Source organism: Texcoconibacillus texcoconensis (assembly GCF_014202575.1).
Lineage (GTDB): Bacteria > Bacillota > Bacilli > Bacillales > Salisediminibacteriaceae > Texcoconibacillus > Texcoconibacillus texcoconensis.
This window is the reverse complement of the sequence record NZ_JACHHB010000012.1, coordinates 1-94,307: the sequence shown is the minus strand read 5'-3', so window position 1 is coordinate 94,307 and position 94,307 is coordinate 1. Positions and strand designations below refer to the sequence as shown.

Sequence of the window (94,307 nt, the reverse complement as noted above, 5' to 3'; positions counted from 1 at the left end):
CGAAGAAAAGCCAGCGGCAGAACAAAGATCAGAACAAATCCAAAGTCCAGCAGAGGACGTGCGAACCGAAGAAAAGACACCATATACCGAAGAAAAGCCAGCGGCAGAACAAAGATCAGAACAAATCCAAAGTCCAGCAGAAGACGTTCGAGCGGAAGAAAAGACACCATATACCGAAGAAAAGCCAGCGGCAGAACAAAGATCAGAACAAATCCAAAGTCCAGCAGAGGACGTGCGAACCGAAGAAAAGACACCATATACCGAAGAAAAACCAGCGGCAGAACAAAGATCAGAACAAATCCAAAGTCCAGCTGAGGACGTCCGAGCTGAAGAAAAGCAAACGGGTAATGACGAAGAACCAGAAGATGAGGTCATTGAAGAAGATAAAGGTCGCGTACCTGAAGAGGCGGAAGCCAAACAAGGTGCCCCAGTTGTGAATTTGGCAAGTAAGGCAAGTGAAGAAACGGAGACGACTTCACCACAACAAATTCAACAACATTTAACATCAAATGATCGTCCGCAACAACAGGTAGAAGAAGCGACAGAAGAAGCGGCAGCGGTTTCAGAATACGAAGAAAATACAGTTGAAGAATCCGTTGATAAGCCTGTGACTAAGCCAGCACCTTCAGAGCCAGCACCTGATGGCGAAAATGAAACGGCTTCATATTTATCAAAAATCTTCTCATCCATTCATGAAGAAACGTACACGAAGTTGCGTATGTGTATTGTTCAAGAGGGAGAGTCGCTCGATACAATCGCTGAGCGTTACGATGTCTCTGTCAATGAAATCATGCGTGTGAACAGAATTAAGGAAGAACGGTTAGAAGCAGGGCAAATCTTGTATGTTCCACGTAGAAAATCGACGAGTTGATCAAGAAGGGGGTCATGATATGATTCGATTGGAAACGCTCAAAGAAGCGTACGGACTTACGGAAGCTCGTTGGGCGTCGGAAGGCCACCTTCTTACAACAGACCGAGGCGACAAACGGCTAGAGACGTGGACGGATACAGAGCTGTTACGTTGGCATACGAAATGGCGTCACGACGTTAATAAACGTTGCAGCAGTTTGTTAAACCGTATGATTCATACACAGCAAGGGGAAGAGGCGATGATTGTTCCTGGTGGCTGGCTTACAGTCCATGATGAAATTACGTCGCTTTTTTCTTACCAAGGGAAAGAAGAGCAAGCAGGCGAATTGTTTGCAGCGATGTTGAAAACAGGGGAAGATCGGGATGACACCCTCGTAGAGTCGTCACGTTTTTCATTTTCCGAACGGGATGTTGACCAGCTTCCTTCCTCTTCATTAGATCGATTTGGTCGTGACGTGTTTCAGAAGTTGGCAAAAGAAGCAAAGAATCGCTTAGATAAAGCAAATCAACTGCTAGAGAAGGTAGAGTACAAAGAACCAGTTATCGACCCTATTCAAAGCTTATCTCAAGGGCGAGAGGTGTTTCAGCATTTGTATTGGGTTGGGACGACGGAACGGCCGGAGCCGGCTTTCCGTTCGTTTCGCCGCCTCTTTTCTGAGTGGATTCAAAAGTATGGCGAAGAGTCACTGTTTCGTTTATTAGATGCGATTGATCGAATGTATCCAATAAGTGAAGAAGTACAACAACGTTTATTAGCGGAAACGTTGAAGCCGTATGAATTTGAAGAATGTGTTCGTCAGCTTGAGAAATCGTCGGAACAAGAGGAAGCATCGATTTATTTTGAGTCGTTGAATAAAGAATGGGATGAAGCGCGTTCATTACTTGAACATTTGCAATCGTGGATGGCAAAACGACGGGAGCTGATAGCGACATGAAAGATCAGCAACTTTCTGACCCAACAGGGGCTGTCCTGTTTCAGTATGATTTGTACCCTGAAGCTGTTGAAAAGTTTGGTAAGGTACGAAAGATTACGACAAAAAGAGGCGTATTTGCGTTAAAACAAACAGAGATGAATAGTGAAACACAGTCATGGTTCTTACATGTGATGCAACGACTACAGCGTGTTCACTTTCCTAGCTTTGTTCCTTTAATCCCGACAAAGTATGGCGATCCTTTCATCGTTTACCAGGAAAATGTCTACTATTTAATGCCGTGGGTTGATGCTGTTGAAAGAAAGCAATTGGCCTTTTCTCCAGAAGAAGGAATTATTGAAACGATGGCAAAACTCCACGGTGTTACGGAAAAACAACAACGTTTTGATGAAGCGGCACTTACACGTTCGTATGATTCACTTGTTGCTCGTTGGAAGAGACGGCGTGAACAGATGGAACGTTTTGCTGATCAGTTAGAGACGCAAACGTATTTGTCACCATTTGCACTCACGTTCTTAACGCATGTAGAGCGGATGATGCGTATGGCTGAGGAAGCGGAAACACACCTGCAGTCTTGGCTGGAAGGGTGTAAGGAAAAACAGCGTTATCGGAGTGTCCTTTGTCACGGGCGTATGAACCGTCAGCACGTTTTGTTTACCGACCAACATATGCCTTATGTTTTAAATTTTGAACGTGCGGTATTAGATACACCTGTACGTGATTTAGCGATTGCGTTTCGAAATGGGTTTCAAGCGGAGCCTTGGGATGATGCGGAAGGCATGCATTGGCTGACGTTGTATGAACGGCAATTTGTCTTATATGATGAAGAACGACACTTATTGCAAAGTTACTTGGCTTTTCCGGAGCCGATCTTTCGGGTGGCAGATGCGTATCGTGAACGGAAAGGCAATGGTTCGGAACTCGATTACGTGTATCATTTAGAAAGACGGATTTTGACGCTGAGTAAAATTGCACGTTTAATGAAACGAATTAGCGGCGAAAGTGAACCATCTTCTTCGAAATCATCATCAAATTCATCATAAATGTAAAAAAAGGAGGTTGCCTATTGGGTTTTGAGGCAACCTCCTTTTTTAAATCCAATCATATAAGTGTGCGATATATAATGTCGAGAAAACAGCTAAAAGAATGACATCAAATGTGGATGGGAATAAAAGTGTGCGAATGAGTTGAAAAAGGATAAGTGGGAGTAAAATTTGAAAAAATCCGTCTATAAAGCGCCTAGTCCAAAATTGAAAACGATATGATTTAAACGGTCCGTTACGCATAGCGTCTCTCCTTTCACTACACTATACGGGCAGTTGCTGATAATTTATGCATGGTAAAGTAATTTGTGTATAAATGATCTTGAAAGTGACGAGGATAGAAGGAAAGCAGGTTTGTTTTTCGTTAGGTGGCGTGTGGTTTTGCGTAAAAATTGAAGGTGTATGCGTAAATTTGGTGTGGCTTTGCGTAAAAATGATGGACGTTTGCGTAAATTTCAAGGTTGTTTGCGTAAAAATAAAGGGTCTTTGCGTAAAATCATCGATAACACCCTCATGTGCACCTAGAAAAGCCTATATTTCCAACTCCCTATTGATTCCGTCGTCGAGAAAAGGTAAAATAACCCTATATACGTCGATATTCGTAAATGATGATGACAGGGAAGAGTACATGCTGAACCCAACAGAGAGAAAAACCACGCCCAAAGGCGTTGCTGGAAGGTTTTTTTGGATGTAAGGATGGAAGGTCGCCCTCGAATCGCTTTCGTGAACGTTTGAAACAACTAGCGGAAGCCGGTGGAAACCGTTACCTTGATTGAGTGTACAGGATACGTGTAAACAAAAGCGTACCTGTAAACAAAGGTGGTACCGCGATCATCACGTCTGTTCGTCCTTTGCAGGATCAGGCGTTTTTTTTATGTCTAAAAAGAGAATACCAAAGTTTGGGAGGATGAATATGGAAAAGGAAAATCAAGAAGTGTCAATGCCGACAAAGTATAACCCGCAAGATACGGAGGCGAAATGGTATCCGTATTGGGTGAATGGCAAGTTTTTTGAAGCAACAGGTGACGAAAACAAAAAGCCTTACACGATCGTGATTCCGCCGCCGAACGTCACAGGACGTCTTCACTTAGGTCACGCGTGGGATACAACGCTTCAAGACATCATTGCTCGTGTGAAAAGAATGCAAGGTTATGACATGCTTTGGCTTCCAGGTATGGACCATGCGGGTATTGCCACACAAGCGAAAGTTGAAGGTAAGCTTCGTGAAGAAGGGCAAAACCGTCACGATTTAGGTCGTGAAAAGTTTTTAGAGAAGTCTTGGGAGTGGAAAGAAGAGTACGCTGATTTTATTCGTCAACAATGGTCAAAGCTTGGTTTATCGCTCGACTATTCCCGTGAACGTTTCACGCTAGATGACGGTTTGTCAGACGCGGTGCGTGAAGTGTTCGTTCGTTTATATGAAGAAGGGCTTATTTACCGCGGACAGTATATCATCAACTGGGACCCATCTACGAAAACGGCGCTTTCTGATATCGAAGTTGTTTACAAAGAAGTCACAGGCGCGTTTTATCATATGAAGTATCCGCTTGTAGATGGTTCGGGTCATATTGAAGTGGCAACGACTCGTCCAGAGACGATGCTCGGTGATACTGGCGTTGCCGTTCACCCTGATGATGAGCGTTATCAACATTTAATCGGTAAGAAGGTAAAACTTCCAATTGTCGGTCGTGAAATTGAAATTGTCGGCGACGATTACGTTGATATGGAATTTGGTTCTGGTGCGGTGAAAATTACACCAGCTCACGACCCAAATGACTTTGAAATCGGTAACCGTCACGGTTTTGAGCGCGTGCTTGTCATGGATGAATCCGGGACAATGAATGAGAATGCCGGAAAGTATCAAGGCATGGATCGTTTTGAATGCCGCAAGCAAATCGTCAAAGACTTACAAGAAGACGGGACGCTTTTTGAAATCGAAGAACACGTCCATCAAGTCGGTCACTCTGAGCGTAGCGATGCTGTTGTTGAACCTTATCTTTCAACACAATGGTTCGTAAAAATGGGGCCATTAGCGGATGAGGCGATTCGTCTGCAAAAGTCTGACGAAAAAGTAAACTTCGTGCCTGACCGTTTTGAAAAAACGTACTTACATTGGATCGAAAACATCCGTGACTGGTGTATTTCTCGTCAGCTATGGTGGGGGCACCGTATTCCAGCTTGGTATCACAAGGAAACGGGCGAATTGTACGTTGGTCGAGAAGAACCAGAAGACATTGAAAACTGGGAACAAGATGAAGACGTACTTGATACATGGTTTAGTTCAGCACTGTGGCCGTTTTCTACTATGGGGTGGCCAGATGAAGACGCGGCTGATTTCCAGCGTTACTACTCTACAGATGTGCTTGTAACAGGCTATGACATCATTTATTTCTGGGTTGCGCGTATGATTTTCCAAGGTATGCACTTTACAAATGAACGTCCGTTTAAAGATGTGCTTATTCACGGACTTGTGCGCGATGCGGAAGGTCGGAAGATGAGTAAGTCACTTGGAAATGGTGTCGACCCAATGGATGTCATCGACCAGTACGGCGCAGATGCGCTTCGCTTCTTCCTTGCAACAGGAAGTTCCCCAGGAAATGATTTAAGGTTCCATTGGGAGAAAGTTGAAGCGATGTGGAATTTTGGAAACAAGATTTGGAACGCATCTCGTTTTGCGCTGATGAATCTAGGGGATCTCACATATGATCAAATCGATATTAGCGGTGAGAAAACGATTGCTGACAAGTGGATCTTAACTCGCTTTGATGAAACCGTTGAACGAGTGACAGATTTCATTGAACGCTATGAATTCGGTGAAGTTGGCCGTCATTTGTATAACTTCATCTGGGATGACTTCTGTGACTGGTATATTGAAATGGCGAAATTGCCACTGAATGGTGACGATGAAGAAGCGAAACATACGACACGTTCGGTCATGGCTTACGTGCTCGATCGTACGATGCGATTATTGCACCCATTCATGCCGTTTATTACCGAGGAAATATGGCAACATTTGCCACATTCTGGCGAATCGATCAGCGTTGCTCAGTGGCCTGAAGTACAGCACCGTATGCGTTCAGAAGAAGCGGTTGCGGATATGGAGCTCTTGCAAGAAATCATCCGTTCAGTGCGTCATACTCGTGCGGAACTCGATGTGGCGATGAGTAAGCAAATTACGTTACAAGTAAATGCTAATGATGAAAATGTACTCGCTCGCCTCGAGCGTGGTCGTGCGTATTTAGAGCGCTTCTGTAATCCGGGTGAGTTGACGTTAGCGACAGGACTTCAAGCGCCTGAAAAATCACAAGTGTCGGTTCTTTCTGGTGTCGAGCTTTACTTACCATTAGAAGGATTGCTTGATTTAGATGCGGAAATCGAACGTCTTGAAGGCGAATTGAAACGTCTAGATGGTGAAGTGACGCGCGTGCAGAAAAAGTTAGCGAACGAAGGGTTTGTTAGCAAAGCACCGGCTCACGTCGTTGATGAGGAACGTGCGAAAGAAAAAGACTATATCGAGCAGCGTGAAAAAGTACAAGCACGCATCGATGAGTTAAAAGGGTAATAACAGCACAGAAGGGTCGACTCTACGTGCATGAGGCAATCAGAAATGCGGATCGCTTTCTGTTGCTCGTGCCAAAGGGTCGTCCCTTTTCTTTTTTTCGTTAGTTTATTTGAAAGGGGAGTAGATTGATTTGTTAACTGCAACAATAGCACAAGACATTGTTGAGCGAACGATGAGGATTTTGCCGTACAACATTAATGTGATGGACAATCGTGGAGAGATTATTGGCTCTGGAAATACTGAACGTTTACATACAAAGCATGAAGTGAGTCTTGAGGTGATTGAGAGAAAAGAAACGGTAGAGATTGGAGAAGAAGGTGAACGGTCTTGGCGAGGTGTGAGGCAGGGGATTAATTTGCCGATTGATTTTCAAGGTGAGGTTGTTGGGGTGGTTGGGATTACGGGGCCGCTTGAAGAGGTGTGTGGTTATGGGCAGCTTGTGAAGATGACGGCGGAGATGGTGTTGGAGCAAACGTTTTTGCAGGAGCAGCTTCAGTATGATCGGCGTATTCAGCGTGAGTTTGTGAATCAGTGGATTGAAGGTGAAGAGTTGCGTGGTCGGATGTTTAAGGAGAAGGCGAGGTTACTGGATGTGTCGTTAGTATCTTCACGTGGGGTGATGGTGTTACATCTCGTTGGTGAGTGTATAACGGATAAGCGGCGGAAGATTCAGGATATTGAAAATGCTTTGGCGTATTTGTTGTCTGATCAAGATGTGATGACGACGACGTACGATGGATATATTGTGATTGTAAAAGAGGCTGATTCGATGGACCAGTTGGTGAATGTGGCGAAGCAATGGGTCAATGCTTTGCCGATGAAGGGGGTTATTGTTGGATTAGGGGATGTATCAGCGCATGTGGAGGGTGTGTCGTTGTCTTTTCAGCAAGCGAGAGCAACGCTTAATATGGTGACAAAATTAAATAAGCAAGGTGTGGTTTTCCGTTATGATGATTTTCAGTTAGAGTCTCTTCTTTCTGATATGTGGCAACATATTGATGAACGTGAGCGGTTATTTCCATTCATGAATGAGTTATTTCGAGTTAATGGCCAACGAGATTTGCTCGATACTTTGGAAGCATATATCGCATGTGATGGTCGTGTGCAAGAGACGGCTGAACGTTTATATATTCATCGAAATACCCTGCACTATCGGCTTGAGAAAATAAAAGAGGTGACAGGGAAGGACCCGCGGCAATTGACAGATCTATTTGCTCTTTATTTTGCGATCTTGGTAGAGAAATTAAAAGAGAAGTAAAGGTGACGCAATTGCACAATAAAAATAATATTTCATGAAATAAATATGTTCAGTCGCACAATGAAAACGTTTATAAAAGCGCTTACAATGAAATTACAACATAAAACAGAACATGAAAGTGAGGTTATCATCATGGAAGTAAGCGCTTTAGGAGCTATTATCGCACTCGTCATCGCAATTGGACTTATATTACGAAAGGTACCTCCTGTATACGCGCTCGTTCTTGGCGCGATTGTTGGAGGGTTGCTCGGCGGGGCGGGGCTAACGACGACCGTTGAGTTAATGATAGGAGGGGCAGAAGGGATCATTCCTGCGGTATTACGGATTTTAGCAGCTGGTGTGCTTGCAGGGGTGTTAATTGAGTCAGGAGCGGCTGCATCATTGGCTGAAGGCGTCGTTCGTCGTCTCGGTGAGAAGAAGGTGCTGTTTGCGCTTGCTTTAGCAACGATGGTTTTGACGGCTGTTGGTGTGTTTGTCGATATCGCGGTGATCACGGTTGCGCCGATTGCGTTAGCGATTGCACAAAAAGCGAATTTGTCTCGAACGGCCATTCTTTTGGCAATGATCGGTGGTGGTAAAGCGGGTAATGTCATGTCGCCGAACCCGAATACGATTTCCATCGCGGAAGCCTTTGATGTGCCACTGACATCTGTGATGGCGGCTGGTGTTGTACCAGGGTTGTTTGGGTTAGCGGCAACGTACATCATCGCAAAACGATTAACGAAAAAAGGGACGATGGTTGGGGTTGAAGATGTTCAAGAATCGTCAGACGAAGCGCGACCATCGATTTTCACAGCGCTTGTTGCGCCGCTGATAGCGATTTTACTGCTCGTATTGCGTCCTGCTTTCGGAATTGAGGTCGATCCAATGATTGCCTTACCTGCTGGTGGTATTATTGGTGCGATCGCAATGGGGAAAGTGACAAAAATCAATACGTATATTGTATCAGGTTTAAATAAAATGTCAGCGGTTGCCGTGTTGTTACTTGGAACTGGAACGGTAGCGGGAATTATTTCGAATTCGGACTTAAGTGAAATGATGATCAGTGGCATTGAATTTCTCGGGTTACCAAGTTATGCCCTTGCACCTGCTTCTGGGATTTTCATGTCGGCAGCGACGGCTTCAACAACCGCAGGTGCGGTTGTCGCAAGTGGTGTATTTAGCTCGACATTACTAGAATTAGGTGTTGCTGGCTTGGCTGGGGCGGCGATGATGCACGCAGGAGCCACAGTACTCGACCACATGCCACACGGAAGTTTCTTCCACGCGACAGCGGGCAGTGTGTTGATGAGTATTCAAGAACGCCTAAAACTGATTCCTTATGAATCACTTGTCGGATTGGTGATCGCGGTGATTTCAACGCTCATGTTCGGTGTCTTTCAGTTCTTTGTTTAACGACATTTAGGAGGGAATTCTATGAAAATCGTATTGGCACCAGATTCATTTAAAGAAAGTTTGACAGCGCTTGAAGCGGCGGAAGCGATGAAAGCAGGGTTTCAACAAGTTTTCCCAGATGGGGATTACGCCTTGTGTCCGATGGCTGATGGTGGTGAAGGGACGGTGCAGTCGCTTGTTGATGCGACAGGTGGTACGTTTATCTATCGTCGGGTTACTGGCCCTTTAATGGAGCCTGTTGATGCTTACTTCGGCTTATCGGGCGATGGGAAAACCGCAGTCATTGAAATGGCGCAAGCTTCGGGGTTAGATTTAGTTCCTGCTGATAAGCGAAACCCTATGCTTACGACGACAAAAGGGACAGGTGAATTAATCGCCGCTGCGTTAGATGAAGGGGTAGAACGGATCGTTGTTGGTATCGGTGGGAGTGCGACCAATGACGGTGGGACAGGTATGGTGCAAGCATTAGGCGTTCGCTTATTAGATGAGCGTGGTGAAGAGATAGCTGGTAGGGGTGCTCACCTCCAGCGCTTGAAAACGATCGATACGAGTGGATTGGACTCGCGTTTGGCAAACGTGCGCATTGATGTTGCTTGTGATGTTAACAATCCACTGACAGGTTCAAATGGGGCGGCGTATATATATGGGCCGCAAAAGGGTGCAACAGAGGAGCAAGTGCGTGAATTAGATGTTGCCCTTGGCCATTATGCAAACGTGATGAAAGAACAGTTGCAAAAAGATGTCGCCGATATTAATGGTGCCGGTGCCGCGGGCGGTCTCGGTGCTGGATTGCTAGCGTTTTTGGATGCGAACCTTATGCGCGGTGGCGACCTTGTCATTGATACCGTAAATCTCGCTGAGAGGGTTGAAGGAGCTGACCTTGTCATCACAGGAGAAGGTGGCATCAATGAACAAACGGTGTTTGGAAAAACACCGATTTGTGTGGCGCGCGTTGCAAAACAGTTTGATATTCCGGTGATTGCGATTGCAGGGAGCTTGAGCAAAGGTTATGAGTCGGTGTATGACGCAGGCATTGATGCGGTATTTAGCTCTGTGTCCGGTATTATGTCGCTAGAAGAGGCGAAACAACAAGCGCACGAGCAAGTTCAACAAACGGCTGAAAATGTTGCGCGAATCATCAAGTTAACCAAAGCCGAATCGTAAATCAATCATGCTCACATTGTTGATAGCGTTTTTTCAACATGGTCGATAAATACTTCTGCGATATTGATATCACTGTTTTGATATAAACTTCTCGCTCCTGCTGCATCTTCGATTTCGTTAAATAACAATCCGCCGTGCTCGTCGAATATATAATCGATGCTCACGTAATCGGCGTTTAGCGATTTAGCGAGATTTTCGGTCATGTTTGTTTCAAATCTCGTTAACTTGTAAAGTTCACTTGTGCCACCGAGTGAAATGTTCGATTTGAAATCATGTTCGTTTTGACGTAAGACAGCGGCGACGACGTGTCCTCCGACGACGAAGACGCGTACATCTTTACCAGGCTGTGGACCGAGCGGTTGGCTGATTACGAGATCAGGCAGCTGCTCGTAAACACTGTGCCACATTTTAATATTTTCGACTAACCAAACCGATGTTCCACCGCGACCGTACACGTCTTTGATGACGAAAGGATACGGTCGTGGTGGAGCATTTTTGTTTAAGTCTTGTTTTTGCCACACTTCAAAATCTAGCATCGGGATGTCTAGTTTGGCGGCGAATTCAGCGGCGCGAGCCTTGTGATTTGCGATATAAGAAACGGACGCCGGATTGAAAACGCGAATGTCTTTTCTTTCCATAACGGAAGCGAGTCGGTCATCTAATGAGCGGTTCAAGACGTAGGTTGGCAGTGGTGCGTTTGCGTTGATGTGTGATTTGTCGTCTTGGTACTGGATGTTTTCGTGATCGATAAGGTGTAGGGTTCCGCCTCGGTTTGAGGCGGCTTGTTGTAGTTGGTTGATGAAAAATTGGTTTCGTTTTGCTTCTTGTTTTGGGTAGATGAGCCAGCCTGTTTGGTTTTTGAGGGTCATGATGGGTCCTCCAGTTGTTGTATGATGTGTTCGAGCATTGGGTTGGCGACGTCGGTGCCTGTACATTCGTAGATGCTGCGGATGTGTGGGTTGCTGTTAATTTCGCAAAGGATGGGTCCGTTTGGTCCGAATAGTAAGTCGACGCCAGCGAAATCGGCGTTTACGGCTTCTGCTGCTTTGATTGCGAGTGTGTGTTCTTGTTCGTTTGGTTCATAGGGCTCGGTGGCGCCTCCTGCGGTGACGTTTGCGCGAAAGTCTGCTTTTGATGTTCGTGCCATGGCCGCGACGACTTTGCCACCGATGACGTTTAGGCGGATGTCTCGTCCGTAGCTTGTTTCGATGCTTTCTTGGAAAAGGATGTCTTTTCCGGCTGTTTGTTTGACGACTTCTAGAAGAGTCTGGTGGTCGGTGATTCGGTATACTTGTTGGCCGAAAGATCCATAGGCTTCTTTCATGATCAGTGGGTATCCGAGTTGTTCGGCGATATGTTCGTAAGCGGATGTTTCGATGATTGGGATACCGCTAAAAACATTTGGTGCTAGGATTGTTTTCGGTACGGGGAGTCCTGCTTTTGCTAATGCTTCGTGCATCTTTCCTTTATGGTCGCAAAGGTCGATCGCCTCCGCTTGATTAAATACAGGAATGTTTGCTTGCTGTAGCGTTCGTGCTAGTGCAACGTCTTTATCGGCCATATGTACAAAGTCTGGTATCGGATAGGCTGTTGTCATTTCCCATGAGCGTGTCCCATTGTGATCAATCGTCGTGAGGATGTGATGATTTGCGACTAAATGAATGTCGATGTTATATGACTTTGCAGCCTGTTGGATCCATCGTCCGTAATCGAGAAATTTTTCTGTTTTTAAGTTTCCGTTATAAATGACCCATCCTGTTAAACGTGCCATGTTGTTCTCCTTCCTGATTGTGCCCGGTCATACGTGTTGCTTGTTGTTGACGGGGACATTTGCTACTATCAATCTTAAATAGGTTTGTTTTCCTTAAGTACCGTTATTTTAACACGATTTTTTAGTGATAGAGAGGAGAATGAAACAAATGACCGTTCAAACAGTTGAAGCATTCTTAAGAGAAAAACAAACAATAGGTATGGATTTTGAAGGGGATCGTTTGACGAAAATTTTAGCGAAATTAGATCACCCAGAGAGAAAAGTACGAGTGATTCACGTTACAGGTACAAACGGAAAAGGGTCAACTGTAGCGATGTTTACATCGATTTTACAAGAGGCGGGTTTTAAAGTCGGGGCGTTTACGAGTCCGGCGCTCGAGTCAGAACGAGAGCAAATTTCCATTAATGGTGAATGGATCACAGAGGAAGATTTTTTTACTTGTGTGAAAAAGGTGCAATCGGCGGTTGAAGAGGTTGAGGCGAATGATCAGACGACTGTTACGTCCTTTGAATGGCTGACACTTATTGCGCTTTACTATTTTTCGGTATATTCGCCTGTCGATATTGCGATCATCGAAACGGGTTTAGGCGGAGAAAAAGACGCGACAAATGTTGTGTATCCTCTTCTTTCGGTGATTACAAATGTAGCATTTGACCATACACATATTCTCGGTGATTCTGTCGCGCAAATTGCTAAGGAAAAAGCAGGAATCATTAAAAATGGGGTTCCGGTTTTTACGGCGGCTACTGGTGAGGCGTTGCCTGTGATTGAACGTGAGGCAAAAGCAAAGCATGCGCCTGTTTATCAAGCTTTAACTTCAGCAAATGTGCAGATGATTAGCCATGATTTATCTGGATTACGTATGTCGTATCATTCTACTTACAGTAAACGAGACGAGCTTTTCATTCCGCTCAAAGGCGAGTATCAACTGGAAAATGTTGCTACTGTTCTTATGAGTCTTGATTATTTGAAGATGTTTCTTGCTTTTCTTATTGATGATGAAGACGTAGAAAGGGGCTTGCGTTCAGTCACGATACCAGGAAGGTTTGAGCAAGTCAGCGAGCAACCGAATATTATTTTAGATACGGCTCATAATGTATCTGCAATTTCTCATACGCTTAAAACGGTAAGGTCGGTGTACCCTGAACAAGAGATTCATATTTTATTTGCATCGATGGCAGATAAAAATAATAAAGGAATGTTAAAAAAAGCTGAGCATGCGTCTGCTTCGTTAACAGTGACGTCGTTTGCATCGGAGAGGGCAGCGCCTGTGTCTGATTTACTGAATCAAATTGAGCACGCGGCGAAGGTTGGTTCGATCGCTGAAAGTCAAGAAGCAGTCGTCGAATGGACAAAAAAAGTCCCGGAAAATGCTGTCGGGGTGGTTACAGGTTCACACGCATTTATTGCATCCGTGCGAAGGTTTTTGACACATTCTTAAATGGGTATAGACGAAGTAGGAACGAGTAACGGTGGCTCGTTCCTTTTCACTTGTTTAAAATCAATTCAAAATGCGTAGTCTATGTGGTAAAATTATACTACTAAAGTTCGTAGTGCTTTTGTCGGTGACTGCGTGTGTTAATGATCGTTTGGGGGATGGGCCAAATGGGAAAAAGGTGGCAACAGGTAGTTTGGATTATTTGGATGGTTGTTTTCATCAGTTTTCATTTTCTATTTATCGAGTTTGCATACGAACAAGTCGTTGCGGAAATATGGCCAATTGTTGCGTTTTTATTTCTGATTATTCTTGCTTCTTTATTTCCGATTCAAGTTCGAAAAGCAAATATCGTACCGTTACAAGGGATTTCACTGGCAGTCTTTTTACAATATGGGTTGTTTATAGAAATCTTCATTACACAAATCGGGTTGTTTACTGCCCTTTTCTCTCTGCGTTTATCTAGAAAAGAAGCATACAGGTTCCCGTTAAACTCTCTCATGTTTATTGTTGTCTCGTTGTTGTCTGCAAATGTCTTTTACCTTTTAGGGGGTACCGTAGGGCAAACGTCCCCGGATGTGTTGGCAGAGAATACGATTCCTATTTTGGGTTATGTTTCCATATCTTTTTTCACAAATCACGTGTTGATTTATATCGTAAGAAACGTTTTTATGAAAATAAAAGATCCATTTTGGGACCGTAGCATGCAGTTGGAAACACTCTCCTTTGTTTTGATCATACCGGTTGTGGTTTCATTGAGTCTTTTATTTTATGAAATTGGAACACTGGCTGTATTCCTCATCGGTATCCCTCACGTAAGTTTGTCGCTGATTTTAAGGATGTATAACCAAAGTGAACAAACGAATCAATTCTTGAAAAAAGCAAGTGAATTTGGTTACAAAGTAAATAAAGGGATGACGAAGACAAAGATCGTTGATATGTTTTTAGATCATGTAACGTCTTTATTCGATGTTGAGCAGGCGTATATTTATGAGCGTGACCAAAAAAATGAACGCCTCCGCTTGTTACGTACTTATGGTGATGATTCCGACCGTGACGAGGTGACAACGCGAGCAGTCGACCCTGTCATTAACAATGTGTTTAAAACGCGTAAGTCGAAGCTATTTACAAATATACCTCGCGATAAACGCGGTTTTTACGATCCCTTTTTTTATGAAGGGGTTCGCTCGGTAATAGCGGTGCCAGCGGTTCGAGATCAACATGTCGTGAGTGTCATTCTTTTACAAACAAGTGGGAAACGTAAATATGAAACAAAAGATTTGATGGTGTTAGAGTTAATGGCGAATTACTTGGCAGTAGCAACGGAAAATGCTCGTATTTATCAAGAGAAGAAGAGTCAAAGTGAGCGTTGTGCGCTGACGAATTTATATAATTATCGTTATTTAGAAAATGTGTTAAGAGGAAAAGATGATGAGGACAGAAGCCAAGACCAAGAGCCTTTTTCGATCTTGCTTATTGATTTAGATCATTTTAAGCGTATTAACGATACTTACGGTCACTACAGTGGAAATGAAATTCTTTGCCAAGTTGCTGAGGTTTTACAAGATATTGTCGGGGAAAAGGGGGTCGTTACTCGTTATGGTGGTGAGGAGTTTGTGATTCTATTAGAAGGTGCGACTTTATCGGATGGTTATATGCTTGCTGAAAAACTTCGCGTGCAATTAGAAAACCATTCATTTACCATCTCAGATGATTTAAGTAAAAGTAGTGGCGCAAGAACCGTTTCATTGACAGTGAGTGTTGGCGTTGCCTCAAACGAAACATCGGATACTTCAGCGATGGAAGTGTTGCGCCAGGCGGACCGCGCAATGTACACAGGTGCGAAACAAAAAGGAAGGAACCGTGTGGCTGTCTATGAAAAGTCTGCTCTTTAACTTGAAGTGAATGTCGTCATTCACCAAATACGTGAAATTTTTGATGCTGTCCATAATCTTCCGTCATCAACATTGTCGTTCTTGATGTGAAGGGGGCAGTCTTTATTTTCTTTTCTAATGTCCGTCATTGATATAAAATAGAAAGATGATATGAATTGTCACGATGTGATAAAAAAAGGGGGGAATCGACATAGAGGTCGTAATTTTTGCTATCGGAAGCGCATTGATTTTATTCATATTTTTGTTATTACCTCGTTGGTTTGACCGGAAGACGATGCTACAAACCGGCGTTGTTACGATCCTCATTACGACGTTATCGATGCTCTTATTTATCGAGTATAGCGTGTTGCTTGGTATCGTGGCTTTCTTTCTTTTAGCTTCTCTTTTTGCCTATGGTGTAGCGCGTAAACAAATTGCTCATGAACAAGAACATCAACATGAGGACCGGTCTTTTTCATTACAAAGTACCTCTAAGATGGCGAACGAGATTTCACATTCTGAACATAAAAAAGAACCTGAGGTTGAAAGTGAAAGGGATTTAGCCCCCCATCCATTACAAGAAGAGGGCGTTCAAGAACAATTACAACAGTCGGCGATCGATGAGCTCGTCGAGCGTACGTATGAGGAAGTGGAAGTAGACCACCCTACAGCCGATGATCAATCTTTCCCAAATGAAGAAGATAGCGATGATGAGGAAGACGACGAAAAAGAATGGAATATGAACCCACAAGAAAGAGGTCGTTCCTTGTTATTGTATGATGAACAAGACCTTGATGAGAGTAATCAAGACGAAGGGGATAGTGAGGAAACTTTATATCCGCGTATGAGAAGTACAACAGAAGAAGAGGATGTTTCTGTGTTCTCGGAAAGTGAAGACAAGTCCTTATTGTTTGAGGAAGATGGTCTTGATCGGGACGAAGACGACCTCATTAATGAATACTTGCAAACAGAAGGTGAACAAAAAACGAGCCAAGAATCAGAAGAAACTCATAACGATACGAGTGAAAACGAATCACACTTTCAAGTCAATCGTCGTCGCCAGCTATTTCAACAGTTAGAAAAAGGGGAGGGCCAATCATGACAGAAACAAAAAAATATTTTTTCCTCGCTTTTTCACTGATCACTGCTGCTGGTATGGCTCTGTTTTTATTTTTTACATCGACGACAGCAGCTTATGAAAGGTGGGTTGTAGGGGAACCAACGTTTTCGCAAGGAGAGCAGATAGCAGGTATTGATATTGGGGGCATGACTGTAGAAGAAGCAGCAGAAATGCTCGAAGAGTGGGCAGAGATTTCACACCCTTCTCCACTCGTAGAAGTTGCTTTCTTTGATGAAGATCAACACCTTTCTCATTCTGCTGTGACTATTGATGTCCCGCAAACGGTTGAAGAAGTGATGGAGGGTACTCGCGAAACTTGGTCCGTTGATATTGACCGCCAGGAAGTTGAGGCTGTATTGAACACGATCGATTATGAGGCCTTAAGTAAAGTGAATCTTACTGATGTCGTCATTGATGAGGTCAAAGAACGTCTTACGTTCGATGTCAATGACACAGTTGTGGTCGACCTTAATGAGTTATTACCCGATGAGCTAAAGCGGGAGACAACTGTCGTTGCCAGTGTGGAACGGAGAATTACAGATGCATCGACAGTCGGACCATGGTTAGAATCTCTCGATGGTACGAAAGTGGAAGGCCATTCAATCTTTTCCTTACTGAATGCTTTAGAAGAAGCTGGCATCCATGCTTGGGAAGGTGACGCGTTAAATACGGTTGGTTCGATCGTTTATGAACTACTTTTGCAAACAAACATGCAAGTCGTTGACCGTGAGACCAATGAAACGTTGCCAGAAACTTTACCGCTCGGATTTGATGTATATTTAAACCCAAGTCGCCAAGGCCTCATTATTGATAACATAAATGTGAACGACTATGAATTAACATTTACTCAACAAGGTGAAAGGATCAACGCTGAACTTATTGGTCCAGATTTTCCGCACGAATTTCGCGTGCGAATCAGTGAGGAGCAAATGATTGATCCAAGGACGATTGTGCGAAGAAATGACTCTCTTCACCGAACGTCTCAGATTGTTCGTCATGGTGAACAGGGGGCGTTTGCCGTTGTTGAACGACGACGCATTAATGAGCAAAAAGAACGGATTGAAACTGAGACGATTTCTGAGGACTTTTACTCGCCAGTTCATCATATTGAAGAACGCTCACAAGGGGCATTTGATGATGACGTAGACGAAGAGGAAGCACTTGAAGAAGAAACTGGTTCTTCTGATGAGGAGAAAGAGGAAAAGTCAGATGAAAATGATGAGGCCGATGATGAAGCTGATGAAGATGATGAGGAAGAGCCATTGCCAATAAAAGGGTATGATTAGGAGGAGATGATGGCACAAACACGTAAACGTCTCGGTGACTTGCTCGTTGAAGCGGGAATGATCACTGAAGAGCAAGTTAAAGAAGCGCTCAACAATAAAAAGCCAGATCAAAAGCTCGGCGATGTGTTATTGGAATTAGGGTTTATAACCGAGCAACAGCTTATTGAAGTGCTTGAATTTCAATTGGGTATTCCGCACGTATCGCTCAATCGCTACCCGATTGATTCATCGGTCGTAAAACTCATTTCCAAAGATTTTGCCCGTCGTAACGGATTGATCCCTTTAAAACGCGAAGGAGATAAGTTGATGGTTGCGATGGCGGATCCCATGGACTATATCGCAGTTGACGACTTGAAAATGGCTACGGGCTTTCAGATTGAAACGGCGATTGCCTCAAAACAAGACATCTTTAAAGCGATTTATAAATATTACGACATCCAAGAATCCTATGACCAAATGCAAGTTGAGGAAGGTGATGGGGCTGATTCGTTTTTGAATCCGAATGCGCTTGTCGATGATGACGATGAAGCGCCTGCAATCCGGCTTGTTAACCAAATCTTACTACAAGGGTTAAAGCAACAAGCCAGTGATATTCATATCGATCCACATGAGAAAAAAGTGCTGATTCGTTACCGTGTAGACGGTATGTTGCAAACAGAGCGTGCGATACCGAAAAGTATGCAAAACTCGTTAATTGCGCGAGTGAAAATCATGGCGAACTTGAATATTACTGAAACGCGCTTGCCGCAAGATGGGCGTGTGAAAGTATCGATGGATGGTGGTCCTGTAGATTTGCGTATTGCCACGTTGCCAACAGTGTTTGGTGAAAAAATCGTGATTCGAATTCTTGATTTAAATCAAGCGATCACCAATTTATCGCAACTAGGTTTTAATTCGATTCATTTTGAACGCTTTCGCAAACTTTTAAAACAACCGTCAGGAATGATTTTACTTACAGGTCCAACGGGATCAGGGAAAACATCAACGTTATATGCGGCGTTAAATCATTTGAATACGGATGATGTCAATATTGTCACGGTTGAAGATCCTGTGGAGTACCAAATTGAAGGGATTAACCAAGTTCAAGTGAACAGTGATGTCGGCTTAACGTTTGCGACTGGCTTGCGCTCGATTTTACGGCAAGACCCAAATATTGTCATGGTCGGTGAAGTCCGCGACAGGGAAACAGCAGAAATTGCAGTGCGTGCCTCGTTAACAGGGCACCTCGTGTTCAGTACGTTACATACGAACAACGCGATTGCGACGATTCCACGTTTAATTGATATGGGTGTTGAACCGTTTCTCGTTATGTCTTCATTGAGCGGCATTGTTGCCCAGCGTCTTGTGCGACGAATTTGCCAAGATTGTATAACGTCTTATGAGGTTACAGAAGAAGAACGTGCGGTCTTTGAGCGGCGAGGGATTGACGTTGAGACGCTTTATTACGGACAAGGCTGTCCATCTTGTCAGCATACTGGTTATGCAGGTAGAATGGCGGTCCATGAAATGTTCCTCGTTGACGATGAGGTGCGTCGACTCGTGTTAAATCATGAGCCTATGTCTAAAGTGCGCGAACATGCATTAAAAAACGATATGATCTTTCTTATTGAAGATGGGCTTCTTAAAGCGAAACAAGCAGAGACGACATTACAAGAAGTACTCCGTATCGCGATGGACGACTAAGTGGAGGTGTGTGTTGATGAAAGACCAGTTAAACGAGTGGTTAACGAAAGCTTTTGAAACAGGGGTATCCGACGTTCATTTTACGGTCGGTCAGCCACCGATTTTTCGAATAAATGGTGAACTTGAGAAGCAAGGTGAACGCCTTTTAAAACCAGAAGAAACAGAAGCGATGGCAAAAGCTGTGTTGTCAGAGCCTCTTTGGAATCAATTTTTAAAGCAAGGGGATATTGATTTTTCTTATGGAATTCGTGGAGTATCTCGTTTTCGGATGAATGCTTATTTTCAGCGAGGGTGTGTGAGTCTTGCAGTGCGGGTGATTCCAACCGAAGTTCCTACCCTCGAGGACTTAAAGTTGCCGAATGTGTTGAAAAAAGTGGCGGAAAAGCCTTCTGGGCTCGTGCTCGTCACTGGACCAACCGGCTCAGGAAAGTCAACGACGATGGCGGCGATGGTCGATCATATTAATAAGACGATGAAACGGCACGTGATTACGCTAGAAGATCCAATCGAGTATTTACATCGTCATCATCATTCAATTATCGATCAACGGGAAATCGGTTTTGACGCGAAAAACTTTTCAAGTGGATTACGGGCGTCGTTACGACAAGACCCTGATGTGATTCTCGTAGGGGAAATGCGTGACCTAGAGACGATTTCAACGGCGCTAACGGCGGCTGAGACAGGACACTTAGTGCTTGGTACGTTACATACGACAAGTGCGGCGAAAACGATCAATCGAATTATTGATATTTTCCCTTCGGATCAGCAAGGACAAACGCGTATTCAATTGGCATCTGTACTGTCTGCTGTTATCGCGCAACAGTTATTTCCTTTAAAAGGTGGCGAAGGGCGAACCGCCGCAACAGAAATATTACTGAATTATCCTGCTGTTGCGAACTTAATTCGCAATGAAAAAGTCCATCAGATTGAAAATGTGATGCAGACGAGCCGCTCTGAAGGGATGCATACGATGAAGATGGATATCCAACGTCTCATCAGCGAAAATAAAGTGAGCGAATCGAAAGCAACTTCAATGTTAAGTGAGTGATCACACGATGCCGACCTTTTATTATGAAGGACGTAACCGTTACGGGAAACGGGTAAAGGGAAAACAAAAAGCACAATCGGAACAAGACGCCCGTGACTTGTTGAAGGAAAATAAAGTGATTGTAATGCAATTAAAGGAGCTAGATTCTTGGCTCTATAAAGAAGTGAATGTGGCGAGAAGTGTGAAGGCGAAAGATTTTATTGTTTATTTGCGCCAGTTCTCTACGCTTCTAAAAGCAGGTGTCACGATCGTTGATGCCAATGATATTCTTGCAGAACAGACAGAGAGTAAAGCGTTGAAACGTGTACTGCGCGATGTTTCGGAAGAGCTGCGAGCGGGAAATAGATTATCAGAGGCTGCTGAAAAACATCCACGTGTTTTTCCTACTATGTTTACGAATATGATGCGCGCAGGTGAAGCGGGCGGGAACTTGGACGAGATTCTTGAGCGACTCGCTGACGATTATGAAAAGCAATTTGAAACGAGACAAAAGATGATTTCTGCAGTCTCTTATCCAGCTGTTGTTGCCGCTGTTGCTTTGGTGATTGTGAGTTTCTTACTCACATTTGTCGTCCCGTCATTTACGTCGATGTTTGCGGATTTTGATTCAGAATTACCTTGGATTACGACGTTTGTTTTGACACTTGGTGAGGGAATGCAGCGCTTTTGGTGGTTGATGCTTCTTGTCGTTGTTGGCGTTGGTGTCGGTTTATTTTATGCTCGTCGGTCTGAACGTGGACGTTGGTATTTCGATTATTGGCTATTGAAGATTCCCATCGTTGGTCCTTTGGTGCAAAGAGCGATTCTTGCCCGTATGGCCCGGACGTTCAGCGCGTTACTCGCCAGTTCGGTTCCAATTTTGCAAGCGACGATGATCGTTGAGCGGATTGTTCAAAATGAGATTATCGCCTCAGTGATTCGGGAGATCCGTGCGTCGCTTGAAAAGGGAGATTCGATGACGGTACCGATGGAAAAGCACTGGATTTTTCCTTCATTAGTTACGCAAATGGTTCGTGTAGGAGAAAAGTCAGGGGTTCTAGATGAGATGCTCGCTAAAGTCGCTGATTTTTATGAGGCGGAAGTTGACCATGCAACTGATCGGATGAAAACGATGTTAGAACCTCTACTCATTGTTGTATTGTCTGTTGTCGTTGGGGTGATCGTCGCTTCAATTGCGATCCCGATGTTTGAAATCTTTGATTCTGTTGGGTAATGAGGGATAGATTGACAGTAGTTATTTAGGCGGATTTATCATATAATCGTAATAGAAACTCGGGCGCGATGAAATGTTGTCTTGATTTGGGCACTTTGACAACGTGGAGTGAGTAGTGCAACCGACCAAAAAATACTGTGATTTCATAGATGAAAAGAGGAGGAGAGATGATGAAACGGTTGTTACGAAACCAGAGAGGTTTGACACTCGTTGAACTACTCGCAGTCGTCGTTATCTTAGGTATTCTTGCCGCGATCGCGGTACCAAGTATCGGTGGTATTCTTAATAACGCAGAGAAAGATGCACACGTGGCTAACGCTGAGCAAATGGCTAGTTCTGCACAATTGTATATGACATCGAATCCAGGGTTTGAGGATGGTGAAGTGAAGATTTATGTAGAAGGACCAGAGGGAGGTCAATCTGATGAACCTTCACTCGTCGAAAATGGCTACTTGGAACCAGTGGCAGATCCTTCAAGTGATGATAATATTGATGGGAATAATTCCTATGTTATCGTTACTGAAGACGATGACAGCACAGGTTACAATTATTACGTGAAGATTGAGGATTATATTAGTGAAGCTAGTGCATCGGAAGAAGATCTAGGTCACGACGAATTCGATGATGCAATCCACATCGAAGACATCCGCGAACACGGCCGCGAAATCGTTGATCTAGATGGTGGCTCTGAATAATAAACACCTCCCCCTCCGAAAACTCGGAGGGGATTTTTTGTATGAGTAAAATGTTTGAGTAAGAAATAAGTGGACAAAAAGGTGAAAATTGTAAAACTTAATAATAACTGAAGTATTTCTTACTTAATTATTATCGATGCCACCAAGAGGAAGCTGAAGCGTTGCCCGCGGAAGGCGTCCGCCTGTAACGGATTCTCATGATAACCTTCTTGTTCAAAAGGAACATAACAACTAAAAATTATGTGTTCCTCTAAAGAAAAACCTCCTACAAACGACTGATACAATCATTTTTTTCAACTTCGTTTCTCCTAAACCAAAAACGGTGCTAAAATAGAACAAAAGGTTTGTTACAATCGACTCGTAAAGGACGAAGGTTATGCTTACATTTGCCGTAATTTACGCATTCATTATTGGGCTTGTATTAGGCTCGTTTTATAACGTCGTCGGTTTGCGTTGGGTGGCCGGTGAATCGGTCGTCTCACCACGATCGCATTGTCCGAATTGTAAACGTACGCTACAGGCGATCGACTTAATCCCTCTGCTCTCTTATCTCGTCCTAAAAGGGCGTTGTCGCGGGTGTCAAACGAAGATCTCCCTCCTCTATCCGACGATGGAACTGATGACAGGTAGTTTATTTGCGACGATGGTTTACATATTTGGCTTTTCTACAGAAACAATCGTCGCTTTATTATTTGTTTCGCTTTTACATATTATTGTCGTCACAGATTTAACGGCGATGCTTATTCTTAACCGGGTACTCTTATTGTTTTTTATCCCGATTGCGCTGTTACGTTTCTCCATTGCCCCGCTTGAACCATGGTGGGACGCACCGCTTGCTGGTGCTGTCGGATTTCTCGTATTGCTAGCAATTGCTTACGTCTCAAAGGGAGGCATGGGTGGGGGCGATATTAAATTATTTTTCGTTCTCGGCTTCGTGCTTGGAACGGTACAAACCCTTTTAACGCTTTTTTTCGCCTCGGTCATCGGTGCAGTTGTCGGGTTAAGTTTCAGGGCTTTCGGTTGGATAAAACGAAGACAACACATCCCGTTTGCGCCCTTTATTGCGATGGCTGCACTTATCGCTTACATCATAGGTGAAAACATCTGGGCTTGGTATGTCCAATGGCTATAATCATTTGTTCGTGAAGGAGGCCCGTGTATGCCCATACTAAACAGAAATCAACGAACCGTTTTATCGTTTCACGATGACGTGATTCGTTACGCTCATAGTCGGCGCCCGGATCCGAAGGCGCTCATACGACATGGCGAAGCCCCACTTCCAGAAGGGGTAATTGAATCGGGTGTCATTCAAGATGAAAAACAATTTACTGATATATTAAAGCAATGCGTAAAAGACTGGAAATTGCGTCGACAAGAGGCCTATTTTCATATCCCTGATTCCACTGTCGTGTTACGAAAACATAAGATTCCATTAGATGTTCCTTTAGAAGAAGCCTACGGCCACCTTTATAGTGAACTAGGGGAGACCTTACATTTGCCGTTCCAACAACCTGTTTTTGATATTTATCCACTCGGTGAAAAAGAAGGGGAGCGTGAATTACTCGTTTTCGCTGCACCAGAACATGTGATTGAGACGTATCAACGAGCATTGACAAAGGCGGGATTAAAACCTGTCGTTGCCGATGTGTCGGCACTTAGCGTTTTTCGTCTAGTCGAGTGGCTTGACCTTGTCACGAAAGAGGATCATGACCTTGTGATCCAATTTCGTGGCGATGCAGTTAACCTCAGTGTTTTTCACCAAGGCATTCCATACTTAATGCGCTATATCTCATTTGCAGAAAGTTTGCGTGTCGTACAAGATGGAGAAAGTGAGGATCACGAAGGCGATCAATTGCACCTTGTGTCGACGATAAGAACGGAGATCGATAAAGTGTTAAATTTTTATCGCTACAGTCTCCACCAAGGACAAAAAGGCGTAACGCGAATCGTAATAACGGGTGATTCCGCAATTGAACGAGAACTTCACCGCGAGTTTAGCGCCGAAGGTTATAAAGTGTTACCAAGTATGGATGAAAAAACAGATGAACCATATGCGATACTACGAACGCATAATGAAGTGGCAGGTTTGATTTTAAAAAATGAGGTGTAACGATGGCTGTTGAAATTAATTTGCTACCAGAAGAACAACGAAATAAATCAACCCTAAAACGTTTCCTCATTTTACTGATAGCTTTTCTTATAGCGTTTGCCCTGTCTGTTTGGTTATATGGTCAACACCTTGAGCAAGAGGCGAGAGAATGGCGGCAACAAGCGGATCACTTGTGGACAAGCTATGATGAGCGAGCGCAAGACATAGAGAAGTGGCGCTCATCAGATATTCATCAGTGGTCACAATATGTTGATGAAGTTGAAGAAGGTTTGTTTCCTTTCTCAGAAGTATTTTCAGATATCGACGCTTACCTCCCAGATGAAGCGGTCGTAACAGAAATTCATTATGGATATCCAGAAGAGCTATTTTTGTCTATCGATTTTGAAACGATCGATGCTATCGCAGTATATCAAGAAGAGTGGCAAGATACGTCTTACATTGATGAGGTTTGGCTTGAGAGAATTGATAGTGAATTTTCCGACGACCTTTCGTTATATGGAGATGAAGATATATTACCGAAGTATCGAGCAAATTTAACGCTGATGTTCTCAGAAGGCGTGACGTCAGACGAGGAGGAAGATGAGAATGATTAACACGAAAAGAGAGCGAATGCTCGTAACTTTGACTGTTGTTGTGTTGTGCTTGGCGATCATCATTCTTAGCTTTCTTTATTTATCTCCACGTTGGTCAGAACGAGCGGACGCAATCGCTGATTATGAGCAAGCTGAGGGACAATTGCAACAAATTGAAGGGGTTTATCAAGAAGTTGAACAAGAACGTGAGCGTCAAGACGGAAGGTATAGTGACGACTTGCGAAAACTTCCTCCCGCACCAATGACTGAAGTGTGGGTGATGGATTTATTACGAGCTGAGTCATTAGCTAATGTGTATATGACAGAAGCGAATTTTTCTCAACAAGAGCGTGAGGAAGGTGACGAGTCAGCGATCCAACGCCAGCAAGTGAATATGCAAGTTCAAGCGACAAGCGACGCATCATTACAACGCTTCTTTGATGAATTAGATCGCCTCCCTCGTCTTGTGAATATTGAAGAAGTCTATTACCAAGGAACAGATACCGATACACAAATTGATGGTGTGGCACCGAAAAATTTTAACGTAACGGTCACTTCTTACTATATTCCGAATGAAATGTTACACGAACAAATAAGGGATTCCTCTATGACGATCGAAGGTTCTACAGACATCGATGCTTTTTTTCAAGGAGAACCAATGTCATAATGTTTTAACCAACCTCACGAATGTAATCAGTTATTACGAAGTTTAACGTTCGTTTTTGAAACTGATTGAAACGAAAGGCGGTGACGCCCAAAGGATAATCGCAGTCTGAAGATCCAATTCAGCGACGGATCGTGGAGCTGAATTTAGCTGAAGACAAGCCCTTGGGAAAGCGTCCGCCTGCAGTGAAAATCACAATCCATGTTCGGAAATGATCTTTACATCATCGATTATGAAAATCAAAAAATGTCTAAAAGCACAAAACTTCTCGTTCTATTATTTTTTTCTCGTTAATAGTCTATAGTAAAACGGAAACTAGAAAGGGGCTGACGAACGTGGCTTACGACCCGCGTATATCAGTTCGTTTAAACGGGGAGCAACATCAATTTAAAGAGAGGAAAGAGGCGAATTCTTCAGTCAAAGGTCACGAAACAATGCAGGTTGAGTTAGCTGAACAGCAAACTGACTCAGAAGGGACAAGCATTTATTCGTTCTCATCAAATGACGACGCACAAGAAGAAAAGAAAAACGTGATTGATTTTGAAGAAAGACGGGACAAGCATGAGCGTGATAATGAGCCGTATTGGGATGATGGCAAGAGCGAAAAAAGTCCGAAGCTGCCACCCTTTGCTCGCAAAAAACGCCGTGGCAAACCTTGGACTTTTGAATTACAGCCACACCAATGGCGTACATTAGGCATTGTATTTGGTGCAGTCTTTTTCGGGTTAGTGTTAGGTTCGATTATTTTATCGTTATTTACATCAAATGAACTGTCCTCAGAGGCTTCTGGGGGCGTTAATATGACTGATTCGCAAGGTGGAACAGTGGCCTCGGCAGTTGATGGAGGGCATGAAGATGGTTATTTGGTGCCTGCGCGTTCATTTACCGTTGTCCAAGGGGGCGCTTTCTCAGATATTGAAACGGGAAAAACATACGCTGAATCAATTCAAGAACGTGGTGGTGCCTCTACACTTGTTCTAAGTGAAGACACAACATTTATGTATATTGGCGTAGCCAAAGAAAGAGATGAAGTTGGTACGTTCATGGACTACTACGCAGGACAAGGGCAAGAAACGTATGTGAAAGAGCATGAGACACCGAAAATTGCAGTTGAAGATGAAGAATTAGCTGAGTGGTTATATGAAGGCGGCGAAAGGTTGGTGGGGTTAGCAAAGCATGGAGGACATGCTGATGAGCCCATTGACGTTGACCATCAAGCGTTAGAGGAATGGTATGATCAAGCCATTCAGTTAGAAGGGTCCGGAGGTGAATGGAAGGACCAATATATCACACAATTGGTTTCGGCAGTTATTACTGGTTATAAAACAAGTGAAAGTGATGAAATGGTGAATTGGTCATTCCAACAAGCTGTTCTCGATGGCCTTGCATCATATGATCAACTTGTCCATTCGTTGTGAACAAAATAAGTCATGAAGATCCTCTCCAAAGTAAAAGGTACATCAAAAGTGTAATGGATGTACCTTTTCGTATAACGGAGGGGATTATTTATTATGAATATATGCTCTTTTCGTTTACATAGTTTGCTAGATTCCTTACAATAATGGGGATGGTTGAATGGAAAATACCTATACGGATAGGATAAGCATATAGAAAGGACGGAGTCATAATGGCTGATCAAATGCGAGTAGAACGGGATTTAATGGGAGAAAAGAAGATCCCAAAACAGGCATATTACGGAATTCAAACGATGCGGGCAGTGGAAAATTTCCCGATTACGGGCTATCCGCCCCATGTGGAATTAATTCGTGGTCTTGGATACGTTAAAAAAGCAGCAGCAATGGCGAACCGAGATGTTGGTGCGTTATCACCTAACATTGCGGATGCGATTATTGAAGCTGCACAAGAAGTGATTGATGGCCATTTGAACGGCGAGTTTATCGTCGATAGTATTCAGGGAGGGGCAGGGACCTCTTTGAATATGAATGCCAATGAAGTCATTGCCAACCGTGCAATCGAAATCATCGGTGGAGAAAAGGGAGATTACATACACGTCAGCCCAACGACCCATGTAAATATGGCGCAGTCCACGAACGATGCGCTACCTACAGCGATTCACATCGCTTGTTTGAAACTATCAAGTGGTTTGATTGATGCGCTAAGTGGTGCCATCGAAGCGATAAAGGAGAAGGAAGCGGAATTTGATGACGTCATTAAAATGGGGCGTACGCATTTGCAAGATGCAGTACCGATTCGTCTCGGACAAGAGTTTGGTGCCTATCGACGTGTCCTCGAGCGCGATTTAAAAAGATTCAAACAGTCGGTCAACCAACTATATGAGATCAACATGGGCGCAACCGCTGTCGGAACAGGATTGAATGCAATGCCTGAATACATAGATAATGTCGTTGGGTATTTGCAAGAGTTAACGGGACATCCGTTTTATTCAGCAGAACATCTCGTCGATGCGACCCAAAATACAGACGTTTATACGCAATTGTCTAGTTCAATGAAGATTCTCTCGATTAATTTGTCAAAGCAAGCCAATGACCTTCGCCTCATGAGTTCAGGGCCGCGCACAGGATTAAATGAAATCAACTTGCCGCCTCGTCAAGCAGGATCATCGATTATGCCAGGAAAAGTAAACCCTGTCATGTGCGAAGTGGTTAACCAAATCGCATTCCAAGTCCAGGGCAACGATCAGACGATCAGTCTTGCTTCGGAAGCAGGTCAATTAGAGTTAAATGTGATGCAACCAGTACTTGTATTTAACTTATTGCAATCATTTACAATCTTACAAAATGGTTTGAATGTGTATCGTGAATATGCCATTGAGGGAATGACTGCTAATGTAGAACGTTGCCGTGAATTGGTTGAACACAGTGTCGGAATTATTACAGCGATCAACCCTCATGTTGGCTATGAAACAGCTTCTCGTATTGCAAAAGAAGCGATTTCTAGCGGTAGGTCCGTTCGAGAAATTTGCGTAGAAAAAGGAATATTAACAGAAGAAGAATTAAATCAAATTTTAGATCCGCAAGATATGACAAACCCAGGGGTATCGGGACGTGATTTATTGTATAGAGATCGAAAATAATTGAAAAATGATTGTGACATATTGTTCGGTTTGGTATGCTTAAAGTATCCTCCTGAACAATATGCACAATCAGTGAAAGGAGGATCTCCTTGAAACCACTTATTTTAGCCTCAGCATCACCTCGAAGAAAAGACTTGCTTGAACAAGCAGGGATTTCGTTTTCCATCGTCGTAAGTGACGCCAATGAACAAATTGACGAACAGTTTACGCCAGAGGAAGCAGTTCTATCGCTTGCTGAACAAAAGGCGACGACTGTTTTCGAACAACATCCTCAATCGATCGTTCTCGGTTCAGATACTGTCGTTAGTCTGGACGGTGAAATTCTTGGTAAACCCGCTAGTGAACAAGAAGCTTTTCGTATGCTTCGTGCATTATCAGGTCGCACGCATCAAGTATTCACAGGGGTCTGTATTGTATCTGAAGAGGGTATGGAATCTTTTTATGAAGAAGTGGATGTTTCATTTTATCCTTTGACGGATGAAGAAATCACCGCCTATATCAATACGCAAGAAGCATTTGATAAAGCAGGTGGTTATGGGATTCAAGGGGTCGGTTCCTTGTTCGTTGAGCGTATCTCAGGCGATTACTTTTCTGTTGTTGGCTTGCCAGTTTCCAAAGTTGTACGTACGTTAGCGTCTTATCAAGTATCATCACACCTGTTTCGATGATCGTCGTCTCTCCTCTATGTACATTCACCGTGACTAGCGATGGTTCTAGATATAGGTGAATATTCATATGGAGGTCATGAGATGGTTAAACCAATGATGATTCGTGATGTACCAAAGTCAGAACGCCCACGAGAAAGAATGTTACAAGAAGGGGCTCAGTCTCTTTCAAATCAAGAGTTATTCGCTTTACTTTTAGGTTCAGGAACGAAAGAAGAATCAGTCGTTCAGCTTGCAGGGCGAGTTCTTTCTCACTTTAAAAACTTGCGCTTTTTAAAAGATGCGTCAATCCATGAATTGAAACAAATTCGTGGTGTTGGTGATGCAAAAGCTGTACAAATGAAGGCAGCGATGGAAATTGGACGTCGGATGAATAGTGTTCCAGCTGAAGAACGCTATGCGATTCGTTCGCCTGAAGATGTGTCCAAACTCGTCATGGATGATATGCGCCACTTAATGCAAGAACATTTTGTAGCGATTTATCTAAATACAAAGAATGAAGTTTTATATAAGGATACGATTTTTATCGGGAGTCTCAATGCATCGATTGTTCATCCTCGTGAAGTGTATAAACAGGCTTTGCGTTACTCAGCAGCAGCTGTGATTTGTTTACACAATCACCCGAGCGGAAATCCAGACCCGAGTCGTGAAGATATTGATGTGACCCGTCGTCTCACCGAATGTGGACAAATGATCGGTATTGAATTATTGGACCACGTTATTATTGGTGACAAATGCTTTACGTCCTTGAAAGAAAAAGGATACATTTAAAAAATGGAAAGATTCGACTTTTACCTACACAGAATTTCCATGTTAAAGTAAAGTGAGGGGTTTAGGAGAAATTGAGGATTTTTTTCTTCGATTTTGAAAGTGCTACTCAACACGTACATTTTTGAGTATAATAAATGGTATCAGTTTGCATCGAAGGGAGATTACATAGATGTTTGGTGGTTTTTCAAAAGATTTAGGTATTGATTTAGGGACAGCAAATACACTCGTTTACGTAAAAGGGAAAGGTGTTATTATACGCGAACCTTCTGTCGTTGCGACGCGAGCGGACACGAATTCAATCGAAGCTGTCGGTAATGATGCGAAAAATATGATTGGTCGTACACCTGGAAACATTATTGCTGTTAGACCAATGAAAGACGGTGTCATTGCTGAATTTGATACAACAGCAACAATGATGAAGTACTTTATTAAACAAGCATTAAAAAACCGTTCTGTTATGACACGTAAGCCAAATGTGATGGTATGTGTACCGTCTGGCATTACAGCCGTTGAAAAACGTGCGGTAGAAGATGCGACAAAGCAAGCAGGCGCGCGAGAAGCTTATACGATCGAAGAGCCATTTGCAGCTGCGATCGGTGCAGACTTACCTGTTTGGGAACCGACAGGAAGTATGATTGTCGACATCGGTGGAGGAACAACGGAAGTTGCGATTATTTCACTCGGAGGTATTGTCACAAGCCAGTCCATTCGCGTCGCAGGTGATGAAATGGATGACGCTATTGTTCAGTACATTAAGAAAAAATATAACCTGATGATTGGTGAACGTACGGCCGAAGCGATCAAGTTTGAAATTGGATCTGCTAGCTCTCCTGAAGGAGTAGAAGACATGGAAATTCGTGGACGTGACCTCGTCACAGGCTTACCGAAAACGATAACCATTACATCAGGGGAAATTTCAGCTTCACTAGAAGACACAGTGTCTCAAATTGTTGAAGCGGTGAAAGACACATTAGAACAATCTCCTCCTGAATTGGCAGCCGATATCATGGATCGAGGCATCGTTCTCACAGGTGGGGGAGCAATGCTCAGAAACCTTGATCATGTCCTTAGTGAAGAAACAAATATGCCTGTGCTTGTCAGTGAAAACCCACTAGACTGTGTAGCCATTGGTACAGGAAGAGCTTTGGAAAACTTGCATTTATTCCGATCAAAAGCAGGGATCACTGCACGTTCAAACCGAAAAGGATAAGTAGGTGTCTAAGATGCCACCATTTTTTTCTAATAAACGATTAATTGTGCTACTCGTATGTATCGTTATTCTTGTCGGACTTATCGGTTATTCGATGAGTGAACGACGGTCGATGACGTGGCCAGAACAATTTATCGTCGATTCCGTCGGCTGGGTCCAATCTGTGTTTAGTCAGCCCGCTCATATGGTAGCGGGCTTCTTTGACACAATTGAGGATATTCGCAATGTATACGAGGAAAATCAAGCACTAAAAGCCCAATTGGATGATTATGCAACGGTTTCTGTTGAAGTTGATGAATTACGTAGGCAAAATGATCAATTAAAGGAATCATTAGATATTACAGAAAGTCTTTACGATGCTTCATACCGTTCAGCAGCTGTAATTAATCGCTCTCCGGATCGCTGGAATGAATTTATCGGTATTAATAAAGGTGCGCAAAATGGTATTGAAGAAGACATGTCTGTGATAACATCAGAAGGTCTCGTAGGAAAAGTGGCAAGAGTTTCGCAGTTTACCTCGACGGTTCAACTGTTGACAGACCAAGATCGAGCAAATCGAATCTCAGCTATGGCCAGTGAAGATGATAGTGTTTATGGTTTTATTGAAGGCATAGATGAAGACACTGGGTATCTCCACTTCACAAAAATTGAAACAGACATGGAAGTGGAAGAGGGAATGACCGTTGTGACTTCAGGATTAGGTGGTGTGTTTCCACGAGGATTGGAAATTGGTGAGGTTATTGGTGTTAAAGATGATGAATTTGGATTAACGCAATCGGCGTACGTGGAGCCAGCAGCGAATTTCCATCACCTTGATTATGTGATGGTTGTTGAGCGTGAGTCACAATCGCTTGAACCAGATATCGATCCAGATTTGGGGGACGATGACGAATGAACCGCTATCTGATCATTATTGTTCTTTTTCTTATGTTCATTATTGAGGGAACATGGTTTCAGTACTTTTTAGCTGACCGATTTATGATCGAGTTCCAGTGGGTTCCTCGCTTTGTCCTCGTCTTGATTATTTATATTGGATTGTTTCATGGTCGTTTAACAGGTGTCATTTATGCGCTTGCTTTCGGTATTCTCTATGATGTTGTATATGGTCCTTTTCTCGGTGTATACACGTTTTCATTCGGTTTGATTTCATACATATTATGCTGGCCACTATACATTGTACGCCGAAATGTTTCCTTGAACATCGTGGCTGCGACCATTGCTGTTCTATTTATCGAATATTTCGTTTATTTGATTAATGATGTTCTTGGGCTTGCGATGCTCAGCCATGAAGCCTTTATATATGAGCGCTTGTTACCAACGATAGGAATAAATTTTGTTTTTGCTGTAATGATTAGCTACCCTTGGCGGAAATTATTGGAAGAAATACGAAAACGAATGAATCCACAAGAAAGTTAAAGACTTTAAAAGGGTTTTTCATATCGATGTGGAATATGTCAATCATGTAGAGGTGAGTAAACCATGACAGAGAAAGAGACGAGACCACCTCGTGTAACGATTAAAGGGACCCGGGATGGACTGACGTTCATTTTAGATGATCAATGCTCGTACAATGAACTGCTAACGGAGCTCCATGAGAAACTATCAGAAGAACAGTATCGGCTCGATCATGGTCCGCTTGTTCATGTGAAACTGTTTTTAGGAAAACGTTACCTAGATGATCAACAAATTGCTGATTTGAAAGAGCAAATCAGTGAACGTAAAAATATTGTGATTGATGATATTCGCTCTGACGTCATTACTGTCGAGGAGGCTGAAAACCGCCGAAAGGACAGTCGTGTGACACGTTTAGCGAAGATTGTTCGTTCTGGACAAGTTATTGAAATTCGTGGAGATCTCTTACTGTTAGGTGACGTGAATCCAGGTGGTACAGTCCGAGCAACTGGGAACATATTTATTTTAGGTGCATTACGAGGGATTGCTCAAGCTGGGATATCAGGAGATGACCGTTCGATTATTTGTGCAGCGACGATGCAACCTTCACAGTTGCGTATTGCTGATATTCTTAGACGGGCTCCAGAAAAGGGAGAGAAAGTAGAAGAAGAACGTTTTGAAGATCTTGAATGTGCTTATGTGAACGGTCAGTTTGAGATGGTCTTAGATCAATTACAACGGGTTGCAAAGTTGCGACCTGAATTGAATGATGAATGGAATGTACGTACTGTTGATATGTAATACAATCACGAATGGTCAACATTTGCCACGAAGGTAGAGTTTGAACATTCGTCGGTCAAAGAGGGGAACGAGCGGATACGATCGAAGAAAAGTGATCGAAACAAACGCGTCGATCTCGAGGAGAAAGGGGAATGCACTGTGGGAGAGGCGATTGTCATTACATCAGGAAAAGGTGGAGTCGGAAAGACGACGACAACGGTAAACATCGGAACAGCTCTGGCGTTGACAGGAAAAAGTGTAGCGCTTGTTGATACAGATATAGGTCTTAGAAACCTTGATGTCGTCATGGGACTTGAAAACCGAATTATTTACGATCTCGTCGATGTCGTCGAGCAACAGTGTAAATTGAGTCAAGCGTTAATTCGCGACAAGCGTTTTGATTGTTTAGTATTGTTGCCGGCAGCTCAGACGAAAGACAAAGCTGCGATAGACCCAAGTGATATGGAAGAAATCGTCGAGGAATTAAAACGGGATTATGATTATGTATTAATTGATTGTCCAGCAGGGATTGAGCAAGGTTTTAAAAATGCAGTAGCAGGAGCTGATCAATCGATCGTCGTATCCACCCCAGAGGTGTCTGCTGTAAGAGATGCGGACCGAATTGTCGGGTTGTTAGAGCAAGAGGATATGGATCCACCTCGTTTGGTTGTCAACCGAATTCGTAATCATATGATGCAAAATGGAGATATGCTCGATGTCGATGAAGTAGTCTCAACACTCGCAATCGAATTATTAGGGGCAGTTGTTGATGATGATTCAGTCATTAAGGCTGCAAATGATGGTCAACCAATTGCCATGGACCCTGATAGCAAAGCTTCGATTGCTTACCGTAACATTGCTCGTCGCATTAATGGGGAGTCGGTTCCGTTAATGAATTTTGACGATGATAAAGGCGTATTAAAAAAAGTGAAAAAGTTTTTTGGCATTCGTGCGTAACGAATGTGATGGAACTTATTGAACCAGCGGTGATTGAAAAGTCATTGCTGGTTTTTTTGTTGGAGTTGGAGTTGGAGTTGGTGGAATAGTATTTTAGTCCCTATTTGATCATAAATAGTGGATTTTCGCTCGTAAAGGCATGGATTTCGTTCGTAAACTCACGATTTTCGTTCGTAAATACTTGTTTTCGTTCATAACTCCCTAGGTTTCACTCATAAACCCCAAAGCCCATCCGATTCTTCTTTTAGTCATATGTTCCCGGGACAAGTCATAGGTTGAAGTAAGGAAATGGATAAGCCTATGAAGAGGGAAGGGGAACATTATGTCCAAGAAAGTTGATAAAATTAGACGCCAACTTGATGCGAAAAGAAAAAAACGGAGTACATCATTACATCAAAGGCAACGCTCAGCTCCACAAATTTATCAGCAGCATGATGAAGCGAGAGAACATGATGATGTTGTCATCCCCCCATCGGCACCCAAAGGAAAGAACAATACAGAGTCGAAACAACCGTTGATACGTAAAGATATCTTGTTATTGCAAATGATGGGAAGCATTTGTTTGTTTCTTATCGTCGGTATTCTTTTTCAAAATCCTTCACCAACTTTTGATTCGGCACGTGACTTTATTTACCGTTCGATGACAACAGAGTTCGAATTTGACACGATTGCTCATTGGTATGAAGACCAGTTTGGAAGACCGCTAGCACTAGTACCGCCAACGACGAACGTTGCCTTAGACCAAACCGATGAACCAAATGTTGATTATGCGTATGCAGTACCCGCGAGTGGGACAGTTTCAGAGAGCTTTGATCAAAATGGACGTGGCATTTTTGTAGAGACTTCTAAAGGTTCTCAAGTTGAAGCTGTAAAAAGTGGTGTCGTGCAGTTTGTCGGGCAAGATGAAGAGGAAGAGGGGATCGGAAAAACGGTTGTTGTCCAGCACTATGATGGCGGAGAGTCATGGTACGGGTCACTTGGGGATATTGATGTAAATGTTCATGATCATGTTGAAACAGGCGATATTGTAGGTACAACATCTAAAACAAACGGAGACAGAGAAGTTTATTATTTTGCATTAAAAGAAGATGAAACATTTATTGACCCATTGGACGTGATTTCATTTGATTAATCTTCTCCGCTTGGTTCATATACACCCTTGCTTTTGGCTCGTGCTTGGTGCCGGTGCATTAACAGGTTATTTCAAGGAAGTTATCATGATGTTTTTGATTGTTTTTGTACATGAACTCGGTCACACTGTAGCAGCTATGCACTTTCGGTGGCGGATACAAAAAATTGAGTTGCTGCCATTTGGGGGTGTTGCCCATGTCGATGAACATGGTAATCGGCCTATACGAGAAGATTTCATCGTCACAATCGCAGGTCCTCTCCAGCACATATGGTTGATGGGTCTATCTTTCCTTTTATTGCCGTTTGATTGGTGGACGACAGGTGACCATGCAATTTTTATGTTTCATAACCTTACTGTCCTTTTATTTAATTTGCTTCCTATCTGGCCATTAGATGGAGGGAAAATTCTCTTTATCTTATATTCATATTACGCCCCCTTTCGAATGGCTTATGAACAATCGTTGATTCTTTCGTTTATTCTACTTGTGACAATGGGCGCTATTGCTTTAGTGCAATTACCATTTCATTTGAATTTGTGGGTTGTGCTTGCGTTTTTATTATTCCACCATTATATAGCATGGAAACAACGTTCATTTACATATATGAGATTTTTACTTGAGCGTTATGACATAGCTAGAAATGATGAGATGGTACCTCGAAAAGAGCGGAAAACTTCTGCGGATACCACAGTTATAGAAGCGATCAACATGTTACATCGCTGTGCACGATATGATTTCAAAATACCGTCAGCAGGACACACTGTACGTGAAGAAGACGCTTTAAATGCATATTTTGACCAAAAACAGAGGTTTGTTTCCTTACGGGATTTAGCGGCTACCCCACCTATATTTGATTTGAAATAAGGATGCTATATTATATTGATTTCTCTTAGGCGCTTGCCATCAATTAGGCAAGCGTTTTTGCTGTTTTCTAAAATATGAATGAATTTCATAATAGATGATGTAAAGATCATCCCCGAACATTGATTGTGATTTTTACTGCAGGCGGACGCTGTCCCAAGGCGTTGGTGATTTGAGCTTTAGGTTGATGTGGCTCTCGGCTTGCGGGTCGCGGACATACGTTCCGTTAATCCTCATTTTTGGATGCAGTAAAGGGCGAAATTTTGCAAATAACGGAATCAATGTCCCCGGCCGAAAACGAACAGTGACCGTGACTACATTGATCCGACCTGGCGTCGCCACTTTTCGCTTCTCCGAGTTCATCAAAGACAACAACGAAAAGAGCGTTTTTAAATATTGACCACCCCCTTAAAACTTTTCGCGTCCTGTGAACATTGTGTTTGCTTGCCTAATCCATGTATAATGATTGCGAATTGATCATGAAGGGGTCAAAAAACGTGAAACGAATTATTATGAATGCAAATACAGATGAAAAACGTGTAGCGCTAATTGAAGAGGGACAAGTCGTAGAGTGGATGATAGATTCACCAGACACGAGCCCGCTTGTCGGTAATATTTATAAAGGGCGTGTCGTAAATATTTTGCCAGGGATGCAAGCAGCATTTGTTGATATTGGCTTACAAAAAAATGCCTATCTCCCACTAAATGAATTACTAGCATGGCAATGGATTAGTCAAGAAGACCCTGACCAGAAACGTAGAGCTAAGATTCAATCGTTTTTAACAGAAGGACAAGAAGTTTTTGTTCAAGTAACGAAAGAACCAACGGGGTCTAAAGGTGCAAAGCTGACCGAAGTCATTGAACTTCCCGGCAAGTATCTCGTCTACCTGCCAAAAGCTAATTATGTAGCGGTATCTCGCCGCATAGAAGATGAAAAGCGAGGTGAATTACGCAAGTTTGCAAATAATGAGAGGCAACTTGACGAAGGTGTCATTATAAGAACGGAAGCAGCGAAAATATCACCCACTTATTTACAAAATGATTGGTCATTTTTAAGAAGGCGTTGGGAAAGAATTGTTGAATATTCAAAACAATTACGTACTCCCACAAAAATTCATCATGGTTCTTCAATGATAGACCGACTGATCCGTCAGTCTTTTATCGATTCGGAAACTGAAGTGATAACGGATGATAGGGTAGTTTATCATACATTAAATGATTATCTTTCTTATACAGATGATTTATCACCTTCACAGTTGTCACTTTATCAAGGGTATGATGATATATTTTCTCACTATGAACTAAAACAAGTATTACAACAAACATTATTGTCACGGGTAGAATTACTAAATGGCGGATACATTGATATTGAAAAAACGGAAGCAATGACCGTCATTGATGTGAATACCGGCACGTTTGTAGGTAAAGATACCCATGAAGAGACAATGAGAAATATGAATATACAGGCAGCCAAGACGATCGCTACAGAGATACGAAAAAGGAGCATTGGTGGAATTGTCCTCATCGACTTTATCGATATGAAGCAAGAGCGTTCCCAGAGTGATGTGTTAAGAGCGCTTGAACATAGCTTTAGAGATGATCCGATGCGTGTGAAAATTCAAGGTTTCACAAAGCTTGGACTTGTGGAAATGACACGCAAAAAAGCGTATCATGAAGTGAGTGAATTACTTACGGAACCTTGTACCACTTGTCAAGGAAGTGGGCGTGTCTTAGGAAAGTCATCCCAAATGTACGAGCTGGAACGACTACTTTACGAGTTTCAAGGCAATGATGCAGAGGCGCTCATTGTTGAAGTTCCTTCCTTTATTGCTGATAAATGGCTGGAAAACCATGCCCAAAAATTAACGGATATTGAAGCGGTCATAAGCAAAACCATTTACCTTATTAAACGAACAAACACCGAAAAAGGGGAAGTTCGTTTTGTCGGTAAAAAAGAACATGCAAAGGCTCGTTGGCAACGTTTGCTTATAGAATATAACTCTTGAACGTTCGTGACAAACTAGTCAATGGAAGTTGAGGATACATTGACACGGTTGTAGCGCTGTGGTATGATACTGTCTGTTAGTTGTTTGGTGCACCCAAAGGACTACAACCGCACAGATCAGGTTTTAAGCTTATGTATTTGCTACATAATGCACCTGTGATGGCGAGTCTTAGTGATTAAAGGAGGTGCGTGTCGTGTACGCAGTAATTGAAACAGGTGGAAAGCAAGTAAAAGTTGAAGAAGGACAAGAACTTTACGTTGAAAAGCTTAACGCAGCAGAAGGTGATTCCGTTACTTTCGACCGTGTAATTTTAGTTGGTGGAGATTCTACAAAAGTAGGAGCACCATACGTTGACGGAGCATCCGTTACAGCAAAAGTAGAAAAGCATGGTAAAGGTAAAAAGGAAGTTATCTTCAAAATGAAGCGTCGTAAAAACTACCGTCGTAAGCAAGGTCACCGTCAACCATACACAAAAGTAACGGTTGAAGGAATCAAAGCTTAATAGGTTCGTCGATGATACGTGTATCGATTGAACGAAATCAAGACGGTAAAATCGATGCTTTTTCGATGGAAGGACACGCTGATTTCGCTCCTCACGGTCAAGATCTTGTCTGTGCAGGTGCATCGGCTGTTGCATTTGGAGCCGTAAACGCAATTGATGCAGTTTGCCAAGTTCAATTGGATGTTGAAATGGCAAATGACGGCGGTTTTCTCCGCTGCGGTGTTCCGAATGAAATCGGAAATCAAGCGTACGAGAATGTACAGTTGCTCTTGGAAGGTATGGTTGTATCATTACAAACCATCGAAGAGCAGTACGGTGAATATATAACCATTCATGGATAAACAGGAGGTGAACAACATGCTTCTAAACCTAGATTTGCAATTTTTCGCTCAGAAAAAAGGTGTAGGTAGTACGAAGAACGGTCGTGACTCGATCTCAAAACGTCTTGGTACAAAACGTGCTGACGGTCAGCAAGTTACAGGCGGTTCTATCCTCGTTCGCCAACGTGGTACGAAAATCTACCCAGGTGAAAACGTAGGAAAAGGCGGCGATGACACATTGTTTGCAAAAGCAGACGGTGTTGTTAAATTCGAACGCGTCGGACGTGACCGTAAGCGCGTTAGCGTTTACCCAGTTGCACAAGAAGCGTAAAACGTCATAAAAAGAGAGTACTCAATAATGGGTACTCTCTTTTTTCGTTTCTTTAGCGTTTAGCACTTTCCCCTCGATCTCCGACGCTTTTAAATCCAGCCAAGAACAAAAAAGCTATATAATGTTAAAGATAGAAAAATCATCGACAACAAAACGAACATTGCGTTTTGTTTAGCGATTTTAAAGGTTGAAATGTTAATTAACCTCGAAGCCATCAACACTTGACCTGAGAAAGGGGAAACTTGCGTCGCGAGCGACCAAGCTAATAATAACGTTAATGCTAAGTACTCTGGACTGACACCTAATGTTACTGGCGAAAGTGAACTTCCGATACCGATCACAATGACAATTGGATGAATGCCTAATTGGGCCAATAAAATCGAGACAATGATAATCAATAAGGTGAGAAAGTATACGGAACCAAGAGATACTCGGTCTAAAAAGGTGGACACCCATTCTCCCATGTTCGTATTATTAATTGCTGTCCCGAAATAACCAGCACTAATAAAGATGGCTAGCACATTTTTCACCTTTGGAAACGCAGATTGGATATGTGAGGAAACATCCTGAACATATTGTTTTAAAATGTTTGAATATAGCGCCCATAAGAGTGGCAAAGCAATCGCTAGAAAAGACACGATCGTGATCATGTTCATCTCTAGCCAATAATCAAGCAAGATCGAAAGCGTTAATAAAACCATTGTAAATAAAATTAGCGGTCTTAACGAATATGATTCAACCTCATCTTCAGCTTGCGCTTCCCTTTCAATGAAGGGGTCATTGTCGAAAGAAATACGAGAAAGCATCAACGTACTTAACGTACCGTGGATCAAAGCAAGAATAAACCCGTAAAGGCCTATTTGGAACCATGAAACATCAAACAGCACCGTGACGAGACCGACATTAACAAAATAAGGAGACCATAACATACAAAATCCAAATGCCCTCATGATATGTAAAGTGAGCTTTCGTTCATGAAAAGAGGTGAAGCTTTCATCAGCAATTCGTTTGACGATCGACATCGCCCCAAAGTTTAAAACCGTCCCCGTTGTTGCCAGTAATAAAAATCCCATTTTATACGGGTGATTTTGTCCATTACGTGCTCTTTTTTGAATTGCATATTGTAAAGCGTTCAAATACCCAGCACTCGAGAGGAATGTACCAATTAAAGGGATAAACAAAAATAAAGCTAATAGATTAATATTTTCACCAAATCCAAGTACAACTTGATATAAGGCGACACCTTCAATGTAAAAAATCATTGTCCCAACAATGATCAGTGTTAAGGCAACGATCCGATTCAACATCGTAATATGGAAGAGTGCATAAATAAACAATCCTGAAGCAAGTAAACTATAAACGAAGCCGAGCCATGAAAGTGGAAAAATATATTCAAATAAATAGAAGAATGTACACACATAAGCAATAATACTTAAAAAACGATCCAGCTTCGTCTGTCTCGTTTTCACCACCTTCTTTCTGAATCTTTTTAAATGTTTCATAACATCCCCTATATTACCATAAAAAAGGTGTGTAAGCGTGCAAAATCGGGAATACAGAATTGTAGGAACCAATAAATCACAAGGAGCGTATGAGATGAAACTGACGATTATTGGACATTGGGGCGCCTACCCAGAAGCAGGAGAAGCAACATCGTCTTACTTAATTGAAGATGAAAACACAAAATTACTATTAGACTGTGGAAGCGCATCTGTTTCCACACTGCAACAATATACAACATTAGAAGACATTGACGCTGTTCTTCTTTCCCATCACCATCATGACCACGTCGCAGATCTCGGTGTTTTAAAATACAGTCGCATTGTAAGCATAGGACTAGGAAATACAAACGAAAACATACCGGTTTATAGCCCAGCAAAAGAATCGGAAGACAAGCGCACACCATTCAAAGGAAAAGGGATCACATTCCATACATATCAAGAAACCGATCAACTTCTTTTTGGAAACATCCAAGTAACATTTCAGAAAACGATCCATCCGTCACCTTGTTATGCGATGAGAGTTGAGCAGTTAGACACAAGGAGGGTGCTTACATATACAGCTGATACCAGTTTTGACGCTTCACTATCAACATTTGCAGCTCATAGTGACATCTTGATCGCAGAATCAAGTTTTTATGATGGACAAGATGCAACAAGTTACGGACATTTGACATCAACGCAAGCTGCGACCATCGCTGATCAAGCATTTGCAGACACACTCGTTTTAACGCACCTTCCTCATTTCGGTGACAAAAAGCAGCTAGTAACTGAAGCGGCTACGGTTTTTGCAGGGAATATTGAACTAGCCCAAAAAGGAAAGCAATTGTCGATTTAAAATGATTTTAAACAGCAAATCTTTTGCACATTAAAATGTGAACCGTTATACTTATTATTATAAGATAACGACTAAAATTACAATAAAACTAATATGAATCATCGTCGTTTTATCTAAATGGAAAAAGGAGGAAGATTAATGAATTATGCAGCGATCTTACATTCACATGCACTATTCTGGCTTTTAGCAGTTATCTTGTTTGTTGTTACTGTCATTTTAATTAAAAAGCAAAAGGAGAAGCCTGCAAAGATCGTACAAATGACGTTGCGTCTTATGTACGTTCTCACATTGGCAACAGGTGGGTGGCTTCTTTTGCAATATACGACCAGTAACACGATATTAAAAGGGATTCTTGCCGTTTGGTTAATTTACGTTATGGAAATGATCACAACGCGAAGTAAAAATGGTACACTCACGGGGAACTTAAAAAGCTTCTACTGGATTCAATTTGCGATTGCACTTATCGTTGTCCTTTACTTCGGTTATGTTGTTACTTAATGAAAGCAGAGAAATCGGTAATTAGTTACCGAACGCTAATATACAGTTAGCAAAAGCCCTGACATTTATTTGTCAGGGCTTACTTTTCCTATCAAAAATCCAAGAATGACGCCAATGATGGCAAGCCAAATCCAACCTAGACCAACTTCAAATAATGGTAAATAACTATAAATTTCGTTGAGAAGTTGAATGTCTATACCCATTTCTCGCATGCCATCATAAATACTGATAAGAGCAGCACCGATGACGCCACCTCTATAGTGGGATTTCCGAAGTGGGATCAAACTTTCAGTAAGAGTTAGAAAGACGAGCGTAATCGCAATTGGATAAATCGCTACAAGAACAGGTACGGAAATAGAAATAATCGTGTTGAGTCCTAAATTGGCAACCGCAAAACTAACGATTGTCGTGATTAACGCGAGTGTTTGGTAACGCATGCTTGGAAAGTTCTTCTTAAAATACTGACCACATGCCGTTACAAGGCCGACACATGTCGTTAGACAAGCGAGAGTAACAATCACTCCGAGCAGTAACATGCCAATAAGCCCATATGTTTCATTGGCGGCAAATGAAAGAATCTCGCTTCCAGTTGCAAATGTTTCAAGTGGCCCCAATTGCATTCCGAGCCAACCAATAGATACGTATACAAAAGCTAATCCGATTCCAGCCACGATACCAGACATAGCCGTTGTGCGAAGGATCGAGTTTTTGTCTTCAATGCCGCGGGCTTGTAATGTGGAAACAATCACAAGACCGAAGGCAAGAGCTGCTATTGCATCCATCGTCAAGTAACCTTCTAATATGCCACCGATAAGTGCATGATCTGAATACGCATCAGAAGGAGCTTCTCCACCAGTTATATTTCCAGTTAATGCGCTTCCTGCGACAAGTAGAACGATCGCGATAAGTAAAATCGGTGTGATGATATTACCGATTCGTTTTACCAGTTTAGATGGATTTAAACTGAGCCAAAAAACAACGATAAAGAATACAACTGAATAAATGAATAAAGATATATCAAGTGCTTGGCTTGGAATAAACGGCATGACACTCATTTCATAGGAAACATTCATCGCACGTGGAATGCCGAAAAATGGACCAATCGCCAAGTACAAAACAAAAGTAAATGTAATCGCGAAAGGGGCACTTACTTTTTTAGCAATGCTTTCAATACTACTTCCACTCAGTGCAATCGCGACAATCCCAAGTACAGGCAGTCCAACTCCGGTAATGACAAACCCAAAGATCGCTGTCCAATAGTTCGTTCCTGCTTCCTGACCGAGAAATGGTGGAAAAATTAAATTACCTGCCCCGAAAAATAAGGCAAAAAGCATTAATCCTATAAAAAAGGTTTCTTTTTTAGTTATTTTTTGTTCCAACATGATGACCTCCAGATCCCTATCTACCTAAATAAATTGTTCGACAAATTTCGAAAGACTTTATCTATCCTAACGTTGATCCAATGTTTTGTAAAGAAAAAGTTTTCGGAAAAAACAAAAAAGATAGAGTAGGTCTTAAAAATTGGACAAAATTGAAAGAAAAATTTCGTGAAGGGTATAAAAAAACGGTTAGCGCTCACGCAAATGGGTGAGGAGCTAACCGTTTGGCAATTAGCGTTTATTAAGAACTTTTTCTACAGGGGCATATTCATAGCCTAGATCATTTGCGACCGCTTGATGAGTGACGTGTCCACCAGCCACATTGACACCGAATTTCAAGGCCGGGTTTTCGACAGTTGCACTCCAAATTCCTTTATTTGCAATTTGAAGGGCATATGGAACAGTGACATTCGTTAATGCAATTGTAGATGTACGTGGTACGGCCCCGGGCATATTCGCAACCGCATAATGAACGACCCCGTGTTTTACGTAAGTTGGGTCAGCGTGTGTTGTGACTTTATCGACTGTTTCTATAATTCCACCTTGATCAATAGCAACATCTACGAGCACAGACCCTTCAGACATTTCTTTAACCATTTCTTCCGTAACAAGCTGAGGTGCTTTGGCGCCAGGAATCAAGACAGCACCAATCACAAGATCGGATTCTTTAATGGCAGAAGCAATGTTCAATGGGTTACTCATTAATGTATTGATGTCGTTACCAAATAAATCATCGAGTTGTCGCAACCGATTAGGGCTAAGGTCGATGATTGTTACATCGGCACCAAGGCCAATAGCTTGTTTAGCGGCATTTGTCCCAACAACCCCACCACCGATAATCGTGACTTTACCACGTTTTACACCAGGGACGCCGGGTAATAAAACACCTTTTCCACCTTTAGGTTTTTCTAAAAATTGTGCACCAATTTGCGAAGCCATTCGTCCAGCTACTTCACTCATTGGTGTCAGTAAAGGAAGTGTTCCATTAACTTCGACTGTTTCATAAGCAACAGCTGTTACACCTTTTTCAGTTAAAGCTTTTACAAGTTCTGATTCAGCAGCAAGATGAAGATATGTAAACAAAATAAGTCCTTCATGAAAATAATCATATTCTGATGGAAGTGGTTCTTTTACTTTCATGATCATTTCTGATTTTGTCCAGACATCTTCAGCTTCCTCGAGTATAGTAGCTCCAGCTTCTAAGTAATCATTATCAAGGAAGCCGCTTTCGATCCCGGCTGAGCGCTCAATCAGAACTTCGTGTCCAGCTTGTACGATAGAAACGACACCAGCTGGCGTTAAAGCGACACGATTTTCATTATTTTTTCTTTCCTTAGGTACACCTATCCGCAAAGTAACTCCTCCTTAAACAAAGTACATATTCACTAACATTCTATCGGAATATGACGGAATCAACTATAACTTTTTAAAAATAATAAAAAGGGATGTTATTTAAATGAAGAAAAAATGACTAGTCCAAATAAATTGTCTACTTACATGGAATAGTCATTTAAATAAAGGAAAATTTCATTTCCGTTGTTAATCTTTCATATTTTTTGAAGGGAAACGGGGTTCAATCTTCTCTTTAAAATAGTCACCATAATTTTCACTAGATAGTAATCCGACATAATCAAGCTTAAAAACTTCGTAGTAAACGATGTATCGCCCATCTTGAAAGTGGACGTGCAATGCTCTTGTTTGCTCATCGTAACTAACCTTTTTAATAAGAGAATCGTTTAATGTTGTCGTTTCCATACGTACGCCCCCTCTTATCCGAATTATTTTTACTATACCCGATTTATGCTAGGGTCAATCATAGTACATGCGAAAATCTTTCTAGATGTGATTTTATTTCTTCTTTTGTAAGTATTTTTCCATTTGATACGAGCTGATCATCAATCAACAGTGTAGGCGTAAAAAAAATGCCATGTAAGTGAAAGTTATTTACATCTGTTATCCATTCGATGCTGATGGTGTTATGCAATTCATTTACCACTTCTTGGATGTTTTTTTCAAACACTTTACAATTGATGTCTGAACTAGTGAAAACTTTGAGATGCAACGAAATCACCACCTTAAATTTGAATGTTATCTATATTATAAGGTAATATTTAGTTTCATTTGTGAGAGAGGTATGGCAACTACATGAAAATATTGTTACAGTTATGCAATAGGTCTCGCTTGAAAAAGTTGGAATGTCGTAATAAAATATAGAAAAATAACAATGTACTTGTTTATGGAGGCTATGATTGAACATCTTTATATGGGCACTTGGATGTTCAGGAGCCAGTAGTGCAACCGACCAATGCGAATGGTCGGCTTTTTTTCTATATAAAGGGAAATTATTACAATTGCCAATCGACCCAACAGTATTTTTACTTGTTGCATATTCCTTAATGGTGATGTGTTTGAGGAGGGAGACGGTGGAACATATAAGAAAACAGGGGGAAAATAAGGAAGAGCCAGAGCCAGAGCGTCGTACTGAATGGGAAGAGACGACATCATTTATGAATATTTTTGACGACTTAGATATTCCGTCTACTTCAGTTGAAACATTGAGTACATGGCTCCATTATTTTCGCACTTCATTAGATCAAGCTGCATTCTTTGTGATTACTGATGAAAGAGGTACAATAAAATACGCTAGTCCGTCTTTTTGTGGACGTTTAAAGTTTCAGAAAGAAGCGTTACTAGGTGAAGATTATATATCCTTAAAAAAGATGTTCTACAATGATAGAGATAAACATTTATTACAAGAAGCCATTGAAAAAGGTTATGAAAAAACAGTAGAAACTGTTCAGAAAACGAATCGTGGTGACATGCTTTCATTAAGAATCGTCGTTGTACCTGTTCGTTTATCGGGTCGAGATTTTCGAATCATTCTCCATCATGATGAGACACACGAGCAGAGAATGTTAGATGAAATGGAAAAGTTACAACATATTGATTTTATGACGAATTTACCTAATCGCGCGAAATTTGAACGAGATGTTAAAGGAAGCTTACAAAACGAGGATCAAGACCACTTCGCGCTATTTTTTATCGATGTTGATCGTTTTAAGTTTTTTAACGATACGCTTGGCCATTATATTGGCGATCAACTCATCTTACGTATTGCCAATACTTTAAATACGTTAGCAAATGATCAGGTGACTGTTTATCGGTATGGTGGTGATGAGTTTGTCTTATATATGGCATACCCTAACGATAAAAAGCACGTGGATGAAATGGCAAAACAAATCATCGAAATGTTTCAAAAACCGTTTGTCGTAGAAGGCCATGAACTCCATTTATCTGCAAGTATCGGTGTTACATGTTATCCGGACTATGGTTTAGAATTTGATGAGTTAGTTCATCAGTCAGATACCGCAATGCAGTACGCGAAAGAGACAGGTAAGAATCACTATCAATATTTTTCTTCTACTTTGAAAACGGCTCATAGTGAAAAGTTAAAAATTGAAAAGCAGTTACGTAAAGCTGTCGATTATGGGAACTTTGAATTGTATTTTCAACCACAAATTGATTTATCGCAAAAAGAAGTTTTCGGTGTTGAAGCGTTATTGCGGTGGAATGATCCGACATTAGGAAATATTTCTCCAGGTCAGTTTATCCCTATTGCTGAGGAGACTGGACTCATTATTCCGATGGGAGATTGGGTGATTGAACAAGCGTGTCAAAAAGCAAAACAATGGGTTGATCGCGGTCTGTTTAATATTCAAATGGCGATTAATATTTCCCCATTACAGTTTCAACGACCAGACTTTGTGGAAAAAATACGTCATGTGCTTAGAAAAACAGGGCTTCCGCCATCATACTTAGATTTGGAAATCACTGAAAATGATCTCATTTATGATCGAGAAGAAAGTTTTCATACATTGGAGCGCCTAAAAGAATTAGGAATTAGAATTTCAATTGATGATTTTGGTACAGGGTATTCTTCTTTTAGTTATTTGAAGCATTTTCCGATTGATACACTAAAGATTGATCAATCGTTTATTAAAGATCTCACTTCAAATCCTCAAGATCAAGCAATTGTAACTTCGATTATTGATTTAGCTCAAAATATGAATTTACGTGTCATTGCTGAAGGGGTAGAAACCGAGGATATTGTTCGCTTTTTAAATGAACGAAATTGTTATGAGATGCAAGGCTTTTTATATAGCAAACCACTTCCTGAAAAGGATTTGGAACGTTTTATGCTGAGGAGGGAAAACTGGTTTGCTACGTTGTAAATACACATAACTTTTTGCAATGGAGGGGCCGTTTCTGTCATCGATCGAATCGAAGGTAGAAGCGGCTTTTTGATGCAGGCGTAAATTGCTATCCAATCAACTGTGATCCGTGCTATGATATCAAGGAAATCACAGGAGTTGTTTGTATGTTTCAGTTCGTCATGCTGAACACCATTAGTAAAGGAGTGAATTAAAAGATGAAGAAAATGATCATTTTTCTCGGTATTATTGTCGTACTACTAGGATCCTTGACTTGGTTGACTTCTCAACAACAAACACAGGAAGCAGAAGGCAATCCATTCGGTAAAGACCAGCTTCATCAATCGACAATCGATCAATTAGATGACCCCTTGTATGCCAATGTGATTCTTCCTAATGAAATGGATGAGATCTTGGGAAATGAAGAAAATAAAACCGTTTATTATTATAGCCCACAGTGTCCTGCTTGTGATGATGTTACACCTATGTTAGTGCCATTAGCAGAAGAGGAAAATGTCGACTTACAATTGTTTAACGTGTTAGAGTTTCCAGAAGGACACTATGGTTATGACATTGAAGGTGTACCGACAGTGATTCATTATGAAGCTGGAGAAGAGCAAGAAAGGCTTGAAGGTGGACAAGAGGAAGATGTGTATCGATCCTTTTTTCAATCTGTTGTGACGGAATGAAGCGCCAAAACTTATCTTGAATATGTTAAATTCTCTCGTTTATACTATTAATAGTGGTATGTTTTTAGTGAAAGGATGAAACAAATGCAAAGGTTATTAATGTATATCGGTATAGGTTTATTCGCGTTATGGACATTAGCCATTTTCGTTAATGCTTCGATTTATCAAGAAACGACGTTACAGCCTATACTATTTGGTCCGATGAGTGATGCGATTTTATTTATGGCTGTTATGGTTACTGCCTTTTTATTACTTGCCAATGTTTTTCGAAAGTCGGAGAAAACGGCAAATTCGAGCCTTCTTATTATAGGTTTGATTTCGATTGTTGGAATATTCATCGTATAATGTATGTAAAAGATCTGAATGCCTATTAACATTTATTCCAGGCGTTCAGATCTTTTTTTAAAACGATATTAATTAAGAGCCTGCTTATTTAGTTTGCCCCTTTTACACTTCGGAAATAACGGTCACCTAATGTAAATGCATACCTATCACTTAGCTCCTGATGTTTTTCAAGAAGTTGAAATTCACCCTCACTCATATTCTCATCAAAAGAAACGGCAAATGATGATGGGGATTGGCTTTGTTGACGGTTAATAAGGCTAGCGCGTTCTTCAACACTTACAGATGAAAAACCAGCGTTAGCGAGAGCGACAATCCATTCATGTTCTGAAAGGATGTCGTGCCAACCGTAAAATTGACAGAGTTCCTGTTTTTCATCTGTTGTTAAATGATCATCTTCTTTTACTAATTCTTGATGGTAAAGTACACCACCAGGTTTGAGCCAGTTGTAGTAACGGCTGAGAAGTTGATCAATTGGATTGAAAAAAGTAACGGATTCGCTAATGATGACATCAAATGTTGCTTTGGGAAATGAAGTATAAAAGAGGTCTGCGTGTTCAAATGATAAATTGTTATGGTTGTGTTTCAATTTTGCTTTTTCAATATAAGCGGCTTGTCGGTCCACCGCAATGACGTTGACAGAGAATTTTTCAACAAGCCAAGCTGAAATGTCACCGCTTCCACAGCCGGCGTTAAGGACATATTGGTCTTTGGTTAAAGGGTGTGTATTTAAAATTCGTTCACTACATTGTTTCCCACCAGGGTGGGCATAGGTGACACCAAGCTTTGCGATTGTGTGTTCATAGGAAGGTATGATAACAAACTCCCCTTTCTTTAAAGGCACTACCATACTTTATGTTGTTAGTAAGAAAAATGTCCCGATCTTTCAGTTATTGGACATGTGCACAACACAATCATTATTAATAGACATATGTTATTGGTGACTGTGCAAAAGGGGGGTGGACTTTTTGGCACAACATGTATATGATTTTTGTTGTAAAAGTTATGGAAAAATTGTCTATTTAAGAGAACATTGTGGTCGTGTTCATTGTGGTCGAGTGGTAGCAGTTGATCCAGATTACGTTTGGTTAGAACCTATTCCATGCCCAGGACCAGGACCAGGACCAGGTTTTGGATATGGTTTTGCCGGTGGCGGTTACGGCGCCGGTGGTGGCTTCGGATCCGGTGGCGGAACGTGGTTTCCAGTCGCTTTAGCAGCCGTAGGTGGTTTTGCCTTAGGATCAGCGTTTTTCTGGTAAAAGACAAATATCTAAACCTTAAAGAAGGTGACTCCGAATGTGGGGTCACCTTTCATGATGAAAATGAAATGAGTTTGTAATAAGTCGGTGCTTAAATACACTAATATGATGTATAATGGAAGATGTTCACACAATGTAGGCATGAGAATATGATAATTAGTATATGAATAAGGTGATGTTGCCATGAATAGAAGGCACTTGTTGTTTATCATGTTTATTCCACTTTCTTTTTTACTAGCCTGTCAGCAAGAGGGGTTAGGCCAAGAAGGGGGATCGGATGGGGAAAGTGATGACCAACGAATTGAAGAATATAAAGACGAAATTCAATTTATTGAAAAAATGCTTGAGAACGAAAAGTCAAAGGTAGAAGAGCTACAAACGCAAGTGAATGAAATAGAAGACGAAAATGAAAAACTTAAAAGTCAACTTTTAACGATCCGGCAAGAAAAGATGCAAGTTAAACGTGATTTTGAAGAAAGTGAAGATTTACGTAAGCAATTAGATAAAAACGTTCATGATTTGATTGTATCGATGAATATTGAAGACCATGATAAAATTGAGGAGATTGTTCATCATAAAATCGATATCTCTGAGGAAGAAAAACAGTTGAAAGTGAAAAATGAAGGACGAAACGTTTCGATAGAATATATTCACTTAGACGGTGAAACGTTTATTCAACAAGACAGTTTCACTTATGACCCCGAAAAGGGAAGAGCTCAAACTACATATACGATTTATTCGCTTCAAGACGAAGAAATCGTTGTGGATCGTGAGGTTGATTTCAATTTCATATATGTAGATGATTCAGGTCAGTGGATGATTACGGATATTCATTATCGGTAGTAATAAAATAAGAAAACCGATGTAAGACGACTTAGCAATATAGGAGGAGAATGGATGGGCAGTACTCATACGTTTACGAAAAGAGAAGAAGTGGCAAATGCCATTACACATGGTATAGGTGTTTTATTTGGTATTGTTGCTCTTGTTTTATTGATCGTTTTTGCGTCAATTTATGGAACAGCAAGTCACATTATTAGTGTAACGATTTATGGTGTAACATTAACCTTGATGTACGTTTGTTCCACATTGTTACACAGCTTTCAAAAAGAAAAATTAAAAAACTTGTTTGAGATTTTTGATCATGCTGCGATTTATTTGTTTATTGCAGGGACATACACACCATTTATGGTCATCGTTGTAGAAGGGACGCGTGGATGGGTTTTACTTAGTGTTGTTTGGGCACTGGCGATTGCAGGAGCAATCTTTAAAATATTTTTTGTGAAACGTTTTATCGTGCTATCGACATTATTTTACCTTCTGATGGGGTGGCTCGTTGTGTTTGCTTTGGAGCCGATAAGCACGAATGTTGCGATACCAGGAACAGTTCTTTTAGTTTCAGGGGGGATTCTTTACACTGCTGGAACAGTATTTTACATTTGGCGTCGCTTTCAATACCATCACGCCATTTGGCACCTATTCGTACTCGCTGCAAGTATTACTCACTTTCTATCGATTCTCCTTTATGTCATTCCTGCTTAAAAAAATGCGCTGGGGCTTTATGCTCAGCGCATTTTTTTCATATATAACCGGGCATACTAATTTTGAACGAACAAAGCATCGAAAGGTGTTTGAAGAGGTATGCGACGATTATTAATATTTATACGAAATAGTTACTGGTTCATTCCATCATTTTATGGCTTTATCGCTTTATTTCTTGCTATAGTAAGTAGTGTAATCGACATTTATTTGTTCAACAATCCTGAGACATATCATTGGTTTCCATCATGGATGTTATCAGATATCGATTTGGCACATACTTTACTTGGTTCAATTTCCGGTTCAATTTTAACGATGACAACAATTTCATTCTCATCGATTTTAGTTGTGCTTACGACTTATTTATCGGAATTTTCCCCCCGAACACTACAAAATTTTATGAATGATTCAAGTACACAAAGAATTTTAGGTGTATTCATTTCGGGGTTCTTATATTCAACAACTTTGCTTTTATTAACGAAAAAGCCGATTAATGAAGATGATATATTATTTTTTTCACCAACCTTAGCATTGATAGTAGCAATTATTAGTGTTGGTTTTTTTGTATTCTTTGTTCATCATGTATCGAGATGGATTCAAGTACGTCATTTGATCGAACAAATCGATAGAAAAACGAAAGAGTCGGTGAAAAATCAATTACCAAAACGTAGTAAGGGATCGAATCCACCGTGGCAAGATTGGGAAGCGTCTGATCTCCATACCCACTCTCCTCATGGTTTAATTAGTGAAAAGTCTGGTTACATTCAATGGGTTGATACAGAAAAAGTTCTTAAACAAGCAGAAGAAGATGATGTCATTGTAGAAATGAAACCGAGGGTAGGCCAATATATCGAAAAAGGAAAAACAATGATGGTCATATGGACGAGTTCAGAGAGTAGTGGGTTTAGTGACTATAGAAAATGGGTGTTGATCGGTGAAGAGAGGGAATCCGTTCAAGATATTACATTTGGCATCCATAAGATTGTGGAAATCGCGTTACGATCTTTATCTCCAGGGATTAATGATCCATTCACAGCGATTTATTGCATTGAAAAGTTGGGGCATTTACTGGCAATGATAGGAAATAGAGATCTGTATCACACGTATCGACATGATGAACATGAACAATTACGATTCATGGTTGAGCCGATTTCGTTTTCCGACCTGTTGTATGAAGCATTTTATCAAATCCGTCATTATGGTCAAAGTGATCCAGCTGTTGCAGCGGCGCTGTACGATGCCCTTTATGAGATTGCTGTTCAGAATGATTCTTTTATTAAAGAAGAAGTAGCTGACCTTTATTATTACCTTGTTGATGGCATCGAAGCGATTGATTTTCTTAAGATGGATGAAACTTTTTTACAGAAGAAACAAGATAAGTTAGCATCAATCTTATTTTCAAATCAGTCCAATGCTTAGAGGAATTGGTTGATCGCTTGTAATACTACCCAAATGACATACGGGATGCCAAAAAGAATAAAAGCTTTGAAAGAAAATGAATAGAAGCGCTCGAGTTTATCGGTAAATGATGAAAAATCCACCTCGGAGTCGGCAACTGCATTTTTTGCATTTGGTGAGCGATCAAATACTGCGGCATTTTCTTCTTTTTTGTCCAAAAAACGTTCTTGTTTCATTGCTTGTCCCATTGTTTTCTCTCCTTTTGAAGTACATTGTTAATACATACCTATGTGATAAACATGACAATATGCAAACAAAAAAATCAAATAATGCTAGATCAAAAAAATAGGGGTGCTAAATGGCATCCCTAAGCTAGAAGAGAAAAAGCAGTAGAACTGTCCGAAAGTAAGGATTGTTCGGACAGTTAGAAGAGAAAAAGCAGTAGAACTGTCCGAAAGTAAGGTATGTTCGGACAGTTAGAGGAGGAAAAGCAGTAGAACTGTCCGAAAGCAAGGTATGTTCGGACAGTTAGAGGAGAAAAAGCAGTAGAATTGTCCGAAAGCAAGGATTGTTCGGACAATTAGAAGAGAAAAAGCAGTAGAATTGTCCGAAAGCAAGGATTGTTCGGACAGTTAGAAGAGAAAAAGCAGTAGAATTGTCCGAAGGTAAGGTATGTTCGGACAGTTAGAGGAGGAAAAGCAGTAGAACTGTCCGAAAGTAAGGTATGTTCGGACAGTTAGAGGAGGAAAAGCAGTAGAATTGTCCGAATCCAAGGGGGATATGGGCAATTGAAAATGAAAAGAGGCCAAGCGATAGCCAAATCGCAGCAAATGAAATCCTATGTGTCGCGGAAAATTGCTCTTCGAATTGAACAAGCCAAAATAAGGGTGGATGCCGATCTCCATGCCCTTATTTTTTCAAGTGATTTCTATTGTAATTTAGTCTGAGATCTACGATTTTGCCCCTCACAAGTGAACGCGTTCCATTTTTTTGGGGGTTTCAAATCGTACATTGATCAAATTGGCAATAGTTGCACTGTAAATGATCTTGAAAATATTCGACATCATGGATGGTGATGAACTTTCGATCAATGGAAATAATTCCATCTAGCGTTAATCCGTTTAATATGCGATTAACACTTTCTCTGGTAGCGCCGATATAATTGCTTAGTTCTTGATTGGTTACTTTTCGATTAATAATAAAACCATCTTCTACTTGTTCCCCATGTTCATTAATCAGACGAATTAAAATTGAATATAAAGCACCTTGCTTCCCACAAAAAGCGAGGTCGCGGAATTTGGATAAAAGTATATGATTTTGAGAAGCGAGCCAACGTATATAAGTTTCAGCCATTTCACCGTGTGAACTTAACAACTTCTCTAATTCTAGCCGCTCGAAACGAAAGACTGTGGCGTCTTCAATAACTTCTGCATTAAAGGAGTTGGTTAATTCTGTGAAAATACTTAATTCACCGACAAGTTCGTGGTGTTTTTTCGTTTCTAGGTAAAAGATTTTTCCGTTGGGCGTCGTTTTACTAATTCTTATTTTTCCTGAACGTAGTAAATAAATATGATCAGGCCAATCACCTTCTTGAATAATTAGGTTGCCTTTTTGCACGATCAATTTACTACCGATGGATAAGAGGTCTTTTTGTGCTTCTGTACTTAATTGGTCGTAAAATGAGGCCAGCGATTGGTTATGTTCCATTTACTTTCTCTCCTCTGCGAAAATGCTGTGGTGTCATTTTGTTTTACTCTTCAAAAGCCGCACGCATCTCTATTACTTCAACAATAACATAATGAGTTGAGGAAGGGGCGTAAAAATAAAGGCAGATTTTTTACATTTCATTGTAATGAAAATCACCTTCCCACTAAAAGCGGGAAGGTGTGATGTTTAAGATGGTGTACGTTTTGAACGAAGTGATTCTCGTTCATGTTGCTGATCGTTTACCATATGATAGTTGAATGATAGAATCGATTGGTTTAACTCCTCTAATTTTCGTTCTATCCGATGGAGTAAATAAAAAGTGATTGCAACAGGAACGCCCAATTCGCTGATCATTGTATACCACCCATCCATATTTTTCACTCCTTTTCATACTTGTGGTAGAAGTGCTAACGGTATCCGTGCAAGGTCAAATACCATAGATTAATCAATATCAATTGTATCTACTTGACGCTCGATAATACTGGCGTTGTGTTTTTTAACGAGCTTACCTCCTGTAGAGTAAAAAACATCGAGGTTTATCAAGTCATCCATTACTTCACTGACTTCTTCGGCTTCAAGATCTTGACGTGGATCATGGATGGATAAACTCACAGTACGATCCTCTTCATTTTTAAATTGTAATCGGATTCGCTTACTCATTAACAATTCCTCCTTTCCTATAGTCTATTCGTAATTACTCACCTTCCTCTTCTAAGTCATACGTGTTAGATCGTTGGATGTAAAGAACCGGGTGTTCTTGCAATGACAATAATGCATTGGCAGCAGCTTGCACATCTTCATTACTCGAATTTGTGTTAATATTTTGAAATGTTCTGCGTTGCTCAATGTCTTCACCGTATTCATCCATGCCCGTAACGAGTGTTAAGATGAGTCTCGAATCATTAACTTGTTCCATTGTCTCACCCCCTTTCACCTTATAAATACCATTGAATGATGAAAAAGGGAGACACGATTTTGTGGAGAGGAGAAATAATAACCCCCTCCAACATCGTTGAAGGGGGGGATGAAAGCGAAATTAATGAGTCTCGCTTTTTATGTTTTCATCATCTAATGAATGGAAGGAATCATGCAATTGGCTAACAGAATCGCGAATGTTATCTAATTCTGAGGACTGGTTTTCGATCCAACGATTCATTTCTACTAATTGATCCACCATTTTTTCTGTTGAAGCCGTCTCTGTTTGCATGGCTGAAGCGATTTCTTTACTCGAATCGGTCATACTATGTATATTACTAGAGATATCTTCTATAGCTTGTGTGTTAGTAAAGACATTTTGGATAATGTTTTCGAATTGTTCGCTCATATCTTCAATTTTCTCAATACTTGAATCTATCGTTTCAGCACCATCTTTTGCTTTCGACACATTTAATTCGACGTCGTTTAAGATCGATGATACGGTCGTTGATATTTGTTGTGTTGCTTCCACGGATCGTTCTGCTAACTTACGGACTTCATTTGCAACGACTTCAAACCCTTTACCATGTTCACCAGCTCGAGCCGCTTCAATGGAAGCGTTAAGTGCCAATAAATTTGTTTGCTCTGAAATATCATTGATAAGTGCGACAATATCATTAATACTATTCATGTCCTTTGATAATTTATGTAAGGATTCACTCATATCGTTCGATCTACTGGAAACTGTTTGAATCGAAGAAGTCACATCTGTAATATGTTCTTTACCGATGTTTGCATTTTCTGTCATTGTTTGCAAAGATTGATTGAGATGACTTAAAGTAGAAGAGATATATTCCATTCCATCGTTTAGTGAGTCTGAGACACTAGTTGTTTCCTCGAATGTTGCTAATGCGTTTTGTGAATGGGAAGAAATCGCATTAGACATTTCTTCAGTTTGGTCAATGCCACTTGTTAATTGATCAATCCGTTCATTGATGGATTTTGCTTCTCTTTCCATGACTTCAAGTTGGTGCTCGCGGGATGTTTCTAATCGATCGATATTTTCAAAGAAGTGATTCACTTGACGTCCAAGTGAAGAGATTTCATCGTTTTTATCCATCGTAATTCTTACGGTTGTGTCGCCATCCTCAAATTGTTGAATCTTTTTTTGGATTTTACGAATTGGCCGTAAAATAAAATATTCTAATAAGAAGTAAACGATAGCAGTTGTTAAAAGAACATTCGTCATGTTGTTTACCCATAAACCAACTGTTTCATTGAAGGAAATCCCCAACGTTTCAATACCAACGAGAATCCCGTTAGTAATTGAAGTATTTAGCAGTAAAACAATAATAATTGATACAATAAACCGAAATTTAATACTCCTTATAAAAGAAGGTAGGTTCATTATCAATCTCCCCTTTTTGTTCTTTATGTGATACATTCGACATAATACGTAGTTCCCCTTTTTCCCCAGAATTAAAACGTGTTTAAATATGTCGAGATTTTCTTTAATATCATAACAAAGAAGATCGAGAAAAGTCGAGATACTTATGCGTAATAATATGAAAAAATTTAAACAATACGGAGGGGGAACCTTGTATCCAACCGGTAAATATATAAGCGATGGAAAAATTCAAACTGAAAAGCTGTTGACATCTCCTGGGGATACGCTCTATGCATTGGCTTTTCATCTCTTATATGATGAAACAATCCAAGTGGGGAAGAAAGGGACATTTTCATTTGAAAGAGGGACGTATATTTATATTGGAAGTGCCAAGAAGAACATGGAGGCAAGGTTAAACCGTCATTTATCAGTAGATAAAAAGTTACGTTGGCACATCGATTACATTCGCGAAAAGATGCACTTTATTGAGGGACAGACGTACTTAGAAAGAAGAGGAGAATGTCAACTCGTTGAGGCTACTGCGACGTATGTTCAGGCGACTAGGCCGATTTCGCAATTCGGAGCGTCTGATTGTAAATGTAAAGGTCATTTACTATTTGTACCTTATTTTTCGACCGGTGAGGGATGGTTACTCCCGCGAGAAAAATGGAAAAGGATGTAACTTGTTGACAGGCTTGGCATCATTTATTTAAAATGATATTAGTATGTACTTATATAATCTACTTATTTATCTGGCCAGTGTTGATTTACAATGGGTGACGAAAGGAGAAAGTTATGACCAATCAAACAACATTTATAGATGTAGCTTCAGTGCTTAAGTTGTTAAGTGATAAAACACGCTTACAAATGCTCGCCCTTCTTCAGATCGATGAGTGTTGTGTCTGTGAGTTCGTTGAATTTTTTCAAATGAGTCAACCTTCGATTAGTCAACATTTGCGAAAACTTCGTGATGCTCGTGTTGTTCATGAAGAACGGAGGGGGCAATGGGTTTATTATTCTTTGAACCTTTCTCATCCACAAGTTGAATTAATTAATAATATTCTTAATCAATGTCCAAGTCAAATAGCCGCGATTGAAACATGGAATGCATCAGGAAATCGCGTCAAATGTGCAACAAATATCCTCGCAGGTTCGAAGGAGAAATAGTCGTCAATGGGTTTAGCGATTGAAAGAAAAGTATAAAAAACGAGGCTGTGATAAAGAAACTCCCTTTATCGTTTAGCCTCGTTTTTTTACTTAGTTGAAGTTTTCTTAGACAAGTCATCTTCAAATTGAACATATTGTTTAAGTACTTTTTCGAGTTCTTTCGTTTCACTTTTAGGAATTTTAATTCGAATTTTTGTTCCTTTGTTTAATTCCATCATTAGTGTTGAGAATTTGTCTTGTTTTTTTAACCAGCCAATCTGACGGATTTTATGCCAGTGAGCTTGATAGCCACTAAAAATGACTCTATCTGATCGGACTTCAAAAAGTTTATCTAAAGTAAATAATACATGAAATGATACAGGGATAAGTAAGAGAAATAACAAAGCTGTTGTATCAGTATTTCGAAACATTTCAAACAATATGACGAGTGATAAACCTAATACGACGTATGCGGAAATGATGGACGTTCTATACATCTTTGATTCCGTATGAATCTTCTTTGTATCTTTAAGAAGGTAAATGACATCACTTTCTGAGTTGTTTCTTTGCTTATGGGTGCTCAAGTGATAAAGGGCCAAGCTCCCCATAATTGCGATGTAAAATAAATAAAACCAAGCTAACATGTTTAATTCCTCCGAAGTTAATATGACGCCATTGTACCATATCGAAAAATGAGATGACAGTTAAACTAAACGAGGCTGTGCCAAATAAGTTTGTCCTTATTTGCACAGCCATTGCTTTTTTTGAGGGGGGTTAACGATGGTATTTTTCGTAAGTGAGATCGTATGCGTGAGCAGACTCAAAATCTAATTGTGTAAGACCACCTTGGTCAAGTGTTGATAACTGAATGGTTACATTTGAATGATCGATGGTCATATGTGGATGGTGTTGCCTTTTTTCAGCGATATCCGCGAGCTCATTAATAAATTGCATCGTTTTTGTGAATGACGGAAATGTGTATGCTTTTTTAATCCAAGTTTCAGACGTTAGCTCCCAACCATTTGAATCCTGCAAATTTGCTTCAATTTGTTCATCTGTCAGCTTCATGTATTTCTTCTCCTCCCTCAATAAAGTTTATTCATATGTCATGTCTTTTCCCGCATTGTATCAACTTCAAAACTGCTTTCTTGGTTATTCAAAATGATATGCTGATTAGAGCCTGTTTTCGGATCATAGGCGACCAACAGTAAAAAATCTCCTTTGTGAATATCACCGGATTGAAGGAATTCATCGATATCAATTGAAATTTTCTCGATGATGATATGTTTTTTCATCCACTTTTTATCGATATGTCCATTTGTTTGTTTTAAAAATGAAGCAGGGATTTGTTGTAAAAGTTCCTTATTTGCATCATCAAGATGGAAACGGTTTGGTTCAATTGAAAGTGAAGACCACCAACGTTTTCTAGGTTTCTGTTTTTGTTGGAGAAGGTAGTCGGCTGTTAAAAATGAGAAAGCAACGTCTAAATCATCGATGTTTTTGTAAGAAAGGAATTGCCAGATTCGTAAAAATAAATCTTCTAGTTGATGGCCAATGCGCTGCCAATTTTGTTGTTCCCAATAAGTACCAAACTGTTGGAAGAAGTCGAAGGGAGAAGCGTAAACATGTTGGAATAAATATTCCAATGTTCGATCCATCCGGTGGTCATTCCAATATTTCTCGAGAATATCTTCGACTTGTTTGATCGCAATCACATCATCAAAGGGCAGTGTCTTGTGACTAAGAATCTCATAAGGTGAATGGCTTGTGTATTTGTAATCATATTCCTGAGCCATTTTTCGCATACCTGTTCCACGGAGCATCTTTAAAAAACCGAGTTGAAGCTCTTCAGGGCGAAGTTCAAAAACATCATTAAATGTCTTCCTGAAAGAATCATAATTTTCTTCTGGTAAACCAGCAATTAAATCAAGGTGTTGGTCAATTTTGCCGCCGTTTTTAATAAGTGAGACTGTACGTGCTAGTTTTTTAAAGTTTTGCTTACGTTTAACGAGTTCGTTTGTCATATCGTTTGTTGATTGAACCCCGATCTCAAATCGGAAAATGCCAGGTGGTGCATGTTCATTTAGAAATTCAATGACCTCAGGGCGCATGATATCTGCTGTAATCTCGAATTGAAATTGGCAGCCTTGATGGTTGTCAATTAGAAATTGAAAAACCTCTAGGGCGTATGAACGGTGGAGGTTGAAAGTGCGGTCAATAAATTTAATCATTTTCGCACCATTTTTTATTAAGTACAATAAATCTTCCTTCGTTCGTTCAATGTCAAAATAACGAACCCCTTGTTCAAGAGACGAAAGGCAAAATTGACATTGGAAAGGACACCCCCGGCTTGTTTCAAAGTAAACAATTCGTTTTCCTAAGTCTTGTACGTCTTCAGGATAGCGATATGGTGTTGGGATTTGATTGACGTCGATATTCTCACGATTATCGTTGATCATCACTTCTTTTCCTTGCCGATAAGTTAATCCTGAAACTTTTTCGTATCGTTTTTGACCGCTTAGTTCATCTAAAAGTTGTTTGAATGCGACTTCACCTTCACCAGAAATGATAAAATCGATCTCTTCATGTTGTTCCATCCATTCTTGCACATCATAGGAAACTTCAGGCCCACCAAGAACGATCGTTACGTTTGGTGCAACTTGTTTTAACATTTTAACAATACGCAAGGTTGGTTCAATATTCCATATGTAGCAACTGAAACCAATGATGTCTGGTTCCAATTGGTAAATGTCGCTGACGACTTGAATATCGGGATCTTTAATCGTAAATTCTTTCATCTCAATATCATAGTCTGATTCATTGTAAGCTTTGAGAAGACGAAGGGACAGTGCTGTGTGAATATATTTTGCGTTTAGTGTAGTAAGAATGGTTTTCATGGTCTATAACTCCTTTATCAAAATGGCACCTTTATTGTTATGATAATAGAAAAAACGAGGCAGAACAATTTTTCTTGAAAAGTTCTGCCTCGTTTTATTTTCGAAGGTATTATGTGTTTAGTTTATCATTAGCACCAACAAATTCTTCTAATTTCTTTTCAGGTGCTTTCCAGTACTGTTCGTTTCCTGGTAAATCATCAAACCAAGAAGCATCATCTGGACAGTCAAGAACCATTAATTTTCCATAGTTACCGTCACGCGATTGGTGATATTTCAAGTAAGCTTTACCGTCTTCAATCGCTAAAATTTCAATCTTTCCAGATGTATGACTCATTGATAGACGAACGCGCTTTCCAAGACCTGATGTTTTTGCTTTCGCTTCTTCAACAGCGTCATACGCCTCTTTTAACGATAATACAAAGTCATTGTTACCGGCGACTGGACGGTTGATAAAGAAGTAATATGGCGTGACACCAGCCCATGATAATTTGTCTAAAAGCTCTGCGAGTACTTCAGGGTCGTCATTAATCCCACGTAGGACTGGCGTTTGGTTAACAACGATCGCGCCTGCATCATGGAGGGCTTGGAATCCGCGTTTTGCTTCTTCAGTAATTTCACGTGGATGGTTAATATGCGCCATCACGTAAATACGCTGTTCTGGCGTAGAATACTCACGAATGAGTTCGAGCAATTCTTCATCTTCATAAATTCTCATCGGGTTAAATACTGGCATTTTTGACCCGAGGCGAATAATTTTCACATGTTCAATTTCTCGTAGTTGTTCAATGATTTTACGTAATTTTTTCGATGCGAGAATAAGAGAGTCTCCACCGGTTAATAATACGTTATTAATTTCAGGGTGTTGCTTAATGTATTCGATGCCTGGTTGTACGTCTGACATTGCCTCTTTAATATCATTTCGAAATAGTCGCTTACGGAAACAGTAGCGGCAATATGCACCACAAACTTCACTTACGATGAGTAAGGCTGTCGTCGAATATTTATGTTGGCAGCCTGGAACGACGTAGTTTGTATCTTCATCGGAAGCATCCCAACGTCCATATTCTTCAAGTTCGCCCTCGTTTGGAATAACGAGCTTGCGAATAGGATCTTCAGGGTCATTCCAGTCAATTAAATTTAAGTAGTATTCATTTACACGAAAGACAAACTTCTCAGTAATCGGTTTCAATTTCTCGCGTTCTTCTTCTGGAATGTTTTCAATCTTGTCAAGGTTCATCACGTATTTCGGTTGTGCCATGTTTCCACCATCCTTTTCCCAGATTGATATGGAGATTATAACAAGAGGGAGATAATTGGTCAAAAATGGAGGAGATCATTAGTTTCATAGATAAAATGAAGGAATTCCTCCAAAATTGAGGATTAGCGAACATTTTTAAATTTCTTTTAAAAAATGGTCTCATATCATAATCAAAACAACCTTTCACTCATATTATGAAATAAATCCTTCAAAAATATGAAATGAAGAAAGGCGGACGGTGAACGATGGCAATGAGAGAAAACTCTTTATTGAGAACACCTGACTTTTGGCATAAGGAAAATTCTAAACGGTGTTATGAAAAAGCGAAGGAGTTTTTACCAGGAGGGGTTACCGCCAACATTAAACATTTTCCACCTTATCCAATTACGATGAAACGAGGGGAAGGGGCATATATCGTCGATGTCGATGATAATAGATATATTGATTTATTAATGGGTTATGGTGCACTTGCGCTTGGACACGGACATCAGAAAATAAAAGAAGCGATTGAAGAACAATTTCAAATCGATGGAACTCACCTTTTTGGAACACCACATGAAAAAGAAGTTTCGTTTGCCAAACGCTTGCAGGAACACATGCCATCTTTAGAGAAAATTCGATACACAAATTCAGGAACCGAGGCGACATTACTCGCTGTCAGACTTGCGTATGCATATACAGGCAAAAAGAAGATTGCCAAGTTTGAGGGGCATTACCATGGCGGGTTTGAAGAGGTTCTATATAGTATAACACCGACTATTAGTGAGGCTGGTCCTGGAGAAAATCCACATCCAGTACCAGAATCATCCGAAATTGAAGCGGGAACAGATGAGGACACAGTTATTTTACCATTTAATCAAATTGAAGATTGTAAAAACATTTTACGACGTTATAAAGATGAACTAGCCGCTGTGATTGTCGAACCTGTTCAGGGAGGATTTATTCCAGCGAGTCGCTCTTTCATGAAACAATTGAGGGAAGTGACGAAAGAATTAGGGATTGTTCTTATATTTGATGAAGTAAAAACAGGGTTTCGAACAGGGCTTCAGGGCGCTCAAGGGTTCTATAATATCAAACCTGATTTAACGGCGTTAGGAAAAGTCATCGGAGGTGGCTTCCCGTTTGGTGTCGTAGGTGGAAAAGATGAGATCATGATGGAAAGTTCGCCAAATAAAGGAAAAGATTTATTTGATGCGCAAACAGCTAAACAAGCAGCGAACAAAAGTGATGTTCTCTTTCATTCTGGAACGTACAATGGTCACCCGATGATTTTAGCAGCTGGGCACGCAACATTAGACGTTTTAGAGCATGAATATCATGACACTGAAAAACGAACAAATCAATTTCGAAAAGCGTTAGAAGATATGTTTTCTGCATACGGTTATCCTATGATCACAGTTGGCACAGGAACAATCTTTAGTGTAGTATTAACAGAGAAAGAAAGACTCATAAACTATCGAGATTTTCAGAAAACAAACTTACAGTTAAGGAAACAATTTGACTATTGCATGTTACGAGAAGGCGTTTACACGAAACCTTTGAATCGTTATAGTATGGCGACTGTCCATGGAGATGACGTGATCGAGAGCATTTTGCAATCGACAGAGAGGGTTTTACAAAGAGGAGGCCTATCCCCAATACGAGATAAGGAATAAAGGTGTGGATGCTATGCTTCAAAGCGAATTGTATCAAAAAATTATCGAAAAGCAGCCGCAAATGAGTAAATCACACAAAAAGATTGCTAATTATTTACTAGAGCATCATGAAACAGCCCCGTTTTTGACGGCCTCAAAATTGTCGAAAATGGTTGGGGTTGGCGAGGCGACAGTGATTCGATTCGCCTTTTTTCTCGGCTACAAAGGATATCCCGATTTACAGTGGCACATGCAGCAAGCGTTGCAACGAAAAATGACGTCCGCTGAAGTATTAGCACGAACGACAGACGAAGATGAAGCAGCTGAGCATGTCGTTGAAGAAGTGTTATCAGATGACCGCCAAAATATTAGTATGACCCTTGATCAGATTGAACCCGAAGTATTTGAAGATGCGGTCCACCGAATTATAGAAGCGGAGCGCGTATACATTGTAGCCTATAGAAGTGCCCAAAGCCTTGGTACCTATTTAGAATTTTATCTTGATCTTGTGTTGCAAAATGCAGAATTAATCAGGGAAGCAGATGGGGTATCGGAACATTTACTTGATATCTCAGAAAAGGATCTTGTCATCGGTTTCGGCTTTTCTCGTTATACGAAGAGAACCGTGGAAGTGTTGAAGTATGTGAAGCAACGAGGGGCAGAAACGCTCGTCATTACCGATCACCCAATGAGTCCGCTTGTTCCTTATAGTGATTTACGGTTAATCACGACAACAGAAATTAACTCGTTTATCGATTCATTTGCAGCTCCATTTAGCGTTGTAAGTGCCTTAATTACAGCTGTCACTCGTTCAGAACACAAAAAAGTAGAAAAACGTTTAAGTGAATTAGAGTCTCTTTGGGAAACCTTTGATGTTTTCTATGATTAATGAAAAGCTGAAACGGCTCGCCCACGAGCGACAAGCGCTGGAGGTCCGACAAGAAGAAGCGCAATACGCTTCAAATGTCGTCCCGAAGCGACCTCGAGCTCGTAGCCGTAGAAGCTAGAGCAAGAGAAGCTGAAACGGCTTGCACACGAACGACAAGATATAAAATCTTTTAACTTAATAAATAAAAAGGGTGCCGCATTTTGATTGCGACACCCTTTTAATTTACGCACCATTTGCTAACTTTAGATCTTTCTTCTTTCTTATCCATTGTAAAAATCCGATTGCAAGAAGAAGGATTAAGCCATTGAATGAAACGAACAAGTTTGCAGGGTATACGAGTAAAAATCCTGCTGCTATAAGCCCAATTCGTTCATACCAAGTCGGTGTGTAGTAAAAATAATTCATTAGCGCAGCGCTAATCATACCCATACCAAGCATTGCGGTAATTAACACAGGTGCTAATTCGGTGATTGTTACATCTTGTAATAAGAGCACCGGGTTGTAAACGAGTACGTATGGAATGATAAACGCAGCGATTGCCAACTTGAAGGCATTTACACCAGCTTTCATTGGATTTGCCCTGGCTATCCCGGCTCCTGCATAGGCGGCTAAACATACAGGAGGTGTGATATCTGCGACGATACCAAAGTAAAACACGAAGAAATATGCTGCGATTTCTGGAACGCCAAATTCGATCAATGCTGGTGCAGCCATCGTTGCTGTAACAACGAAGTTTGCAGTTGTAGGTAATCCCATCCCTAGTAATATACAAGCAATCATCGTAAAGAATAGAAGTAAGAAAAGACTGTCTCCTGCTAGTGAAAGCAATCCACCGGCAATTCTTGCGCCGAGTCCTGTGAAAACGACTGTACCGACGATAATTCCAGCACTCGCACAGGCGGCAATAACAGGGAGCGCCACACGTGCCCCGCGTTCAAGCGCATCGAAAATATCGGAAAAGCCCATTCGAGTATCTTTACGGAAAAAGCTTACGAGAAACGCCGCTCCAATTCCCCACAATGCAGCCATTGTTGCGGTATATCCACTTACAAGCATTCCGATGATTGTGATAAGTGGAAGTAAAAGGTCAATGCGCTTTAAAATCCCTGCAAAAGTCGGTAATTGTTCTTTTGGTAAACCGACGATTCCATCACGTTTTGCTTCATAATGGGTTCCCATAAATACGCCTGAAAAGTATAATAGCGCTGGAATGATTCCGATAATGACGATATCAGCGTAGGATACATCAGAAATATATTCAGCCATAATAAATGCAGCGGCACCCATGATCGGAGGCATAATTTGTCCTCCTGTCGAAGCAGATGCTTCTGCGGCTGCAGAAAATTCTGGACGAAATCCAGCACGTTTCATCATCGGGATCGTAAAAGATCCTGATCCTACGGTATTGGCAACAGAACTTCCTGTCACCGTTCCTTGCATAGCAGAAGCGCCGACTGCGGCTTTCGCCGTTCCGCCTGTAAAGCGGCCCGTTAAGCTAAATGCAAGGTCGTTAAAAAATTGTCCGATGCCAGTTTTCGTTAACATGACCCCAAAGAATAGAAACAAATAAATGTACGTTGATGAAATTTGAATTGGGATACCGAAAATCGCTTCAGATGTAAAAAATAACTGCGTTACAAGTCGCGGCCACTCAAAGCCACCATGACCAAAATAAGGAATGTCTTGCCCAAATAAACTATATAAGATGGCAACGATTGAAATGATGACAATAGGTAAACCGACAGCGCGACGTGTGGCTTCTAATAAAAGGATAATGCCGAGTGTAGCAACGACAATGTCGATTGTTTCAAAACCTAATACCCTTGCTCCACCTGTAATCCAATCATAGCGAAATAAAATGTAGTAGCCACTCCCCATTGCCAAAAAGGCAAGGAATACATCATACCAGGGAACACCATGCTTATGAACGAGTGACTTTTTTATTGGGTAGAGTAGAAAAATCAATCCCATCGCTGTTCCTAAGTGAACCGCACCTTGCATAAGGTAGACGAGTGGTCCGTGATAGGCGCGATAAAGGTGGAATACAGTTAACGAAATCGCTATAAAAGTAATGACCCATTTCCACTTCCCGAGATCTGTTCGAAAAGCAGATTCTTTGTCATATTTTTGTAAAAGTTCTTGGTTGTTTTCATTGACAGCTGTGTTGTTCATAGGTTCACCACCTTGTCGAGTCTATAGTCTATAAAACAATGAAACGACGAAAAAGTAGGGCAAGTGTAGCAGTCCTGCTTTTTCGTCGTTGCTCCGCTTATTTTCGTTTTCGGAGCAGAAGATTCGACATCATTATATTTTTATTTACAAATGTATACATAAAAAGAAGGCTGACTCAATAAGGGGGACTCCCTCTACGAATCCATGATATACAATTCATCGATGAGAAAAGAATTGTATATTTCTTCGAGGGGTCTGACCCTTATGATGAGTCAGCCTCGTATCCAAACGTGTCGTTTATTCTAGTATACCTTCTTCTTCAAAGTATTTTTCTGCACCTGGATGGATTGGAAGACCTTCCGAACCATTCATGGCATTGTCTTTTGTCATATGGTCACCTTGTTGATGACTGATCGCATCGCTATGTTCAAACATTGTTTTCGTAATTTCATAGCCTAAATCTTCGTCAATCGTATCGGTAGAACCTACCATCACGGCATATGCAGTAACCGTTTGTACAGGATCTTCTAGGAAGTCATAAGAGCCTTCAGGGATTTCATACCCTTCATAACCACTTACTTCTTCAATTGTAGCTAATGTTTCGTCATCGATGTCTAAAATTTTCACATCTCGACCAGATACTTCAAGCTCTTCAATACTTCCATTCGGTAATCCTAATAAACCAAATGATGCATCTAAGTTTCCATCTTGGATACGGCTTGTAGCATCACCAAATCCTTCTTCCATTGCTTCATAATCGCCTTCTTCAAGTCCGGCTGCTTCTAAGATCGTCTTTGCAGCTTCTTGTGTACCGCTTCCAGGAGGTCCAATTGCTACACTCTTTCCTTCGAGGTCTGCAAGTGTTTCAACACCCGTCCCCTCTGTTGTAACAATTTGCATGACTTCAGGATAAATGTGACCCATGAACCCAAAGTTATCCATTTCAACACCTTCAAATGCTCCAGCCCCCGTTAATGCATCAAGTGCTGGTAGGTGTACAGTCATGCCGAGGTGTAACTCATCACGATAAATAGAGGAAATGTTGTCAACACTCGCCCCTGTACTAACTGAACTCAAGTCAAAGTCATCCACATCTATATGTTCATTCAATGCTTCTGCGATTTGCTGTCCAAGTGGAAAATATGTTCCACCAGTACTACCTGTTCCTAATTGTAAGTTCGAGACGTCAACATCAGAAGCTTCAGTTTCTTCTCCTGCATCTTCAATGCCATCTTCGTTTGTGTCGTCAACATCATCACCGTTTCCTTCTTCACCACACGCTGCAAGAACCAATGTTGATGCTAATGCACCTGAGAGCAAAGTGTAGAATTTCTTTTTCATAAAAAATCCCCCTTTGTATAATAGAAAGTGTAAAGATACCAACAATCGCATAAAAATTGTTGATGTCCATTTTTCATTTAAGCAGATTAAAAACGGGTTGTCAAAACATTATCTAGAAAAAAAGAAAATATGCATCACCTAATGTTGATAAAGTCTATGAAATCAAGGACTAAATTATCCGTTATACATAACAGAATTTTCTAAATGGTATGTAACATTTTTATTAGCAACAAATATTGACATGTTACTTCAGTTATTGTCGCATATTTATGAAATGTGTGATGAGTGAATTTTTATTGTTATAAATAAAAAGACGAGGGAACATTCCCTCATCTTTGGCGCTATTGATTAGTAGCAGGTTTATTAACTAGGTTATCCTCTTCAGTTTCTCGGTTTTTTTGATCGTCTACAAAAGACATTGACTCCCACTTACGTGTCCGCCATCGCCGTAGCATAAGTAAACCGCGTAACCATTCATCGAGAATAAAAGAAATCCATACGCCTATAAGACCGAGTCCAAGTGCGACACCAAGTCCGTAAGACAAGGTGACCATCACTCCCCACATCGATAAAACACCGATATAAACAGGGAAACGAACATCACCAGCTGCTCTCAATGAATTAATGACAATGAGGTTAAATGCTCGACCTGGTTCAAGAATGACAGTTAAAAGTAACAACGTTCCCCCTAATCCAATAACTTCGGAGTTATCAGTGAAAATTCCTAACAACGGCTCTCTAAAAAATGCAATCACAATAGCCATTGAAGTGGAAATCGCAATACCGATACTTAAACTTTTTATACATCTTAGGTAAGCCTCTTTCATGGCCTGTTCACCAATTAAATGTCCAATCAAGATTTGTGTACCTTGACCAATAGCAGCTGAAAATAAGAGCATAAACATCATTAAGTTTTGAGCGTAAACACGTGTTGTTAATGCAGTTGTCCCCATTGTAGCAATAAAAGAAGTCACAACAACTTGTGATGTATTATAGGATAATTGTTCACCGGCTGATGGGATACCAATTTTCAGAAGTTGCTTCAATTCTTTTTTGGGGAACTTTTTTAGTAAATAATTGAATGGCAACCCACCAGTAATACGTTTATAAAGAACAATGAACATAACGAGCATTCCTAAAAAGCGGCTCGCGGCTGTACTAATCGCTACACCAACGGGTCCTAATTCTGGAAAACCTAGCGCCCCAAAAATGAGAACAAAGTTACCGAAAACATTTATCACGTTCATCCCCATTGTGACAAACATGGCATCCTTTGTATGTCCGTGGCTACGAATAATAGCAGAGACAGTCATGATCATGGCTTGAATGAAAGCAAAGCCACCGACAATTTGTAAATAAAGAAGGGCAGTGTCCATCAATTCCTCTGGTAACCCCATCAAACGTAATATCGTATCTCCAAATCCCATTAAGAAAATACTTAAAAACAAGCCAAAAGTAAGGTTTGTTGCAATTGAGACAACGGCAATTTGGTTGGCTTCTTGTTTACGATCAGCCCCTAAAAATTGTGAAATTAAAATGGTAGTTCCAGTTGCGATAAAGCCAAACATCACAACAATAAAGCCCATAATTTGGTTGGAAACACCGACAGCAGCAACGGCGTCGTCACTATACTGACTTAACATCAGAGTATCGGCATTTCCCATAAGCATATGTAAAAAAATCTCAATAAATATTGGCCAAGTTAAAGCAAAAAGTGTTAACTTTTTTTTACCATTGTTTGTTTCTTCCTTCATGTTGTCCTCCATGTGTCATAATAAGGGTTGGATCATTTCGTAACAAAAGGTACTCTTAGTTTATTAGTAATAAAAGTGTTTGCAAAGACATAAAAGCGATAACAATTGTATAATTCCGACTTAGAGGAGGGAGAACATGACTGTACTTTGTTTTCAAGTACCACCTTATCCAACTTATATTAAAAGTGGAAAAGCGACGTTTCCGAAAGGACACCAACATTTTAAAAGAACTTTTCATGTATTTGATTTGTTGTTTGTCGAAAAAGGTACTTTATATATGAAAGAAGACGATGAAGCATTTAGTGTCGGTGCCGGGGAATACATGTTACTTCTACCGAACAAAGAGCATGTTGGGTTACGTCCTTGTGATGAGGATACGACTTTTTATTGGCTGCACTTTGAAGTGGAAGGAGAATTTATAGACAAATGGTTGGAGGGGGATATAGCTTGGGCAGACGTCTTGAAACAAACAGGGACATTTACAGAACCGGCACGTTTTCAATTACATTTATCAAGATATGGAAAAGTGATGAATAAAGAGACATTTACAGATGAATTTGAACGACTCATTCAATTAAATGAATCCTATTCATCAATTGATAAAATGAAACAACAAGCAATTTTTACGGACATTATTGTTCATTGGCAAAACCATTCGGTTCGATTACCGACTAGTGCAGAAAAAGTGACAGAAGAAGCACTAAATGTCATTCACAATTTATACTCAGATCCTACACTATCAGTTGCACACCTTTCCAAAACGCTTCTTTATCACAGTGATTATATCACGCGTTGTATGAAGAGGACACTTGGTATGACGCCTGTTCAATACATACATCAATACAGAATTCAAAAAGCAAAGTCGATGTTAAAAGAAGGAAACACTAGTGTACAAGCAATAGCAAAGTCGGTTGGTTTTGAAGATCGCGCTTATTTTTCAAGAGTGTTTCGAAAAGTAGAAGGTATTTCCCCTAGAGATTATCGAACAATGGGTATCCGTCGATAAGTCACTTGTGGAAAAGATTTTAGTTGTTACAAAAAAATAGAGTGAAACCGCATTCAAAACATGATAGAATATTCATGAAATTGAAGAAGTCTTTAGGGTTTTGTGCAAGCGCTTGCGCAGGTTTAGGAGACATAGGACGATGATTTGAGGAAGGGGTTTTGTGATGAGATGGCTTTATCGGCTAACACTTATGCAGAAGTTAATGATTCTTGTAATCTTTTTAGTAAGTATTAGTATGTTGTCAGGGCTATCAATATTATATTCAAATCACCAAGTCAGTCAGGAGAGTAAGAACTTAGACGAAATAGCATCCTTTCATGATGATTATACTCGTTTAAAATCATTCATTGATGAAGCGGCTATTTTGCAGATGCAATTGGTTACTTCGGGATATGATGAGTCTGCAGTAGAGCGTTTGGAAACAGCACTTGATTATGCTTCTGACTACTATAAGCAAGTTGAAGACCGAGCGAGTGGCATCGATGAAATGGAAGTTTATTTAGGACGTTTTAAAGAAGGGTTGAATGGTTACGAAACTTTATATGAACAACATTTTACATCCATCTTTCATGGCGGTGATGTTGACCAAATTCGTACAAGGGTTGCTCCTGAAGTAGAACGGACGCAAGAGGCAATTACGCAAGGAGATGAACGTATCCAAACTTATTTACAAACATCACGAGAGCAAGCGAATGATAACTTAGTTCAAGCACAGAGTTTGACAGATGGATTAATCTACGGAGCGGTTATTTTCATGGTGTTCATTCCGCTTATTGGTGTTATTCTATTTGGAAAAAACTTAAAAAGTGGATTGAACTATATCTACCAGCGTATCGATGCTTACCGTAAAGGGGACTTTGAGTATCAACAGTCCACCAATCGAAGGGATGAATTTTACGATATCGATCAATCTTTGACGGGGATGGGAGAGCAATTAAATGAAATGTTAAAAGCGGGACATAAAGTGAGTCATCAATTGTTTGGGATCTCTGAACAAGTCAATGAACAATCACAAAACCAGTTAATGAATTTACAAGGTGTTCAAAGGACAATGGGAACCGTTGAAGATGAAGTGAACAAACAAGCTGATCACACGAACACGATCTCGTCTATCACGGAAGAAGCATCGGCGAGTTCTCAAGAAATTCGTGCATCATCTGAGATGATTTATGACCAAATGAAACAAATGAATCAATATGCTCAAGAAGGTCAGAAAGCCTTAAAACAAATGCAACATCATGTTGTTGATGGGAAAGAGAAAGCGAATACGATGACAACGAAAATCGAAGAAATGGATGAACGGATGAAAGAAATTTCTCAATTCTTACAAGGGATTGATGAGATCGCAGAGCAAACAAATCTTTTAGCGTTAAATGCTTCAATAGAGGCAGCGCGAGCAGGGCAAGCTGGGAAAAGTTTCTCTGTTGTCGCAGATGAAATCCGAAAACTTTCGAATCAAACGAATGAATTTTCGATGAGAACAAAAAAGGTAATTGAAACGATCCAAAATGATACTGAACATGTCGTTAAAGAATTTCAAATGTTGAAGTCTGTTCACGAGGAATCAGAAAAAACAGCTCTTGACACAACATCTACATTTAGTGAAATCGTAGAAAAAAGTGATCAACTTCAAACGCAAAATGCAGAGATCACAGCAGCAATTGAACAAATTTCTAATGGCATACAAGAAGTCGTTGGTTCTGTTAGTCAATTAGCACAATCAGCACAGGATCTTTCTAAACGAGGTGAGAATGTAAATAGTAGTTTAAAAGAACAATTAGAAGGGCAAGAAAGATTAACAGGAAGTGCTGAACAATTAAAGCTGACAGCAAACCATTTATTAAAGACAACTGAACGAAAAAATGAAGAATATGAAAGCGCTTGATTTTTTTATTGGAAAGGGTTGTCTTTTAGACTATCGCCCTTTATAATAATCAATAGGAACATGGTGCAAACGGTTTCACGAAACTTTTATAGTTCGTGATTTCTTTCGAGCACTTTGTGCAAACGATTGTCTTATAAGTTTCATGGTTTCTGTGAATAGTGTCAGTATGACCAATATTTTATTGGATCTAAATGAAATTTCATTGCGAACCCGGAACCGACAATCGTTTCTCAAAACATGTTTCTTCTCATTCAATGACTAAAATTTTTAAGGGGGAAAAGAGATGTTCAAAAGAAAATCGTTTTTGTTTTCGACCTTACTAGTGCCTGCCCTTTCTCTCCAACTCGTTGCATGTGGTGGAGGAGAAGAGGAGCCTGAAGAAATGCCAGCTGATGATGGTACAACAGAAGATGTCGATGAAACCGCAGAAGTTGAAGAGCCAGAAAAGCCAGATAGCCTTGAAATGTGGGTGAACGATGAGGAGTCACAATTAGAGGCACATGAGGATATGGCTGAAGACTTTGAAGCAGAATACGGCATTGAGGTTGAAATCACACCAATGTCTATGCTAGACCAAACAGAAGCGATGTCTTTAGATGGCCCAGCAGGTCAAGGACCAGACTTATTCTTCCAACCGCATGACCGTGTAGGTGATGTTGTTTTACAAGGTTTAGCAGCAGAGCTTAACTTAACAGAAGACCAAGAAGAGCGTTTAATGAATGATTACAATGAAGAAGCAGTTGAATCATTCAGTTATGAAGGTTCTCAGTATGGAATCCCTTCTGTTGTAGAAACATATGCACTATTTTACAACGAACAACACTTGGATGAAGCACCAGAAACATTCGAGGAACTCTTCGAATTTTCACAAGAATTTACAAACCGTGATGCTGATGAATACGGATTCTTAATGGAAATGGGCAACATTTATTTCACTTATCCGTTCTTTGATGCGTTCGGTGGATACATCTTCGGACAAGATGCAGATGGTGCTTACGATCCAGAAGATATTGGTTTAAATAATGAAGGATCTGTTCAAGGGGCAGAATTTATTCAACAATGGTTTGATGAAGATCTTCACCCAACAGGTGTAGACGGTGAAATTCTTAACGGATTGTTCGAACAAGGAACAGTAGCTGCAGCTATTAACGGGCCATGGGCAATTCCAGATTATGAATCAGCACTTGGAGACGACCTTGCAGTTGCACCTATTCCAACGATCGAAGGAAATGATGCAAACTCTTTCGCAGGAAACAAAGGTTGGCATGTTTCTGAATACAGTGAGAACCAACATTGGGCTACAGAATTAGCATTATTTATTACAAATGTTGAAAACTCCGAGCACTATTTCGATCTTGCAGGTGAACTTCCAGCGAACTTAGAGGCTGAGGTAGAAGATGAGTTCTTCGAGCCAATTCTTGAGCAAACGGAAACGACTCAGCCAATGCCGAACATTCCAGAAATGGATCAAGTATGGGACCCAGCAAACGATGGTCTTGAGTTTATTACTCAAGGTGATGACGCTGAAGAAGTGATGGATGAAGTCGTACAAGAAATTCGCGATGCAATCATGATGATGGGGCAATAAAAAAATAAAGGATTGAAGAGGCTTTCCCTCTTCAATCCTGATTCTTTAAAGCAGGAGGATGCGAAATGGCTACGAACGAGAAACAACCAAAAGAAGTAAAACAGCAGCTCGTTAACCCAGACCATAAACCGCGTGTAGCCGCATTGTTATCGATCATTCCAGGTATCGGTCAAATGTACAATAAACGTTTCGGTAAAGGAACCGCCTTGTTCATTCTCTTTGCGGCTTTCGCCGTGGTTCTGGTTTCATCATTAGGACCAGCTATTGGCGGACTGATTACTCTTGGTGAAGTGCCAGGACAAGATGACTCACGTGTCTTTTTAAGTGAAGGTTTATTATCAGCAACTGTCGTCGCCTTTTTTATCGGATTTTATGTATTAAATATCCTTGATGCACATAAAGACGCAAAGAGAATTCAATTAGGCTGGGAAGTTCCAAATTTGCGTGAAGGGTTTAGAAATGCGTGGGACACAACTTTTCCTTATGTTCTAATTTCACCAGGGATGTTCCTTTTAATATTTGTTGTAGCGTTTCCACTTATGTTTATGTTGGCACTTGCATTTACGAACTATAACTTATATAATGCACCGCCGCGCGCAATTCTTGATTGGGTAGGTTTTCAAAACTTTACGAACTTGTTTACGATTGCAGAGTGGCGCAATACGTTGATCAGTGTTTTTTCCTGGACGTTAATTTGGACGTTCGTTGCAACAACATTACAAATCATACTCGCCTTATTCTTAGCGATTCTTGTAAACGACCCAAGATTGAAATTTAAGAAACTTATTCGTACGGTCTTCATTTTACCGTGGGCGGTACCAGCATTTGTTACGATCCTAATCTTTAGTGCACTATTCAATGATAACTTTGGTGCGATTAACCGTGATATCCTTATACCACTGTTTGGAATGAGTGATGGGATTCCTTGGTTAAGTGATCCATTTTGGACACGAACGGCTCTGATTATGATTCAAACATGGCTAGGGTTTCCATTTGTGTTCGCTCTCTTTACTGGGGTTCTACAAAGTATCTCATCTGACTGGTATGAAGCAGCGGACATAGATGGGGCGAACCGATGGCAGAAGTTCAAGTTTATTACCTTCCCACACGTAATGTTCGCAACCGCACCACTTTTAATTATGCAGTATTCGTTTAACTTTAACAACTTTAATATCATCTATCTCTTTAATGAAGGTGGGCCTGCCGTACGAGGTCAAACGGCCGGTGGAACAGATATTTTGATTTCGTGGGTATATGGTTTAACCTTCGATAATCAGCAATTTAATATGGCAGCCGCCATCTCGATCATCTTAGGGCTACTTGTCGCCACATTTGCGTTTTTCCAATTTCGGCGTACTCGTTCCTTTAAAGAGGAGGGAAGCATCTAATGAAAAAAGGTATGAAAAAAAGCACAAAAAATACCCTCGAATTAATCATCATGTACGCGATTATTGCTGTCATGTTTGTAGTCATCTTTTATCCGCTCGTTTGGGCGTTCGGGTTATCACTAAATCCAACTTCAAGCATGTTTGGAGCTAGTATGATCCCGTCAGAACCGACTTTAGAACACTATCGCTGGCTGTTCTTTGATGAACGAAGTAACTATTTACTTTGGTATCGTAACTCCATAGTTGTTGCACTTGCAACATCGTTCTTTGCCACATTGATCGTCTCTTTGACTGCGTACGCGTTTTCACGTTACCGCTTCCGAGGACGTAAAAATGGTCTTTACGCGATGCTTTTGTTACAAATGTTCCCAGTTCTTATGGCGATGGTTGCCCTCTATATCTTGCTAAACACTGTAGGGCTTCTTGATTCCCTTGTCGGTTTAACCCTGATTTATATCGGTGGGGCTGTTCCGATGAATGCGTTTCTTGTAAAAGGGTACTTTGATACAATTCCACGAGAACTGGATGAATCTGCACGTATTGATGGCGCAGGACACTTTCGCGTTCTTTTCCAGATCATGTTGCCACTAGCAAAACCAATTTTGTCCATTGTTGCATTATTTAACTTTATGACGCCGTTTATGGACTTTATTTTGCCAAGAATCATTTTGCGCAGTCCAGAAAACTTCACGCTCGCTCTTGGATTGTTTAACTTTGTTAATGACCAATTTGCGAACAACTTTACACGATTTGCTGCAGGTGCGATTTTAATTGCTGTTCCAATTGCAACCGTGTTCTTGCTCTTACAACGTTACCTCATTGGTGGTCTCACAGCTGGAGCGACAAAAGGATAAATATAAGATGCATGGGAAGGTTGTTGTTTAGCCTTCCCATATCTTATATAAGTGAAGAAACCGCTTGCATGTATAGAGTATTCAAAGATGAACTTATATCGTTATTGATTGGAGGATGAAGGAAATGGATGATACAAGTTATGCTATCCATCCTGGGAATGAACAAAATATGATGGACACTAGTTTTAAAGATGTAGGTCGTGTGATTGATCAACACCTAGATGGACAGCAATTCTTTATTACATGTGAGAATGTGTATATCACGTTAACGTTTGTTCGTGATGATATATTGCGGGTGACGATGGACCCCGAAAAATGGCCAGAAATGAAAACAACTTCTGCAATCATTCGTCAACCTGAAAATATAGACATTCATGAGACAAAAGAAACAGATCATTCTATTATTGAAAGTGAATTGTTACATGTAGAAGTGACGTACAACCCATGTCGTCTAAATATTCAAGATAAAACGGGACGTGTGTTATCCAAGGAAAGCGCCCGCGGAATGGGTTATAAGAAAAATGGTGAAGTCATTGCATATAAAATGAGAGCTGAAAATGATCGCTTTTATGGCTTTGGGGAAAAGACTGGTTATCTTGATAAACGTGGTGAAAAATTGACCATGTGGAATACGGATGTTTATGCCCCTCATAACCCAGAAACCGACCCACTCTATCAATCTATTCCATTCTTTATAACCTTTCGTCAAGGCCATGCCTGCGGAACATTTTTCGATAATTCAGGAAAAACAACTTTTGATATAAAATCAGAAGAGGAAACGTACCATTTTCATGCTGAATCAGGGGTATTAGATTACTATATGTTTGCTGGTCCGACAATGAAAGATGTATTACAGCAATACACGTGGCTAACAGGAACGATGCCTCTTCCACCAAAATGGGCACTCGGTTATCATCAATCAAGGTATAGTTATGAAAGTGAGGAAGAGGTACGTCAATTAGTGAACAACTTCATTGATAAGGATATCCCGCTTGACGCAGTCTATTTAGATATTCATTATATGAATGAATATCGTGTCTTCTCATTTGACGAAGACCGTTTTCCAAACCCAAAACAATTAGTAAAAGACTTAAAAACCGAAGGGATACGGATCGTCACGATTGTAGATCCGGGTGTAAAAGTTGACCCAGAATATGAAATTTATCAAGAAGGTGTTCGAGAAGGGCATTTTTGTAAGTACTTAGAGGGGAACCACTACGTTGGTGATGTGTGGCCAGGCCCAAGTGCGTTTCCAGATTTCACAAATGAAAAAGCGCGATGGTGGTGGGGGAATAAACACCAGTTTTACAGTGACCTTGGTATAGAAGGCATTTGGAATGATATGAACGAACCAGCAGTTTTTAACGAAAGCAAAACCATGGATATCAATGTCATGCATGATAATGATGGGGACCCAAAAACCCATCGTGAACTGCATAACCTTTATGGTATGCTTATGGGGCAGTCAACCTATGAAGGGATGAAAAAGCATTTAAATGGGCGACGACCATTTCTATTAACGAGAGCAGGATATGCAGGTGTTCAACGTTATGCGGCCGTCTGGACAGGAGATAACCGAAGTTTTTGGGAGCATCTTCAATTAGCGATTCCGATGTGCCTGAATTTAGGGTTATCTGGAGTTCCACTATCAGGTGCAGATGTCGGCGGATTTGCATACGATGCCAACGGAGAACTCTTTGCTCGTTGGATGCAATTTGGTGCGTTTGCACCGTACTTTCGGAACCATAGTGCAATCGGAACCGACCGTCAAGAACCTTGGGCTTTTGGAAAAGAAATCGAAGAAATTGCGAAAACATATATCGACTTACGGTACCAATGGCTTCCTGAGTGGTATCGCTTATTTAAAGAAGCGAGTGAAACTGGGGTACCAGCTATGAGACCACTAATATTAGAGTACCCAGATGATGAAAATACGTATCAGTTATATGATCAATTTATGTTAGGAGACCATACAATCATCGCCCCGGTCATGCAACCTGAAAGCCAACACCGAGTGGTATACTTACCAGAAGGAAGATGGGTTCATTATTGGAATGGGGAAACCTATGAAGGAAGAAAACATCATCTCGTTTCAGCTCCACTAGACACTTTACCTCTATTTATAAGAGAAGGAGCCATCATTGTCCATGGTCCGAAAAAAAGATCAACAGCTTATAAAGATGAGGAATTAACGTTATATGCATACTTGTCTGAAAGTGGTAAGGCGAGTGGTGAGATTTACGATGATGATGGAGAAACTAGCGATCACAAGAAAGGTGAATATTTACAATATCAAGTGAGTGTTCGAAGAGATGGTCAAGATATTTATCTTGATGTAGATAAACAAGTAACCAACTTTTCTCCGCAGTGGACTCGCATTCAACTTGTTATACATGGAATAGGTCACGTTGAAAATGTCCTTGTGAATGGAGAGAAGTTAAAAGATAAAAATATGAACGTATCCTCAACGCAAGTAGCTTTGCAAATCCCTTTGTAATCGTTGACATTTGGATTGTATTCACGCTAGGGGATCGCTAAAATAAAGGAAGAAGTGAAATGCTATACGAAGGGGGCGAAGAAGGAACCATGAACGTTACAATTAAAGATGTGGCCAAGCGAGCAAATGTAGCCCCTTCAACTGTTTCCCGTGTGATTGCTAATAGTTCAAGGATAAGCCAACGAACGAAAGATAAAGTGCGAGAAGCAATGAAAGAATTAGGGTATCATCCAAATTTTAATGCTCGTAGCCTCGCAAATCAAAATACAAAAACACTCGGAGTTGTCATGCCGAATTCTGCGAATAAAACGTTTCAAAATCCGTTTTTCCCAGAAGTTATTCGGGGTATTAGTTCAAAAGCTCGCGAATTAGATTACGGATTATATTTGTCGACGGGACAGACGGAGGAAGAAATTTATCAAGAAGTCCAAAATATGGTCCAAGGTAAACGTGTTGATGCAATTATTTTACTTTATTCTCGTGTCAACGACCGAGTGATGAATTATCTTTATGAACAACATTTTCCTTTTACCGTGATTGGCCGGCCATATGATGAAAAAAACATGGATATTACGTATGTTAACAATGACAATTATCGTGCATCGAAAATGGTAACTGAATATCTCCTTCTTCTCGGCCACGAAAGAATTGCTTTTATTGGTGGTAATCTAGACTTTGTTGTAACTGTTGACCATATGGAAGGTTATAAAGATGCTTTAGAAAATGCGGAAGTAGCAGTGAGAAATGATTTCACCGTTTTCCACGAAGAATTACAAGAAGGAGGGCAAGAGGCGGTCATCGATTTAATGTCCCTTCCTGAGAGGCCGACCGCACTTGTTGTTGCTGATGATATTATGACATTTGGGGTTTTAAGAATGTTAGATGAGATGGGGATCAGTGTTCCTGAAGATCTCTCAATCATAAGCTTTAATAATGTATTGATTTCTGAGTTATCACACCCTCCAATGACGACAGTTGATATCAATATTTACGGTTTAGGGTATGAAGCAGCAAATTGTGCAATTGAAAAAATTATGAATCCTGAAATAGAAACAAAACAGGTGATCATTCCTCATCGTCTTGTAAAACGTCAATCTTGTAAGAAAAATGAAGCTTCGATTTCGACATCATAAGGTATGAGTAAAGGGCTCTCAAAAGCCTCTTTAAAAAACAAAGAAGAGCCAATCGTGTAGCTAACATTCTCGGTTGGTTTTCTTTTGTTTGCCTGCTTGACGTTAGGTTCTGAAAAAAAGGTGACCCAACCATCATGCCTGTTTCTGAAATGATCGGTTGTGTCATTGTCCAAAAATCAATCATACGGACATACATACCAAGTTCATAACGAAGAAATGCATTATTATATATGTTATAATAACCCCAATTGTAAGAAAGTAGGTGTTAGTTGTTGCCGCAAACAAAGTTTTTTCGCTTTTTATATGCAACGGCCATCATTTTGTTGATCATCTATTTGTCGACAAAAGTGCCGTTTATTTTTACACCCGTGACGGTCGCTTTTCAAACATTATTTATCCCGATTATTATTGCGGGGGTTTTATTTTATTTGTTGCGTCCGTTTGTCAACTTGTTACATAAACGAGTAAAAATCCCCCGAACATTAGCGATTTTAATGATGTTATCGGTGTTGGTAGGGCTTCTTGCACTTGTCGTTTGGCTTGTAGGTCCAACGCTTCAAGTTCAGATTAATAACTTGATTAATAACTTACCATCCTTAGTAAACGAAGTACGTCATTTGTTTATCGAAGTGCAACAAACAGAGTGGTTTAATCGCTTTCAAGAAACAGAAGACTTTTCGATTGAGGAGATCACTGAAAACCTTGCCGATTACGTAGGGATGGCCATCGACATTATCACATCAAATATAGCCAATTTTATTGGTTTTGCTGCGAATACGGTGCTCATATTCATTATGATTCCGTTCATATTGTTTTACATGTTAAAGGACGGTGAAAAATTACCGGATCAAACTTTGCGTCTTTTCCCAGAAGATCAAACGGTCGAAGGTAAGAGAATTCTCCGTGACATGGACGGTGCACTTAGCTCGTATATTCAAGGGCAAATTATTGTAAGTTTTTGTGTTGGTGTCATGATGTTCATTGCATTCTCAATTATTGGGATTGACTACTCCTTAGTTCTTGCATTAATTGGGATGTTCACAAACTTAATTCCGTTTATTGGTCCATGGATTGGTGCAGTTCCGGCAGCCATTGTAGGCATTATCGATTCGCCTTTTATGTTATTAAAGGTGATCATATCGATTGTCATTATTCAGCAAATCGAAAGCAACTTGATTGCACCGCAAGTGATGGGGCACAAACTACGTGTTCACCCATTAACGATTTTACTTTTACTAATTGTAGCAGGACGTTTTGGCGGGTTTTTAACGATGCTTTTAGCCGTACCTACTTATGCAATAACAAAAGTCATCGTCAGCCATACGTATCGACTCGTCAAGTTAAAAAAACAAGCTGATGAAGAGAAGAAACGAAAAGCTGAAAAACAAGAAGTAAAAGAGTAAACGTATGTAAGAATGCATAGAAGTATCTTTTAAAATATTGTATAGAGGTGATGAACATGGCTCATGAATTCGAAGGGGTTAAACAAATTGATATAGAAGAATTAAAGCAAGTGATAATGGAAAAACGCAATGATCAAGTGGTGATCGATGTCCGTGAACCAGAAGAATATGAAGAGGGACATATCGAAGGGGTTCCTTTAATTCCAATGCATTCAATTCCTGAAATGGCTCAAGATTTTGACTCGTCTAAAGAACATATATTTGTTTGTCGAAGTGGGAACAGAAGTCATAAAGTAGCCCGCTACTTAAAAGATCAAGGTTTTGATAAGGTGACTAATTTTCACGGTGGGATGCTCATATGGGATGAAGAAAAGAAAGAAGGCAATGAGTGGCATGTCCACGATGCCAAAGAGCTTTATAAATAATCAACGAAACATGAATGAAGATGAATAAACATGAAGAAGGTCAGCTGTTCGCCCTAATCCATGAAGATGGAAGGGCTTCACTGACCTTCTTTTTATAGGTGATCGGTTTTTTTCGAATATTGATTTGTATGTCGTTCCTCATGATTCTTTTCTTCTTGAATGTTTTTTACTTCGCGTTTTGCTTGTCGGTCTTGGGGCTTTTTATTATTGTCTTTTGTATTATAAGGCAATTGAAATCCTCCTTTCTATTATTAATATCATCTTCATAAGGCTTTTTATACATTTTGTTTAACGTTTTACGTTTCTGGGAATAGAGTATTACACAAAGGTCCAATCTTATAAGAAGGGTGGATGTATTTTGGTATTGGGAAAACGATTTTTTATTTCAACCATTGTTACCGCTGTCGTTGCATCAGGAACGTATATGTTAAGTAACGAAAAGCGTCGTGAAAAGGTCTTCTCATCTGTTAGACGTAAGGAAAATACGGAGCTCATTCAAGAAAAGGCGCCGACAGACTACGAAATGGTGAAGGTAGGACATTCAGATCCATATGATTCAGCAGATAATCAAATGGTTGATGAAGGGGCGCTTTATTCAGTGACCTATTATAATCAACAATTTCAATAATCGTGGAAGTTGCTTTCCATTTAGTAGGGGCTGGGTATTCACACCAGCCTCCTTTTCATATATGTATATTCTAGTGTAAAGTAGTGTTTTAACTTCATTTTACATAAAGGAGCCGAAGCACATGACAGTAAATATTCGTACAATACAACGAGCAAATATTCCAGTATTAGAAGTAGTCCCTTGTGAAAGTGAAAATCACCCTAGACCGTTAATTTTGTTTTATCACGGATTTACAAGTGCAAAAGAACATAACCTACATTATGCATACCGTCTCGCTCGTAATGGTTATCGCGTTTTATTACCAGATGCGATTTACCATGGAGACAGACAAGCACACTTATCGCATAGGTTCGAGTTATACTTTTGGAATATTGTGATCCAAACCATTGAAGAAATGGATGCGATTGTTGCAGATGTACGTGAGGATGTAGGAATTTTAGATGATCGAATTGGTGTTTTTGGAACATCGATGGGGGCGATCATTACATTAGGGGCGCTCCGTCGTTATCCATGGGTGCGAGCGGGTGCTTCATTAATGGGGGCACCCGATTACGAAGCTTTTGCACAATGGCAATTAGATGGTGAGCGTACCCGCCTTGGAAGAGAGCCCCTTTCTATAGATGAAAAAGAAGCAACGATGAATCAACTTAGAAAATATAGTATTGTCGGACACTTGGAAGATGTTAAGCATATTCCGTTCTTTTTTTGGCATGGATATGAAGACAATGTTGTTCCTAATCACTGGGCTCAAGAATGCTATAACCGTTGGAAGGAAATTCATATCGATCCAGATGCGCTTGTTTGGATAGGAGAGCCTGGTGTTGGTCATAAAGTTTCACGTACTGGTTTTCTCAAGGTAACAGATTGGATGGGAAAACACGTATAAGTCACGCAGTATTGTTAGAAAGGGGAACAAATTGTTGTGTTAGCTAGGTTAGATGTCGTAGAAGAATTAAAAAAGTTTATGATTGTTTTTGTTGGCGCTATTTTACTTGCTGGGTCGTTAAATTTCTTTCTCATTCCAGCAGATGTTTTTGCTAGTGGTTTTACAGGTTTAGCGCAAATCTTGGCGGAACTCTTGCCGTTTTTTACACCCGGGATTTTGTTATTCCTGTTAAATATACCCGTTGCAATTATTGGGTGGATGAAAGTTGGGAAAAGTTTTACCCTGTATAGTTTTATTAATGTTGCCTTTACGACGTTTTTTTTAGAAGCTCTTCCGATTGTTCATATTTCTGATGACATTATTCTTAACTCCGTTTTCGGTGGTGTCATCGGGGGATTTGGTGCTGGACTCGTTCTGAAAATGGGTGCCTCGTCTGGCGGCTTGGATATTATCGCGCTTTTACTCGCTCGTGTTAGTGATCGGCCAGTAGGGATGTATTTCTTTGCGATGAATGCCGCCATCGTCATGTCGGCAAGTGTAATATTTGACTTAGAAAAGGCGTTATACACATTACTAACCCTTTATGTGACATCACGAATTATTGATACAGTCCATACACGTCACGTAAAGCTGACGGCAATGATCGTGACGAAAAAACCAGAAGAACTTCAGCGAGCTTTTCATAGTAAAGTGACGCGAGGTGTGACGAGAATTCCTGCTAAAGGGGGGTACACAAGAGAAGATAAAGAAATGCTCATGATCGTCATCACCCGTTATGAACTATATCAGTTACAGCAAATTATCGATGAGGTCGATAGCGAAGCTTTTACGAATTTTGTACAAACGACAGGGATCCATGGCATGTTTCGAAAAGATGATTAAACATAAAAACATCATATTTACCAAAGACCTTGTATAAGCTGAAACAAGCTTACGAAAAGGAGGGGGAAAATTGATAAAGAAACTCTCTCTATCAGTATCCATTCTTCTTCTACTGTTGTTTTTAGCATCATGTGCACCATCTGATACAGATGAAGAATTGCCACTTGAAGATGAGGAGGCGATTATGGAAAACGAAAACATGCGTTTTATCATGAGTCAGTCAATAACAGGAAGCAAGTGGTTAGTTACATTAAGGTTAGAAAATAAGTCTGACATTGAAAAGACGCTTCTGTTTCCGACTGGGCAGCAATTTGATGTACGGGTACTCGACGATAACAAGGATGAGGTTTATCGTTTCTCCGAAGGGAAAGTGTTTACGCAAGTTGTGATTGAAGAAGTTGTAGCGCCAGGTGACTATTTAGAATGGGAGCATTCAACTGAAGTCGATCAGTTGGCAGGTGCTGATCAAGTAGAGGCTTTCTTAACAGCAACGGAATTAAATGGAGAAGCACTAGATGAATACGCATTTTTTCTTTCACAATCTTTTGCAGGTAAATAATGCTTGCTGATGTAAAGTAAAGGTTTAAAAAGAATCATTTTGTCCTTCTGAATTGTTCTTCTTTTTTTTGATTCTTTTCATAAGATAGTATCAAGAAGTGCATAAGAAGGAGCGAGGCTATGACCGATTATTCTTTTCAAGCTGAGTTTCGTGACGTTTATGTAGATACGAAAAAAGCAACACTCAAACCATTTATCCATGTTCTTTTGAAAAAACAATATACGTTGCATTGGCGTTATGAAGAGGAGAAAGTGCACCTTCATATCAATGGTTACGGTGATAGTGTAGCGATACCAATTGAAAAAAATGACCAAGGGGTCATGATCTCCTTTTCTTATATTTCGATTTTAAGTGAACCATTGGCAGAAGCCCTCGAAGAATTAATTGCTGTTGGCAAAGGTCAAGCGATCGTGAAAACAGTCAATGAAGGACCAATTTATGTGACATCGTTTGAAAACGGTCAGATCGTTTCAATGATGAAAATTGGTGAAGGGGAGTCGGTCATTATGGAGACAGACCGAAATGTTGAGCGTTATACGCTATGTACACGAGATATTGATCCTGACGTTCAATGCCGTATCTTGCAAATGGAAATTGATTATCGGTTAATGGAGCTTTACGAAGCAATGGAAAGTCATGACTCAACAAAGAAAGCAGAAGTGAAAGATGAATTAAAGGAGTTAGTAAAGACTTTAGATCGTATGCTTATGCACCCTAGAATGTCATGATTTTAGTGGTAAAAGTTTCAGCTAATGAAGTTCACCTTTTTAAACATGAGTGTACTGAACATTCATGTTATAAAGGTGAACTTTTTATGTGAATGCAAAAAATTGTAGACTCCGTAGAAATGATTATTTTTTCTTTTATTCAGTTCGTGTTATCATTACGTTAAATCAAGGAAGGAGTGTGAAAAAGTTGGCTATTCAAGTTCAAGCAGAACCAACACCAAATCCCAATGCAATGAAATTTACTGCCAACCAAGTGTTGTTTGAAGGATCGAAAAGTGCTTCATTTAAAAAAGGCGATGACGTCGACCATCCACTAGCGAAAGAATTGTTAGCGCTAGAGGGTGTTGATAATATTTTTGGCTTTGGAGATTTCGTGACAGTCAATAAACAAATGGATGCAGATTGGGATTCAATATTACCAGAAGTTGAAGCGGCATTTGATCGCGTGTATGAGTAAGGTTTAAATCAAGCTTTGTCGGGTACTTTTTAAACGCTATTTGTTTAGAAAGGCCCGTTTTTTTGGGACAAAAGTCGACCATCCATATCGGTACAATACATCATATAAATGAAACAACCTTGATTATTATCAAAAGAAATTATCGAAAATGTGATAGAAATCACCTCATAACAAGTGGCGCTTCGTTAAGATGTATATATAGCATACAATCATAAGGAGGCGTCAACTTGATGCAAGAACAACCATCCTGCTTCAGCGCTTTTGCTGAACCACCAACAACTTATTGTACAGCACTCCGTCAATTATTAGATGAACACCCGCTCCTCCGTGAACAAATGGAAGCATTCCAACGGACAAGCCTAGATGTAAAGAAAGACATCGAGGAAGGCCGTGATGGGAAAACGAATATGGTACGTTTACATGAGCAGTTGCAAAGTTTTGTTACTGATATAGATCCTCACTCTGAACGTGAGGAAGGGGTATTATTTCCTATGATGGCCAATTATATTGGTCGTGAGGGTGGTCCGATTGCGGTCATGGAATATGAGCATGATCAGGCTAAGCGTCATCTGGCGTTGTTTTTTGAAGAGGTAGAGCAGAAGTCAATTGCTGAATTACCAAAGGAAGCAATTTTAAAGCTTGCCAATTATGCAAATGTCGTTTACACTACGTTGACGGATCATTTTGCTAAAGAAGAACAGATTTTATTTCCGATGGCAGAAAAAATGCTAACGGATGAAGAAAAAGAGTCGTTGCAACAAAAGATTGCGGAAATTGTTTAACGACTTTTGTCATGTTCTAAAAATATATCATCATTAAAAGATCCTTTTTTTGGGGTCTTTTTTTTGTTTCTAGCAAGGTATAAAATCTTAATGTTAAGTACTTGAATGTGCAAGTGTACGTTAGACATAGTGTGCTTTATTTATCGTGGAGTTGAAAACCTGAAATGGTTGGGTTTAGGGAGGAGTTTTTACATCATGGAGGAATCGATCTCTAATAAAAATGATTTTCGTGAAGGATTATTATCAGGCATTCCGATTGCGATTGGATATGCGCCTGTGGCCATCGCTTTTGGTTTATTAGCTAAAGCGACGGGTTTGTTGTTATCAGAAACGATTGCAATGAGTATGTTTGTTTTTGCTGGTGCTGCGCAGTATATGGCTCTTTCGATGATCAGTCTTGGGGCAGGAACGGTGGAAATAATTACTGCAACGTTCATCGTAAATATACGTCATTTGTTAATGAGTGCATCGTTAAATGAGCGGGTAGAATCGGATCATCCTTTAATCAAAGCTTGCTATGCTTTTGGGATAACAGATGAAGTTTTTGCAGTTGCGTCTGCGCGTACTGACACACCGATCCGTTCGATGTATGTTCTAGGTGTTGGTTTGGTTGCTTATGGAAGTTGGGTGATCAATTCAGGTGTAGGCTATGTCGCAGGGGCGTTGATTCCAGAGACGGTAGAGGAAAGTATGGGGATGGCCCTTTATGCGCTATTTATTGCTTTACTTATTCCAGCTGTCAGACAAAAAGGACGAATCGTTATCAGCCTCGCTATATTAGGAGGTGCTTTTCATTGGTTGTTTAGTTTATTTACTACAAGTGGTTGGGCGCTATTGTTGGGGGCGTTATCGGCAATTGCAGTTATGGAATTAACTGAAATGAGCACGAAAAGAGGTGGGACGTCATGAATTTATTTTGGATTATTATCGGTATGGGGATTGTGACATATATCCCAAGAATGATACCCCTCGTGACCATGTCAACTGAAAATTGGCCCGCTTGGCTCAAACGAATGTTACAACGGGTCCCGTATGCCATTTTAGGGGCGCTTATTTTTCCGGGGATATTAGAAGCTCATGAACAACCAATACTAGCGGTTTTTGCAGGAATTATTGCGATTGCTCTTGCTTATATAGGTGTGCATATGATCGGTGTCGTTCTCGGTGGTATTGTATCATTATATTTCTTACAAATGATGTTTTAACGTTGATGTTAAAAGAACAGAAGGATCGTTTGATGATTCAAACGATCCTTCCATATCTCTTAGAAACGATATCGTAAAAACCAAGTGAATTATAAAGTTTCTTCGTTGCGATATCATTAATCCCTGTCTCTAATTCGATTCCTTTGTAACCGCTTTCCTCTGCCCAGTATAAAATATATAAAAGCAGTTTTTTGGCGATTCCTTGTTGTCTTTTCGATTGTTTAACGTATAAGTCGTTTAGCCAAATGTAATAGCCGGCTTTTTCTAAGCTGATGCCGCTATTTGCAAAAGCACAGCCAACTATTTCAGCGTCTCGTTGTGCGACAAAAATTGCGGACGGCGTGTGTGGTTGTAAACTTATTGAAATCGTTTCATAAAGTGTTTCTGCACTCATCTCCACGCTTAATGAATCCATTTGCTCCATCATCAGCTCTGTAATGCCTTGTATCAATTCGTGATTTGCCTCATCTGGCACTTTCAGTATTTCCATTAGTCAGCCCTCCCTCCACATTCCTATTCCATAGAAGATGAAAAAATCCTCTAGATTTTATAAAGGAAAATGATAGGGAGTGGCTGATTATTTGTTTTTTTGTTGGCAATTGGCCTTCGTGTTGCTTTTTTATTCTTTTAGGTTCGCACAATGCGCATCGTTTGTGCGATTTTTTGGTTTTCGAGGGCGTTCGTTTTTAGGTTGAACAGCATCGACGCCTTGTTCTATCGTTCTTGATTTTGCTTTTGAAGCTTTACCCATTATAAAACCCTCCTTCCTGAGACTTAGTATGTCCAAGCAGAACGATTAGCTGTTTATCAATTTTTGGGAGTTTTTTTGTGAGCAAAATAGTTCGCTTTATTACCCATTCATGTTATAACTATACTATAATGATGTTGGAAATAGGGGAATCTTCAATAGGATAATCTTCGGTTGAACTATCAAAGATGAGATAATGAAATTTTAAATAGTAAGGAGCGAGAGATGGTGCTAGAATTTTTTTCAAGCTTAACGGCAAGAGCAATATGGACACCGGAATTAATAATTGTGTTATCGCTGTTTAGTGTTATTTACTTTCTATTAACGGGTCGGTATCGTCACCTTTTCCCAGATTCTGAACCTGTTTCAAGGCGCCAAAAAGTATATTTTCACCTTGGCTTGTTATGCATTTACTTAGGGTTTGGTGGGCCTCTATACGTGCTTGGACACATGATGTTAAGCATGCATATGCTGGCAATGGCTATTGTTTACTTGATAGCTCCACCGATGATATTGCTCGGGCTTCCAAGTTGGTTTTTTCAATATTTTGCTCAGTTTCGTGTGATTAAATCAGTTTTTCTTGTTATAGGTTTTCCGATTTTAGGACTTATTTTATTTAATGCGATGTTTTCCGTCTATCATTTACCATTTATGTTTGACACTTTGCTAATAAACGAAGGATTACATAATGTGTATCAGCTCGGTATGTTTTTGGCAGCAGTGCTTATGTGGTGGCATTTAACACCGCGGATTGAGACGCGTTATGACATGTCAGAATTAAAGAAGATTGGCTATATGTTTGCAAATGGTGTTTTGATTACCCCAGCTTGTGCTTTAATCATTTTTGCAGGGACGCCATTGTATGAAACGTATACGAATGCAACGACGTGGGCAACAGCGATGAGTTATTGTTTACCACCAGGTGCGGATATACCATATGAATTTTTTGATGGTGAAAAATCAATTCCACCATTTGCGGCAGAACACGATCAACAACTTGGCGGTGCGTTGATGAAAGTGTTGCAAGAAATTGTTTATGGTGTAGCGATTGGTTATATTTTTAAACAGTGGATTAATCGTGATCGTACGAATCCAAACCCAGATGCGACAGCATTTGAGATGGTTCGCACGTAAATTTCTAAAGTGTAGGTGAGGGATGATGAAGTGGCGAAATAAACATGCATGGATGAAAGTCATGTTCATGGCTGGGACAATTGTTTTATTAGGGACAGGGTGTAGTTTTTTATACGGTGACTCTTTACAAGATTCTGAAGCAGTCACGGATGTAACTGAAGCTGATGATCCGTGGGAGGTTATTCCTTTTGAAGCAAAAAACCAAGATGGAGAAAAGGTGACTGAAGAGGACTTATCTGGCGATTATTGGGTAGCTAATATGGTTTTTACGACTTGTCCGACTGTTTGTCAAACGATGACGCCAAATATGGTACAAGTTCAGGAGGCGGTGGCGGAAGAAGACATTGACGCTCGCATTGTTTCGTTTACCGTCGACCCAGAATTCGATTCGCCAGAACAACTTACAGAGTATGGTGAAGCATACGGTGCAGATTTTGAGAACTGGGATTTTCTAACTGGTTATTCGCCAGATGAAATTTCGACCTTTGCTGGAGAATCCTTCGGTGCTGTAATTCAAGAAGTTCCTGAACAAAATGATATTTTACATTCGACGCGTTTCTATTTAGTTAATCCAGATGGTCAAGTGATTAGGTTTTATCAAGGAGAAGAATCTTTTGACCTTGATGCAGTTATTCAAGATTTAGAAAATGTCATAGACTAAATTCAGGAAGCTGACTCAGATGCCCATGAAACAACGGTTTTGTTTCAAGATGTGGGCTGAAGAGTTAGCTTTTTTGGTGAGAATAAGAGGAGATGCCTTCCAGTTATTATTTCATTGATGTTGACGGGTGCCTTAGAGGGCAGGGAAATGGTTTGTTTAGAAAGAGACGTCGGATCATTGAGGCAGTAGTAGCGATTAAAACGATTGCAAAAGCTAAATGAAAAAACGAGTGTTTGTTTCAGTTGCCGGTGATGTCAACGGCTTGCTTTTCATCCGTTTTTGTATGGAAAGGCGTGATATATTTCATAGTTGTTGTCAGTCATAATTGGTAAAATAAAATGAACTCCTCTGAAAGGTGTGAAAATGTATGATCGAAAAACGACAAGCTATCTCGATTTATGATGCGATAGCGCGTGTGATGAAATATAAAGTAGAAGGGGATATAGAGTGGGTAGATATTGATGATGCTGATAATCGGTATTTAGCAGAACCTATTCGCGCGGATCATGATATCCCCCCATTTGACCGTTCTCCTTTAGATGGATATGCGATAAAAGCAGAAGACACGGATGGAGCAGGACGTGAGAATCCGGTAAAACTAGAAGTAATTGAGACAATTGGTGCAGGCGAAGTCGCTTCGAAAATCCCAGAGCGAGGGCAAGCTGTTCGTGTTATGACTGGGACCCTTCTTCCTGAAGGTACAGATACAATTGTCATGTTTGAGTTGGCGCGCGAACAAGAACATGATGGAAAGTCATATATTCAAATTACTCGCTCATTTTCTCCGGGAGACTACGTATCCTTTCGTGGTGAAGAAACGGAGAAAGGACAAGCGCTCGTAGAACGAGGAAAGTGTATAGATGCTGGTGTAAAAGCTTTATTAGCAACGTTTGGTTACAAACGAGTACCTGTAAGAAAACGCCCGATTGTCGGTATTTATGCAACAGGTACGGAGCTATTAGATGTTGATGAACCATTAGAATCGGGTAAAATTAGGAATAGTAATTCATATATGGTGACGACACAAGTTCGCCAAGCAGGTGGAATCCCAAAATATTATGGAAAACTGATGGATGACTTTGATACATGTTTCAATGCTGTAAGTAAATCATTAGAAGAAGTAGATGTACTTATTACGACAGGTGGGGTTTCTGTCGGTGATTTTGACTATTTACCACGGATTTATGAAAAGTTAGGGGCGGATGTTCTTTTTAACAAGATCGCTATGCGTCCAGGTAGTGTAACAACTGCGGCTGCATATAATGGTAAGCTTCTTTTCGGGCTCTCAGGGAATCCGTCTGCCTGTTTTGTAGGTTTTGAACTTTATGCTCGCCCTTGGGTTCAGACATATATTGGTTCAAGTAAACCATACCTTCAACGAGTGAAGGCGACTATGACAAAAGAATTTTTAAAACCGAATCCCTTTACTCGTTTTATCCGTTCAAAAACGCGATTTGAAGGGGATTGCTTAACGGTTGAACCTGCTGGCTTAGATAAATCACAAGTTGTCACATCACTGGCACATACCAATGCATTAGCTGTACTTCCTGGTGGTTCGAGAGGATACGAAACGGGGACGAAAGTGGATGCTTTATTGCTAGGCGGCGAAGGCAGTACTGAACCGTTAGATGATCGAAATGTAAAGAAAGAGAGGTAACTGAGTTGCAACCTAAGGTATTGCAAGTCGTGGGTTATCAAAATAGCGGCAAAACAACACTAGTAACATTATTGATTAACTTATTTTCTGACTTAGGGTTTCAAGTTGGTTCAGTTAAACATCACGGTCATAAGACACCTTTGGAAAAAGTAGTTGGGGATAAGGATTCTGACAAGCATAGGCGGGCTGGTGCGCAAGGGACACTCGTTGTCAGTCCAAACGAGCTTTATTTTACAGCTTCAATAGAAGAGCAGTCTCTTGAAAAATACATTGAAGGTTTTAGAGCGTTTGGATATGAGCAGGTCATTGTTGAAGGTTTTAAAAGGGAAAGTTTTCCCAAGGTTGTCATGGTAAGAAGAGAAGATCCAGTGACGATGATTGATATGTTCACAAATGTTTATGCAGTTGTTACAGAAACGAAAGAGCAGCAAAAGCTTTTTTCCCAAAAAGGATATATTTCAATTTTTCGAGAAGACCGTGATGAGATTGTTAACTGGGTGCGTGAACAGGTTACATAGAAAGGGGAATAGATCATGCAACGTTATCGAATTATAGAGGATCCTATTGATATAGGAGAAGTTGTTACCAAAGTAGAGGACCGTAATGCCGGTGCGATTAATACGTTTATCGGTACTGTTAGAGAAATGACGAAAGGGAAAAAAACCGTTTTTTTAAAGTACGATGCTTACGTTCCAATGGCTGAAAAAAAGTTAGAGCAAATAGGTGATGAAATCGTTGAGCAGTACCCTGAAGCAAAAGTGGCGATTACCCATCGAATTGGTCGGTTAGATATTCAAGATATCGCTGTTGTTATTGCTGTATCTACACCTCATCGGGCAGATTCATTTGCTGCTAGTCGCTATGCGATTGAACGAATAAAGGAGATTGTTCCTATTTGGAAAAAAGAGCATTGGGAAGATGGCGAAGAATGGATCGGTGACCAGTTAGAAAAGAAATCTTATTCGAAGGGGCACCCAGAAGAGGAGGATTTAACATGATCGAGATCTTACTATTTGCTGAATTAGAGGAAATTGTAGGTGAGCGTAAGTTAACGGATCCACAGTTGGTTGGAAAAACAATTAATGAAGTTCGTGAAAAATTAAAACAGGATTACCCTAACATTAAACAAATTGATCGTGCGATGGTTGCAGTGAATGAAGAATACGCTGAGGATGACCAACAATTAAATGAAGGAGACGTTGTTGCTTTTATCCCACCTGTTAGTGGGGGATAATCAACAGTTGATCACAAAAGGGTCAGACGCAATGCCTAAGCGTCTGACCCTTTTTTAGGTGTGCCCGGCATGTCTGACAGCTAGGTGGTGAAAGTCCACTACAGGCTTGGCAGTGGGAACTGTTAGCGAATGGCAAGGGT

Annotated in this window: 96 protein-coding genes, 2 riboswitches and 2 other annotated features; of the genes, 71 read left to right on the top strand and 25 right to left on the bottom strand. The window is 40.5% G+C overall.

Annotated features, from left to right (window positions below):
- From HNQ41_RS12855 to ysxE, 3 genes are all read left to right on the top strand, one after another.
- Positions 1–871, top strand: an 871-nt coding sequence (locus tag HNQ41_RS12855) for a LysM peptidoglycan-binding domain-containing protein (RefSeq protein WP_184664834.1), incomplete at its 5' end; no start/stop codon positions are given.
- A 19-nt stretch (positions 872–890) separates the two neighbouring features.
- Positions 891–1,805, top strand: coding sequence for a hypothetical protein (locus HNQ41_RS12850; RefSeq protein WP_184664833.1), 915 nt, complete (start codon positions 891–893; stop codon positions 1,803–1,805).
- Positions 1,802–2,845, top strand: a complete 1,044-nt coding sequence (gene ysxE, locus HNQ41_RS12845) for a spore coat protein YsxE (protein WP_184664832.1) — start codon at positions 1,802–1,804, stop codon at positions 2,843–2,845. Before HNQ41_RS12850 ends, ysxE begins: the two co-directional genes overlap by 4 nt.
- A 48-nt stretch (positions 2,846–2,893) precedes the next feature.
- On the opposite strand, the gene HNQ41_RS12840 is transcribed toward ysxE, so the two are convergent.
- Complete coding sequence (locus HNQ41_RS12840) at positions 2,894–3,088, bottom strand: hypothetical protein (protein ID WP_184664855.1); 195 nt, start codon at positions 3,086–3,088, stop codon at positions 2,894–2,896.
- A 359-nt stretch (positions 3,089–3,447) separates the two neighbouring features.
- Positions 3,448–3,700: a binding site (T-box leader), on the top strand.
- 58 nt (positions 3,701–3,758) lie between these two features.
- Between HNQ41_RS12840 and HNQ41_RS12835 the strand changes: the two genes are divergently transcribed.
- The 4 genes from HNQ41_RS12835 (at position 3,759) to HNQ41_RS12820 (ending at position 10,224) form a co-directional block, all read left to right on the top strand.
- A complete protein-coding gene (locus HNQ41_RS12835) occupies positions 3,759–6,407 on the top strand; it encodes a valine--tRNA ligase (protein ID WP_184664831.1) in 2,649 nt (882 codons plus the stop codon).
- A gap of 130 nt (positions 6,408–6,537) precedes the next feature.
- Positions 6,538–7,665 (top strand): CdaR family transcriptional regulator, encoded by a 1,128-nt coding sequence (locus HNQ41_RS12830; RefSeq protein WP_184664830.1) that lies wholly within the window; start codon positions 6,538–6,540, stop codon positions 7,663–7,665.
- 87 nt (positions 7,666–7,752) lie between these two features.
- Positions 7,753–9,060, top strand: a complete 1,308-nt coding sequence (locus tag HNQ41_RS12825; protein ID WP_246421679.1) for a GntP family permease — start codon at positions 7,753–7,755, stop codon at positions 9,058–9,060.
- A 21-nt stretch (positions 9,061–9,081) separates the two neighbouring features.
- Positions 9,082–10,224 carry a glycerate kinase gene (locus HNQ41_RS12820; protein WP_184664829.1) on the top strand — a complete coding sequence of 381 codons (1,143 nt, stop codon included), beginning with the start codon at positions 9,082–9,084 and terminating at the stop codon, positions 10,222–10,224.
- A gap of 11 nt (positions 10,225–10,235) precedes the next feature.
- On the opposite strand, the gene HNQ41_RS12815 is transcribed toward HNQ41_RS12820, so the two are convergent.
- Positions 10,236–11,093 carry an ATP-grasp domain-containing protein gene (locus tag HNQ41_RS12815; protein WP_184664828.1) on the bottom strand — a complete coding sequence of 286 codons (858 nt, stop codon included), beginning with the start codon at positions 11,091–11,093 and terminating at the stop codon, positions 10,236–10,238.
- Complete coding sequence (locus HNQ41_RS12810) at positions 11,090–11,995, bottom strand: RimK family alpha-L-glutamate ligase (RefSeq protein ID WP_184664827.1); 906 nt, start codon at positions 11,993–11,995, stop codon at positions 11,090–11,092. Before HNQ41_RS12810 ends, HNQ41_RS12815 begins: the two co-directional genes overlap by 4 nt.
- A 148-nt stretch (positions 11,996–12,143) precedes the next feature.
- Here HNQ41_RS12810 and HNQ41_RS12805 point away from each other — a divergent pair, with 148 nt between their 5' ends.
- The 27 genes from HNQ41_RS12805 (at position 12,144) to rpmA (ending at position 39,675) form a co-directional block, all read left to right on the top strand.
- Positions 12,144–13,436, top strand: coding sequence for a bifunctional folylpolyglutamate synthase/dihydrofolate synthase (locus tag HNQ41_RS12805; RefSeq protein ID WP_184664826.1), 1,293 nt, complete (start codon positions 12,144–12,146; stop codon positions 13,434–13,436).
- A 164-nt stretch (positions 13,437–13,600) separates the two neighbouring features.
- Positions 13,601–15,325, top strand: coding sequence for a sensor domain-containing diguanylate cyclase (locus HNQ41_RS12800; RefSeq protein WP_184664825.1), 1,725 nt, complete (start codon positions 13,601–13,603; stop codon positions 15,323–15,325).
- A 223-nt stretch (positions 15,326–15,548) separates the two neighbouring features.
- Positions 15,549–16,406: a hypothetical protein gene (locus HNQ41_RS12795; RefSeq protein ID WP_184664824.1), complete on the top strand. Its 858-nt coding sequence runs from the start codon at positions 15,549–15,551 to the stop codon at positions 16,404–16,406.
- Positions 16,403–17,710 carry a hypothetical protein gene (locus HNQ41_RS12790; protein ID WP_184664823.1) on the top strand — a complete coding sequence of 436 codons (1,308 nt, stop codon included), beginning with the start codon at positions 16,403–16,405 and terminating at the stop codon, positions 17,708–17,710. Before HNQ41_RS12795 ends, HNQ41_RS12790 begins: the two co-directional genes overlap by 4 nt.
- A gap of 6 nt (positions 17,711–17,716) precedes the next feature.
- Positions 17,717–19,393 carry a GspE/PulE family protein gene (locus HNQ41_RS12785; protein ID WP_184664822.1) on the top strand — a complete coding sequence of 559 codons (1,677 nt, stop codon included), beginning with the start codon at positions 17,717–17,719 and terminating at the stop codon, positions 19,391–19,393.
- Between the two features lie 16 nt (positions 19,394–19,409).
- Positions 19,410–20,441 carry a type IV pilus twitching motility protein PilT gene (locus HNQ41_RS12780; RefSeq protein ID WP_184664821.1) on the top strand — a complete coding sequence of 344 codons (1,032 nt, stop codon included), beginning with the start codon at positions 19,410–19,412 and terminating at the stop codon, positions 20,439–20,441.
- Positions 20,442–20,448: 7 nt separating this feature from the next.
- A complete protein-coding gene (locus HNQ41_RS12775; RefSeq protein WP_184664820.1) occupies positions 20,449–21,654 on the top strand; it encodes a type II secretion system F family protein in 1,206 nt (401 codons plus the stop codon).
- A 52-nt stretch (positions 21,655–21,706) separates the two neighbouring features.
- A riboswitch (cyclic di-GMP riboswitch) is annotated at positions 21,707–21,789 on the top strand.
- 32 nt (positions 21,790–21,821) lie between these two features.
- Positions 21,822–22,349: a type II secretion system protein gene (locus HNQ41_RS12770; protein WP_184664819.1), complete on the top strand. Its 528-nt coding sequence runs from the start codon at positions 21,822–21,824 to the stop codon at positions 22,347–22,349.
- A gap of 376 nt (positions 22,350–22,725) precedes the next feature.
- Positions 22,726–23,481 (top strand): prepilin peptidase, encoded by a 756-nt coding sequence (locus tag HNQ41_RS12765; protein WP_184664818.1) that lies wholly within the window; start codon positions 22,726–22,728, stop codon positions 23,479–23,481.
- Positions 23,482–23,508: 27 nt separating this feature from the next.
- A complete protein-coding gene (pilM, locus tag HNQ41_RS12760; protein ID WP_184664817.1) occupies positions 23,509–24,459 on the top strand; it encodes a type IV pilus biogenesis protein PilM in 951 nt (316 codons plus the stop codon).
- A gap of 2 nt (positions 24,460–24,461) precedes the next feature.
- On the top strand, positions 24,462–25,052 hold the full coding sequence (locus tag HNQ41_RS12755; protein WP_184664816.1) for a hypothetical protein: 591 nt from the start codon (positions 24,462–24,464) through the stop codon (positions 25,050–25,052).
- Entirely contained in the window at positions 25,045–25,698 is a 654-nt protein-coding gene (locus HNQ41_RS12750; protein WP_184664815.1) for a hypothetical protein, read from the top strand. Before HNQ41_RS12755 ends, HNQ41_RS12750 begins: the two co-directional genes overlap by 8 nt.
- A gap of 332 nt (positions 25,699–26,030) precedes the next feature.
- Positions 26,031–27,113 (top strand): hypothetical protein, encoded by a 1,083-nt coding sequence (locus HNQ41_RS12745; protein WP_184664814.1) that lies wholly within the window; start codon positions 26,031–26,033, stop codon positions 27,111–27,113.
- Positions 27,114–27,322: 209 nt separating this feature from the next.
- The gene (gene aspA, locus HNQ41_RS12740; RefSeq protein WP_184664813.1) at positions 27,323–28,750 is read left to right on the top strand and encodes an aspartate ammonia-lyase; all 1,428 of its coding nucleotides are present in this window, start codon (positions 27,323–27,325) and stop codon (positions 28,748–28,750) included.
- Positions 28,751–28,839: 89 nt separating this feature from the next.
- Positions 28,840–29,418 (top strand): Maf family protein, encoded by a 579-nt coding sequence (locus HNQ41_RS12735; protein WP_184664812.1) that lies wholly within the window; start codon positions 28,840–28,842, stop codon positions 29,416–29,418.
- Positions 29,419–29,511: 93 nt separating this feature from the next.
- Complete coding sequence (gene radC, locus HNQ41_RS12730; protein ID WP_184664853.1) at positions 29,512–30,186, top strand: RadC family protein; 675 nt, start codon at positions 29,512–29,514, stop codon at positions 30,184–30,186.
- Positions 30,187–30,355: 169 nt separating this feature from the next.
- Complete coding sequence (locus HNQ41_RS12725) at positions 30,356–31,396, top strand: rod shape-determining protein (RefSeq protein ID WP_184664811.1); 1,041 nt, start codon at positions 30,356–30,358, stop codon at positions 31,394–31,396.
- Between the two features lie 13 nt (positions 31,397–31,409).
- Positions 31,410–32,291, top strand: coding sequence for a rod shape-determining protein MreC (mreC, locus tag HNQ41_RS12720; protein ID WP_184664810.1), 882 nt, complete (start codon positions 31,410–31,412; stop codon positions 32,289–32,291).
- Positions 32,288–32,812 carry a rod shape-determining protein MreD gene (mreD, locus tag HNQ41_RS12715; protein ID WP_184664809.1) on the top strand — a complete coding sequence of 175 codons (525 nt, stop codon included), beginning with the start codon at positions 32,288–32,290 and terminating at the stop codon, positions 32,810–32,812. The genes mreC and mreD overlap by 4 nt, the downstream gene beginning before the upstream one ends.
- A 63-nt stretch (positions 32,813–32,875) precedes the next feature.
- A complete protein-coding gene (minC, locus tag HNQ41_RS12710) occupies positions 32,876–33,589 on the top strand; it encodes a septum site-determining protein MinC (RefSeq protein ID WP_184664808.1) in 714 nt (237 codons plus the stop codon).
- A 138-nt stretch (positions 33,590–33,727) separates the two neighbouring features.
- Positions 33,728–34,525 carry a septum site-determining protein MinD gene (gene minD, locus HNQ41_RS12705; protein WP_184664807.1) on the top strand — a complete coding sequence of 266 codons (798 nt, stop codon included), beginning with the start codon at positions 33,728–33,730 and terminating at the stop codon, positions 34,523–34,525.
- Positions 34,526–34,847: 322 nt separating this feature from the next.
- Complete coding sequence (locus tag HNQ41_RS12700) at positions 34,848–35,657, top strand: M23 family metallopeptidase (RefSeq protein ID WP_184664806.1); 810 nt, start codon at positions 34,848–34,850, stop codon at positions 35,655–35,657.
- A gap of 88 nt (positions 35,658–35,745) precedes the next feature.
- Positions 35,746–36,519 carry a M50 family metallopeptidase gene (locus HNQ41_RS12695; protein ID WP_184664805.1) on the top strand — a complete coding sequence of 258 codons (774 nt, stop codon included), beginning with the start codon at positions 35,746–35,748 and terminating at the stop codon, positions 36,517–36,519.
- Positions 36,520–37,013: 494 nt separating this feature from the next.
- Entirely contained in the window at positions 37,014–38,522 is a 1,509-nt protein-coding gene (locus HNQ41_RS12690; RefSeq protein WP_184664804.1) for an Rne/Rng family ribonuclease, read from the top strand.
- A gap of 95 nt (positions 38,523–38,617) precedes the next feature.
- Positions 38,618–38,701: a sequence feature (ribosomal protein L21 leader region), on the top strand.
- Positions 38,702–38,715: 14 nt separating this feature from the next.
- Positions 38,716–39,024, top strand: coding sequence for a 50S ribosomal protein L21 (gene rplU / locus HNQ41_RS12685; protein ID WP_184664803.1), 309 nt, complete (start codon positions 38,716–38,718; stop codon positions 39,022–39,024).
- A gap of 11 nt (positions 39,025–39,035) precedes the next feature.
- Entirely contained in the window at positions 39,036–39,365 is a 330-nt protein-coding gene (locus tag HNQ41_RS12680) for a ribosomal-processing cysteine protease Prp (RefSeq protein WP_184664802.1), read from the top strand.
- Between the two features lie 16 nt (positions 39,366–39,381).
- Positions 39,382–39,675: a 50S ribosomal protein L27 gene (gene rpmA, locus HNQ41_RS12675; protein WP_184664801.1), complete on the top strand. Its 294-nt coding sequence runs from the start codon at positions 39,382–39,384 to the stop codon at positions 39,673–39,675.
- Between the two features lie 89 nt (positions 39,676–39,764).
- Here the strand turns inward: rpmA and HNQ41_RS12670 are convergent, their stop codons facing one another.
- On the bottom strand, positions 39,765–41,177 hold the full coding sequence (locus tag HNQ41_RS12670; RefSeq protein ID WP_184664800.1) for a TRAP transporter large permease subunit: 1,413 nt from the start codon (positions 41,175–41,177) through the stop codon (positions 39,765–39,767).
- A 94-nt stretch (positions 41,178–41,271) separates the two neighbouring features.
- On the opposite strand from HNQ41_RS12670, the gene HNQ41_RS12665 reads away from it, so the two are divergent.
- Together HNQ41_RS12665 and HNQ41_RS12660 are read left to right on the top strand one after the other, a co-directional pair.
- Complete coding sequence (locus HNQ41_RS12665; RefSeq protein ID WP_184664799.1) at positions 41,272–42,012, top strand: MBL fold metallo-hydrolase; 741 nt, start codon at positions 41,272–41,274, stop codon at positions 42,010–42,012.
- Positions 42,013–42,150: 138 nt separating this feature from the next.
- Positions 42,151–42,510, top strand: coding sequence for a YisL family protein (locus tag HNQ41_RS12660; RefSeq protein ID WP_246421678.1), 360 nt, complete (start codon positions 42,151–42,153; stop codon positions 42,508–42,510).
- Between the two features lie 65 nt (positions 42,511–42,575).
- Here HNQ41_RS12660 and brnQ read toward each other — a convergent pair whose 3' ends face one another.
- The 4 genes from brnQ to HNQ41_RS12640 all read right to left on the bottom strand — a co-directional run bounded on the left by brnQ (position 42,576) and on the right by HNQ41_RS12640 (position 45,951).
- The gene (brnQ, locus tag HNQ41_RS12655; RefSeq protein WP_246421676.1) at positions 42,576–43,889 is read right to left on the bottom strand and encodes a branched-chain amino acid transport system II carrier protein; all 1,314 of its coding nucleotides are present in this window, start codon (positions 43,887–43,889) and stop codon (positions 42,576–42,578) included.
- A gap of 231 nt (positions 43,890–44,120) precedes the next feature.
- Positions 44,121–45,242, bottom strand: coding sequence for an alanine dehydrogenase (gene ald, locus HNQ41_RS12650; protein ID WP_184664797.1), 1,122 nt, complete (start codon positions 45,240–45,242; stop codon positions 44,121–44,123).
- Between the two features lie 186 nt (positions 45,243–45,428).
- The gene (locus tag HNQ41_RS12645) at positions 45,429–45,644 is read right to left on the bottom strand and encodes a KTSC domain-containing protein (protein WP_184664796.1); all 216 of its coding nucleotides are present in this window, start codon (positions 45,642–45,644) and stop codon (positions 45,429–45,431) included.
- Positions 45,645–45,702: 58 nt separating this feature from the next.
- Positions 45,703–45,951 carry a thioredoxin family protein gene (locus HNQ41_RS12640; RefSeq protein ID WP_184664795.1) on the bottom strand — a complete coding sequence of 83 codons (249 nt, stop codon included), beginning with the start codon at positions 45,949–45,951 and terminating at the stop codon, positions 45,703–45,705.
- 167 nt (positions 45,952–46,118) lie between these two features.
- Positions 46,119–46,201, top strand: a riboswitch (cyclic di-GMP riboswitch).
- Between the two features lie 111 nt (positions 46,202–46,312).
- Here HNQ41_RS12640 and HNQ41_RS12635 point away from each other — a divergent pair.
- The 3 genes from HNQ41_RS12635 to HNQ41_RS12625 all read left to right on the top strand — a co-directional run bounded on the left by HNQ41_RS12635 (position 46,313) and on the right by HNQ41_RS12625 (position 49,134).
- Positions 46,313–48,121 carry an EAL domain-containing protein gene (locus tag HNQ41_RS12635; protein WP_184664794.1) on the top strand — a complete coding sequence of 603 codons (1,809 nt, stop codon included), beginning with the start codon at positions 46,313–46,315 and terminating at the stop codon, positions 48,119–48,121.
- A 197-nt stretch (positions 48,122–48,318) separates the two neighbouring features.
- Positions 48,319–48,789: a thioredoxin family protein gene (locus tag HNQ41_RS12630; RefSeq protein ID WP_184664793.1), complete on the top strand. Its 471-nt coding sequence runs from the start codon at positions 48,319–48,321 to the stop codon at positions 48,787–48,789.
- Positions 48,790–48,873: 84 nt separating this feature from the next.
- On the top strand, positions 48,874–49,134 hold the full coding sequence (locus HNQ41_RS12625) for a hypothetical protein (protein WP_184664792.1): 261 nt from the start codon (positions 48,874–48,876) through the stop codon (positions 49,132–49,134).
- Between the two features lie 88 nt (positions 49,135–49,222).
- Here HNQ41_RS12625 and HNQ41_RS12620 read toward each other — a convergent pair whose 3' ends face one another.
- A complete protein-coding gene (locus HNQ41_RS12620; RefSeq protein WP_184664791.1) occupies positions 49,223–49,975 on the bottom strand; it encodes a methyltransferase domain-containing protein in 753 nt (250 codons plus the stop codon).
- Between the two features lie 124 nt (positions 49,976–50,099).
- On the opposite strand from HNQ41_RS12620, the gene HNQ41_RS12615 reads away from it, so the two are divergent.
- From HNQ41_RS12615 to HNQ41_RS12600, 4 genes are all read left to right on the top strand, one after another.
- The gene (locus HNQ41_RS12615) at positions 50,100–50,390 is read left to right on the top strand and encodes a hypothetical protein (protein WP_184664790.1); all 291 of its coding nucleotides are present in this window, start codon (positions 50,100–50,102) and stop codon (positions 50,388–50,390) included.
- Between the two features lie 183 nt (positions 50,391–50,573).
- Entirely contained in the window at positions 50,574–51,233 is a 660-nt protein-coding gene (locus HNQ41_RS12610; RefSeq protein ID WP_184664789.1) for a hypothetical protein, read from the top strand.
- 54 nt (positions 51,234–51,287) lie between these two features.
- Positions 51,288–51,932, top strand: coding sequence for a PAQR family membrane homeostasis protein TrhA (gene trhA, locus HNQ41_RS12605; protein ID WP_184664788.1), 645 nt, complete (start codon positions 51,288–51,290; stop codon positions 51,930–51,932).
- 99 nt (positions 51,933–52,031) lie between these two features.
- Positions 52,032–53,348 carry a DUF2254 domain-containing protein gene (locus tag HNQ41_RS12600; protein WP_184664787.1) on the top strand — a complete coding sequence of 439 codons (1,317 nt, stop codon included), beginning with the start codon at positions 52,032–52,034 and terminating at the stop codon, positions 53,346–53,348.
- On the opposite strand, the gene HNQ41_RS12595 is transcribed toward HNQ41_RS12600, so the two are convergent.
- The 6 genes from HNQ41_RS12595 to HNQ41_RS12570 form a co-directional block, all read right to left on the bottom strand.
- The gene (locus HNQ41_RS12595; RefSeq protein ID WP_184664786.1) at positions 53,345–53,575 is read right to left on the bottom strand and encodes a hypothetical protein; all 231 of its coding nucleotides are present in this window, start codon (positions 53,573–53,575) and stop codon (positions 53,345–53,347) included. The two genes, HNQ41_RS12600 and HNQ41_RS12595, sit on opposite strands and share 4 nt — an antisense overlap.
- Before the next feature lie 751 nt (positions 53,576–54,326).
- Positions 54,327–55,034, bottom strand: coding sequence for a Crp/Fnr family transcriptional regulator (locus tag HNQ41_RS12590; RefSeq protein ID WP_184664785.1), 708 nt, complete (start codon positions 55,032–55,034; stop codon positions 54,327–54,329).
- A gap of 186 nt (positions 55,035–55,220) precedes the next feature.
- Positions 55,221–55,406 carry a YvrJ family protein gene (locus tag HNQ41_RS12585; protein WP_184664784.1) on the bottom strand — a complete coding sequence of 62 codons (186 nt, stop codon included), beginning with the start codon at positions 55,404–55,406 and terminating at the stop codon, positions 55,221–55,223.
- 69 nt (positions 55,407–55,475) lie between these two features.
- Positions 55,476–55,694, bottom strand: coding sequence for a DUF2922 domain-containing protein (locus HNQ41_RS12580; protein ID WP_184664783.1), 219 nt, complete (start codon positions 55,692–55,694; stop codon positions 55,476–55,478).
- Between the two features lie 34 nt (positions 55,695–55,728).
- Positions 55,729–55,950, bottom strand: a complete 222-nt coding sequence (locus HNQ41_RS12575) for a DUF1659 domain-containing protein (RefSeq protein ID WP_184664782.1) — start codon at positions 55,948–55,950, stop codon at positions 55,729–55,731.
- A 120-nt stretch (positions 55,951–56,070) separates the two neighbouring features.
- Positions 56,071–57,357, bottom strand: a complete 1,287-nt coding sequence (locus HNQ41_RS12570; protein ID WP_184664781.1) for a methyl-accepting chemotaxis protein — start codon at positions 57,355–57,357, stop codon at positions 56,071–56,073.
- Between the two features lie 190 nt (positions 57,358–57,547).
- Here HNQ41_RS12570 and HNQ41_RS12565 point away from each other — a divergent pair, with 190 nt between their 5' ends.
- Both HNQ41_RS12565 and HNQ41_RS12560 read left to right on the top strand, forming a co-directional pair.
- Complete coding sequence (locus HNQ41_RS12565) at positions 57,548–58,018, top strand: GIY-YIG nuclease family protein (protein ID WP_246421672.1); 471 nt, start codon at positions 57,548–57,550, stop codon at positions 58,016–58,018.
- Between the two features lie 113 nt (positions 58,019–58,131).
- A complete protein-coding gene (locus tag HNQ41_RS12560) occupies positions 58,132–58,503 on the top strand; it encodes an ArsR/SmtB family transcription factor (RefSeq protein ID WP_184664779.1) in 372 nt (123 codons plus the stop codon).
- An 86-nt stretch (positions 58,504–58,589) separates the two neighbouring features.
- On the opposite strand, the gene HNQ41_RS12555 is transcribed toward HNQ41_RS12560, so the two are convergent.
- The 4 genes from HNQ41_RS12555 to HNQ41_RS12540 form a co-directional block, all read right to left on the bottom strand.
- The gene (locus HNQ41_RS12555; protein ID WP_184664778.1) at positions 58,590–59,126 is read right to left on the bottom strand and encodes a hypothetical protein; all 537 of its coding nucleotides are present in this window, start codon (positions 59,124–59,126) and stop codon (positions 58,590–58,592) included.
- A 130-nt stretch (positions 59,127–59,256) separates the two neighbouring features.
- Positions 59,257–59,550 carry a 4a-hydroxytetrahydrobiopterin dehydratase gene (locus tag HNQ41_RS12550; protein WP_184664777.1) on the bottom strand — a complete coding sequence of 98 codons (294 nt, stop codon included), beginning with the start codon at positions 59,548–59,550 and terminating at the stop codon, positions 59,257–59,259.
- Positions 59,551–59,588: 38 nt separating this feature from the next.
- Entirely contained in the window at positions 59,589–61,379 is a 1,791-nt protein-coding gene (locus tag HNQ41_RS12545) for a B12-binding domain-containing radical SAM protein (RefSeq protein WP_184664776.1), read from the bottom strand.
- A 109-nt stretch (positions 61,380–61,488) separates the two neighbouring features.
- A complete protein-coding gene (locus tag HNQ41_RS12540; RefSeq protein WP_184664775.1) occupies positions 61,489–62,637 on the bottom strand; it encodes a KamA family radical SAM protein in 1,149 nt (382 codons plus the stop codon).
- 245 nt (positions 62,638–62,882) lie between these two features.
- Between HNQ41_RS12540 and HNQ41_RS12535 the strand changes: the two genes are divergently transcribed.
- Both HNQ41_RS12535 and HNQ41_RS12530 read left to right on the top strand, forming a co-directional pair.
- Positions 62,883–64,292 carry an aspartate aminotransferase family protein gene (locus HNQ41_RS12535; RefSeq protein ID WP_184664774.1) on the top strand — a complete coding sequence of 470 codons (1,410 nt, stop codon included), beginning with the start codon at positions 62,883–62,885 and terminating at the stop codon, positions 64,290–64,292.
- Positions 64,293–64,305: 13 nt separating this feature from the next.
- A complete protein-coding gene (locus tag HNQ41_RS12530; RefSeq protein WP_184664773.1) occupies positions 64,306–65,160 on the top strand; it encodes a MurR/RpiR family transcriptional regulator in 855 nt (284 codons plus the stop codon).
- 222 nt (positions 65,161–65,382) lie between these two features.
- On the opposite strand, the gene HNQ41_RS12525 is transcribed toward HNQ41_RS12530, so the two are convergent.
- The 3 genes from HNQ41_RS12525 to HNQ41_RS12515 form a co-directional block, all read right to left on the bottom strand.
- Positions 65,383–67,332, bottom strand: a complete 1,950-nt coding sequence (locus HNQ41_RS12525) for a TRAP transporter permease (RefSeq protein WP_184664772.1) — start codon at positions 67,330–67,332, stop codon at positions 65,383–65,385.
- A 297-nt stretch (positions 67,333–67,629) separates the two neighbouring features.
- Complete coding sequence (locus HNQ41_RS12520; protein WP_184664771.1) at positions 67,630–68,673, bottom strand: TAXI family TRAP transporter solute-binding subunit; 1,044 nt, start codon at positions 68,671–68,673, stop codon at positions 67,630–67,632.
- A 341-nt stretch (positions 68,674–69,014) separates the two neighbouring features.
- Entirely contained in the window at positions 69,015–70,427 is a 1,413-nt protein-coding gene (locus tag HNQ41_RS12515) for an MATE family efflux transporter (protein WP_184664770.1), read from the bottom strand.
- 136 nt (positions 70,428–70,563) lie between these two features.
- Here HNQ41_RS12515 and HNQ41_RS12510 point away from each other — a divergent pair, with 136 nt between their 5' ends.
- From HNQ41_RS12510 to HNQ41_RS12470, 9 genes are all read left to right on the top strand, one after another.
- Positions 70,564–71,433, top strand: a complete 870-nt coding sequence (locus HNQ41_RS12510) for an AraC family transcriptional regulator (protein WP_184664769.1) — start codon at positions 70,564–70,566, stop codon at positions 71,431–71,433.
- A 163-nt stretch (positions 71,434–71,596) separates the two neighbouring features.
- On the top strand, positions 71,597–73,318 hold the full coding sequence (locus HNQ41_RS12505) for a methyl-accepting chemotaxis protein (protein ID WP_184664768.1): 1,722 nt from the start codon (positions 71,597–71,599) through the stop codon (positions 73,316–73,318).
- Positions 73,319–73,601: 283 nt separating this feature from the next.
- Entirely contained in the window at positions 73,602–74,906 is a 1,305-nt protein-coding gene (locus tag HNQ41_RS12500) for an extracellular solute-binding protein (protein ID WP_184664767.1), read from the top strand.
- A gap of 65 nt (positions 74,907–74,971) precedes the next feature.
- Entirely contained in the window at positions 74,972–76,294 is a 1,323-nt protein-coding gene (locus HNQ41_RS12495; RefSeq protein ID WP_184664766.1) for a sugar ABC transporter permease, read from the top strand.
- Positions 76,295–76,305: 11 nt separating this feature from the next.
- Positions 76,306–77,148, top strand: a complete 843-nt coding sequence (locus HNQ41_RS12490; protein WP_184664851.1) for a sugar ABC transporter permease — start codon at positions 76,306–76,308, stop codon at positions 77,146–77,148.
- Between the two features lie 124 nt (positions 77,149–77,272).
- Positions 77,273–79,645 carry a glycoside hydrolase family 31 protein gene (locus HNQ41_RS12485; RefSeq protein WP_184664765.1) on the top strand — a complete coding sequence of 791 codons (2,373 nt, stop codon included), beginning with the start codon at positions 77,273–77,275 and terminating at the stop codon, positions 79,643–79,645.
- An 89-nt stretch (positions 79,646–79,734) separates the two neighbouring features.
- Positions 79,735–80,778 (top strand): LacI family DNA-binding transcriptional regulator, encoded by a 1,044-nt coding sequence (locus HNQ41_RS12480; protein ID WP_184664850.1) that lies wholly within the window; start codon positions 79,735–79,737, stop codon positions 80,776–80,778.
- Positions 80,779–81,050: 272 nt separating this feature from the next.
- Positions 81,051–82,181 (top strand): AI-2E family transporter, encoded by a 1,131-nt coding sequence (locus HNQ41_RS12475; RefSeq protein ID WP_184664764.1) that lies wholly within the window; start codon positions 81,051–81,053, stop codon positions 82,179–82,181.
- A gap of 56 nt (positions 82,182–82,237) precedes the next feature.
- Positions 82,238–82,606: a rhodanese-like domain-containing protein gene (locus HNQ41_RS12470; protein ID WP_184664763.1), complete on the top strand. Its 369-nt coding sequence runs from the start codon at positions 82,238–82,240 to the stop codon at positions 82,604–82,606.
- A gap of 92 nt (positions 82,607–82,698) precedes the next feature.
- Here HNQ41_RS12470 and HNQ41_RS12465 read toward each other — a convergent pair whose 3' ends face one another.
- Positions 82,699–82,836, bottom strand: coding sequence for a DUF3941 domain-containing protein (locus HNQ41_RS12465; RefSeq protein ID WP_184664762.1), 138 nt, complete (start codon positions 82,834–82,836; stop codon positions 82,699–82,701).
- A gap of 128 nt (positions 82,837–82,964) precedes the next feature.
- On the opposite strand from HNQ41_RS12465, the gene HNQ41_RS12460 reads away from it, so the two are divergent.
- From HNQ41_RS12460 to HNQ41_RS12420, 9 genes are all read left to right on the top strand, one after another.
- On the top strand, positions 82,965–83,234 hold the full coding sequence (locus tag HNQ41_RS12460; protein WP_184664761.1) for a hypothetical protein: 270 nt from the start codon (positions 82,965–82,967) through the stop codon (positions 83,232–83,234).
- A 121-nt stretch (positions 83,235–83,355) separates the two neighbouring features.
- Positions 83,356–84,120, top strand: a complete 765-nt coding sequence (locus HNQ41_RS12455; protein ID WP_184664760.1) for an alpha/beta fold hydrolase — start codon at positions 83,356–83,358, stop codon at positions 84,118–84,120.
- Between the two features lie 78 nt (positions 84,121–84,198).
- Positions 84,199–85,002, top strand: a complete 804-nt coding sequence (locus HNQ41_RS12450; protein ID WP_184664849.1) for a YitT family protein — start codon at positions 84,199–84,201, stop codon at positions 85,000–85,002.
- A 70-nt stretch (positions 85,003–85,072) separates the two neighbouring features.
- Positions 85,073–85,561 carry a BsuPI-related putative proteinase inhibitor gene (locus HNQ41_RS12445; protein ID WP_184664759.1) on the top strand — a complete coding sequence of 163 codons (489 nt, stop codon included), beginning with the start codon at positions 85,073–85,075 and terminating at the stop codon, positions 85,559–85,561.
- 119 nt (positions 85,562–85,680) lie between these two features.
- Complete coding sequence (locus HNQ41_RS12440; RefSeq protein WP_184664758.1) at positions 85,681–86,289, top strand: hypothetical protein; 609 nt, start codon at positions 85,681–85,683, stop codon at positions 86,287–86,289.
- A gap of 178 nt (positions 86,290–86,467) precedes the next feature.
- The gene (locus tag HNQ41_RS12435) at positions 86,468–86,746 is read left to right on the top strand and encodes a NifU N-terminal domain-containing protein (protein ID WP_343043366.1); all 279 of its coding nucleotides are present in this window, start codon (positions 86,468–86,470) and stop codon (positions 86,744–86,746) included.
- Between the two features lie 230 nt (positions 86,747–86,976).
- The gene (locus HNQ41_RS12430) at positions 86,977–87,528 is read left to right on the top strand and encodes a hemerythrin domain-containing protein (RefSeq protein WP_184664756.1); all 552 of its coding nucleotides are present in this window, start codon (positions 86,977–86,979) and stop codon (positions 87,526–87,528) included.
- A 195-nt stretch (positions 87,529–87,723) separates the two neighbouring features.
- Positions 87,724–88,437 (top strand): AzlC family ABC transporter permease, encoded by a 714-nt coding sequence (locus HNQ41_RS12425; RefSeq protein ID WP_184664755.1) that lies wholly within the window; start codon positions 87,724–87,726, stop codon positions 88,435–88,437.
- Positions 88,434–88,733 carry an AzlD domain-containing protein gene (locus HNQ41_RS12420; protein WP_184664754.1) on the top strand — a complete coding sequence of 100 codons (300 nt, stop codon included), beginning with the start codon at positions 88,434–88,436 and terminating at the stop codon, positions 88,731–88,733. The genes HNQ41_RS12425 and HNQ41_RS12420 overlap by 4 nt, the downstream gene beginning before the upstream one ends.
- 37 nt (positions 88,734–88,770) lie before the next feature.
- Here HNQ41_RS12420 and HNQ41_RS12415 read toward each other — a convergent pair whose 3' ends face one another.
- Positions 88,771–89,223, bottom strand: a complete 453-nt coding sequence (locus HNQ41_RS12415; protein ID WP_184664753.1) for a GNAT family N-acetyltransferase — start codon at positions 89,221–89,223, stop codon at positions 88,771–88,773.
- Between the two features lie 129 nt (positions 89,224–89,352).
- On the bottom strand, positions 89,353–89,484 hold the full coding sequence (locus tag HNQ41_RS16800) for a hypothetical protein (RefSeq protein ID WP_281394018.1): 132 nt from the start codon (positions 89,482–89,484) through the stop codon (positions 89,353–89,355).
- Between the two features lie 225 nt (positions 89,485–89,709).
- Here HNQ41_RS16800 and ctaG point away from each other — a divergent pair, with 225 nt between their 5' ends.
- The 6 genes from ctaG to moaD all read left to right on the top strand — a co-directional run bounded on the left by ctaG (position 89,710) and on the right by moaD (position 94,167).
- Positions 89,710–90,615 (top strand): cytochrome c oxidase assembly factor CtaG, encoded by a 906-nt coding sequence (gene ctaG / locus HNQ41_RS12410; protein WP_184664752.1) that lies wholly within the window; start codon positions 89,710–89,712, stop codon positions 90,613–90,615.
- 25 nt (positions 90,616–90,640) lie between these two features.
- Positions 90,641–91,276, top strand: a complete 636-nt coding sequence (locus HNQ41_RS12405; protein WP_246421670.1) for an SCO family protein — start codon at positions 90,641–90,643, stop codon at positions 91,274–91,276.
- A gap of 367 nt (positions 91,277–91,643) precedes the next feature.
- Entirely contained in the window at positions 91,644–92,933 is a 1,290-nt protein-coding gene (locus tag HNQ41_RS12400; protein WP_184664751.1) for a molybdopterin molybdotransferase MoeA, read from the top strand.
- Between the two features lie 5 nt (positions 92,934–92,938).
- Positions 92,939–93,451 carry a molybdopterin-guanine dinucleotide biosynthesis protein B gene (gene mobB / locus HNQ41_RS12395; RefSeq protein ID WP_184664750.1) on the top strand — a complete coding sequence of 171 codons (513 nt, stop codon included), beginning with the start codon at positions 92,939–92,941 and terminating at the stop codon, positions 93,449–93,451.
- A gap of 15 nt (positions 93,452–93,466) precedes the next feature.
- Complete coding sequence (locus HNQ41_RS12390) at positions 93,467–93,931, top strand: molybdenum cofactor biosynthesis protein MoaE (RefSeq protein ID WP_184664749.1); 465 nt, start codon at positions 93,467–93,469, stop codon at positions 93,929–93,931.
- Complete coding sequence (gene moaD / locus HNQ41_RS12385) at positions 93,928–94,167, top strand: molybdopterin converting factor subunit 1 (protein WP_184664748.1); 240 nt, start codon at positions 93,928–93,930, stop codon at positions 94,165–94,167. The genes HNQ41_RS12390 and moaD overlap by 4 nt, the downstream gene beginning before the upstream one ends.
- Positions 94,168–94,307 lie beyond the last annotated feature (140 nt).

Coding starts and splice junctions, on each gene's coding strand:
- HNQ41_RS12850 (WP_184664833.1), top strand. CDS start 891: ATGATTCGATTGGAAACGCTCAAAGAAGCGTACGGACTTACGGAAGCT.
- ysxE (WP_184664832.1), top strand. CDS start 1,802: ATGAAAGATCAGCAACTTTCTGACCCAACAGGGGCTGTCCTGTTTCAG.
- HNQ41_RS12840 (WP_184664855.1), bottom strand. CDS start 3,088: ATGCGTAACGGACCGTTTAAATCATATCGTTTTCAATTTTGGACTAGG.
- HNQ41_RS12835 (WP_184664831.1), top strand. CDS start 3,759: ATGGAAAAGGAAAATCAAGAAGTGTCAATGCCGACAAAGTATAACCCG.
- HNQ41_RS12825 (WP_246421679.1), top strand. CDS start 7,753: ATGAAATTACAACATAAAACAGAACATGAAAGTGAGGTTATCATCATG.
- HNQ41_RS12820 (WP_184664829.1), top strand. CDS start 9,082: ATGAAAATCGTATTGGCACCAGATTCATTTAAAGAAAGTTTGACAGCG.
- HNQ41_RS12815 (WP_184664828.1), bottom strand. CDS start 11,093: ATGACCCTCAAAAACCAAACAGGCTGGCTCATCTACCCAAAACAAGAA.
- HNQ41_RS12810 (WP_184664827.1), bottom strand. CDS start 11,995: ATGGCACGTTTAACAGGATGGGTCATTTATAACGGAAACTTAAAAACA.
- HNQ41_RS12805 (WP_184664826.1), top strand. CDS start 12,144: ATGACCGTTCAAACAGTTGAAGCATTCTTAAGAGAAAAACAAACAATA.
- HNQ41_RS12800 (WP_184664825.1), top strand. CDS start 13,601: ATGGGAAAAAGGTGGCAACAGGTAGTTTGGATTATTTGGATGGTTGTT.
- HNQ41_RS12790 (WP_184664823.1), top strand. CDS start 16,403: ATGACAGAAACAAAAAAATATTTTTTCCTCGCTTTTTCACTGATCACT.
- HNQ41_RS12785 (WP_184664822.1), top strand. CDS start 17,717: ATGATGGCACAAACACGTAAACGTCTCGGTGACTTGCTCGTTGAAGCG.
- HNQ41_RS12780 (WP_184664821.1), top strand. CDS start 19,410: ATGAAAGACCAGTTAAACGAGTGGTTAACGAAAGCTTTTGAAACAGGG.
- HNQ41_RS12775 (WP_184664820.1), top strand. CDS start 20,449: ATGCCGACCTTTTATTATGAAGGACGTAACCGTTACGGGAAACGGGTA.
- HNQ41_RS12770 (WP_184664819.1), top strand. CDS start 21,822: ATGATGAAACGGTTGTTACGAAACCAGAGAGGTTTGACACTCGTTGAA.
- HNQ41_RS12765 (WP_184664818.1), top strand. CDS start 22,726: ATGCTTACATTTGCCGTAATTTACGCATTCATTATTGGGCTTGTATTA.
- pilM (WP_184664817.1), top strand. CDS start 23,509: ATGCCCATACTAAACAGAAATCAACGAACCGTTTTATCGTTTCACGAT.
- HNQ41_RS12755 (WP_184664816.1), top strand. CDS start 24,462: ATGGCTGTTGAAATTAATTTGCTACCAGAAGAACAACGAAATAAATCA.
- HNQ41_RS12750 (WP_184664815.1), top strand. CDS start 25,045: ATGATTAACACGAAAAGAGAGCGAATGCTCGTAACTTTGACTGTTGTT.
- aspA (WP_184664813.1), top strand. CDS start 27,323: ATGGCTGATCAAATGCGAGTAGAACGGGATTTAATGGGAGAAAAGAAG.
- radC (WP_184664853.1), top strand. CDS start 29,512: ATGATGATTCGTGATGTACCAAAGTCAGAACGCCCACGAGAAAGAATG.
- HNQ41_RS12725 (WP_184664811.1), top strand. CDS start 30,356: ATGTTTGGTGGTTTTTCAAAAGATTTAGGTATTGATTTAGGGACAGCA.
- mreC (WP_184664810.1), top strand. CDS start 31,410: ATGCCACCATTTTTTTCTAATAAACGATTAATTGTGCTACTCGTATGT.
- mreD (WP_184664809.1), top strand. CDS start 32,288: ATGAACCGCTATCTGATCATTATTGTTCTTTTTCTTATGTTCATTATT.
- minC (WP_184664808.1), top strand. CDS start 32,876: ATGACAGAGAAAGAGACGAGACCACCTCGTGTAACGATTAAAGGGACC.
- HNQ41_RS12700 (WP_184664806.1), top strand. CDS start 34,848: ATGTCCAAGAAAGTTGATAAAATTAGACGCCAACTTGATGCGAAAAGA.
- HNQ41_RS12695 (WP_184664805.1), top strand. CDS start 35,746: ATGTTTTTGATTGTTTTTGTACATGAACTCGGTCACACTGTAGCAGCT.
- HNQ41_RS12680 (WP_184664802.1), top strand. CDS start 39,036: ATGATACGTGTATCGATTGAACGAAATCAAGACGGTAAAATCGATGCT.
- rpmA (WP_184664801.1), top strand. CDS start 39,382: ATGCTTCTAAACCTAGATTTGCAATTTTTCGCTCAGAAAAAAGGTGTA.
- HNQ41_RS12670 (WP_184664800.1), bottom strand. CDS start 41,177: ATGAAACATTTAAAAAGATTCAGAAAGAAGGTGGTGAAAACGAGACAG.
- HNQ41_RS12665 (WP_184664799.1), top strand. CDS start 41,272: ATGAAACTGACGATTATTGGACATTGGGGCGCCTACCCAGAAGCAGGA.
- HNQ41_RS12660 (WP_246421678.1), top strand. CDS start 42,151: ATGAATTATGCAGCGATCTTACATTCACATGCACTATTCTGGCTTTTA.
- HNQ41_RS12645 (WP_184664796.1), bottom strand. CDS start 45,644: ATGGAAACGACAACATTAAACGATTCTCTTATTAAAAAGGTTAGTTAC.
- HNQ41_RS12630 (WP_184664793.1), top strand. CDS start 48,319: ATGAAGAAAATGATCATTTTTCTCGGTATTATTGTCGTACTACTAGGA.
- HNQ41_RS12625 (WP_184664792.1), top strand. CDS start 48,874: ATGCAAAGGTTATTAATGTATATCGGTATAGGTTTATTCGCGTTATGG.
- HNQ41_RS12610 (WP_184664789.1), top strand. CDS start 50,574: ATGAATAGAAGGCACTTGTTGTTTATCATGTTTATTCCACTTTCTTTT.
- trhA (WP_184664788.1), top strand. CDS start 51,288: ATGGGCAGTACTCATACGTTTACGAAAAGAGAAGAAGTGGCAAATGCC.
- HNQ41_RS12600 (WP_184664787.1), top strand. CDS start 52,032: ATGCGACGATTATTAATATTTATACGAAATAGTTACTGGTTCATTCCA.
- HNQ41_RS12595 (WP_184664786.1), bottom strand. CDS start 53,575: ATGGGACAAGCAATGAAACAAGAACGTTTTTTGGACAAAAAAGAAGAA.
- HNQ41_RS12590 (WP_184664785.1), bottom strand. CDS start 55,034: ATGGAACATAACCAATCGCTGGCCTCATTTTACGACCAATTAAGTACA.
- HNQ41_RS12585 (WP_184664784.1), bottom strand. CDS start 55,406: ATGGATGGGTGGTATACAATGATCAGCGAATTGGGCGTTCCTGTTGCA.
- HNQ41_RS12580 (WP_184664783.1), bottom strand. CDS start 55,694: ATGAGTAAGCGAATCCGATTACAATTTAAAAATGAAGAGGATCGTACT.
- HNQ41_RS12575 (WP_184664782.1), bottom strand. CDS start 55,950: ATGGAACAAGTTAATGATTCGAGACTCATCTTAACACTCGTTACGGGC.
- HNQ41_RS12570 (WP_184664781.1), bottom strand. CDS start 57,357: ATGAACCTACCTTCTTTTATAAGGAGTATTAAATTTCGGTTTATTGTA.
- HNQ41_RS12560 (WP_184664779.1), top strand. CDS start 58,132: ATGACCAATCAAACAACATTTATAGATGTAGCTTCAGTGCTTAAGTTG.
- HNQ41_RS12555 (WP_184664778.1), bottom strand. CDS start 59,126: ATGTTAGCTTGGTTTTATTTATTTTACATCGCAATTATGGGGAGCTTG.
- HNQ41_RS12550 (WP_184664777.1), bottom strand. CDS start 59,550: ATGAAGCTGACAGATGAACAAATTGAAGCAAATTTGCAGGATTCAAAT.
- HNQ41_RS12545 (WP_184664776.1), bottom strand. CDS start 61,379: ATGAAAACCATTCTTACTACACTAAACGCAAAATATATTCACACAGCA.
- HNQ41_RS12540 (WP_184664775.1), bottom strand. CDS start 62,637: ATGGCACAACCGAAATACGTGATGAACCTTGACAAGATTGAAAACATT.
- HNQ41_RS12535 (WP_184664774.1), top strand. CDS start 62,883: ATGGCAATGAGAGAAAACTCTTTATTGAGAACACCTGACTTTTGGCAT.
- HNQ41_RS12530 (WP_184664773.1), top strand. CDS start 64,306: ATGCTTCAAAGCGAATTGTATCAAAAAATTATCGAAAAGCAGCCGCAA.
- HNQ41_RS12525 (WP_184664772.1), bottom strand. CDS start 67,332: ATGAACAACACAGCTGTCAATGAAAACAACCAAGAACTTTTACAAAAA.
- HNQ41_RS12520 (WP_184664771.1), bottom strand. CDS start 68,673: ATGAAAAAGAAATTCTACACTTTGCTCTCAGGTGCATTAGCATCAACA.
- HNQ41_RS12515 (WP_184664770.1), bottom strand. CDS start 70,427: ATGAAGGAAGAAACAAACAATGGTAAAAAAAAGTTAACACTTTTTGCT.
- HNQ41_RS12510 (WP_184664769.1), top strand. CDS start 70,564: ATGACTGTACTTTGTTTTCAAGTACCACCTTATCCAACTTATATTAAA.
- HNQ41_RS12505 (WP_184664768.1), top strand. CDS start 71,597: ATGAGATGGCTTTATCGGCTAACACTTATGCAGAAGTTAATGATTCTT.
- HNQ41_RS12500 (WP_184664767.1), top strand. CDS start 73,602: ATGTTCAAAAGAAAATCGTTTTTGTTTTCGACCTTACTAGTGCCTGCC.
- HNQ41_RS12495 (WP_184664766.1), top strand. CDS start 74,972: ATGGCTACGAACGAGAAACAACCAAAAGAAGTAAAACAGCAGCTCGTT.
- HNQ41_RS12490 (WP_184664851.1), top strand. CDS start 76,306: ATGAAAAAAAGCACAAAAAATACCCTCGAATTAATCATCATGTACGCG.
- HNQ41_RS12485 (WP_184664765.1), top strand. CDS start 77,273: ATGGATGATACAAGTTATGCTATCCATCCTGGGAATGAACAAAATATG.
- HNQ41_RS12480 (WP_184664850.1), top strand. CDS start 79,735: ATGAACGTTACAATTAAAGATGTGGCCAAGCGAGCAAATGTAGCCCCT.
- HNQ41_RS12470 (WP_184664763.1), top strand. CDS start 82,238: ATGGCTCATGAATTCGAAGGGGTTAAACAAATTGATATAGAAGAATTA.
- HNQ41_RS12455 (WP_184664760.1), top strand. CDS start 83,356: ATGACAGTAAATATTCGTACAATACAACGAGCAAATATTCCAGTATTA.
- HNQ41_RS12450 (WP_184664849.1), top strand. CDS start 84,199: ATGATTGTTTTTGTTGGCGCTATTTTACTTGCTGGGTCGTTAAATTTC.
- HNQ41_RS12440 (WP_184664758.1), top strand. CDS start 85,681: ATGACCGATTATTCTTTTCAAGCTGAGTTTCGTGACGTTTATGTAGAT.
- HNQ41_RS12430 (WP_184664756.1), top strand. CDS start 86,977: ATGCAAGAACAACCATCCTGCTTCAGCGCTTTTGCTGAACCACCAACA.
- HNQ41_RS12425 (WP_184664755.1), top strand. CDS start 87,724: ATGGAGGAATCGATCTCTAATAAAAATGATTTTCGTGAAGGATTATTA.
- HNQ41_RS12420 (WP_184664754.1), top strand. CDS start 88,434: ATGAATTTATTTTGGATTATTATCGGTATGGGGATTGTGACATATATC.
- HNQ41_RS12415 (WP_184664753.1), bottom strand. CDS start 89,223: ATGGAAATACTGAAAGTGCCAGATGAGGCAAATCACGAATTGATACAA.
- HNQ41_RS16800 (WP_281394018.1), bottom strand. CDS start 89,484: ATGGGTAAAGCTTCAAAAGCAAAATCAAGAACGATAGAACAAGGCGTC.
- HNQ41_RS12405 (WP_246421670.1), top strand. CDS start 90,641: ATGAAGTGGCGAAATAAACATGCATGGATGAAAGTCATGTTCATGGCT.
- HNQ41_RS12400 (WP_184664751.1), top strand. CDS start 91,644: ATGATCGAAAAACGACAAGCTATCTCGATTTATGATGCGATAGCGCGT.
- HNQ41_RS12390 (WP_184664749.1), top strand. CDS start 93,467: ATGCAACGTTATCGAATTATAGAGGATCCTATTGATATAGGAGAAGTT.
- moaD (WP_184664748.1), top strand. CDS start 93,928: ATGATCGAGATCTTACTATTTGCTGAATTAGAGGAAATTGTAGGTGAG.